Source organism: Allobosea sp. Tri-44 (assembly GCF_004123845.1).
Taxonomy (GTDB): domain Bacteria; phylum Pseudomonadota; class Alphaproteobacteria; order Rhizobiales; family Beijerinckiaceae; genus Allobosea.
Genome location: NZ_NBDP01000016.1, coordinates 114,959 through 211,100 on the forward strand (window position 1 = coordinate 114,959; position 96,142 = coordinate 211,100).

Sequence of the window (96,142 nt, forward strand, 5' to 3'; positions counted from 1 at the left end):
GTAGACCGGCTTCAGCGCGCCGCGTGCCTCGTGCGGCTGGCTCTTCTGCCAATAGCGCTCATACCAGTGCTGGAATTCGCCGGCTCGGTCGCCCGTATTCGCGCCGATCTCGAACATCGAGGCGACGAAGACCTTGACCTTTGTCGGGGCCGCCTCGGCCGCGCCGAGCGAGGCGAGGGTGAGAAGGGCTGCTCCCAGCCCGCTGGCGATCCGGTTCATGGCTGTCTCCCTTGCGATGGCAGAAGCCAAAGCAAGGTGCCTGCCATGGCCCGTATGATCAAGCATGAGCTTCCGGCGGCGCGCTCATCGGGATCGGCTTGATCACGTCGATCAGCACGCCGCTCGGGTCGGCAGTGATGAAGTGGCGCTGGCCGAACCATTCATCGCGCAGCTCCTGCAGGATCGGCAGGCCCGCCGCCTTGAGCCGGGCGTGCTCCGCGTCGGCATCCTCGACCTCGAAATTCAGGATCAGTCCGCTGATGCGCCCGCGGCCGGGGAGGGGGATGGTCTCATGGCTGCCGTCCAGCACCGCCAGCGTCACCCGCTTGTCGACAGTCGACTGCAGGTGGACATACCAATCCGCCTCGAACAGGGCCTGGAAGTCGAAATGCGCGATATAGAAGGCAGCGGTCTCGGCGACCTTCTCGGTCATGATCACCGGATAATAGCTCGTGACTTTCATGGGCTTGCTTGCCTCTCTTCACAAACATACAATCTGCATGTTTTTGTGAATTAACATACAGGCTGCACGTATGCAAGAAGCCGCGCGCCGGTCCAACAAGGATCGCTCCGACATGACCCGCGCCGCGCTGATCGCGGCAGGGCGCCAACTCTTCGTCAGCCGCGGCTACGCCGAGACCGGCACACCCGAGCTGGTCGCGGAGGCAGGTGTGACACGCGGCGCGCTCTATCATCACTTCGCCGACAAGCGCGCTTTGTTCCGGGCGGTGGTCGAGGCGGAATCGGCTGCGGTCGCGCATGAGATCGAGAGCGCGGCGCGTCCCGGCCTGCCGCCGCTGAAGGCGCTCAGCAAGGGTGGCGCGGCCTTCCTGGAAGCGATTCGGATGCCGGGCCGGACCCAGCTGCTGCTGATCGATGCCGCCGCCGTGCTCGGCCGCGAAGAGCTCGACGCCATTGACGCCCGCCATGCAGGGCGGACGCTGCGGGAAGGTCTCGCGGCGGCGATACAGGCTGGCGCGCTGCCGCCCTTGCCGCTGGCACCGACTGCACAGTTGCTCGGCGCGGCTTACGACCGGGCCGCTCTCGCCATTGCGGCCGGAGCCGATCCCGGCGAATGGCACAAGCTCATCGACCGTGTGCTCGCCGGACTGGCTTCGCCTGGCGTAGCGCCGCGACAGGTGCGGTGACGGCCATGTCTGGCCGTTCCGGCTCGCATTCCGCCGGCAAAGGTGCTACCCGGCAGGCTGGAGCATGTTCCGCAAAAGTGGGAACCACTTTTGCGATCAGAACATGCTCAGCTTATTAGCTTTGCGCGAATTCTCTTCGTTCGACCGATTCCGGTCGAACGGAAAGCGCGCGAAGAGCAGTTTGAGGCGTCATGTCCGATATTTTCCGCGAGATCGATGAGGAGGTTCGCCGCGACAAGGCGACCGCCGTCTTCAAGAAGTATGGCAATGTCTTCATCGCCATCGCCGTGCTGGCTGTCGCCGGCGTCGGCGGCTGGCAGTTCTGGCAGCAGCAGGAGCGCAAGAAGGCCGAAGCCGTCGGCGCGAAGTTCGAGGCGGCGGTGCGTGCCTCGCGCGATAATGATGCCAGTGCGGCTGAAGCGACGCTGACCGAGCTCGCCGGCAATGCTCCGGCGGGCTATCGTCAGCTCGCGCGCTTCCGCCTCGCGGCCGAGATCGGCAAGCGTGATGGAGCTGCCGGCGCCACCGCCTTCGATGCGCTCGCCAACGACGCGTCGCTCGAACAGTATTATCGCGATCTCGCCCGCCTGCGTGCCGGCCTGCTGCGCGTCGACCTCCTGCCTTATGCCGAGTTGCGCAAGGAGCTCGAGCCGCTGGTGACGCCGACCGGGCTCTGGCGCCATTCTGCCCGCGAATTCCTCGGCATTTCCGCGCTGAAGGCCAACCTCTTCGAGGATGCCGGACGCTGGTTCGATGCCGCCGTTGCGGATCCGCAGTCGCCGCAGGTGCTGCGCCAGCGCGTCGAACTCTATCTGACGCTGGTCCGAGGCGGGCCGGTGACTATCAAGAATTGATTCCGGGTGCCGGTTGCTGCCGGCGGCTGCGCCCGGCACAACTGGACGGATCATGACTGCAATCATTGCCATCGTCGGTCGACCCAATGTCGGCAAGTCGACCCTGTTCAACCGGCTCGTCGGCAAGAAGCTGGCGCTGGTCGATGATCAGCCCGGCGTCACCCGCGATCGCCGCGAGGGCGAGGCCAGCCTCGGCCACCTGCGCTTCACGGTGATCGACACCGCCGGCCTTGAAGAGGCCGACAAGGATTCGCTGGCGGGCCGCATGCGCGCCCAGACCGAAACCGCGATCGATCAGGCTGACGTCATCCTGTTCATGATCGACGCCAGACTCGGCCTGACGCCGATGGACCAGCCTTTCGCCGACCTGGTGCGCCGCTCCGGCAAGCCCGTCATCCTGCTCGCCAACAAGGCCGAGGGGAACAAGGGCAAGGACGGCGTCATGGAAGCCTATTCGCTCGGCCTGGGCGACCCGGTGCCATTCTCGGCCGAACACGGCGAGGGCACCTCCGACCTGCTGGAGGCGCTGGCCCCTTACGTCGACGACGAGCCGGAGGAGGACGAGGAGGAGGCCTGGGCCGATGCTCCTGCCGCTGTCGAGTCCGATGAGGATGTCGACCCCAACCGGCCGGTGCGCGTCACAATCATCGGCCGCCCCAATGCCGGCAAGTCGACGCTGGTCAACAAGATGATCGGCGAGGAGCGCCTGCTGACCGGGCCCGAGGCCGGCATCACCCGCGACACCATCTCGGTCGAATGGGAATGGCGCGGCCGGCCGGTGAAGCTGTTCGACACCGCTGGCATGCGCAAGCGCGCCCGCATCGACGAGAAGCTGGAAAAGCTCGCCGTGGCGGATTCGCTGCGCGCTATCCGCTTCGCCGAGGTCGTCGTCGTTCTGCTCGACGCGACCATCCCCTTCGAGAAGCAGGACCTGACGCTGGCAGACCTGACCGAGCGCGAGGGCCGCGCCGTCGTCATCGGCCTGAACAAATGGGACCTCGTCGCCGACAAGCAGGGCCTGCTGACCGAGCTCAAGGAGAAGGCGCATCATCTTCTGGCGCAAATCCGCGGCGTCGAGATCGTGCCGCTGTCCGGGATTGCCGGCGAGGGCATCGACCGGCTGATGCAGGCGGTGTTCCGGGCCTATGAGGTCTGGAACCGCCGCGTCTCCACCGCGAAGATCAATCGCTGGCTCGAAGGCGTGCTCTCGGCCCATCCGCCGCCGGCTGTCGCCGGTCGTCGCATCAAGATCCGTTACATGACGCAGGCCAAGGCGCGGCCGCCGACCTTCGCGCTGTTCGGCAATCAGCTCGAGCATCTGCCGATCTCCTATATGCGCTATTTGACCAACAACCTGCGCGAGGCCTTCGAGCTGCCGGGTACGCCGGTGCGGCTCCATACCCGTGGTGGAGCCAACCCTTACGACAAGGCCAAGAACTGATGCTGGAGACCGTCAGCGCGCTGTTCCTGCGCGCCGACGGGCGGGTGCTGCTGGGTCTGCGCGCCTCCTGGAAGCGCGCCTGGGCCGATCACTGGGACGCGATCGGCGGCCGGGTCGAGGCAGGCGAGGGGCTCGAAGCCGCGCTCATTCGCGAATGTCGCGAGGAGGTCGGGCTGACGCCACTGACCTACCGCTTGATGCTCTCGGCCGAGGAGCGCTTCCCCGAGCGCAACGGCGCCGCGCTCCACCACATCTACGTAGTCTCGGCCTGGGACGGCGGCGAGGCGGAGAACCTGTCGGACGAGCATGTCCGGATCGGTTGGCTCTCGCTTGACGAGATGGCGGCCCTGCCGAATCTGACGGTACCCGACCTGATCGCGGTGGTGCGGGAGTACGCGGCTGTGCTGTAGGGGCCGCGTCATGCTCGCCCTGCCTTCCCTTCTCCCCCTGCGGGAGAAGGTGGCCCGAAGGGCCGGATGAGGGGTCGTGCAGGTCTTGAAGGTTAAGAGAAGCGTCGCACTGAGCCAGCGACCAGCGTGGCGAGACCCCTCACCCTGACCCTCTCCCGCAGGGGGAGAGGGGACAGGGCGCGCCTTACGCCGGCATCTGCGGCGTCAGCAGCTTGCCCTGCGGGAAGTCGAAGATCTTGCCGGTCTCGGTCCAGCCCGGCGAGGCGATCTCGACCAGATGCGGCGCCAGGTCTTCGGGCGTCTTCAAGGTCATCGGGTCTTCGCCCGGCATCGCCTGGGCACGCATCCGGGTACGCAGCGGCCCAGGATTGACCAGCATAACGCGCAGATTTGTCGTGCGCGTCTCGTCGGCGTAGCTGCGCGCCATCGCTTCGAGCGCCGCCTTGGAAACCGCATACGGCCCCCAATAGGCCAGGCCCTTATGTGCCGCGCCGGAGGACAGGAAAATCGCCCGGCCGGATTCGGAGGCCTTCAGAGCCGGCTCGACCGATTTGAGCAGCCGCCAGTTGGCGCTGACATTGATGTCGAAGACCTCGGCCCATTCCTTCGGGCTGACATGGGTCAGCGGCGCCAGCGGGCCGAGGACGCCGGCATTGGCGAGCAGGATGTCGAGTCTGCCCCAGCGCTCCAGCACGGCAGGGCCCAGCTTTTCGATTGCAGTGGCATCGGCGAGGTCGGCCGGCACGAGCGTCGCGCTGCCACCGAGCGCCCGGACTTCGTCGTCGAGCTCTTCGAGCGCGCCTGTAGTGCGCGCCAGGGCGATTACATGGGCGCCGGCCTGGGCAAAGGCGAGCGCCGCGGCGCGGCCGATCCCGCGCGACGCGCCGGTGACGAGCGCGATGCGCCCTTCCAGAGGCTTGGTCATCGAAGTCCCGTCGAAAGGCTCAGCCGGCTTCCGCCAGCAGCGAGATCTGCTGCTTGGCGCTCTCGCCGATGACATCGGTCAGCGAGGTCGGATAATCGCCGGTGAAGCAATGGTCGGTGAACTGCGGCCGGGTCGGGTCGCGCCGCTCATGTCCCATCGCCTTGTAGAGCCCGTCGACGGAGATGAAGGCGAGGGAATCGGCGCCGACGAACTGGCGCATCTCCTCGAGCGTATGGGTCGCGGCGAGCAGCTTTGCCTGGTCGGGCGTGTCGATGCCGTAATAGTCGGGATGGGTGATCGGCGGCGACGAGATGCGGAAATGCACCTCGCGGGCGCCGGCTTCGCGCATCATCTTGACGATCTTCAGCGAGGTCGTGCCACGCACGATCGAATCGTCGACCAGCACGATGCGCTTGCCCTCGACCACGCTGCGATTGGCCGAATGCTTCAGGCGCACGCCGAGCTCGCGCACCTTCTGCGTCGGCTCGATGAAGGTGCGGCCGACATAGTGGTTGCGGATGATGCCGAGCTCGAACGGGATGCCGCTCGCCTGGGCGTAGCCGAGCGCCGCTGGTACGCCGGAATCGGGCACCGGCACGATCACGTCGGCGTCGGCGGGCGCTTCGGCGGCGAGCTGCGCACCCATCGCCTTGCGGCGCTCATAGATGCTGCGGCCCTTCACGATCGAATCCGGCCGGGCGAAGTAGATGTATTCGAAGATGCAGGGCCGCTCCGGCACCGGCGGGAAGGGCTTGTGGCTCTCGATGCCCTGCTCGGAGATGACGACGACCTCGCCGTTTTCGATCTCGCGGACGAATTTCGCGCCGATGATGTCGAGCGCGCAGGTCTCGGAGGTCAGGATCGGGCAGCCATTGAGGTCGCCGAGCACCAGCGGGCGGATGCCGAGCGGATCGCGCGCGCCGACCAGCTTCTTGTTGGTGATGCCGACGAAGGCATAGGCGCCCTCGATCTGGCGCAGCGCATCGATGAAGCGCTCGATGAACTTCGGCTTGCGGCTGCGCGCCACGAGATGCAGCAGGACCTCGGTATCGGAAGTCGACTGGTAGATCGCGCCGTCGCGGACGAGGTTGCGCCGCAGCGTCAGCCCATTGGTCAGATTGCCGTTATGGGCCACCGCGAAGCCACCGCCATGCAGCTCGGAAAAGAGCGGCTGGACGTTGCGCAGAATGGTCTCGCCGGTGGTCGAGTAGCGGACATGGCCGATCGCCTGCTTGCCCTTGAGCTTCTCGATCACGCTGGCATCGGAGAAGGCGTCGCCGACGAGGCCAAGCTGGCGTTCGGTATGGAAGCGATGGCCGTCAAAGGAGACGATGCCCGTGGCTTCCTGGCCGCGATGCTGGAGCGCATGCAGGCCGAGCGCGGTCAGCGCCGCGGCGTCGGCATGGCCGAAGATGCCGAAGACGCCGCACTCCTCGCGCAAACGGTCGGCGTTCGGGTCGAACACGGCGTCGGCATCGTGGATCTGGCTCATCGCAGGCTCCATCGCGGCATTATACTCCAGTCAGGGCCGGCGTTGCGCCGGGGCGGGTGTCGCGCCGGTGGTGGCCGGAGCGGACGAATCGATCACGCGCTGCAGCGCCTGCCGATCAGTGGCAGGCGCCTGGGTGCGCCGCTGCGGATCGGCCGGGGCGGTGCCGCCAGCCGGCGGAGTGGCGCCTGGCGTGCGCGGCTCTTCGGCCGGGGCTTCCGTGGGTTCGGCGCCGCCCTTGGTCGGAATAAGCTTCTTGAAGAAGTCGGAATTCAGGTCCTGCGGCAGCATGGCCAGCAAACTGCGCCCGGTTTCTTCAAGAAGCGGCTTGGCGCGCGCGTCCTTTGCCCAGGTGGGCAGGTTCTTGTCGCCCATCAGGGTCATGAAGAACAGATAGCCGACGACGGCGAGCAGCAGGCCGCGAGCCGCGCCGAAGACGAAGCCGAGGGTGCGGTCGAGCGCGCCGATGCGCGAATCGAGCACGAAGTCCGAGATCCGCGCCGTGATCAGCGAGACCACGATCAGCGTGCCCAAAAAGAGCGCCGCGATCACTGCGACCAGCGCCACCGTCTTGTTGGGGATGTATTGCTCGGCGAGCGGCAGCAGCTGCGGGTGAAATATCCAGGCGACGACGGCGGCTGCAGCCCAGGAGCCGATCGCCAGCACCTCGCGCGTCAGTCCGCGCACGGCTGCCAGCAAAGCCGAGATCAACACCACGCCGATGACGACGAGATCGAGAATTGTCACAGGCATGTCAGGGCCGCTTCGCTGCAAATTCGGGGCCGGCACGCGTCAAATGGGTGGGCCGGGCGGATTTTGCTATACCCGCTCGCGTGCCGCGCGTCACCCATGCAGTCGGCTCATTTTGCACTGCGGCGAGAGCGGTCACTCATCAGGCTGTTCCGTCCGATGAGTGAATCCGTCTCTCCCTTGAGAATCGAGATCATTCTATCGATCAGCTTGTGCCGCAGACTGGCGGGAACGGGCTCGAGGTGCTGACGCGGCAATCTCCGCCACGAGCTCGCCGACATGGCTCAGCCGCCGCAGCCTCAAGCCGTTGCCGTCGCCGATATCGGCTCCGGCCGAAGGCAGCACCGCGCTCTCGAAACCGAGTTTCGCCGCTTCGCGCAGCCGCGCCGCTGCGACCGAGACCGGCCGGATCGCGCCCGAGAGCGCGATCTCGCCGAAATGGACCGCTCCGGAAGGCAGGATCGCCCCGGTCAGCGAGGAGATGAGCGCAGCCGCGACGGCGAGGTCCGCCGCCGGCTCGCCGACACGCAGGCCGCCGGCGACGTTGAGATAGACGTCGTGCTGGCCGAGCTTTAAGCCCCCATGCGTCTCCAGCACCGCCAGCACCATGGCGAGGCGGCTATTTTCCCAGCCGACCACGGCGCGGCGCGGCGTCCCGAGCGCGCTCGGTGCCACCAGGGCCTGGATTTCGACCAGCACCGGCCGCGTGCCCTCGATGCTGGCGAGAACGGCTGCACCCGGCGCATCCTGGTCACGCCCGGCGAGGAAGAGGGCGGAGGGGTTGCCGACTTCAGAAAGACCTGAACCGGTCATCTCGAAGACGCCGATCTCGTCCGTCGCGCCAAAGCGGTTCTTCTGGCCACGCAGGATACGGAAGGCGTGCGCGCCTTCGCCCTCGAAGGAGAGCACCGCGTCGACCATGTGCTCGACCACGCGCGGCCCGGCGATCTGGCCGTCCTTGGTGACGTGGCCGACCAGGATCAGGCAGGCGCCCGAGGTCTTGGCATAGCGAATCAGCGCCTGGGCCGAGCCGCGCACCTGCGTCACCGTGCCGGGCGCGCTCTCGACCTCCGAGGACCACATGGTCTGGATCGAATCGATCACCACGAGGGCAGGGCGCTCGCCCTGCCCAAGCGTCGCAATGATGTCCTCGATATTGGTCTCGGCGGCGAGATCGACTGGCGCCTCGGCGAGACCCATGCGCTGGGCCCTGAGCCGGACCTGGCCAGTCGATTCCTCGCCCGAGACATAGACGACGCGACGGCCTGTCATCGCCATGGCGGCGCAGGCCTGCATCAGCAGCGTCGACTTGCCGATGCCGGGATCGCCGCCGATCAGGAGGACCGAGCCCGGCACGAAGCCGCCGCCGGTGACGCGGTCGAGCTCGCCGATGCCGGAGACGATGCGGGGCGCATCCTGCGTCTCGCCCTTCAGGCTCTCCAGCGCGAAGATGCGTCCACGTGCCCGCCCGCCCGGGGATGGACGGCCGCCGCCGGGGACCGGCGCAGCCTGCGCTTCTTCCGACAGCGATGACCAGGTGCCGCAGGCGTCGCATTTGCCCTGCCAGCGATGATAGACCGCGCCGCAGGCTTGGCAGATGTAAGTGGGGCCGCGCTTGGCCATTTACGGCCTAGAGCCCGACATAGTGCCGCGCATGGCGGCGGCCGAGGCTGGTCAGGATCTCGTAGCCGATGGTCTTGGCGCCGGCGCCGACGGCCTCGAGGTCGAGCTCGCCGCCAATCAGCGTCACCGGCGCGCCGCGCACGGCTGCATCGGTCGGCGCGTCGGACACGTCGACGATGATCAGGTCCATCGAGACCGTGCCGACGAAGGGGCAGCGCACGCCGCCGACCAGCGCCGAGCCGCCCTGCGAACGATCGGTCCAGCTGGCATTGCGTGGATAGCCGTCGGCATAGCCGAGGCAGATGGTGGCGAGCTTGCTCCGGCCCTTCGCCGTCCAGGTGCCGTTATAGCCAACCTGCATCCCGCCTTGGACCTCGCGCAGCTGGATGATCCGGGCTTCGAGCCCAACGACCGGCCGCATCGGGTTCGGCTTTCCGGGGGTCGGATTGCCGCCGTAGAGCGCATAGCCCGGCCGGGTGAGCTGATAGGACGGGCAGTTCGGCAGGAAATGACCGGAGGAATTCAGCAGTGATGCCGGCATGCCGGGGAAGGCCTCGGCGATCTCGGCGAAGGCGGCGATCTGCCGGGCATTGGCCGGATCATCGACAACCTCGGAAGAGGCGAAATGGCTCATCACCAGCCCGATTCCCGCTGCGGCGATCACCCCGGTCTTCTCGCGCGCCAGGTCGAGCCCTTCGCCTGGCCACAGCCCGAGGCGGTTCATGGCGGTGTCGACATGCAGCGCTGCCGGCCTGACCTTGGCGCCGCTCTGTCGGAAGCCGGCCCATTCGAGCAGTTCCTCATGCGAGCCCAGCACCGGCGAAAGATCGTGCTCGGCGAAAGTTCCACCGCTGTCGGGCGCGAGGCCGTTGAGCACATAGATCGTCGCATCCGGCGCGACGGCGCGGGCGCGCACCGCTTCCGAGAGATGCGCGACGAAGAAGGTCTTGCAGCCGGCTCTGGCGAGCGCGGTGACGGCCGGCTCGATGCCGAGGCCGTAGGCATTGGCCTTGACCACGGCCGACGCTTCCGTCCCGGCGCGCTGGCGGAGCATGCGCCAATTGGCGGCGAGCGCGCCGAGATCGATGGTCAGCAGCGCACCGTGGCCAGCGTTTTCAGGAGTATCGAAGGCGTTCATTCGAGGCGCTCTGGTAGGTGGCTCTGGTCAGCCCTGTCGGAGAAGCGCGTGACGTCGGCGTCGAACTGCAGGGCGACGGTTCCGGTCGGGCCGTGGCGTTGCTTGCCGATGATGAGCTCGGCGAGCCCATGGGCTGCCTCCATTTCGATCTGCCACTTGTTATGTTCGTCGGTGCCCGGCCGAGGCTCCTTCCCCTTGAGATAATACTCCTCGCGGTAGACGAACATCACCACGTCGGCGTCCTGCTCGATCGAGCCGGATTCACGCAGGTCAGAGAGCTGCGGGCGCTTGTCGTCGCGACTCTCGACCTGTCGCGAGAGCTGCGAGAGCGCGACGATCGGGACGTTGAGCTCCTTGGCCAGCGCCTTCAGGCTGGTGGTGATCTCGGTCAGCTCCTGCACGCGGTTCTGGCCGTTCTTGGCCGAGCCGGAGAGCAGCTGGAGATAGTCGATGAACAGGATGTCGAGCCCCTTCTGGCGCTGCAGCCTTCGGGCGCGGGCGACGAGCTGGGCGATCGAGATGCCACCGGTCTGGTCGATATAGAGCGGCAGCTTCTCGATCTGGGCGGCGACATCGGTCAGCCGAGCGAAGTCGGCTTCGGTGATGCGGCCCTGCCTGATCTTGTAGGAAGAGATGCTGGATTGCTCGGCGACGATACGGGTGGCGAGCTGGTCGGCCGACATTTCGAGCGAGAAGAAGCCGACGATGGCGCCGTCGACCGACTTGAGCGTGCCATCCTCCTGGCGTTCGCCACGCCAGGCCCTGGCCATGTTGAAGGCGATGTTGGTGGCGAGCGAGGTCTTGCCCATCGCCGGGCGGCCAGCGAGCACGATCAGGTCGGAGCGCTGCAGGCCGCCCATGCGCTGGTCGAGGTCGCGCAGGCCTGACGAGATGCCCGAAAGGCCACCAGCGCGCTGGAAGGCGCTGGCGGCCATATCGATAGCGAGCCGGAGCGCTCCGTCGAATTTCTGGAAACCGCCCTCGTAGCGGCCCTTCTCGGCGAGCGCATAGAGCTTGCGCTCGGCATCCTCGATCTGCTCGCGCGGCGCCATCTCGACCGGCGCGTCATAGGCGACGTTGACCAGCTCCTCGCCGACGCCGATCAGCTGGCGGCGGATGGCGAGATCGTAGACCGTGCGGCCATAGTCGCCGGCGTTGATGACCGTCGTCGCCTCGGCCGCAAGCCGGGCCAGGTATTGCGACGCCGTGACGCCACCGAGGTCGATCTCGCCGATGAAGGTCTTGAGCGTGATCGGCGTCGCGATTTTGCCGGCGCGGATCAGGCTCGCCGTCATCTCGAAGATGCGCCGGTGCAGCTCCTCGAAAAAATGGTCGGGCAGCAGGAAGTCCGAGACGCGATAGAAGGCGTCGTTGTTGACCAGGATCGCGCCCAGCAGCGCCTGCTCCGCCTCGATGTTGTGAGGCTGGACGCGGAAGTTTGCCTCGCGGCTGGTGTCGAGGCGGGCGACGAGGGCGGTGGCGCTGGACATGGTTTTGGATAGGTCAACGCCGGCGAGTCATGAACCTGAACAAAATAAGAACATCATGAATAGCACTGACTCAACCCCGCTGTCCACAGCGCATGAAAAAGGGCGCCGTGTTGCCACGGCGCCCGTTGACTCGGGTAAGCGTCTGGAAGCGCTCAGCGGTCGTCGTTGTCGCCAGCTTCGGCCAGTGCCGCGCCGACCTCGAGGCCGAGATCGTCGAGATCGAACTCTTCGCGGGCCGTGACGTTCTCGCCGGCGGCCTGGCGCTGGGCTTCCTCGGCGGAGCGGGCGACGTTCACGGTGACGGTGACCAAGACTTCCGGGTGCAGCACGACCGGGAGGGTGTGCAGGCCGAGCGTCTTGATCGGGGTGTTGAGCGTGACCTGGTTGCGGTCGACCGAGAAGCCAGCGGCGCTCAGCGCCTCGGCGATGTCGCGGGTCGAAACCGAGCCGTAGAGCACGCCGGATTCGCCCGACTGGCGCAGGATCACCACCGACTGGCCATTCAGGCTCTCGGCGACCGAAGCGGCCTCGTGCTTCAGCTCGAGGTTGCGGGTCTCGAGCTGGGCGCGCTGGGTTTCGAAGCGCTTCTTGTTCTCTTCGGTAGCGCGCAGGGCCTTGCCGCGGGCGAGGAGGAAATTGCGGGCATAGCCGTCGCGGACGCGCACGGTCTCGCCCATCTGGCCGAGCTTGGCGACGCGTTCGAGCAGGATCACTTCCATGGGTCTTCTCCTTGAGAGTTCGTGATAGGCGTTGGTTTCTTAGGCAGCAGGCGACGCCGGTGGTTTCCTCCGGCGAAGGTCGATCAGCGCGTCGGCGATGCCGAGCAGCGCAAGGAACGGGAAGACGGTGATCAGCATGATCAACAATGCGAGGTAGAGCGCGAACAGGGTCGGTGTCCGCCAGGCCTTGCCGCGGCTGAGGTCGTGCACGGCGGCGAGCCCGGCAAGGCCGAAGGCTGCGAGCAACGCCCCGGCCAGGGCCGCTCCGGCGAGACCGACGAAGCCGCCGATGAGGCTCAGCACGATCCCGCCGACGAGCCCGGCTACCGCCGTGGCCGGCAGGCGCGCCGAGGGGATGAAAGGCCAAGGCCGCGGCAGCCGGCCGGAGAGCTGGACGGCCTTCGCGGCCAGCCAGAGATTGGCGACGATCATCAGCACGAAGGACGCGCCGGCCGCTACCGGGACAAGGAGTGTGAGCCGTGATGCAAGTTCGCCGGCATCGACGCCAGGCGGCAGGCGCATGACCGGGCCGATGCCTTCGCTGCCGCTGAGCACGAGCTGCAGCCCGCGGGCCATCACATTGCGATAGGTCTCGAAATCGGTCGAGATAGCCAGTGCGCCGCCAACCGTCACCAGCGTCGCGACGGCAGCGATCCAGACGAGCAGGCGCCCGAGCGGATACCATTCGCCGTTGCCGTTGCCGTCATCGCGGGCGAGCAAAACGAGATAGGCGATCCACCAGGCCGGCAGCGCCGCGCCGATCGCGAAGGCGAGGCCGAGCGAGAGCTTCAGCACGACCGTGACGGCGAGCGTGCCGGCGGCGACCGCAACGAGTCCGGCGCGATGATTCCAGCCGAGCGCTGCGATGAAGACCGGGAGCGGTGCGACATAGGACAACAGCAGCGCCAGCGGCGATCCGGTGATCACCACTGTGAACAGAAGGGCTGAGACCAGCCCGGCGCCGATGCCGACGATAGGGAGCATATCCGTCCTGCTGTCCCGCTGCTCGAAAGGGCAGGGTGAGAGGCTATCGCCTCAACATACCAGACGGGTTTTCACCGCCTGGCGACCAAGTCATGTCAAATCGAAGACCCGGCGGCGCTGGGCGCCGCCGGGGAAATCCTCATCCGCTCAGCGGATGACGTAGGGCAGCAGGCCGAGGAAGCGGGCGCGCTTGATCGCCTGGGCGAGCTCACGCTGCTTCTTGGCCGAGACGGCCGTGATGCGCGACGGCACGATCTTGCCGCGCTCGGAGATGTAGCGCGAAAGCAGGCGCACATCCTTGTAGTCGATCTTCGGCGCGCCCTCGCCCGAGAACGGGCAGGACTTGCGACGGCGGAAGAAGGGGCGGCGGGCGCCGGCAGATGCAGTCGACATGCTCAGGCCTCCCCGGCAACGGTTTCGGTGGCTTCGTCTTCACGACGCGGACGCTCGCGGCGCGGGCCGCGATCACGGTCGAAACGATCGCCGCCCGGGCCGCGATCGAAGCGATCGCTGCGCTCGTCGCGGTCACGCTTCTGCAGCATGACCGACTGAGCTTCCTCGAGTTCCTCGACGCGGATCGTGATGAAGCGCAGCACGTCCTCGTTGATGCGCATCTGGCGCTCCATCTCGGCCACGGCGGCCGCAGGAGCGTTGATGTTCAGGAGCGAGTAGTGCGCCTTGCGGTTCTTCTTGATGCGATAGCCCAGCGACTTCACACCCCAGTACTCGACCTTGGGGACGGAACCGCCATTCGCCTCGATGATGCCCTTGAACTGCTCGACAAGGGCCTCGACCTGCTGCGCGCTGACATCTTGCCGCGCGAGCAGAACGTGCTCGTACAATGCCATAAGTGGCCTTTCTTCGTTCACCGGTTTCGTCCGACGCGGAGCCCTCCGAGCCCTGGATAAAGGCCCGACAGGATTTCTTCGAAGGCGGAGACACGGGACGGCGGCCCTCGAACAACGAGGAACCTGCGAAACGCTTCCTGGAGAATCGCTTCGCCGTCCGTTCAGCCTCCGGCCGAACAAACCGAGGCGGTCGTTACAGTGGGACGCGGCGTCTTGCAAGCTGAAAACACCGAAAAACGTCTGCTCAAGTCGGGATTTCGAGCCCCCATGCCTTGACTTGGCCGGCTGCACGGTGCGAGTGCGCCCGAACTGTCAACCAAGAGCCGGGTGCGAAAAGGCGAAAACCAGCTTTTCGTGTCGGCCTCCGGCGTGATCTTCAGGACCATTGCGACATGGCGACGGCTTTCATCTTTCCTGGGCAAGGTTCGCAAGTCGTCGGCATGGGCAAGGCGCTCGCCGAAGCCTTCCCGGTGGCGCGGGCCGTCTTTGACGAGATCGATGCCGCGCTCGCGCAGAAACTCTCTACCCTGATGTGGGAAGGCCCGCCCGAGGAGCTGACCCTGACGGCAAACGCACAGCCGGCGCTGATGGCAGTGAGCCTCGCTGCGATTCGCGTGCTCGAAGCCGAGGCGGGTCTTTCGTTGAAAAATGATGCCGCTTTCGTCGCCGGCCACTCGCTCGGCGAATACTCGGCGCTGGCTGCGGCAGGCACCTTCTCGATCGGCGATGCGGCACGGCTGCTGCGCGTCCGCGGCGACGCCATGCAGAAGGCGGTACCGGCGGGTGAGGGGGCGATGGCGGCGTTGCTCGGCGTCGATCTCGATCAGGCCCGCGCGATCGCAGCCGATGCTGCAGAGGGGCAGGTTTGCGAGGCGGCCAACGACAATGGCGGTGGTCAGGTCGTGCTCTCGGGCGCCAAGGCGGCGGTCGAGCGTGCCATCGCGCTTGCCGGCGAGCGCGGCGTGCGTCGCGCCATGCTCCTGCCGGTCTCCGCGCCCTTCCATTGCGCACTGATGCAGCCGGCGGCTGACGCGATGCAGGCCGCGCTCGCCGAGGTCACCATGCAGGCGCCGGTCGTGCCCGTCATGGCCAATGTCGGCGCCGCCCCGCTGACCGACCCGGCCGCGATCCGTGCCTCGCTGGTGGCGCAGGTCACTGGTACCGTACGCTGGCGCGAATGCGTCGAGGCGATGGCGGCAGCCGGCGTGACCCAGTTCTACGAGGTCGGCTCCGGCAAGGTGCTCGCCGGCCTGGTCAAGCGCGTTGCGGCAGGAACCACGGCGACGTCGATCGGTTCGCCCGACGACATCGCGGCGTACAAGGCCCAGAAGGGCTGAACGGCAACACAGCCGGCGATAAGGGAGGCACTATGCTCGATCTGACGGGAAAGAAGGCGCTTGTCACCGGCGCCACCGGCGGCCTCGGCGGCGCCATTGCGCGGCGGCTCCACGCCCAGGGCGCGACCGTCGCCCTGTCCGGTACGCGGGTCGAGGCGCTGGAGGCGCTAGCGAAGGAATTGGGCGAGCGGGCCGAAGTCACGCCTTGTGACCTGTCCAACCGCGATTCGGTCGAGGCGCTGGTGCCGGCGGCAGAAGCCAAGCTGGGGGGGCTCGACATCCTCGTCAACAATGCCGGCGTGACCCGCGACAATCTCTTCATGCGCCTCAAGGACGAGGACTGGGACTTCGTGCTCGCCGTCAACCTCACCGCGGCCTTCCGGCTCTCGCGCGCGGCCGTAAAGAGCATGATGCGCCGACGCTATGGCCGGATCGTCTCGATCGGCTCCGTCGTCGGCACGAGCGGCAATCCAGGGCAGGGCAATTATGCTGCTTCCAAGGCCGGGCTGATCGGCATGTCGAAGTCGCTTGCCGCGGAAGTGGCGAGCCGCAACATCACGGTAAACGTCGTCGCGCCCGGCTTCATCGAGTCGCCGATGACAGAAGTGCTCAACGAGAAGCAGCGCGAGGGCATTCTTTCCGACGTTCCGATGGGGCGGCTCGGGAAGGGAGCGGACATTGCCGCTGCAGTTGCCTATCTCGCCAGCGAGGAAGCGGGTTACGTCACCGGGCAGACCCTGCACGTCAACGGCGGAATGGCAATGATCTGAGCTGTTTAGATCGGGATTTTCACTCGTCTAAAGGTAGGGCCTGCGCTCTCGCCAGCCTATTACGAGTATGTTAATGACCCAGCCGGCCAAGCGCCGACCGGCACTCTTGGGACTTGACGCCGGCCCGGTTGTTGCGTTTGTGCAGCCATGAACTCCCGGAGTGGTTCGCCGTCAGGCGAAGGTCCGTGCCGGGATATCAGTTTTCAACCACGCGTCGCTGTCAGCGGTGTGTTTTCGAAGTTTGAGGGAAAGACCCATGAGCGATGTCGCCGAGCGCGTGAAGAAGATCGTGATCGAGCACCTCGGCGTTGAGCCGGAGAAGGTTGTCGAAGGCGCCAATTTCATCGAGGACCTCGGTGCGGACAGCCTCGACACCGTCGAGCTGGTCATGGCTTTCGAGGAAGAGTTCGGCGTCGAGATTCCCGACGACGCGGCCGAGACGATCGTGACCGTCGGCGACGCGGTCAAGTTCCTGTCGAAGTCGGCCTGACAAGGCCTTGGTTCCGGCGCGCTGGAGCCGGATGATTTCAGTTGGAAACGCAAGGCGATTCCAACTGAAATCTGAATCCGTCGCTCATCAAAAGTTGGAGCAGGATTCATGCGAAAAACCGGTTCCCACTTTTTCGCACCCTGCTCCAGCGCGCCGAGACTGAATTGAGGAAGACCGATGCGACGTGTCGTCGTCACCGGACTGGGGATGGTGACCCCGCTTGGTTGCGGGGTCGAACCGAGCTGGTCGCGCATTCTGGCTGGCGAAAGTGGCGCCGGCCCGATCACTACTTTCGACGTGTCCGACCTGCCGGCGCAGATCGCCTGCAGCATCCCGCGCGGCGACGGCTCGAACGGCACCTTCAATCCTGACGATTGGATGGAGCCGAAGGAGCAGCGCAAGGTCGATGATTTCATCATCTTCGCCATGGCTGCGGCGACTCAGGCGCTGCGGGATTCCGGCTGGAAGCCCGAAAGCTACGAAGACCAGATCGCGACCGGCGTCGCCATCGGCTCCGGCATTGGCGGGCTGGGCGGCATCTACGAGGCCTCGCTGCTGCTGAAGGAGCGCGGGCCGCGCCGGCTCTCACCCTTCTTCATTCCAGGCCGTCTCAGCAATCTCGCCGCCGGTTATGTCTCGATCGAACACGGCCTGAAGGGACCGAACCACGCGGTCGTCACCGCCTGTTCGACCGGCGCCCACGCCATCGGCGATGCGGCCCGCATGGTTGCGCTCGGCGATGCCGAGGTCATGCTGGCCGGCGGCGCTGAATCTGCAGTCAACCGTATCGGTATTGCAGGATTCTGTGCATGCCGAGCCCTGTCGACCGGCTTCAACGAGACTCCCGAGAAGGCTTCGCGCCCTTATGACAGGGATCGCGACGGCTTTGTCATGGGCGAGGGCGCTGGCGTCGTCGTGCTCGAGGAACTGGAGCACGCCAAGTCGCGCGGCGCGCGCATCTATGCCGAGATCATCGGCTATGGCATGTCGGGCGACGCCTATCACATCACCTCGCCCTCCGAGGATGGCGACGGCGCCTATCGCTGCATGCAGGCGGCACTGAAGCGGGCTGGCCTGCGCGCCTCGGACGTCGACTACATCAACGCCCACGGCACCTCGACGCAGGTCGGTGACGAGATCGAGCTGCGCGCCGTCGAGCGGTTGCTCGCGAACGCTCCGAACCGGCCGGCGATGTCCTCGACCAAGTCGGCGACCGGTCACCTGCTCGGCGCCGCCGGCGCGATCGAAGCGATCTTCTCGGTGCTGGCGATCCGCGACCAGATCGTGCCGCCGACGATCAATCTCGACAACCCTTCCGTCGAGACCGAGCTCGATCTTGTGCCGCATAAGGCGAAGAAGCGGAAGGTCGACATCGCCCTGTCGAACTCGTTCGGTTTCGGCGGGACCAACGCCTCGCTTGTGATGCGCCGCTTCGCCGACTGACGAGAAGCGCGCTTTCGCCACAATTTTCGCTAGCCTGTCGCCGCCGTCGTGCCAGTATGCGGCCGGCATTGCCACTAGAGCCGGATCCGATCAGATTGGGATCAATCTGATCGGTGAATCCGTCTCTTACTTTGAGTTTAGAGACCGTTTTTCCGATCAGTTTGCGGTGCAAGCTGATCGGAACGGGCTCTAGATCGGATCGACGCCGGCACTGCCGGTCGCGATGTCAGGGAATCGGGCGAAAGCATCATGAGTCAACCGCCTCGCGTCGCGCCGAGGAGTCCAAACGAGGCGTTGAAGCCTGTCGCGCCGCCGGCCCCGCCGCCGAAGGTACGCAAGCGGCGGCGGTCGCCCTTCATCGCCCTGCTCAGCGGGCTGTTCACGACGGCTCTCATCCTCGCCGGCGCTGTCGGCGGTGGCATTGTCTATCTCGACGGCCGCAGCAAGGCCCCGGGACCGCTCGCCACTGATCGCGTCCTGATCATCCCGAAAGAGAACGGGGTGACCGAGATTGCCGAACTGCTGCAGCGCGAGGGCATGATCGAGCACCCCTGGACCTTCAAGGTCGCTGCGTTCACCTCGGGCAAGGCCGCCAGCCTTAAGGCCGGCGAATACCTCTTCAAGGCGCGCGCCAGCCAGAAGGAGATTCTCGACGTCATCGCCGAGGGCAAGGCGGTCGAGCATTCGATCACCGTTCCCGAGGGCCTGACCAGCGAGCAGATCATCGCCCGTCTGCAGCAGAACGATCTCCTTTCTGGTGACATCATCCAGGTGCCGCGCGAGGGCGCGATCCTGCCTGACACCTACAAGTTCCAGCGCGGCTCGACGCGCCAGGCCATCGTCGACCGGATGACGCGCGACCAGCGCCGCATCCTCAACGAGGTCTGGGCCAAGCGCCCGGCGGACCTGCCGATCAAGACGCCGCAGGAGCTGGTGATCCTCGCCTCGATCGTCGAGAAGGAGACCGGTCGCGCCGACGAGCGGCCGCGCGTCGCAGGCGTCTTCATCAACCGGATGAACCGCAAGATGAAGCTGCAATCCGACCCGACGATCGTCTACGGCCTCGTCGGCGGCAAGGGCACGCTCGGACGCGGAATTACGCGCCCTGAGATCACCCAGGCGACGCCCTACAACACCTATGTGATCGAAGGCCTACCGCCAGGACCGATCGCCAATCCGGGCCGCGCGGCGCTGGAGGCGGTGGTCAACCATTCGCGGACCAAGGACCTCTATTTCGTCGCGGACGGCAGCGGCGGTCACGCCTTCGCCGAGAGCCTTGAGCAGCACAACCGGAATGTCGCGCGCTGGCGCCAGGTCGAGTCGGCCCGTCGCGAAGCCGGCCGCCCGCCGGCCGATGGCGGCGTCGATCGGGCCGAGCCGCCGCCGGCGACCGATCAGCGCACCGAAGCACCGGCCACGGTGCGCGCGGACGGTCAAGCCGCGACGGCGTCCGAGCCGGAGAGCTTCCCCGTCCCGGGCAACCGCCGCGCGGCGGCGGGCCAACCCGTGCAGGCTGGCGCGGCAGCGGGGTCGGCCGGGACACGGGCCCGCGCCTTCGACGCCTCCGAAGGCACGACCCGGGATCCACTGCTGAACAAGACCTTCGACCTCAACAGCCCCAAGCAGGTGCCGCCGCTGAAGCCTTGATCGACCTTTCCACATCTCGCGCTTGTCGACTTTGCCGGGCCTGAATAGGGTCCGCGCGCAACGCGAGAGGAAAGACAGCGGCCGATGGCAATCGAGAGCATGACGGGGTTTGCGCGCGAGGCCGGCACGTCCGGGGCGCACGTCTTCGCCTGGGAGGTTCGTAGCGTGAACGGCCGTGGGCTCGATGTCCGCGTCCGTGCCCCGACCGGCTTCGAGAGCTTCTCGGAAGCCGCCCGCAAGCAGTTCTCGGCCGCCTTCGCACGCGGCACCCTGCATGTCAGCCTCGCCATCACCAGTGAAGCCGCCGCTCCGCGCCCGCGCATCAACCAGGAAGCCCTCGCTGCCTTGATCGCCGCTACAAGCCAGGTGAAGCTGCCCTCCGGCATCGCTCCGGCGACGCTCGACGGTCTGCTCGCGATCCGCGGCGTGGTCGAGGTCTCCGAGGAGAGCGGCGATGCACTCAGCGAGCTCGAAAAGCCGGTGCTTGCGGCGCTGGCGGAGGCGATCGCGGCGCTGAAGCGGGCGAGGCTTGCCGAGGGGCGCGCGCTCGAGGCGATCATCGCCGGCCATCTGAGCACCATCGCCCGCTTGACCAACGAAGCCGAGAATCACCCGGCCCGCAGTGTCGAGGCGGTCCGCACACGGCTCGCGGCACAGGTCGCTGCGTTGATGGAGACCGGCAAGGCCTTCGAGCCGCAGCGCCTGCATCAGGAAGCTGCGCTGCTGGCGGTCAAGGCTGATATCCGCGAGGAGATCGACCGGCTCCACGCCCATGTCGCAGCGCTTCGCGAACTGCTGGCCCAAGGCGGGCCGATCGGCCGCAAGCTCGATTTCCTGGCGCAGGAATTCGGTCGCGAGGCCTCGACGCTCTGCGCCAAGGCGGGCGATCCCGGCCTGTCGCGGATCGGGCTCGAATTGCGCACGACCGTCGACCAGCTGCGCGAGCAGGTCCAGAACGTGGAGTGATGGCGATGGCCGATTCTACCCGCCCGGCCCGCCGCGGCCTCATGCTGATCCTGTCGTCGCCATCCGGAGCCGGCAAGTCGACGCTGACCCGGACCTTGTCGCAGAAGGAAACCAATCTCGACCTCTCGATCTCGGTGACGACGCGCGGGAAGCGCCCCTCCGAGATCGACGGTGTCCATTATCGCTTCATCGATCGCGATGCCTTCGACCTGCTGCGCCAGCGCGATGAGTTGCTGGAGTGGGCCGAGGTCCATGGCAATGGCTACGGCACGCCGTGCAAGCCCGTCGAGGAGGCGTTGAAGGCCGGCCGCGACGTGCTGTTCGACATCGACTACCAGGGCACGCAGCAGATACTCGAGAAGGCGCGCGAGGACGTCGTCGCGATCTTCATCCTGCCGCCATCCATGGCCGAGTTGCGCTCGCGGCTGGTTCGGCGTGCGGAGGATGCACCGGAGGTGATCGCGCGCCGGCTCGACAATGCCCGCGACGAGATCGCGCGCTGGAGCGTCTACGATTACGTCATCGTCAACGACGATCTCGGCGCCGCCTATGAATCGGTTCGTTCGATCCTGGCGGCCGAGCGGCTGAAGCGCAGTCGCGCGGTCGGCATGGCCGCTTTCGTCGAGACCCTGCTGGCCGAGAAGGTCGGCTGATCAGCCTTGCTGTGCCGACGCCAGCGCGTTGGCGAGAGCGACGAAGCCGCTGACCGAGACCTCCTCCGCCCGCATGGTTGGCGAGAGGTCGGCGGCTTCGATCATCGCCGCTGGTTCGGCGAGCACGGCCTTGAGGCTCTGGCGCAGCATCTTCCGTCTCTGACCGAAGGCGGCGAGCGTGACCCGTTCGAGCAGCCGCCGATCGCATGGTTCAGGATGCTGCCTCGGCACCAGCTGGACGATCGACGAGGTGATCTTGGGTTGCGGGACGAAAGCGGTCTTCGGCACGTCGAACAGGATCCTGGTCTCGCAGCGCCAGTTGGCGAGGACGGCGAGCCGGCCGTAAGCCGCGCGCTGCTCCGGCGTCGCGACGATGCGCTCGGCCACCTCCCGCTGGAACATCAGCGTCAGCGAGGTCCACCAGGGCGGCCAGGGCTCGGCACTGAGCCAGCCGACGAGCAGCGGCGTGCCGATATTATAGGGCAGGTTGGCGACGATCCGGGCCTGGTTGCCGGCGAGCAGGGTGGAGAGGTCGACGGCGAGCGCGTCGCCATCGACGACCTCGAGCCGCCCGGGGTAATGAGCCGCGATCTCGGCCAGTGCCGGCATGCAGCGCCGGTCGCGTTCGATGGCGATGACCCGGCCTGCGCCGTTCGCCAGCAGGGCGCGGGTGAGTCCCCCCGGGCCAGGACCGATCTCGACAATGGTCTGGTCATCCAGCGGGCCGGCGGACCGCGCGATCCGGCCGGTCAGATTGAGGTCGAACAGGAAGTTCTGGCCGAGCGCTTTCTGCGCCATCAGCCCATGGCGCTCCACCACCTCGCGCAGCGGCGGCAGCCCGTCCGGGGAGGTGGTGCTCATGTGGGAGCCCTGCTTTCGGCCACGGCCATGCGGGCCGCAAGCTTCAGCGCCGCGCAGAGGCTGTCCGGCCGGGCGATGCCCTTGCCGGCGATGTCGAACGCAGTGCCGTGGTCCGGCGAGGTCCGGATGAAGGGCAGACCGAGCGTGACGTTGACGCCCTCGTCGAAGGCGATCGTCTTGATCGGGATCAGCGCCTGATCGTGGTACATGCCGAGCGCCACGTCGTAGCCGGCGCGCGCCCGCGCATGGAACAATGTATCGGCCGGATAGGGGCCGCTCGCCTCGATGCCGAGCGCCCGCAACTGCACGACCGCCGGCGCGACGACCGCCGCATCCTCTTTGCCGAGCGCCCCGCCTTCGCCGGCATGCGGGTTGAGGCCGCACAGCGCCAGCCGCGGGCGCGCGATGCCGAAGCGGCGCTGCAGGTCCGCGGCGGCGATCCGGCCGGTCTCGACGATCAGCTCCGTCGTCAATTGCTTGGGCACTGCTTCCAGCGGGATATGGATGGTGACCGGAATGACGGCGAGCTTTTCCGACCAGATCATCATCACCGGCCGCGGTACCGTGCCCCGGCCACGGCCCGCCAGCTCCGCCAGGAATTCGGTATGGCCGGGATGCTTGAAGCCGGCAGCGTAGAGCACGCTCTTGGCGATGGGGTTGGTGACGAGCGCCGCAGCCTGTCCTGCCTCGACGGCCTCGACGCCGCGCTCGATCGCTTCGATCACGCCGGTGGCGTTGGCCGGGTCGGGCGTCCCGGAACGTGCTGACGAGCGATTATCGAGCTCGATCACGGGCAGGGCGGTCGCGAAGCAGGCTTCGGCTTCATCCCAGCCGACATTGCGCAACTGCACATCGAGGCCGAGCTGCTTAGCCAGCTCGGCGAGCGCTGTGGCGCTGCCGAGATAGGCGAATGGCGGAATGGAGCGCTCCTCACGCTGCCTCCAGGCGGCGAGAGTCAACTCTGGGCCGACCCCGGCGGGATCGCCCTGAGTCAGAGCCAGGAGACGCCGGCTCAAGCGCAGCCCCATTCAGCAGCTTTGGAAAACGCCGGCAAGGGCGCCATCAATTGCTGGACGCGACACCGTCGCCAGAACTGCTCGAACCCAGGTTCTGCGAATAGCTGATCTCGCCGAGCGTTCGCAGTTCCAGGCGGAACATGACCGTCCGCGTATCCTTCGTCGAGCCCGCCTGTCTGTCGGCATAGGACTGCGAATAGGACACGTCGAAGATCGTGCACTCATCCTGATAACGCAGGCCCAACGAAGCCGCCGCCGTCTGGAATGGGCCGGTGTTTGGATAGACCGGGTTCGGGGTGCTGGCAGGGTTCGCCATATAGAGCGACAGCGCATCGCGATAGCGCTCGCGATCGTACTTGAACTTGTCGAGGTCGAACAGAACGCTGCCGCGCACGCTCCAGTACTGGGCGAACGAGACGGACTGGGTGAGGCTGAGACCTTCGCGGCGGCGCGGGATGCCGAGGTCAGGCTGCGGTTCGTAGCGGCTGTAGCCGACCGTCGTCGACAGGAACTTGTAGCTGAAGGCCGCGGAGGCATCGATGCGCTGCGGCTCGAAGGTCGATTCGTTGAAGCGTCCACCGGCCTGCAGCAGCAGACCCTTGAACGGCTGGAGCTGTGCCTTGGCGACATAGTCCGAGCGGCGGGTGTCCAGGCCCGAGTTGAGTCCGGTATTCGCCAGGTCGCCGCTGGAATAGGAATTGCGGCCGCCGAGATGATAGGACTGTCCGAACAAGGCGTTGGCATACGCGTCCTGGCCGAACGTGCCGCTATAGCGCAGGCCGATATTCGCCCGGCTGCCGCCCTCGACCCGATCGTATCCGGAAAATTTGTTCCATTCGAACAGATTGGTATCGTCGAAGACGAGACTCTGCGAATCTTCGTTGGCGACGCGCAGGCTGTTCGTCTCGTTCGGGCGCGCCACGACCTGTGCGACCGGCTCGAGGATGTGCGTTCCCCAGGAGGTCGAGGCGACGAAGGGGAACCTGTACATCAGGCCGATCGCCGGCATCGCGCGGCCGAACACCTCATCGGAGGTATCGGCGATGGTGGTGACATGCGCGTTGGCGTAGCTGGTCGTGTTCGGGTTGAGGGAGAACACGTCCGCTCTCAGCGAGGCGTAGGGCGTCCAGACCTGACCGATCGGATCGACGAAGTTGCGCCGCCAATCGACCTCGGCGGTGGCGCGCGCGATCGAGCCAGCGAGGCCGGTCACGAGGCATTGCCCCTTCTGATAGACCGCGCAGCCGTCGAACAGTGAATAGTTCGGCGTGGTGATCAGGAAGCTTTTCTGGAGCGGCAGTTCCTTGAAGGAGGCCGCCTCGCGCGTCAGATGCGTCAGATTGACGGTGAACGACAGCTCACCGCCGATCATCGACGGCTTGTGGATCCGCCGGTTGTAGTCGACGACCGGACCGACGACCGGCTGCTGCTTCTGCCAGTCGTAATAGGTCAGCGGCTGGAAGTAGTAGCCGCGCATGTCGAACCAGGCGTTCGCCGTCTGGCCGTTGAGCGAAACGGTCGAGGTCGATTCCTGCAGATAGGTGGAGGCCGTGATGCTCTCGCTGCGGATTCGGTAGTTCTTGAAGAAGAACCGGTCGGTCGAGCCGGCGACGTCCCAGCTGAAGTTCCAGCGCGGGTTGATGAACACCTTGCCGGAGCTCTCGATCGAGCCGCGGAACTTGTCGTCACCGGCACCGAAGGGGCTCGACAGGAAAGCCTCCTTTTCCTGCTGGAAAATACCGGCGGCGCGGATGTTGTACGAGCCGTTGACGAAACGATGCCGCCACTCCACCTCGCCGAGCAGCCCCTGGCGCGAGAGATAGGTCGGCGTCACCGTCAGATCGTAGTTCGGCGCGAGATTGATGAAGTAGGGCAGGCCGACGCCGTAGCCGAGCGCCGAGGTGTTGATGAATTTCGGCGCCAGGAAGCCGGTCTTGCGTTTCACCGTGGCGTCTGGTCCCGACATGAACGGGATATAGGCGATCGGGACGCCGGCGAACTCCAGCCGGGCCTCCTCGTAGTAGATCATCTGCTCGGACTTCTTGTGAATGATCCGGGCAGCGCGCACCTGCCAGAACGGCGGGCGCTCGGGTTGATCGACGCAAGGCTCGCAGGCCGTGTAGATGCCCTTGTCGAAGACGAAGACCTCGCCATCGGTGCGCTCGGCGCGCGGCGCCGAGAACCGGGTCTTGTCGGTGTTCACCACGCGCAGCGAATCGATGAAGCCGTCGCGGAAGTCGTCGGTCAGGTTGAAGCGGTCGCCGGTGATCACCGTGCCGTTGGATTCGGTGATGCGGGCATTGCCGGTCGCGACCACGCGCTTGCTCTGGCGGTCATAGACGACGCGGTCGGCCTCGATCGTGCGGCCCTGATAGAGAATCTGGACATCGCCGACCGCGGAAACGGTGTTGTTGTCCTTGTCGTAGACGAGCTCGCGCGCGTCGACGACCATGCGCTCCTGCGGCTTGGCCGCCGGAGTTTGGGCATAGGCCAGGCTCGTCCAGCCGAGGACCGGGGCGAGTGTCGTCGCCAACGCGGTCGCAGCTGCAAGGCGCGTGATGCGTCTTACGCCGGAAGCCATGAACTCAATCCAAAATTAACCATAGCCACCGTATTCTCAGCCGTCTTCCTGATGGAGAAGGGCGAGCGCGCCGAGCAGTGTGCCCACGATCGCGGGCAGCCAAGCGGCCACCGAGGCATTGACGATGCCCGATGAGCCCAATTCCTCAGATAACTGTGTCGCCACATAGAGCATGAACCCGGCCGCGACGCCACCTACCACCAATCTGGTCACACCACCAAACCGGAAAAATCTTAAGGAAACGGATGCCGCGACCAAGATCATGGCGATCAGTAGGAGTGGCCGCGCCTTGAGGGATTCGTAGCGCAGTTCGTATCGCGTCGTATCGAGCCCGGCCTTGTGGGTTCGGTCGAGCACGGCCGGCATCGACCAGAAGCCGACGGAATCGGGCGGCGTGAAACTTTGTCGCACCTGGTCGGGCTCCAGCGTCGTCGCGATCAGGTATGTCGAGTAGCTCTGTGGCTCTTCCGTGGCGGACGTGACCCGAGCCTCCGACAATTCCCAGTAGCCGCGATAGAGCACCGCCTGCTTCGCTTCGATGCGCTCGCTGAAGCCGCCATCGGGGGAGAAGGTGAAGAACGCGACTTGAGCGAGCCCCACGCCGTCCCCCAGTGCCGCAGCGGCACGGATGATCGCCTGGCCGTCCATGCTGCGCTGGCGGAGCCAGATTTCCTTGCCACCGACGACCTGCCCGGTCCGGGCGAAGAGCGAGGCCTCCAGCGCCGTGGCGCGCTGCTTCAGTTCAGCGGCGACCGGGTTGTAGATTCCGATCGAGACGAGACCGACCGCCCCTGCGACCAGCGCCGCCGGCTGCAGGAATTGCCAGGCCGAGATGCCGACCGAGCGGGCAACGACCAGCTCCAGCTTCCGGCTGAGATTGAGCAGGGCAAACATGCCGCCGAACAGCACTGCAAACGGGAAGATCTGCTCTGCCACCGAGGGGGCACGGTAGAGCGCGAGCTGGATGATGCTCGGCGTCGTCGCGGTCGGGGAATCGCCGGCGCGCCGCATCAGTTCGACAAAGTCGAGTGTCGCGATCAGGAAGAAGAAGGTGCCGAACACACTCAGGATCGCGCGCAGGAAGCGCTGCGTCAGATAGCGGCCGAAGGTCTGGAACAGCAGCATCAGGCGCGCCGGAAACGTGCTGCGAGGGCAAGGAAGGGCGCGATCAGCGGCTCCGTCAGCTGGTCGATGAGAACACGCGTTCGTGAGCCGAAGCCGATGGCGAAGGCCGCCAGGAGGATCGTGCCGATCGGCAAGATGTAGAGCAGGGCGGCCGCGAGGGGCGAGCGCACGCTGGCGGTCCAGGCGGCATAGGCGCCGATCCGGATGGCGCCGACCAGGAGGATGGCGATCTGGATCGCGGCGGCGCGTCCCTGGCGGGTGGTTCGCGCCTCGCCGAGAATGGCGAACGCGACCAGCATGAAGGCGATCGGGTAGAGCGGCGCCGACAGGCGGTTGTGCAGCTCGGCCCGGAATCGGCCTTCCTGGAGCTTGTAGTAGGGCTCGTTCGGGTTCTGCGTCAGCAGAGCCCAGGTGGTGCGCTCGCGCGGCTTGTAGATGACCTTGTCGCCGTCGCCGCTGCCGCCGGCGGCGCCGTCGGAATCGCCCGTCAGCGCGGAGAGATTGAGCGCATAGCGTTCGAACGAGATGATCGAGCTCGAGTTCTGGTTGCGGCTCTCGCGCTGGATCGTGCCCTTTTCCAGCATCAGGAAGCTGTTGCCGTCGGCCTCGGCCGACTGGCCGCGCTCGGCGATGTAGACGGCGGGCTGGTTGGGATCGCGTCGGTCCTGCATGAAGATGCCGAGCAGGGCCTGCCCTTGCTTCTCGCGATAGTGGAAGGTGACGCCGGAATCGAGCGAGACGAACTGGCCTTCCTTGATCACATTGGCGACGAAATCGGCGCGGATCAGGGTGATGAGGTCGCGCAGCGCGCGGAAACCGGCCGGCATCACCCCCAACGATATCCAGCCGACCAGGGCGGAGGTTATCAGGGTCAGCACGATGAAGGGCCGTGTCAGCCGCCGCGGCGGGACCCCCGCGGCGTTCATCACGATCAGCTCGGAATCGCTGTTGAGCTTGTTGAGCGTGTAGAGCGTCGCCATGAACAAGGCGACCGGCGCGATACCGGCAATCAGCGCCGGCAGCGAGAGCAGGGTCACGGTGAAGAAGATCATCACCGTCTGGCCCTTGCCAGTGATGAGGTCGACCTCGCGCAGCGCCTGCGTGACCCAGATCACGCTCGTCAGGCCGACCAGCAGAATCACTGCCGCGCCGGCAGCGATCTTCAGGATATAGCGGTCGAGAAGTCCGAAACGCACGAGGGTGGAGATCCTGGGGCCGGGGTACTCTGAAGAAGGCGCTCCCCTTGGACGGCTCGCCTCGAACTCCCTATGGTATAGCTTCGATCATGGCGCAAACGGGAATCGTTTGTGGCCTTTGCGAGCCCCCGCCTCGGTCGGCTCCTTCCGCCAACCCTTCTTCCGCAACCCGTGAGCCTTCGATGTCGCAGCGCCTGAAGCTTGAGGTCAAAGCCCTGAACGCCATTGCCGGGGGGGATCTCGTCATCCTCGTCTCGGACAGGCTGGCGCCCCCCAAGGCGGCAGAAGATTGGATTGGTACGGGCGCCCATGCCTTGATTGCGCGCGCCGCCGCGGCGGAGCGCTTCAAGGGCAAGGCGCTCTCCGGATCGACGCTGCTCGCGCCGGACGGCGCTGGGTACGAGCGCCTGATTCTGGTTGGAACCGGCCCAGCGGCCGAGCGAGACAAGGTTGATTTCGCCGCGCTCGGCGGCGCCATTGCCGGCCGGCTCGGCCATGGCCGCAGCGCCGACGTTATTGCGGCGTTGCCCGATGGCGAACTCTCTGCTGATGAGATCGCCGAAATTGGACTCGGCCTGCGGTTGAGGAGCTACGTCTTCGATCGCTACAAGACCAAGAGCCGGGACAAGGACCAGTCCGAGCCCAAGACCGTGACCTTGCGCGTCGCCGACCCGGCCTCGGTCAAGAAGGCGCTGAAGGCGCGCGAAGCCATCGCCAATGGCGTCGAGCTCGCTCGCGATCTCGTGAACGAGCCGCCGAACGTGCTCTTCCCCGAAGAGTTCGCCGAACGGGCCGGCAAGCTCGATAAGCTTGGTGTCGAGGTCGAGATCCTCGACGAGAAGGAGCTGAAGAAGATCGGCATGCGGGCGCTGCTCGGCGTCGGCCAGGGCTCGCATCGCGAGAGCCGCGTCGTGGTGATGCGCTGGAACGGCGGCGCCAAGGGCGACAAGCCGGTCGCCTTCGTCGGCAAGGGCGTGACCTTCGACACCGGCGGCATCTCGATCAAGCCGGCCGGCGGCATGGAGGACATGAAGGGTGACATGGCTGGCGCTGCCTGCGTCACCGGACTGATGCAGGCGCTTGCCGCCCGCAAGGCGAAGGTCAACGCCGTCGGCGTGATCGGCCTGGTCGAGAACATGCCGGACGGCAAGGCCCAGCGGCCGGGCGACATCGTCACCTCGTTGTCTGGCCAGACCATCGAGATCATCAATACCGACGCCGAGGGCCGGCTCGTCCTCGCCGATGTGCTCTGGTACACGCAGGAGCGCTTCAAGCCGGTTTTCATGGTCAATCTGGCGACCTTGACCGGCGCGATCCTGGTCGCGCTGGCGCAGGAGAACGCCGGGCTGTTTTCCAACAGCGACGAGCTGGCGGAGCGGCTCGCAGCCGCCGGCAAGGCGACCGGCGAGACGGTCTGGCGCATGCCGCTGTCGCCGGCCTACGACAAGATGATCGATTCCAAGTTCGCCGACATGAAGAACTCGGCCGGCCGCCATGGCGGCTCGATCACGGCGGCGCAGTTCCTGCAGCGCCATGTCAACGACGCGCCCTGGGCGCATCTCGATATCGCCGGCACCGGCATGGGCTCACCGAACAGCGAGACCAATCGCTCCTGGGGCTCCGGCTGGGGCGTGCGCCTGCTCGACCGGCTGGTGGCGGACCACTACGAGAGCTGATTCGGACTCTGAGCCGAGGCTCGCAAGGGATTGTGCTGACTGCGTAATGGCCGAAGTTCTGTTCTACCATCTGCAGGGGCGTCCGCTCGAGCAGGTCCTTCCGACCCTGCTCGAGCGCTCGCTCGCCCGGGGTTGGAAGGCGGTGGTGGAGGTGTCGAGCCGCGAGCGCCTGGCCGCGCTCGACGACAAGCTCTGGACCTATGCGGACGAATCCTTCCTGCCGCATGCGACGGCATCCGAGCCGGACGCCGCGACCAATCCGATCGTGCTGACCACGGCCAGCGACAACCCGAATAGCGCGCAAGTCCGCTTTTGTGTCGATGGCGTTCGCATTCCGGACGCATTGGAGGCTTACGAGCGCGTCATCCTGATGTTCGATGGCGACGATCCCGATGCTCTCGCCTCGGCCCGCGAAGACTGGAAAAAGCTGCGGACGCTCGGCGTCGCCGCCACCTATTGGCAGCAGGACGAGACCGGCCGCTGGGAGAAGAAAGCGTGAAAGTTCCTGTTGCCCTGGCCTTGGCGGCTGCTCTGGCCGGCTGTTCCGTCGATATGGGCGGGTTTTCCTTCGTATCCGATGAGCGCGGCACCCGCAGCAGCAGCGCCTCGGCCCGCGTCTCGACGCAGGAGGCGATGCTGACGCCGGAGGGCGAATGCAGCGCCGATGTCTCGCTCGATCCGGCGACGCGGCCGCTGCCGAAGGAGATCGCCGTCGGCATCACCGAATGCGAGCTCGTCCGGCTCAAGGCCAAGCGGCCGACCGACGTGCTGATCGGCGACAACGGCAAGGGCCAGCGCGAGGTCCAGGTGCTCTACTCCGAGCCGGGCAATCGCGAGATCTACATGTTCACCGACAATCGGTTGAGCCGGATCGTGAAGCCGGGACAGCCTGAGCAGCAGGGCTGAGCGGACGGGGGCTCAGCCTCTCATGACCAAGGACAGGCGTCCTGGGCGACCACAGGAAGACCCGGGACCCATGCCTGAATCTTTATCCTGATAAGCTCAGGCATGGATCCCGAATCTCCGCTTCGCTACGTCCGGGATGAACCCGCGTCAAAAGCCGCGGAGGCCTCAGGCGCTCTCCAGCTCCTCGCTCAGCATCAGCCATTCCTCCTCGGCGGCGGCCAGCGCCTCGGTCAACTCGCCGCGCTGGCGCGAGAGCAGAAGTGCTTTCTCCGGCTCACGCGCGAAGGCGCCATTGGCGAGCGCGCCGTCGACCTTCTCGATCAGCCCGGTCAGCTTGGCGATGCGGGCCTCGGCCAGATTGAGCTTCTGCCGGAGCGGTCCGAGTGCCTGGCGCTTCGCCGCCGCGCCCTTGCGCTCCTCGGCCTTGCCCGAAGCATCCGCCTCCGCCTTGCCGCGCTGCGCCGGCTTGTCGCGACCGAGCACGAAGTCGCGATAGTCGTCCATGTCGCCATCGAAGCTCTTCACCGTGCCATCCCCGACCAGCCAGAGCCGGTCAGCGCAGGCCTCGATCAGGAAGCGGTCGTGGCTGACCAGGATGACGGCGCCGGGATAATCGTTGATCGCCTTGACCAAAGCGGTGCGGCTGTCGATGTCGAGATGGTTGGTCGGCTCGTCGAGGATGAGCAGATGCGGGCCGCCAAAGGTGGCGATGCCGAGCATGAGGCGCGCCTTCTCGCCGCCGGAGAGGTTCTTGACCGGGGTGTCGGCCTTGTTGGCGGGAAAACCGGTCTGCGCGGTGCGGGCCCGCACCCTGGCCTCGGGAGCGTCCGGCATCAGCTCGCGGATATGGCCGACCGGCGTGTCCTCCATGCGCAGCTCATCGAGCTGGTGCTGGGCGAAATAGGCCGTCTGCAGCTTCGATGAGCGCCGCATCTCGCCGGAGAGCGGCGCAAGCCGTCCGCCGATCAGCTTGCAGAAGGTCGATTTGCCGTTGCCGTTGGACCCGAGCAGGGCGATGCGATCATCCGGTGCCAGCGACAGGTTGAGCCGCGACAGCACCTTGCGATCGCCATAGCCGGCGCTGGCACCTTCCAGCACGACCATCGGCGGCGACAGCGGCCGCTCGGGGGCGGGGAAGTTGAAGGGCTGCACGTCGCGGTCCTGGATGACCGCGATCTCCTGCATCTTTTCCAGTCGCTTGACGCGTGACTGGGCCTGGCTGGCCTTCGAGGCCTTGGCTTTGAAGCGGTCGACGAAGGATTGCAGGTGCTTGCGCTCGGCGTCCTGCTTCTCGCGCGCCTTGGCGAGATGGGCCTGCTTCTCGGCCCTGAGCTTCTCGAAATCGCTGTAGCCGCCGCGATAGATCGTCAGCTTGCCCTGGTCGAGATGCAGGATGTGGTCGACGCAGGTGTCGAGCAATTCGCGATCATGGCTGACGACCAGCACCGTATGCGGATAGCGCTCGAGATAGTCGTAGAGCCAGAGCGTGCCTTCGAGGTCGAGATAGTTGGTCGGCTCGTCGAGCAGCAGCAGATCGGGCTCGGAGAACAGCACGGCGGCGAGCGCGACGCGCATCCGCCAGCCGCCCGAGAAATCGGAACAGGGCCGCTGCTGCGCCGCCTCGTCGAAACCGAGCCCGTGCAGCACGGTCGCGGCGCGCGCCGGCGCGGAGTGGGCGCCGATATCGGCGAGCCTTGTCTCGATCTCGGCGATGCGCATCGGATCGGTTGCGGTCTGCGCCTCCTTCATCAGCGCGGCGCGCTCGATATCGGCGGCGAGCACGACCTCGATCAGGGTTTCAGGCCCGCCGGGAGCTTCCTGCGCCACGCCGCCGATGCGCATTCCCCTGGGCAGGGCGACATTGCCGCCCTCCGGGGAGAGATCTCCGGTGATGATGCGGAACAGCGTCGTCTTGCCGGTGCCGTTGCGGCCGACGAGGCCGACGCGCGAGCCGGTCGGCAGGAAGGCACTGGCATGGTCGAGCAGAAGGCGCTCGCCGAGGCGATAGGTGATGTCATTGAGGGTCAGCATGGCGAGCGGGGTTTAGCGCGCTTTCGATCCGTCTGGAAACGGCAGAAGGAGAGAAATGACCGGGATCTGTGCGCGGCGTTTTGGCTGCCTTTGGGGCAGGGTCACGATTTCTCCATGTTTCCGCCACGGCATGGCCGGGCGCTCAGCGCAGGCATGGGCTGGGGTAACGCACTGATTCGCAAAGAGGATCCATGCAGTTCGGCTCTCTGGTCCGGCGCCCGCGCCGGGTATCGCTCGCAGCCGTCGTCGTCGCGCTGCTCACTCTGGTCCTCGGGAGCGCCGCGGCGCTCGCCGCCCTGGCGCCATTGCCCGGCGCCTTGTGAAGCGATTGCGGTGCGTTGCACGCTTCAAGCAACGTTAACTGCACTCGTGTTGGGTCTCCTGGCGCAGTCGACGCCGGGCGGAGACCTGATTCGTGTTCAGCCTCAGAATCAGGCTTCCTATCGCGATGCTGGCATTGGCGCTGCTCGCGGCGCTGGCTGTCGGCTCGTCCGCTTATCTTGCCGTGTCGAGCTGGGCGCAGGGCGCGGTGCGTGAGCGCATGCACACTCTGGTCGAAAGCCATGTCCGGGCCATCGAGCGCCGCTGGTCGCAGCTTCGTGCAGAACTCGCCGTCCAGGCGCGCAGCGCCTTCACCGTCTCGGCACTCGACGAGATCGGCAAGTGGATGGAGCTCGGCCCGCACGACTACAAGAGCATCCTTGGCCACTATCAGGGTGATGGATCGCTGTCCCTGGCCGAACGCATCGCCCGCACCGGCCGCGAGCATCAGCACGGTTACTCCTGGCGGCATGTGCCGGTCCACGAGACCTATGCAGCGGCGCTGAAGCAGTTCAACTACGCCGACATCTACCTCGTCTCGCGCAAGGGCCGGGTGGTCTACAGCGTCACCAAGGGCCCCGAATTCGGCCGCCTCCTGAGCGAGGAGGATCTGGCCGGCACCGGCCTCGCCAGATCCGTGCAACTGGCGCGGGGTAAAGCTGTCGGGGAGCAGGTGGTGCTCGACTTCGCGCCCTATGATCCGGCCGGTGGCGAGCCGCGCGCCTTCCTGGCCGCTCCGTTCTACGACGCCGAGGCAGGGACTGGCCAACAGCTGGGCACGATCGTCATCGCTGTCGATACGCGCCTGATCGACGATGTGCTCGCCTTCAATCCCGTCGGTTCCAGTGCGGAACGGGTTTTCGTCGTCGGCTCCGATGGCTTCATGCGCTCCAATCCGGCGCTGCGGCGCGACGGCGCTTCGCCACGCGAGACGCTCGACCGGAACCGGCTGACCGGCCAGCCCGAGAACGCGCTCATCGCCATGGTCAGCCATGACGGTCGGGCGCTGGTCGCGAGCGGGGAAGAGGTCGTGATCGGCGACTGGCGCTGGCTGCTCTGGCTGACCGCTCCCCAGGACAGCGCCTTCGCTGTCGTCGGCAAGATCCGCAGCGCGGTCGTTTCCGCCGGCCTGTTGGTCCTGCTGCCGCTGTTCGGGATAGCGATCCTGCTCGGCTGGTCGGTGGCCCGCCCGATCGCGCGGCTGTCCGACAGGCTCGCCGGCGTCGCCGCGGGGCGGACGGAGGAAGAGATTCCCGGAGCCCGGCGTCGCGACGAGATCGGCGGCATCGCCAAGTCGATCGAGCTGATCCGCGAAACCTTGCGCGGGCAAGCGCAGCGCCGCGAGGCCGAGCAGGAAACGCGCCAGGCCGAGGTCGAGCAGCATCGCCGCGCTCTGCTGGGCGAACTGGCGAGTGAATTGGCGGATTCGGTACGGACCGTGTCGGCCTCGGTTTCCGTCTCGGCGGAAACCCTGGGTGTGACCGCGCACCAGCTGGCCGAGGGCGCGCGAGAGGCCCAGGCAGGCGCTGCCGACACCGATAGTTCGACCGGCAACGCGATCCGCAGCGTCCAGTCGATCGAGCGTGCGGCGCAGGATCTGCTTGGAGCCGTCGATGCTCTCGCCGCCGAGGTGCGTTCCTCGGATGTGACCGCGGGCCGGGCGCGCGAGCATGCGGATTCTGTAAGCCGGATCGTCGATAGCCTGTCCAATGGCGCTGCACGCGTATCGGAAGTGGTCGGGCTGATCTCGGCGATTGCCGGCCAGACCAATCTGCTCGCGCTCAACGCCACCATCGAAGCGGCCCGCGCCGGCGAGGCGGGCAAGGGCTTTGCGGTCGTCGCCAGCGAGGTGAAGTCGCTCGCGACCCAGACCGCCAATGCGACGCAGGACATTGCGCGCCAGATCGAGGCGATGAACCAGGCGACCGCCGCGACCGTCGAGGGCATCGCCGGCATCCGCGCTTTCGTGCAGGATCTAAACGAGGCGACGCGGCGAACCAGCCAGACCATGCAGCGCCAGCACGCGGCGACCCATGCCATCGCCGCCGAGGTCCTCGCCGCGACGCAGGAGATCGTCCTGATCGGACAGGCGACCAGCCAGGTCGCGCTCGCCTCGCGCAACACCGCCGGTGCCTCCGATGCGGTCCTGAAGGCGGCAAGCGAGCTGACTGCGCTGACCCAGGCACTGACCGCACGGGTCGATCACGTCATCGACGAGCTACGTGTTGCCTGAGCGCCTTGTCGCGGGCGCCTGCGTTGGCTAACGCTTTGGCATGAGCCACACAGCTTTCTACGCAGGGTCCTTCGACCCCGTCACCAACGGCCATGTCGACATGATCGAGGCCGCCTGCCGCCTGTGCGACAGGCTGATCCTCGCCATCGGCGTTCATCCGGGAAAAACCCCGACCTTTTCCGCCGATGAGCGCGCCGAACTGCTGCGGGAGATCTGCGAGCCGGTCGCAACCAGGCTCGGGACGAAGCTCGAGGTCGTAACCTTCGACGATCTGACCATCGACGCGGCACGCCGTGTCGGCGCCACGATCCTGGTGCGCGGCCTGCGCGATGGTACTGACCTCGACTATGAGATGCAGCTTGCAGGCATGAACCATACGATGGTTCCCGAGCTGCAGACGGTGTTCCTGCCCGCGACGCCGCTGGCACGTCACATCACCGCGACGCTGGTCCGCCAGGTCGCGGCCATGGGTGGCGATGTCTCCGCCTTCGTTCCGCCCATTGTCAGCGACAGGTTGAAGGCGAAGTTCGCCAAGCCCTGACATTTTCGCCAACGCCATCCGATGTGCATTTGCCTGACGGCGATCTGCATTAGCGTTTGCAATTTGCAAACGCCGATGGTGTCTCTGGACTGACCTGACTCGGTGCGCTCGTCCTGGCGCATCGCCCCTCGACGAGTGTTCCGATGCGCCTGTCCCGCTATTTCATGCCGATCCTGCGCGATACGCCCAAGGAAGCGGAGATCGTCTCGCACCGGCTGATGCTGCGCGCCGGCATGGTCCGCCAGCAGTCCGCCGGCATCTACTCCTGGCTGCCGCTGGGCTTGCGCGTCCTCAACAAGATCAGCGCGGTGGTCCGCGAGGAGCAGAACCGCGCCGGCGCCATCGAGATCCTGATGCCGACCATCCAGTCGGCCGATCTCTGGCGCGAGAGCGGGCGCTACGACGCCTATGGCAAGGAGATGCTTCGCATCAAGGACCGACACGACCGCGAGATGCTCTACGGCCCGACCAACGAGGAGATGGTCACCGAGATCTTCCGGTCCTACGTCAAGTCCTACAAGGACCTGCCGCTCAACCTCTACCACATCCAGTGGAAGTTCCGCGACGAGGTCCGCCCGCGTTTCGGCGTGATGCGCGGCCGCGAGTTCCTGATGAAGGATGCTTATTCCTTCGATCTCGACCAGGCCAGCGCGCGCCATGCTTACAACCGCATGTTCACCGCCTACCTGCGCACCTTCGCGCGGCTCGGCCTGAAGGCGATCCCGATGCGGGCCGATACCGGGCCGATCGGCGGCGACCTTTCGCACGAATTCATCGTGCTCGCCTCGACCGGTGAGAGCGAGGTCTTCTGTCACAAGGATTATCTCGACTTCGCGACGCCGGCCGCCGACACCGATTTCGACAGCGTTTCCAGTCTCCAGGGCATCGTCGACAAGTGGACGAGCCTCTATGCTGCGACCGAGGAGATGCATGAGAAGGCGGCTTTCGAGGCGATCCCCGCCGACAGGCAGGTTTCGGCGCGCGGCATCGAGGTCGGCCACATCTTCTATTTCGGCACCAAGTATTCCGAACCGATGGGCGCGACCGTCGCCGGTCCCGACGGGCAGCTGGTGCCGGTCCATATGGGCTCCTACGGCATCGGCCCGAGCCGTCTCGTCGCCGCGCTGATCGAGGCCGGTCATGACGAGGGCGGCATCGTCTGGCCCGACGAGATCGCGCCCTTCGATATCGCGGTGCTCAACCTCAAGACCGGCGATGCCGCGACCGACGGCGCCTGCGAGCAGCTCTACCAGGGGCTCGCCGCCAAGGGCTACGACATGGCCTATGACGATCGCGACGAGCGCCCGGGCGGCAAGTTCGCCACGGCCGACCTGATCGGCATTCCGTGGCAGATCATCGTCGGCCCGAAGGGCCTGGCCGAAGGCAAGGTCGAGCTCAAGCGCCGCGCCGGCGGCGAGCGCGAACTGGTCTCGCTGGAGGCGGCGCTGGCGCGCTTCCCGGGCAAGGGCGCGGAGACGAACGCGTGAGCGGAGGAGGGCGGTCATGAGCGCCGTCGCCGAGGCCCGGGGCGCGAAGAGCGTGCCGACCGGCACCAAGCCCTTCGCCGGTTTCGAGTGGCTGCTCGCCGGCCGCTATCTGCGCACGCGCCGGCGCGAGGGCTTCGTCTCGGTCATCGCCGGCTTCTCCTTCCTCGGCATCCTGCTCGGCGTCGCCACGCTGATCATCGTGATGTCGGTGATGAACGGCTTCCGCAAGGAGCTGCTGGAGAAGATCGTCGGCGTCAACGGCCACATCTTCGCGACGCCGATCGACCGGCCGCTCGACGATTACGAGCAGGTCGCGGCCAGGTTGCGCCAGGTCCAGGGCATCAAGCTGGCGATCCCGCTGGTGGAAGGGCAGGCGCTCGCCTCGTCGCAAGTCGGCAATGGCGGCGTGCTGGTGCGTGGCATCTCGGAAGGCGACATCAAGTCGATCCCCTTCATCGCCAACAATGTCCGCCAGGGCACGCTCGACGGCTTCGCCTCCGCGGGCGGCGTCGCGATCGGCCGCCGGCTCGCCGGCTCGCTCGGCCTGCAGGCGGGCGACACCATCACCATCGTCACGCCGCGTGGGGCTTCGACGCCGTTCGGCACGGCGCCGCGGATCAAGGCCTATCCGGTCACGGCGGTGTTCGAGATCGGCATGTCGGAGTTCGACTCCTCCTTCGTCTTCATGCCGCTCGCCGAGAGCCAGGCCTATTTCAACCGCGATGGCGACGTGAACGTCATCGAGATATTCATCGACAATCCCGACCAGACGCAGGCGGTGCGTGATCGGATCGAGGCCGATCCGCCAAGGCCATTGGTGCTGTCGGACTGGCGCCAGCGCAATCGTACCTTCTTCAATGCGCTCGAGGTCGAGCGCAATGTGATGTTCATCATCCTGACTTTGATCGTGCTGGTCGCGACGCTGAACATCGTCTCCGGCCTGATCATGCTGGTGAAGGACAAGACCGAAGACATCGCGATCATGCGCACCATGGGCGCCTCGCGCGGCACGGTGCTGCGGGTCTTCCTGATCACGGGCGCGACGATCGGCGTCGTCGGAACTTTCGCCGGCTTTGTTCTCGGCATCGCCTTCGCCAAGAACATCCAGACCATCAACAAGGGCCTGAGCAAGCTGCTGGGAATCAACCCCTGGGATCCGACCGTGCGCTTCCTGAGCGACATCCCCTCGGTGATCGACTGGCGCGAGGTTACGAGCGTCGTCGTCATGACGCTCATCCTGTCGCTGCTGGCCACGCTCTATCCTGCCTGGAAGGCCGCGCGTCTCGACCCCGTCAAAGCCCTGCGGATGGGTTGAGGATCTCGATCGATGGCAACCGAGACGCCGGCGCTCTTTCTCTCCCAGATCGAGCGCTACTACCCCCAGTCCGACAGGCCGCTCGAGGTGCTGCGCAAGGCCGATTTCGCGATCTGGCCGGGCGAGCTCGTCGCGCTTGTCGCGCCGAGCGGCACTGGTAAATCGACCCTGCTGCACGTTGCCGGCCTGCTCGAGAGTCCGGACAGCGGCGAGGTCTTCATTGGCGGCGTGCCGACCTCGCAGCTCGACGACAAGGGCCTGACCCGGCTCCGGCGCACCGAGATCGGCTTCGTCTACCAGTTCCACCATCTCCTGCCGGAGTTCACGGCGCTGGAGAACGTCATCTTGCCGCAGCGCATCCGGGGCCTCGGCAAGACCGAGGCGAAGTCGCGCGCCACCGAGCTCCTGAGCTTCCTCGGCCTCGGCGAGCGGCTCGACCATCTGCCGGGCGAGTTGTCGGGCGGCGAGCAACAGCGCGTCGCGATCGGGCGCGCCGTCGCCAATGCGCCCCGCGTCCTGCTGGCAGACGAGCCGACCGGCAATCTCGACCCGCAGACTGCGCTGCATGTCTTCAACACGCTGGTGGCACTGGCGCGCGCTTCGGGGCTGGCCGCGCTGATCGCGACGCACAACCTCGACCTCGCGCGGCGCATGGACCGCCAGGTCACGATCCGTGACGGGTTGGTGGTGCCTCTGACCTGAGCCTTTGGCTCAGCGGCCGCCGCGGTCGTAGCACTCCGCGAAATAGAGCATGAAGGCGTCGACCAGCCCATCCTCGTAGGGCGCGGTCTTCGCTTCCCAGCGGGCGACATAGGCGTCCCAGAGCTTGCCTTTGCGCGAGGACAGCAGGCCTTCGATCCCACGTCCGGCGTCGAGACTTTCGGCGACGGCCTGCGGATCGAGATCCTCGACCAGCATGCGCAGCGCGTGCTGCATGGCCGAATAAGTCTTGATCTGGTGGATCTTGAGATCCTTGAAGCTCTCTTCGAAGGCCTTCTGGGCGCTGAGATAGCCGCTGGTCGGCCGCCCGAAGATCAGCTTCAGCGCGTCCTCGATCGTCGGCGAGAATTTGAGCGGGTTGTTGTCCTGCGCCTGGATCATCGTCTGGTTCGAGCTGCGGGCGATGCGCTTGCTCTCGGCGCGGGCCGCCAGCAACGCCTTGAGCTCGATGGCGATCAGGCGCATCAGCGCGCCTGTCTGCTCGGCGAAGGCGCCGGGATCCTGCCATGACAATTCCTCGACCGGCAGGCCGGCGCCACGGGCGAAGCGGGCGATGAACTCGGCCGGCGAGATTCCCGGGCCGCCCATCGGAGCGCTCATCAGCGGAGGCGGTGGGGGGGCGGGGCGCGATGGCGCCGGCTCGTGCGGCGCATCGAAGCTCGGGCGCCCTTGCGGCGCGGCCGGAGCCTCGTTCCAGGGATCGCCATTGCCGCCTTGCGAAGGCGGCCGGCGCGGCGTCGGGATCGGCGCGATCGGCTCGGGCTCGGGAGCCGGAGGGGCCTGGTAGGGCGCCCAGGCGAGCTCGTCGGGTCGTGGCGAGGGCGGCGGCGTTGCCGGTTGCGGCGCGTAGGCCTGTGCGGGCTCGCCAGGCGTCGGGATGTCGGCGGCCCAGTCGATGAAGGGTGCGTGTACCGGCTGGTACTTCTGCGGCGGGATCAGATCGCGCCGGGCGATCGGCGGCGCCTCGTCGCCATTCGACTCCCACAGCGAATCGCCCGGTGGCGGCGGCATGGCCGATCGCTCGACCTGGCCGGTCGACCCGCGCTCCACGTCGTCGATCGATACCGCGATGACGTAGTGGCCGATCTCGAGCCGGTCGCCATGCTGCAGCCGGTAGGGCGACTGCACGCGATAAGCCCCGCCATTGACGAAGGTGCCGTTGGTCGAGATGTCGCGCAGCCAATAGGCGTTGTCGTTGAAGCGGACCTCGCAATGGCGGCCGGAGACGGCGCGGCTCGGGTCGGGCAGGCACCAGTCGAGATGCTGGTCACGGCCGATATCGAGCCCCCGCCCGCCGCTCAAAGTCACGCTGAGCGGGCCGCCGTCCGGCAGCGAGGCCTGATTCTCGATCGTCAGCGTCAGCGCCATGTCGGGACGCTCGCCTCGCCGTCGCGGAAGGCCGGCAGTCGCACCGGCCCCGGGGCCATATTATGGTCTCGTCTTGCCGCTTTCGTCATCGAGCAGACGAATGCACGCTTCGACGCAGTTTCGCAATGCGGCATCACGCTCGCGTTCAGGTACGCGCCCAAGCGCGGTTAATACCGCTATTCGCGCCGTCTTTGCCGTCAGGTCCGGGGGGCAGGGCACCGCGTGGGTCATGACCATGCTCCCGCCGGAATAGCCGGCCGCGAGCGCAACCCAAGTGCCCAGGCTGGCATGATGGCCGTTTTCGCCGAGCGCCAGAGCGGCCCGGCGTGTCTCGTCGGTCGGGTCGCGCACCCAGGCCTCGGCTGCCTTCAGACCGGGATCTGGTGGGGTTCCGGGCGGCATCATGCGCTGGACGCTTTGCAGCGCCCACCAGACCGTCTCGCGACGCGGCATCAGGAAGGCGCAGAAGCCGACCGCGTCCTTGTGATTGCCGGCCTTGGCGAGGCCGCGCAGGAAGGTCAGCGGCGGCTCCGTGGTCGGCGCCGTGTTGATGATCTGGCGCGTGGCGGGAAACGTCTCGAAGACTTCCTGCGCCGTGCTGAAGCGAAGTTTCGACATCGCGGCCTCAGTTGATCTTGACGACGCCGCCGGTGATGATGGTCGCACCGCCGCCGTTGATCTCGGTCTTGGCCGTGCTCTTTATCGTGATCATCGGCGAGGAGATGGTGATGTCGGTCGGGGTCATCGTGATCTCGCTCTCGCCGCAGACCAGCTTGATCTCCAGCGCCGCCTCGACATAGCGCTTGCCCTGCTTGACGTGCAGCTTGTCGCTACCGCTCAGGATTTGCGTTGTGCGGGCGAAATCGGTCGGGCCGCCTTCGAAACTCTTGCCGACATCGCGGGTCTCGAGGTTGAAGACCTCGGTCTTGTGGTCGCGCTCGGCCTGCATGGAGAAGACCTCCTTGCCGGCGAGGTCCTCGAACTTGATCTCGTTGAACTTGCCCGACTTGCCGCCGCCATCGGTCGATTCCGACTTCAATCCCGACTGGGTCTTGTTGGCCGGCAGGTCGTAGGGCGGCATGTGCTGGTCGTTGACCACCGCGCCCGTGATGATCGGCCGGTCCGGGTCACCGCCGATATAGGAGACCACGACCTCCTGGCCGATGCGCGGGATGATCTGCCCGCCCCAGTTCTTGCCCGACCAGGCCTGCGCGACGCGAACCCGGCAGGACGTCGACTCCTTTTCGCGGTCCCAATGGAAGCGCAGCCAGATGCGGCCGTATTTGTCGACGTCGATGTCGCCTTCCTCGCCCTTGTTCTTCTCGCCCACCACCTTTGCCGTATCGGGGCCGATCACGAGCGGCGAGGGGGTCACCAGTGGCGCGCGGAAGCGCTTGTCGGCCTTCTGAAACTCATAGGAGCCATGATAGATCGCCTCATCGGAGCGTTTCGACGAACGGTAGCTCTGCACGCCATAGGCATGTGTGGCGCGCACCACCAGATACTCCGCATTCTCCGCCCCGACCGCGTGATCGGTCAGCGTCATCAGCGTGCCGGGGTTGAGGCTCGGAGCATCGCCCATGGCAAGGCGCCGCTCGTCCTGCGCCTGTTCGGCCTGAGCCTGGATTCGGGCGAACTTGTCGCCCTTGCCGCGCTCCAGATAGGAGCCCGGATAGTCGAAAGCCTCGTACGCCTTGGTTCGGGGGAAGCCTTCCTCCGCCCGAGCCGTCAGGTCGGAGGTCGATTTCTCGAAATCATAATCCTTGAGCTCGACCTTGCCGGTACGCAGCCGTCGTTGCGTCGACCATTGTGTCAGATGCTCGATAGGGCGCCGCTGGCTCTTGTCCTTCGGCATGAACGGATAGGCGCTGCCGGCGCCGGCGAAGGTCGGTTCGGCGGCTGCGGTAACCGTGTCATGTGAGCCGCGGGCATCCGAGAGGATGAGCTTGTGATCGCCCTCGCTGTGCTGGAAGTAGTAGTAGATGCCGTACTTCTCCATCAAACGCAGGACGAAGTCGAGATCGCTCTCGCGATACTGTACGCAGTAATCGATCACCGGCGGCTTCTCGCTGACACGGTCGCCGAAGCTCGCTTTGTCTTCCTTTCCGAAGATGATCTTGATGATGTCGATCGCGGTCTTGTTCTTGAAGATGCGGCAATCCGAGCGCTGCGAGAGCAGCCAGAGCCAGGGACGCAGCACGAAGCGGTAATGGTCGAGGTCGTTCTCACGGCCGAGCCATTGGGCCTCGACGAGCACGCCGTTGAAGATTCGCTCCTTGCCGTTCTTCAGCGTCATCTTGATGGCGCATTTTTCGCCGATCAAGCTTTGGAGGTCGGCATTCGCAGTCGTGCACGTGGCTTCGACCTGGTAAACGAACAATTCGCTGAGAGCTTCTCTCGCCTCAAACTTGAGAAGCGAAAAGACATCTTGACCCGCCGGCGTTGTAAAAGAGGCAAGTCTTTTCGTTTGTCCAAGGGCGGCGGGCATCAACCAAACCTCATGGTTTGCGACAAGAGACGACTATTGACGCAGCTGCCGCTGCGAGGCATAATTCGCGCCGTCAATCTTCAACCGCCTCAGCGAACCTAAACAGGAGGAAGACCATGCGCAAGCAGGCCCTTGTCATGGTTAGTGCCGCTCTTGCCGCAGGCTTTTGCGTGCTGTCGCCTCTCGTCGTGCAGGCGCAGGCCTACAAGGCGGACGACATCGTCAAGCACTTCGGGCCCGCGACGCCCAATCTCGGCGTTTCGCGCGGCTTGTGCGTCGGTACCGAAGCCGAATGCAACAAGGCCGGTCATGTCGTGAAGCCGGCCAGCGCCTTCGACCTCATCGTCAAGTTCAAGTACAATTCCGACGTGCTTGAGTCCGAGGCGAAGCTGAACCTCGACGAGTTCGCCAAGGCACTGAGGGACCCGCAGCTCGCAGCGAGCAGCTTCCTGGTCGAGGGACATACCGACGCCAGCGGCACGGCCGACTACAATCTGAGCCTGTCGGAGCGCCGCGCCAAGGCGGTCGTGCGGTATCTGAGCGAGCGGGGCGTCGATATCGCCAAGCTCGTCCCGCGTGGCCTCGGCCAGACCAAGCCTGTCGTCGCCGACAAGTTCTCTGCCGATAATCGCCGGGTAGAGACACGGCTGCAGGTGGAATGACGGCCTGGCGGCCGAGCCCCGAAAGATTTGACCAACCGTGAGGGGGCATGGCTGCGCTCAATTTCGCTGACCTCGCGAAGCCGGTTTCGGCCGACGATCCTTGCGGTCCCGATCCGGACGCCGATCCGGATTTCATGAATGTGCTGGGGCGCCTGGAAGTGGCGCTGCCGACCTCCTATTTCCGTCGCGAGGATGATGGGCGGCAGGTTTCCTTCGACCGCAGCACGATCGACTTTCCGGCAGCTTTCGGGGATCTCGGCAAGATTCTGAAACGGAGCCGCGATCTGCGCGGCTTCGTGCTCGCCGGCAAACTCTGTCTGCTCAACCGGGACATCGCCGGCTTCGCCGGAAGTCTCGGACTGATTACGAGCTATCTCGGCGACTATTGGGAGGAGATTCATCCCAAGGCCGAGGATGGCGACTTCATCATGCGTGAAGTCGCCCTGCAGGGACTTGACGAGAACGCCACCATCGCCTTGCCGTTGCAGCACGCCCCGATCTTCACCAGCAAGCGGCTGGGGCCGGTGATGTTCCGTAGCCAGCTCATCGCCCTGGGCGAACTGCGTGCCAACGAGGACGAGCAGCATCCGGATGCCGGGGGTATCGCTGCCGCACTGAAGGAAGCCGAACTCTCCGATCTGACGGCGATGCTCAGTCACGTCACGGCGATCCGCGACGCACTCTTGCGGCTGCGAGCGATCTGGAGCGAGCACCTCGGTGCCGACCAGGCCGTGACCTTCCCGCGCCTGGCGGGCCTGGTCGGGCAGATCATCACCTTCCTCGAGGCCGCGGTCGAGCGACGCGCGCCGGCTCAGCAAGGTGTCGTCGCCGTCGAGGTGCCAGGCGGCGCCGGCGGCACGGTCATGGTCGCTGCAGCCACCATCCCGGCCGGGGCCTGCGCCTCTGTTGCCGAGGCGCAGGCTGCACTTGGCGGCTGTCTTGCCTATTTCCGGCGCGTCGAGCCGTCGAGCCCCGCGGTGCTCCTGATCGGGCAGGCGCAACGCCTGATCGGCAAGTCGCTCATCGAGGTCATCCAGATCATGTTCCCCGAGCATGTCGACAAGGCGATGCTCGAAATCGGTGACGACACGAAATATCAGCTGCCGCTGGAGCGCCTGGGCGGTGACGGTTACGACAGCACCAGTGAGGACGACAGCGGCAGCTACGACGACAGTAGCGGCTATGATGACAGCAGTGACGACGACAATTCCTCATCCGGCGATGACGAGGACACTGGCGCGGAGGACGAGCCGGCCGACGAGTCCGGAGAGACCGAGACGGAAGCGTCGGAAAGCGCGGACGACTGGGCAGAAGACGCGCAGCCGGAGGCCGAGCCCGAGCCCGAGCCGAAGAGGCCCGCAGCGGCTGCGGCTGTGCCTGCGATTGCCGTCGCAAACCGCGCCGAGGCGATCGCCCGGATGAAGTCCGTGGCTGCGTTCTACCGCCACGCCGAGCCGTCCAATCCCGTCCCGTTGCTGATGGACAAGGCCTGTGCGCTGGCGCAGCAGGATTTTCTGTCGCTGCTGAGCGATATCCTCCCTGAAGTCGGCATAAGGCAGGGCAGCGAAGAATAGTGTCGCGTCGGCCGGGTGACGGACCGTCGCGCCTCATTCGTTCGGTGGATGCGGACACCGTCATCCATCTGCAAAGTCGGGCTGGCTGAACTCTGCCGCCGCCGATTCGCGCAGTTCGAAGAGAACTGTCAAGCGATTGGCAAGTGTGTATGGTATAGCGAGCTGGATCGTTAGCGTGGTATCGCGCTGTCCTTGCGTGATGCCTCTAGAGGAAGGGGCGCCGTCATGGCCGGAGATTCAGGGCAGAAGTTCATTCGCCGCAACAGGCCGCCGCGTGTCCACATCACCTATGAAGATCCCTACAACGCGGATCAGAAGATCGAATTGCCCTTCGTGATGGGCGTTCTCGCCGATCTTTCCGGCAATGCCTCCGAAGTCGAGAAGTCGGACATCGGCGAGCGCAAGTTCCTCGACGTCGACATGGACAATTTCGATCAGCGCATGGCCGCGATCGCGCCCGGTGCCGCTTTCGCCGTGCCGAACAAGCTAGGCGGCGAGGGGGGCGACAAGCTTTCGGTCTCGCTCAAGTTCAAGAAGTTCGACGATTTCAGCCCGGCTGCGATCGCCCGGCAGATTCCGGCGACTGCCAAGCTGCTGGAAGCGCGCGAGCAGCTCGCCAACCTGCTGCGCTACATGGACGGCAAGGTTGCGGCCAGCGATCAGCTCAAGGCTCTGCTGTCCGATCCAAATCTGATGGCGGCGCTGAAGGACAGGCTCGGCGAAAAGCCAGCTGACGACAACAAGCAGGACGGCAACGGGTAAGCGAGGCGGCCATGGCGGAAGCACAGATCAAACAACCCGGCACAGAGACTGCAGAAGTCCGCGAGGTCGATGACTTCTCGGCGCTTCTGAAGCAGAGCTTCAAGCCGAAGACTGAACGGGCGGCGAGTGAGGTCGAGAACGCGGTTGCGACCCTGGTCAACCAGGCGCTCGCTGACCAGACCCTGATCAAGGGCGACGTGCTCGATACGATCGAGGAGATGATCGCCCGGCTCGATGCCAAGCTCACCGAGCAGATGAACGAGGTGCTGCACGCACCGGAGTTCCAGAAGCTCGAAAGCGCCTGGCGCGGCCTCAACTACCTCGTCTTCAATTCCGAGACCGACTCGCAGTTGAAGATCAAGGTGATGAATGTCGGCAAGAGCGAGCTCTACCGCAATCTGAAGACCTATCCGGGCGCCCGCTGGGATCAGAGCCCGCTCTTCAAGCAGATTTACGAGCAGGAGTTCGGTCAGCTCGGCGGCCAGCCCTTCGGTGCCTTGGTCGGCGACTACCACTTCAGCCACGTCCCGGCGGATGTGCAGCTGCTGCGTGATCTGTCGAAGGTCGCCTCCGCCGCCCATGCCCCGCTCTTCACCGGCGCCGATCCGACGCTGATGGGCATGGACTCCTGGACGGAGCTCTCCAATCCGCGCGATCTCGGCAAGGTTTTCGACACGCCGGACTACGCGGCCTGGAAGGGCCTGCGCGATGCAGCCGACTCCCGATATGTCGGCCTGTGCCTGCCACGGGTCCTCGCGCGGGTTCCCTACGGGGCGAAGTCGGAGCCGGTCGAGGAGTTTGCCTTCGAGGAGGACACCGACGGTCACAAGGGCGAGAAATACGCCTGGATGAACGCCGCCTATGCGATGGCGGTGAACATCAACCGGGCCTTCAAGGAGTATGGCTGGTGCACCCGCATCCGCGGCGTCCAGTCGGGCGGCGAGGTGCTGAACCTGCCGACCCACACCTTCCCGACGGATGACGGTGGCGTCGACCTGAAGTGCCCGACCGAGATTGCGATCAGCGATCGCCGTGAGGCAGAGCTGGCGAAGTCCGGTCTGATCCCGCTGATCCACCGCAAGAACACGGACAAGGCGGCGTTCATCGGCGCGCAGTCGCTCTACAAGCCCAAGGCCTTCTTCGGGCCAGACGGTGTTGCGGCGACCGCCTCCGACAACCTGTCCTCGCGTCTGCCCTACATGTTCGCCGTGTCGCGCTTCGCGCACTATCTGAAGTGCATGGTGCGCGACAAGGTCGGCTCCTACAAGGAGCGCGAGCCCCTGCGTCGCTGGCTGCAGGAGTGGATCACCGAGTATGTCGACGGCGATCCGCTGAACTCCAGCGAGGAGACGAAGGCGCGCAAGCCCCTGTCCGAAGCGCGCATCGACGTCTTCGAAGACGAGGAGAACCCTGGCTATTATTCGGCCAAGTTCTACCTCCGGCCGCATTTCCAGCTCGAGGGCATGGACATCGGTCTGAGCCTCGTCTCGCGCCTGCCGGCGCCCAAGGCCTGAGACCCGGGCGCGCCTTCAGCGCGCAGGCCCCCAGGACGATAGTTGGCCCTGCGCATGACGCGCAGGGAGAGTGGCGACGCATGGGGGGAGCTCTCCAGGCGACGCGAGTTCTATGCCCAAATCACCCTGAAACAGCCAACCATTGGAGAGCACCATGGCAAGCGACTTCCTGCTTGAGATCGACGGCGTTAAAGGCGAGAGCCAGGATTCCAAGCACAAGGAGACGATCGAGATCGAATCCTTCTCCTGGGGCGTCAGCAACTCCGGCACGCATTCGGCCGGTTCCGGCGGCGGCGCCGGCAAGGCCAGCTACCAGGACTTGCACTGCACCGCCAATGTCAGCAAGGCCTCGCCGGTGCTGATGCTGAAATGCGCCACCGGCGACCATATCAAGAAGGCCGTTCTCTTCGTCCGCAAGCAGGGCAAGGAGCAGCAGGAGTTCTACAAGGTCACGCTCGAGGACCTCTTGGTGTCGAGCTATCAGTCGGGCGACTCGACCGGCGGAAACCCGGTTCCGACCGACCAGTTCTCGCTGAATTTCTCCAAGATCAAGTTCGAGTACAAGATCCAGAACAAGGACGGTTCGCTCGGCGCGACCTCGACCGGAACCTGGAACCTCAAGGAAAACAAGGAATAAGATGCCGATGCGATCGGGCTCGCTTCGGCGGGCCTGGTCAGGACATCTGCGGCGGCGCCCCTCGGCGCCGCCGAACCTGTCAAGCACTGGACGGGCTCCTCGCGACTGCGGCAGCGATCGCCGGGAGTCCATCGTTTGAACGATTGCTCGCGGGAACACGCCGATGCTCGATCCCAAGGCGAAGAACCGGTTGCGTCCGCCGCTGATGTTCGCCTTCCGTGAGGCGCATCGCAGCAAGGACGCCAGGGTCCATCTCGACCTGCGTGACGCTGGTGGTGAGCGGGTCGTGGCCGGTCGTCGCGCCGCGCCGCGGGCCGCGATCACCGAAAGCAAGCTCCGCCAGGAAATCGCCATCGATCTCGAGGCCTTGGTCAACACGATCAATTTCGGCTCGTCCACTGATCTGTCGCGCCACGAGCATGTGCGCCGCTCCGTGCTCAATCACGGCTTTCCCGATATCCAGAACAAGTCGATCGACGAATACCGGGTCGGCGCGATCAAGGACGAGCTAGCCCAGGTCCTGCTCGCTTTCGAGCCGCGCTTGCTGAAGCAGTCGATCGTGGTCGAGCGTGACGAGGGGCTCGACAAGGCGGAGTTGAAGATCCGCTTCGTCGTGCGCGCCGATCTCAACTGCGAGCCGCTCAACATTCCGGTACAGTTTGTTGCCGATGTCGAGCTCGATACCGGCAAGATCGCGATCAAGAATAGATAGCGCCTCATGAACCAGGAATTCCTCGACTTCTACAATCGCGAACTCCGGCTCTTCACCGAGCATACGAAAGAGTTTGCCGAGGAATATCCCGGGATCGCCGAACGGCTCGGCGGGCTGGTCGGCGAGCGCATGGACCCGATGGTCGCCGGCCTGCTCGAAGGCGCGGCCTTCCTCGCCGCGCGGGTGCAACTCAAGCTCAAGCACGAGTTTCCGGAGTTCACCAACAACCTCCTGGAACAGCTCATTCCGAATTACCTGGCGCCGACGCCGTCGGCGCTTCTCGCCGGAATTGCGCCGATCTACGGCGACCCGGCCCTGCGCGATGGCGTCGAGGTGCCGCGCGGCGCCTACCTGGACGCAACTTATGTCGAGCGCGATCGACGGGTCGCCTGCCGCTATCGGCTGGGCTCGGCGGTGACGCTGTGGCCGTTCGACGTCGCCTCCGCCGAGTACATCGCGGCGCCGGGGCCGCTGCAGGCGCTGGGGCTACCAGCCGACGGGCGGGTACTCTCGGGTCTGCGCCTGTCGCTGACGCACCGGGTTGCCGCCGACCCGACGGAGGAGCCGTCGCCGGAGGAGGCCAAGAAGCAACCGGCGAGCTGGTTCGCCGGCTGCAGGACGCGCGAGCTCACAGTGCATCTGCTCGGCACCGAGGCGGATGCGATCGCACTCTACGAGCAGATCTTCGGCGACCGCCTCGGGGTCTATTTCCGCTATCTCGACGAGTTCGGCGATCCTGTCGTGCTGTCGGGCGCGGAGTGCTCCGTCGAGCAGATCGGCTTCGACGAGGACGACGCGCTGCTGCCGGCCGATACGCGGATATTCCGCGGATTCGACCTGCTGCGCGAGCAGTTCTGGTTTCCGCGCAAATTCCTGGGATTCAAGCTGGCCGGCCTCGACAAGGTGATGTCACGGCTGAAAGCAAAGACGGTCGACGTGATCTTCGTCTTCGACGAGGTCAACACGCGCCTGCCGGCCGCGGTACAGCGCCAGATGTTCGCACTCTATGCCGCCCCGGCGGTGAACCTGTTCGAGAAGACCACCGACCGCATCCCGGTTCGCAAGAACGAGCACGAATACCATGTCGTGCCCGATCGCAGCCGCATGCTCGACTACGAGCCGCATTCGATCCTCGAGGTCTATGCGCACTATACCGGCGGGCGAGACAAGCAGCCGGTCCACCCGCTCTATTCCTCGCCGGATGGCGCCTCGCCGACGCAGGGCCTGCTCTATACGCACCGACGCTTGCCGCGCCGGCGCTCGACGGCCGAGCGGCGCGAGGGCAGGGCGTCCGACTATACCGGCACAGAAATCTTCATCTCGCTTTACGAGCCGGCGACGGTCTCCGACGCCGCATCCGTCGCCGAGCTCAGCGTCCGGGCGCTGTGCTCCAACCGCCACCTCACCGAGCATCTCCCGACCGGCACTGGTGGGGCCGATTTCCGCCTGATCGACAACGTCGTGCTCGACGTGACCTGTCTCGCCGGGCCGACGCCGCCACGCGAGCCCATCGTCTCGCAGCTCAGGCTTCGCTCCGAGATGGCGAGCACGGGCGTGGTGGCCTGGCGGCTGATCAACATGCTCAGCCTCAACCATCTCGGCCTTGTCCAGCGTGGTGCCGGCGAGAACGCCGAGGCGCTGCGCGAGATGCTCTCGCTCTTCGCGGACCTCGCCGACAGCGCCACGGAACGCCGCATCCGCGGCATCAAGAGCGTCGACAGCCGGCCCGTGATCCGGCGTTTCCCGCAGCGGGCCGGAACGGGTGCTGCCCGCGGACTCGAGATCACGGTCCTGCTCGACGAGAAGGCCTTCGAGGGCAGTGGCGTCTTCCTGCTCGGTGCGGTGCTCGACCGCTTCTTCGCCGAATACGCGGCGATGAACCACTTCACCCAGACCGTGATCCGCACGGTTGAGCGCGGTGAGGTGATGCGCGGTCCGCCGCGCGCCGGCACGAGGCGCATCCTGTGAACGAGGCCGCGCCCACGCTACCGGAACCGGCCGCGCTCGATGTGCTGCGCGTCGAGCCGCCTTTCGTCGAGGGGTTGCAGGCCGAGCCCTGGCGCCATGATTTCTATGCGGTACTGCGCCGGATCGAGCGCAGCTTCCCGGAGCGCGACCGCATCGGCGACGTAGCCGCGAGGCGCGACGAATACGTCGCGCTCGGCGAACAGCCCTATATGGACTTCCCGGCCTCGACCTTTGCCGAGGTCGATCGCGACCTGCAGGGGCGGCTGCGGCTCTTCGTCAAATTCCTCGGCCTGCTCGGACCGCAAGGCGCATTGCCGCTGGCGACAACCGAGGAGAGCTATCACTGGCAGCTCGTCCGCGACGACGCCTTCCCGCGCTTCCTCGACATCTTCAACAACCGATTCCTGCAGCTCTTCTACCGGGCCTGGGCCGATTCCCGGCCGATCGCGCAGCATGACCGGCCTGACAGGGACCGGTTCGTCGCCTATGTTGGCAGCATGGTCGGGCTGGGCTCGAAGCCGTACCAGAACCGCGATAGCGTTCCCGATCCGGAAAAGCTGGCCCATGCCGGGCTCGCCGGTGCGCAGGCCAAATCAGCCTCGCGCCTGCGCAGCCTGCTCGCCGGTCTCTTCGACATCGAGGTCGAGGTCGAGCAGTTCGTCGGCATGCGACTGGTCTTCGACCCGGAGGACCGGACCAAGCTCGGCCGCGGTCAGTGCGCCCTCGGCAGCAATGTCCTGCTCGGCGCCAGTGTCTACAGCGTCGAGGACAAGTTCCGGGTCAAGCTCGTGGCGCGCGATCTCGAGCAGTTCAATCGCTTCCTGCCGAATGGCGACCGCTGCGAGCCTCTGGCCGATGCGGTGTTCTTCTATCTCGGCGAACAGTTCGAATGGGATGTCGAGCTCGCTTTGCCTGTCGGGAAGGTACGGCCGATGCAGCTCGGCCGCTTTGGCGCGCTCGGCTGGTCGAGCTGGGTTTCGCCGAACTGGGGCGTGCCGGATGGCAGCTTGCGCCGCGACGCCCGCTTCCACCCCGCCGAACGCATGCGGCTGAAGCGCAGCCAGCAGACACAGAACCGACGATAAGGAGGCAGTCATGGCCGATATCAGTCTCGAAGCCGTCACCGGAAAACTCAACCGCGTCGGCTATGAGGCCTTCATCCAGGCGCTCCGCCAGGCCAAAGGCGCGGGCAACCGCAATGTCGAGCTGGCCCACTGGCTCGCCCAGATCCTGCAGCGGCGCTCGACCGATATCGGGCTGACCGCGCAGCATTACGGCCTCGACATGGCTCGGCTCGCCACCGACATCGGCGGCGTCATCGAGGGCTTCCGCAAGAACGAGACCGAGATGCCGGGCGTTGCCAACAACGTCGTCGACGTGCTCGACCGCGGCTGGCACTACGCCACGCTGTTCTTCGGCGAGACCCAGATCAGGACCGGCCACGTCCTGGTCGCAGCGCTGAAATCGCTCGAACTCAAGCGGGCGCTGACCGGAATCTCGAAGGAGTTCGGCAAGATCCCGGTCGAGGAGCTCGCCGCCGGCCATACCAAGATCTGGAAGGACTCCGAAGAGGAGAACCTGCGACCGATGGACGGCTCGGGGCTGCGCGCCGCCGGCACGCCCGGCGCCGAGCAGGCCGAAGGCGCCAAGGGCACCACTGCGCTCGACCGCTTCTCGCAGGACCTGACCGAGAAGGCGCGCTCGGGCACGATGGACCCGATCCTCGGCCGCGACGACGAGATCCGCCAGGTCATCGACGTGCTGATGCGCCGGCGCCAGAACAACCCGATCCTCACCGGCGAGGCCGGCGTCGGCAAGACGGCGATCGCCGAGGGCTTCGCCCAGCGCATCGTCGCCGGCGACGTGCCGCCGCCGCTGCGCGGGGTCAAGGTCTGCGCGCTCGACATCGGCCTGATGCAGGCCGGCGCCTCGATGAAGGGCGAGTTCGAGCAGCGCCTGCGCTCGGTGATCGACGAAGTCCAGTCCTCGCCGACGCCGGTGATCCTGTTCATCGACGAGGCTCATACCCTGATCGGTGCCGGTGGCCCGGCCGGCACCGGCGACGCCGCCAATCTGCTCAAGCCAGCGCTGGCCCGGGGCACCTTGCGCACTGTCGCGGCGACGACCTGGTCGGAATACCGCCAGTATTTCGAGAAGGATCCGGCGCTGACCCGGCGCTTCCAGCCGGTGCAGGTCGATGAGCCGGATGTGCTGCGCTGCTGCACCATGCTGCGTGGCCTGATCGGGCCGATGGAGAAGCACCACAAGGTCCGCATCTCGGATGCTGCGATCGTCGCCGCCGTGCAGCTCTCCTCGCGTTACATCCCGGCCCGTCAATTGCCCGACAAGGCGGTGAGCCTGCTCGACACCGCCTGCGCCCGCGTCGCCATCAGCCAGACCGCAACGCCGGCGGCGATCGAGGATGCCCGTGTCGCGATCTCGGCGCTGGAGAAGGAGAAGGTCGCCCTGATCGCCGACAAGGATCTCGGCGACGCGACCGATGAGCGCCTCGGCAAGATCGACGAGGAGAGCGCCGAGCTCAAGGCGAAGCTCGAGGCACTCGAAGCCGACTGGGCTTCCGAGCTCGCGCTTGTCGAGGAGATCACGCTGCTGCGCGGCAAGCTCGGCGAGAAGGCGGCTGGAGAAGCGCCCGCGGCCGATGGTGAAGCGCCGGCCGAGGCCGCTCCGGCCGAAGCGCCGGTCGATCCGGAGGCGACGCGCGCCAGTTTGAAGGACAAGTTTACCACGCTTGGCGCGATCGATCCGGCCAACCGGATGATCTACGCCCATGTCGACGAGCAGTCGGTCGCCTCGGTCGTCTCCGACTGGACCGGCATTCCGGTCGGCCGCATGGTCAAGGACGAGATCGAGACCGTGCTCAACCTCGCCGCGACGCTGAACAAGCGCGTGGTCGGGCAGGGGCATGGCATCGGCATGATCGCCAAGCGCATCGAGACCAATCGCGCCAAGCTCGACAATCCGAACAAGCCGATCGGCGTGTTCATGCTCTGCGGCCCGTCCGGCGTCGGCAAGACCGAGACGGCGCTGGCGCTGGCGGAGTCGCTCTATGGCGGCGAGCAGAACGTCATCACCATCAATATGAGCGAGTTCCAGGAGGCGCACACCGTCTCGACGCTGAAGGGCGCGCCTCCCGGCTATGTCGGCTATGGCGAGGGCGGCAGGCTAACCGAGGCGGTGCGCCGCAAGCCCTATTCGGTCGTGCTGCTCGACGAGGTCGAGAAGGCCCACCCCGACGTGCACGAGCTGTTCTTCCAGGTCTTCGACAAGGGCCAGATGGAGGACGGCACCGGACGGCGCATCGACTTCAAGAATACGCTGATCATCCTGACCTCGAATGTCGGCACCGACGAGATCATGCGCATGGCCGGTGACGAAAGCAGCCGTCCCGACGTCGAGGAACTGGCAGTCGCGCTCAGGCCGGCGCTGCTCAAGGTCTTCCCGCCGGCGCTGATCGGGCGCCTGGTGACGATCCCGTATTATCCGCTCTCTGGCGAGATGCTGGGCGGAATCGTCCGCCTCCAGCTTGGGCGCATCGGCAAGCGCCTGCGCGACAACCACAACGCCGCCTTCGTCTACGATGATGCCGTGGTCGAGCACATCGTCGCCCAGTGCAACGACCCGGATTCGGGCGGACGCATGATCGACAACATCATCACCAATTCGATGCTGCCGGCGCTCTCGCGCAGCATCCTCAACCTGCAACTCGAGAAGAAGCCGCTGACGGAGGCGAAGGTCACGGTCGAGGACGGGGCGTTCCACTACGCCTGTAATTGACGGGCGGCGCGGTGTCATTGCGAGCCCCCGGGTCTTGTCTTCGGCAAGCCCGAGGACAGGTTCCGCGAAGCAATCCAGCAGTGGCAGAGCTCTACGTCTCCCTGGATTGCTTCGTCGCTTCGCGTTTCGCAATGACGGGATGAGGTCGGCGGAGAGACAAGTATCGCTGGCGGGCGCTGTTTGAGCTATACTTGCACGGTGGGATCGGAACGGAAACAGAAGCGTGCAACCGGTTCGTCTCAAGCGGCGGCCTGACGAGGCTGCTACCTCGACCTCTCTCCAGCCAGAGAGCGAGATACTGCGCCGCCCGCGCAGCAGTGGCGGGAGGTCTGGATCGGGGCGCGGTGGCCTGTTGCCCTGGTCGCTGGCCATACTCGCGATCGTCGGTGCGGGCGTCACCGGCTATCTCCTCTACGAAGAGAAAGGTCGCGTCGCTGCGCTCCAGCAGGAGCAGGCGATCCTGCAGAGCACCTATGACGAGAAGCTGAAGGCGCTGCAGCGCCGCCTCGTCAGCGCCATCGTCGCATCCGGTAGTTCACCCGGCCTGCCGGCGCAGCCGGGCCAGCCGGCCGGGACTGGACGGGCGGGCGATCAACTTGCCGACCTGATCACCCGCCAGATCGAACTCGAGGCCCGTCAGGCCTTGCTCGGCGCGCTCACCGGCCAGGCGGTCGGGCCGATCCTGCCGCAGGGCGGCGCGCAGGCGCCGGGCGGCAATCAGTTCGCCGACGGTCAGAACGTTCTCGACCGCGTCAATCCGGCCGTGCTGGCGCAGCAGCGCCGGCTGGTCTCCGCGACGGTCAAGGCGAGCGAGACGATGACGCTCGACCAACGCATCATCGTCCTCGGCCAATCGCTTGACCGCGTGCAGAACGGCCAGAGCCAGCAGCTCTCGGGGCTCGGCCGCCAGCTCGTCGGGCGGGTGCAGGAGGTAAAGGCGGCGCTCGCCGAGGTCGGGCTCGACCCCGCCAAGGTCAAGCTACCGCCTGGCCGTCCCGGCATGGGCGGGCCGCTGGTACCGATGACGGTGGCGCTGAAGCCCGGCACCTTCGAGCATGCGCTGATGCAGCTGGGCGAGGCGCGGTCCGTCTTCGGCCGCTGGCGTGACCTGGCGGCGATTGTGCCTTTCCAGCGCCCGCTCGAAGGCGATGACAGCACGACCAGCAATTTTGGCCCGCGCTCCGATCCGTTCACTGGCGGAACGGCGATGCATGCCGGCATGGATTTCCGCGGCGAGACCGGAACGCCGGTTCGCGCTCCCGGAGCGGGAAAGGTGCTGCGCGCCGAGGTCGCCGGCGGTTACGGCAACCTCATCGAACTCGACCATGGCAACGGCGTCACCACGCGCTACGGCCACCTCTCGGCCTTCGACGTCAAGGAAGGGCAGCTCGTCGCCGCCGGACAGGTGATCGGCCGCGTCGGTTCGACGGGACGCTCGACCGGACCGCACCTGCACTATGAGACGCGGCTTGCGGACGAAGCGCGCAATCCGCTGAAATTCATCCAGATTGGCGAAAAGCTCGCGGTCGGGCCGAGCGGCTTGCGCTGATCCGTTCCGCCTCGGCGTCTATGTAACGATCTGCCACGCGCTCCCGGTGTCGTAGAAGAAGCGCTCTTCGGCGATGCGGTCGCCCTGCCAGCGCTGGAAGGCGAGTTCCTCCAGGCGGCGCGTGACGCCCGATTTGTCGGTGGCGTCAAATATCCAGCGGACGACGACATGGTCGCCATCGACGAGCATGGCGACTGGCGGGTGCGTGTGCATCCGCTCGAGCCTGGCGAGCGCGCGCGCCTCATGCGCCATCAACGCCTCGCGGCCGCGGCGCGGCTCATTGGCGTTCTCCTGCATGGTCGCGTCGTCGGTGTAGAAATCTCGGATGGCGCCGACATGATCGCCGCTGACGACGGCGGCGACGAAGGCATCAACTCTGGCGCGGTCAGGCATAGTGATCTCCATCTCGTCAGGTCGAGATGGGGGAGAGTAGCTCCATTCTCAACCGGCCTGTCAGCATCAGGCCCGGCGCTGGGGCGCTCCGGGCTTGGTTGGGCTTTGGGGTGCAACAGGGTCACTGGCGGGAAATGTACCCTCGAGCGCCTTGTCGAGCTCGTTCTCGCCCTTGCCGCGGGCCTCTTTCTCGTCCTTACGCTGCTCGCGCTGCTCCTTGCGCAAGCTCTCGACCGCCTGGTTCGCGGAATTCGCCATGACGTTCCCCTGTTGCGTCGCAGGGCCCAGCCTGCCTGTCCGCTCAACGCAGGTGCCGGAGCGAAAGTTCCTATGGCAAAGGGCAAGCCGCACCGGTGTTCGCCGCGTCAGTTGGGCAACGCAGGAAGGATCTTCTCCTTCTTCCGCCAAATAAGAAAATTCACGCTACCTGATGTAAATTGATTGGTTGGCGTTCAGGTTATATGTGGATTGTTCGATTTACAGAACACCCGAGTGATCGGTTTGGAACGGGAGACGGTGCCGCCGAGGGGCTCGCGCCAGTGTCGTCCGTGTAGAGCAAGCACATGTTCGAGTTGCAGGAACAGGCCGGAAACCTCAATGCTGCGTTCGGAACGGCGGATGCCGCCGAACGCCTTGCGGGACTGGTGCGGCAAGTTGCCGGGCGCCTCGTCTTCACCACCAGCTTTGGCCTCGAGGACCAGGTCGTCACCCACCTGATCGCGACGCAGAATCTGCCGATCGAGATCGTCACGCTCGATACGGGTCGGCTCTTCGGCGAGGTCCATGCCCTCTGGGCGGACACCGAAGCGCGCTACGGCATCGCGATCACGCCGTTCTATCCGCGGCATGACGCCGTCGAGGCCTTCGTGCTCGGGCACGGCATCAACGGCTTCTACAACTCGATCGAAGCCCGCAAGGCCTGCTGCAATGTCCGTAAGGTCGAGCCGCTCGGCCGGGCGCTCGCCGGGGCCGCTGCCTGGATCACCGGCCTGCGGGCTGATCAATCGGCCGCGCGTGGCGGTGTCGCCCTTGCCGAGGTCGACCGGGAGCGCGGCCTGATCAAGGTCAATCCGCTGCTCGACTGGTCGCGCGACGAGGCGCTGGCCTTCGCTCGCAAGAACGACGTCCCGCTCAACCCGCTGCACGAACAGGGCTTTCTCTCTATCGGCTGCCAGCCCTGCACCCGCGCCATCCGGCCTGGCGAGCCGGAGCGGGCCGGGCGCTGGTGGTGGGAAGAGGAGGCCGCCAAGGAATGCGGCCTGCATGTCGGTCCGGACGGCCGGCTGGTGCGGTCCAAGGCGGCCGCGGAGGTTATGGCGTGATCCAGCTCAGTCATCTGCAGAAGCTCGAAGCCGAGGCGATCTTCATCATCCGCGAGGTCGCTGCGACCTGCGAGAACCCGGTGCTGCTCTATTCGATCGGCAAGGACTCGGCGGTGCTGCTGCATCTCGTCATGAAGGCGTTCTATCCCGGCAAGCCGCCATTCCCACTGCTCCATGTCGATACGACCTGGAAATTCCGGGACATGATCGCCTTCCGTGACCAGACCGCCAGCCGGCTCGGACTCGACCTGATCGTGCATATCAACGAGGAAGGCGTGCGTGCCGGTGTCAACCCGTTCGCCTCCGGCTCGCGCCTGCATACCGATGTGATGAAGACGCAAGGGTTGAAGCAGGCCCTCGACAAGCATGGCTTCGACGCGGCCTTCGGCGGCGCCAGGCGCGACGAGGAGAAGAGCCGGGCGAAGGAGCGCGTTTTCTCGTTGCGCTCGGAGCAGCATCGCTGGGACCCGAAGAACCAGCGGCCGGAGCCCTGGCGGCTGTTCAACACGCGCAAGGCGCCGGGCGAAAGCTTCCGCGTCTTCCCGCTCTCGAATTGGACCGAGAAGGATGTCTGGGACTACATCGCGCTCGAGAACATCCCGGTCGTGCCGCTCTACTTCGCCGCTCCGCGCCCGGTTGTGCGCCGCAACGGCGCCTGGATCATGCGTGACGACGAGCGCATGGACCTCCTGCCCGGCGAGACGCTCGAGACCCGGATGGTCCGTTTCCGCACGCTAGGCTGCTACCCCCTGACCGGGGCGGTCGAGAGCGAGGCGGCAAACCTCACCGACATCATCGCCGAGATGCGGGCATCACGCTCCTCCGAGCGCGAGGGGCGCGTCATCGACCATGACGGCTCCGGCTCGATGGAGCAGAAGAAGCAGGAAGGTTATTTCTGATGGCGGCGCTCGCGAAGTTGAAGGGCCAGCCCGCGCCGGCTGGCCAGCCTCATCCCGCCAACGACCAGAGCCAGAGCACCGAGGGCAGCGCCCGCGCGCTGTTGCGCTTCATCACCTGCGGCTCGGTCGACGACGGCAAGTCGACGCTGATCGGACGCATCCTCTATGAGGCCGGCGCAGTCTTCGACGATCAGCTCACCGCGCTCGACAGCGATTCCCGCAAATTCGGGACGCAGGGCGCGGCGCCGGACTTCGCGCTGCTCGTCGACGGGCTCTCGGCCGAGCGCGAGCAGGGCATCACCATCGATGTCGCCTATCGCTATTTCTCGACCGACGCTCGCAGCTTCATCGTCGCAGACACCCCTGGCCACGAGCAGTACACCCGCAACATGGCGACCGGCGCCTCGACCGCCGATCTCGCCATCATCCTGATCGACGCCCGCAAGGGCCTGCTGCCGCAGACGCGCCGGCATTCCTTCATCGTCTCGCTGGTCGGCGTCCGCCATGTCGTCGTCGCCATCAACAAGATGGACCTCGTCGGCTATGACGAGGCGATCTTCCGGCAGATCGAAAAGGACTACCGCCAGGCGGTCGCCGGACTTGGCTTCGCCAGCATCGATTTCGTCCCGGTCTCGGCCCGCGATGGCGAGAATGTCACTAGCCTCTCCGGCCTGATGCCCTGGTATCGCGGGCCGGCGCTGCTGCCTTTGCTCGAATCCGTCGCGGTCGTCGCCGAGGCGCAGGTGGAGGCTGGCTTCGCCCTGCCGGTGCAATGGGTCAACCGGCCCGATCTCGACTTCCGCGGCTTTGCCGGCACGGTCGCGCAAGGGCGCCTGCGCGTCGGGGACGCCATCGCGGCGCTGCCGTCCGGTCGCCGCAGCACGATCGCGCGCATCCTGGCGCCGTCCGGCGACGTCTCGCAGGCCGGCGCCGGCCAGTCGGTGACCGTCACGCTGGCTGACGAGATCGACATCTCGCGCGGCGACGTCATCGCCTCGCTGACGCACGCTCCGGCGGTTAAGCAGGAGTTGCAGGCGCGGCTGCTCTGGACCGGCGAGGCGGCGCTGCGCGAAGGCGGCGAGTTCATCCTGAAGCTCGCGACTTCAACCGCAAACGCTCAAATCGTCCGGCTGCACCACAGCGTCGATATCGAGAGTTATGCCGAAACGCCGGCCGAGAGCCTGGCGATGAACGGAATCGGGTTGGCGACGCTGAAGCTCGACCGGCCGCTCGCGGTGCTCGACTACGCCCGCAGCCGCGAGCTTGGCGGCTTCATCCTGATCGACAGGCTCAGCAACCAGACGGTTGCCTTCGGCTTTGTCGAGAGCCGCGCTGCTCAGGACCGGGCCCGCCCTGTGACTCAGGCCGGTGCTGCTGGCCGCGCTGTTCTGCGGCTCGTCGGCTGGCGCGGTGCGCAGGAGCGGCGCGCCTGGTTCGAGGCGGCGAGCTGGCGTCTGGCGTCCGGATTGTTCGTCTTCGCCGCCGTGGCGCTGCCGACGGGGCAGTGGGCTCTGGCGGCTGTCTTGGGGCTCGGCGATCTCGTGCTGCGGCCGCTGCTGAAGCGCCTGCATGCGAGAGTGTGGGCGAAGCGGACGCCGCCTGCGCTCTATGACGGAGCGGGCATCTGACATTGGAAGAGCGCCGGACGGCCTTCTGCCGGCCCGGCGTTGCGCAAGCGGTGACTTAAGCCGCCTGGGAATAGGTCGCGCCAGCGGGAGGTTTTGCTCCAAGCTGGTAAGTCTGGCCATAGGCTTCCGACGCGCCGCTGACTTCCGGCGGCGGCGGAGGTAACGGCCGGTGCGCGGCGCGTTCCTCCATCTGCTTCTTGAAGTCGTCCATCTCCTTCTTGGAGATCTTGCCGTCCTGGTCCGCGTCCATCGCCGCAAAGAGGCGATTGAGCAGGCCGTTCGAGCTGTCGCCATCTGGGGCGACCACCTTCAGGAATTCGTCCTTGGCGACGCTGCCATCGGAATTGGCGTCGAGCTTGGCGAAGTAGTTCTTGTCGTCGCCGTCCTTGGTGTCGGCCTTCTTCGCCGTCGTGGCGCTAGCCGTACCCGTTTGGAGCATCAGCAGGAGGGCCTGCATCTGCTGGTCGGCCTTCTCGAATTTCGCCTTGAAGGCATCCGATTCCGCCTTGCTGACCGACCCATCCTGGTCGGCGTCCATCGCCTTGAACAGCTTGTCTGTCTTGGCGTTGTCGGCGCCTTTCGGCGCTCCGGCGGAGAATTCGGCGAGGTTGAGCACCCCGTCGGCGTTGCCGTCGAGCTTGTCGAAGCTCGATGGTTTTCCGGGCGGTGGTGGGCGGAAGCCCCCAACGCCGCCAATGCTTGTCATGCGATACTCCTGGTTGCGCACCGCCCGGATATGGGCGGCGCGGTCGAGTATCGTGGATAATTCTTGGTAAATTCCTATCGGCCGGGAAGCCGGCCTGAAGAGCGCGCTCAGCCCGGCAGCACCGCCGTCGCTTCGATCTCGACCATCGCCTCGGGTTCGACCAGCGCTACCACTGCGAGCACCGCCATGGCTGGGAAGTGCCGGCCGAAACTGGCGCGATAGGCCGGGCCGAGCTCGGCGAGACTGTTGCGGTAGGCCTCGATGTCGGTGACGTACCAGGTCAAGCGCACAATATCCTCGACCTGGCCGCCGCCGGCCTCGACCACCGCCCTGATGTTGGCGAGCGTCTGGCCGACCTGCGCGACGAAGCCCTTGGCGAAGACGCCCTGGGCGTCCCAGCCGACGAGGCCGCCGGTCATCAGCACCTTGCCTTCGGCGACCATGCCGTTGGCATAGCCGCGCGGCTGCGGCCAGCCTTCGGGCAGGACGGCGCGGGCGCGGCGCGAGGCGGGATCGGAGGGCGGCATGCCGCTGGTCATGGCGTTGTCTTTCTCAAACGATAGTCAGGACGCCGAGGCTTCCTGGCGAGCGATCTCGCGCAGGGCGAAGCGCTGCAGCTTCCCGGTAGAGGTCTTCGGCAGGGTTGTCACGAAGGCGATGGCGCGCGGGTATTTGTAGGGCGCGATCGTCGCCTTGACGTGGTCCTGCAGCGCTTTAGCCAGTGCCGCATCGCCGGCAAAACCCTCTCGCAGCAGCACATAGGCCTTCACGATCTGGCCGCGCTCTGGGCAGGGTGCGCCGACGACGCCGCATTCGGCCACCGCCTCATGCGTCAGCAGGCAGGCCTCAACTTCTGGACCGGCGATGTTGTAGCCGGCCGAGATGATCATGTCGTCAGAGCGGGCCTGATACCAGAAATAGCCGTCGGCATCGCGCAGATAGGTGTCACCTGTGACGTTCCAGCCGTCGAGAATGTATTTGGCCTGGCGCGAATCGGCGAGATAGCGGCAACCGGTCGGGCCGCGCACAGCGAGGCGCCCAGCTGTGCCGTCGGGCACCTCCTTGCCGTCCTCGTCGACGATCTTCGCCTCGTAGCCTGGCACCGGCAGGCCGGTGGCCCCGGGCCGGATTGTCTCGCGCGGCGCGCCGATGAAGATGTGCAGCATCTCGGTCGCGCCGATGCCGTCCATCAGCGGCAGGCCGGTCGCTTCTCGCCAGGCATCGAACGTCGCCTTCGGCAGCGCCTCGCCGGCGGAGACGCAGATGCGCAGCGATGACAGGTCGCGCTCGCCGAGCTTGCCGAGCATGGCGCGGTAGGCTGTCGGCGCGGTGAAGCAGACGGTCGCACGGTAGCGCTCGATCGCCTCGGCGAGATCGGGCGGCGCGACCTTGGTCGGCAGCACGCAGGCGGCGCCGATCCGCAGGGGGAAGAGCACGATGCCGCCGAGCCCGAAGGTGAAAGCGAGCGGCGGCGAGCCGATGAAGCGGTCATCCGGAGCAGCCTGCAGCACGCGCGCGCCATAAGCATCGCAGATCGCCAGCAGGTCGCGCTGGAAATGCATGGTGCCCTTGGGCTCGCCGGTGGTGCCCGAGGTGAAGGCGATCAGGCAGACATCGTCCTGCGCCGTGTCAGCCGGCTCGAAAACCTCGTAGCCGGCTTTCCCCATCAGGGCTTCGAGCGCGCCGTCCCCCCATGTCACGACGGTCGAGAGTTCCGGCGCAAGAGTCTGAGCTGACTTGAGTTCGTCGACTAACGAGACGTCGCAGAGCGCCAGCGTGATCTTCGCCTTGCGGATCGGATAGGCGATCTCGCCGGCGCGCAGCATCGGCATGGTCGCCACTACGACGCCGCCGGCCTTCAGCACCGCGAAATAGGTCGCGACCATCATCGGCGTGTTGGCGGCGCGCAGCAGCACGCGGTTGCCGGGCACCATGCCGAGATCGCGGGTGAGCACATTGGCGATGCGGTTCACCTTGTCGGCGAGCGCCTGATAGCTCCAGCTCTCGCTTGGCCCGACCACTGCGTCGCGCTCGCCGCGCCCCTCGGCGACATGGCGATCGACGAACTCGGTCACGACATTGAGCCGTTCGGGATAGCTCAGCCCGGCGGCTGCGAGGTCGAGGCGTGGCCAGCTTTCGCGCGGCGGCAGGTTGTCCCGCGCGAAGCCGTCCACATGTCCCGACCGCACCCAGTCTGCGGTTGTCATCTCGTTCCCCTGGTCTATTTTTTGAGCATGTTCTTGCCGCAAAACCGGTTCCCACTTTCGCGGAACATGCTCGGCCTTACTTCAGCAGATCGCGGGCGATCACGACCTTCTGCACCTCGCTGGCGCCCTCGTAGATCCTAAGCGCCCTGATCTCGCGGTAGAGCTCCTCGACCTTGACCCCGCGGGTGACGCCGAGCCCGCCATGGATCTGCACGGCGCGGTCGATCACCTTCTGGGCGTTCTCGGTCGCGACCAGCTTGGCGAGCGCCGCCTCGCGGGTGACGCGGGGCGCGCCCTGATCCTTGGTCCAGGCGGCGCGGTAGACGAGCAGCGCGGCGGTATCGACCTCGGCGGCACTGTCGGCGATCGCCGCCTGCGAGAGCTGGAGGTCGCCGAGCGTGCCGCCGAAGAGCTTGCGGCCCTTGGCATGCGAGACCGTCTCGTGCAGCGCGCGGCGGGCGAAGCCAAGCGCGGCGGCGCCGACCGTCGAGCGGAAGATGTCGAGCGTCGCCATCGCCACCTTGAAGCCGTCGCCCGGCCCGCCGATGCGGTTTTCCACCGGGATGCGGCAGGCGTCGAAGCGCAGAGTCGCCAGCGGATGCGGCGCGATCACGTCGATGCGCTCGGTGATGGAAAGGCCGGGCGTATCGGCCTCGACCAAGTAGGCGGAGAGCCCGCGCGCGCCCGGCGCCTCGCCGGAGCGGGCGAAGACGACATAATGGTCGGCGATGCCGCCATTCGAGATCCAGGTCTTCTCGCCGTCGATCCGGACATGCGTATTGCCGTCCGGTGTGGCCGTCGTCGCCAGCGCCGCGACGTCCGAGCCGGCCTCCTTCTCGGAGAGGGCGAAGGCAGCGATCCTTTCGCCGCGCGCCACCGCCGGCAGGATGCGTGCCTTCATCTCGGGCGAGCCGGCGACGGTGATCGAACCGGTTCCCAGTCCCTGCATGGCGAAGGCGAAATCGGCGAGCCCGTCGCGGGCCGCCAGGATCTCGCGGGCGAGGCAGAGCGTGCGCACGTCGAGCGCGGCATACAGCCCGCCATACTCGGCCGGTACGGCGGCCCTGAGGAATCCGGCTTCACCCAGCGCCTTCACCCGGGCGCGGCAGGCCTCGTCGACATCGTCATGCGGCAGGCCAGGCAGGGTGGCGTCGGCCCAAGCGGACAGGCGCTCAGCAAAGTCGCGGTGGTGTGCCTCGAAGAAGGGCCAGTCGAGCGTGTCGCCAAGGATGCCGATGCCGAGCGAAGCCATCTCAGTTGCCCTCGAACACCGGTTTCCGCTTCTCGGCGAAGGCGTGATAGGCGCGGGCGAAATCCTCGGTCTGCATGCACAGCGCCTGCGCCACCGCTTCCGCCTCGATCGCGGACTCGACCGACATCGCCCATTCCATTTCGAGCATGCGCTTGGTCATGGCGTTGGCGAAGGTCGGCCCATCGGCGAGCTCGGCGGCAAGCGCCTGCGCCTCGGCCAGCACGTTCTCGCGGGCGATCAGCCGGTTGAGGAAGCCCCAGCGCTCGGCTTCCTCGCCCTTGAGCACCCGGCCGGTATAGAGCAGCTCGGCGGCGCGGCCCTGGCCGATGATGCGCGGCAGCATCGCGCAGGCGCCCATGTCGCAGCCGGCGAGGCCGACGCGGTTGAACAGGAAGGCGATCTTGGTCTCGGCCGTGCCGAGGCGCAGATCGGACGCCATGGCCACGATCGCGCCGGCGCCGGCGCAGATGCCATCGATCGCGGCGATCACCGGCTGCGGGCAGGCGCGCATGGTCTTGACCAGCTCGCCTGTCATCCGGGTGAACTTGAGCAGGTCCTTGGTGTCCATCGCCACCAGCGGCCCGATGATCTCGAAGACGTCGCCCCCCGACGAGAAATTGCCGCCGGCGCCGGTCACCACGATCGCCTTGACCTCTTCCTCCTTCTGCGCGGCCAGGAAGAAGTCGGTCAGCTCGCGATAGCTCTCGAAGGTCAGCGGGTTCTTCTTCTCCGGCCGGTTCAGCGTCACGGTCGCGACCTTGCCAGCCACGGTGAGCTGGAAATGCTGCGGCTTGAAGCCGGAGAGCGGCAGGGTGACCGGGTTGGCGCTGGTCATTCGTTGTCTCCCGCCGTAGCCGGCGTGCCGCTCTGGCGCTTGCTGATGGCCTGGTGAAGCGAGGCCTTGGCCCCGCCGAGCAGCCGGAAAAGCTGGCCGATCTCGGTGGATCCAAGCCCGGCGAAGAGCTCGGCGATCCAGTTCTCATGGCGCTCCGCCATCGCCTTGAAAGCGCGCCGGCCCTGGGCGGTCAGCGTCAGCACCTGGACGCGCCGGTCCTGCGCCGCTGGACGCTTGTCGACCAGCCCGTCCGCGAGCAGGCCGGCGACGACGGCGGTGACGTTGCCATTCGAGACCATCAAGCGCTGCGAGACCTCGCCGACGGTCATGCCGGTCGTCGATTTCTCGAGCTGCGCCATCAGGTCGAAGCGTGGCAGCGTCGTCTTGAACTCCTCGCGCAGGCGGGTGCGAATCTCGCTCTCGATCAGGGTCGAGCAGGTGAGCATCCGCAGCCAGAGCCTGAGCTCGTCCTTGTGGTCGCCGGGGCGTTCGCTCGCCTTGGTCTCGCGGTCGAGCAGGGGGGCGTTGGATGGGATCTCCATCGTCAGAACTCCCCGCCATTGATCAGGATCGACTGGCCGGTGATGCCGCGGCTCTGCGGCCCGCAGAGATTGAGCACGGCGGCCGCGACTTCCTCCGGCGTGATCAGCCGGCGCTGCGGATTGTCCTTGGTGAGCTCCGCCAGCGCCTCGTCGCGGCTCTTGCCGGTCTTGGCGGTGATCGTGGTCAGGCTGCTCGCGACCATGTCGGTATCGGTATAGCCGGGGCAGACGGCATTGACGGTGACGCCGCTGCGCGCCGTCTCCAGCGCCAGGGAGCGGATGAGGCCAACGACGGCGTGCTTGGCTGCGACATAGGCCGAAACGTAAGCGTAGCCGCGATGTCCCGCGGTCGAGGCGATCGCGATTAGCCGGCCGGAACCGCGCTGGGTCATGGCGGGCAGGGCAGGCCGGAAGCAGTTCACGGTGCCGATCAGGTTGATCTCGATCATGCGCCGGAACAGCTCGGCATCGCTGCGCTGGAAGCTTGCGCTCTCGGCTGCGCCGGCGTTGGCTATGACGATGTCGAAGGGTTGTCCCGCAGCGAGCCCGGCCATCGCCTCGCTCACTGCGGTTTCATTGGTCACGTCGACGGAATGGGCGGCATCAGCCGCGCCGTCGAGCACAGCCTGTTGCAGGATGCCGTCATTGCGGCCGATGATCGAGACGCGGGCACCGGCCTGGCGGAGCGCGGAGGCGATAGCACGGCCGATGCCGCGCCCGCCGCCGCTCACCAGGGCATGCTGTCCCGCCAGAGCCGATGCCATGCCGTTCACTCCCTTATGGGGGCAATATATTTTAGGTCTGAAACATTTTGCAAGGGGCGCGGTGAACAGCGATGGGGGAATATCGAAACTACATATATGACTGTGCATTATATGAGATTTTGATCAAGGTGGCCTGCATTTTTCGGGGCGGGGCGGGTAGTCGATCAGTCAGGGCTTGAGCCAAAATTATTTTAGGTTTAAAATGATTTTGTCAGCCAAGGAGAGTGTCATGCGCATTGCGGTGGTGGGCGGCGGTCCGGCCGGGCTCTATTACGCGCTGCTGATGAAGCGCGATTGGCCGGCGCTCGACGTCACCGTCTTCGAGCGCAATCGCGACGACGATACCTTCGGCTTCGGCGTGGTCTTCTCCGACCAGACGCTCGACCTGTTCAAGGCCGCCGACCAGCCGAGCTATGAGGCGATCGTCAAAAGCTTCGCCTATTGGGACGATATCGAGATCCATTTCAAAGGTACGGCGCAGCGCGTGCCCGGCAACGGCTTTTGCGGTTGCTCGCGCCGCACGCTGCTGATGCTCTTGCAGGAGCGGGCCCGCCAGGTCGGCGTCAGGCTGGTGTTCTCGCAGGAGATCGAGGATGTCGCAGCGCTGAAGCGTGATTACGACCTCGTCGTCGCCGCCGACGGCATCAACAGCCGGATCCGCGAAGGTGATCGCGAGCGTTTCGCACCTGAGGTCGATCTCAGGCCGAACCGCTTCGTCTGGATGGGCTCGACCCGACCCTTCGACGCCTTCACCTTCTTCTTCAAGGAGACGCAGCACGGCGTCTTCATCGCCCATTGCTATCAGTACGAGGTCGGGCAATCGACCTGGGTGCTGGAGACCGATCCCGAGACCTTCGCCCGCGCCGGCCTGGAAGGCATGGACGAGGCCGGCACCGCCGCCTTCCTCGAACAGGTCTTCGCCGAGGAACTGCAAGGGCATCGGCTGATCACCAACCGCTCGCTCTGGCGGCAGTTCCCGATGATCCGCTGCGCCAACTGGGTGGTCGACAATGTCGTGCTGATCGGCGACGCCAAGGCGACCGCGCATTTCTCGATCGGCTCAGGCACCAAGCTCGCCATGGAGGATGCGATTGCGTTGCACGGCGCCTTCCGCCGCGCCGGGCTCAACGTCAAGGCAGCGCTCTCGACCTTCGAGACCGGACGGCGCGAGGAGGTCGAGAAGACCCAGCACGCCGCCGACGTTTCGCTGGTCTGGTTCGAGCAGCTCAAGCGCTTCTGGGATTTCGAGCCGCTGCGCTTCGCCTTCGGTCTGATGACCCGCTCCAAGGCGATCACCTACGACAACCTCGCTTTGCGCGCGCCCGAATTCGTCGCGGCGATCGATCGGGTGGTCGCCGCCGATCTCGGCGCCGAGCAAGCGACGCGCCGCGATGGCACGCCGGTGCCGCCGGCCTTCCAACCTTTCCGTCTGCGCGAGATGCGGGTGGCGAACCGCTTCGTCGTCTCGCCCATGTGCCAGTACTCGGCGCAGGAAGGCCTGCCGGGCGACTGGCACCTGATGCACTACGGCGCCCGCGCCATCGGTGGGGCAGGGCTCATCTTCACCGAGATGACCTGCGTTTCGGCCGATGCCCGCATCACGCCCGGTTGCACCGGCCTCTATAGCGACACGCAGGAAGCGGCCTGGACGCGCATCGTCGACTTCGTCCACGCCAACTCGGCGGCGAAGATTTGCCTGCAGCTCGGCCATGCCGGCCGCAAAGGCGCGAGCAAGCTGATGTGGGACGGGATGGACCGGCCGCTCGCGGAAGGCGCCTGGCCGATCGTCTCTGCCTCGCCCTTGCCCTACTACCCCGAAAGCCAGGTGCCACGCGAGCTGGCGCGGGCCGACATGGACCGGATCAAGGCCGATTTCGTCGCGGCAGCGAAGCGGGGCCTGCGCGCCGGCTTCGACATGCTCGAACTGCACTGCGCCCATGGCTATCTGCTCGCGAGCTTCCTCTCGCCGCTGACCAACCAGCGCACGGACGCTTATGGCGGGTCGCTCGAAAACCGCCTGCGCTATCCGCTCGAAGTCTTTGCCGCGCTTCGCGAAATCTGGCCGGCCGGCAAGCCGATGTCGGTGCGCATCTCGGCGACGGACTGGCAGGAGGGCGGCATCAGCCCCGAGGATTCGGTTGCGGTTTCCGAAGCCTTCGCTGAGACTGGCTGCGACCTCGTCGACGTCTCGACCGGGCAGACCACGCCGCGGGCCCGGCCGCTCTATGGCCGCATGTTCCAGACCCCCTTCTCCGACCGCATCCGCAACGAGGCCGGCATCGCCACCATGTGCGTCGGCGCCATCACCTCGGCCGATCAGGCCAACACCATCGTCGCCGCCGGCCGTGCCGATCTCGTCGCCCTTGGGCGCCCGCATCTGGCTGACCCGTCCTTCGTGCTGCGCGCTGCAGCCTGGTATGGCGCTGATGTCGCGCAGCCGGTGCAGTACCAGCCGGGCAAGGACCAATTGATGCGCAACACGCCGCGCGAGCGCGAGGAGCTGGAGACCCTCAAGCTCAAGGCCAAGCCGAGCCGGCATGGCGGTGCGCCGGTCGGCGCGGTGACAACTCCGGCTGCGCGGGCGGCAGAATAGCCGGAACTTCCTCACGCGATGGCGGGTTGATCGGGGACTTCCTCGATCAGCCGGAGATCCGCCATGACTGCCAGGACGACGATGCTTGCCCTGCTGACGACGGTCGTACTGACCGTCGCCGCCGTGGCGCAGACACCTCAAACCACAAAACAGCCCGACAACTCCGGCGTCGGCCCGACGACGACGCATCCGAGCCAGGTCGACAAGGGCCAGAACATGATCCTGCCTTCGGCCGGACAGGCCGGGCAATCGGCGGCGCCGACCATGGTCTATGATTGCAAGAACAAGCCGCAGGACTGTACCACGCCGCCGGCTCCAGGCGACAAGAGCAGCATGCCCCAGCAATCGGAGCCGCCGGTGACGTCAGCTCCCTCCAAATGAAGGAGAGGAGCATTGCAAAACTGCAATTTATGATTGGATCGGCGCTATCTTTATGGCGCCACCGCAACACCTATGTTCCTGGGCAACCGATCCTGCTGCGCCTCGCCATGTGAGGCGCACACAATCAAGGGGCCCATATCATGCAGCTCACCGGCATCCACCACGTCACCGCCATCACTGCCCAGGCGGCGCAGAACCGGCGCTTCTATGTCGAGACGCTCGGCTTGCGCCTAGTCAAGAAGACGGTGAACCAGGATGACACCTCCGCCTATCACCTGTTCTATGCCGACGGCGCCGGTTCGCCCGGAACCGACCTGACCTTCTTCGACTGGCCGACATCCCCCGTCCGGCGCGGCACCAATTCGATCACCAGGACTTCGCTCCGGGTCGCGAACGAGGCCTCGCTCGACTTCTGGCGCGAGCGGCTAACGGCTGCCGGCGTCGCGGTTTCCGATACGCGGCTGCTCAATGGCCGTGCCGCGTTCGATTTCGAGGATCCGGAGGGCCAGCGCCTGACGCTCGTCGCCGATGGCGGCAAGATTCCGTTCGTCGCCTGGGAGAAGAGCTCGGTTCCGGTCGAGCATCAGATCCGCGGCCTCGGCCCGGTGACGATCTCGGTGCCGCAGATCGAGCGGACCGAGCTTGTCCTGACCAAGCTGCTCGGGCTGGAGCGTATCGCCGATTACCGCGACGCGGCCCATGCCACCGGCGACATCCATGTCTTCCGGATCGGCGAGGGCGGTCCGGCGGCGGAGCTCAACGTCGCGGTCGAGCCCGGTCTCTCTCCGGCCCGTGAAGGCGCCGGTGGCGTCCACCATCTTGCGCTGCGCACGCCGAGCTTCGGGGAGTACGACGCCTGGGCCGAGCGCCTGCGCGCCTCGGGCTATCCGAACAGCGGCCCGGTCGATCGCTTCTACTTCCGCTCGCTCTATCTGCGCGAGCCGAACGGCGTGCTGATCGAGATCGCCAGCGACGGGCCGGGCTTTGCCGCCGATGAGCCCTTCGAGACGATGGGCGAGGGGCTCTCGCTGCCGCCCTTCCTCGAGTCGAAGCGGGCGACGATCGAAGCCGGTCTGAAGCCTCTGGTTTGAGCCTTTCAGGAACTATCAAGGCGCGCTGCGGCAGTCCTTGCCGCCGCGCGCCAGCTTTCAGTAAAACTGTTTCGATTCATCGGGAATTAACCAGCTTCGCGCTCAATGTGCAGACGAGGTTGGGGCTTCCCGAGACTGACGAACAGGCCGAAACCGTCTGCCCAGCGCGATCGAGCGTGTCGGCAAGACGAGAGCGGCGCTGCTCCTGAGCGGGATGCCTGCAAGGTGTCCCGAGGCGTTGCGTATGCGTAGCTCGAACAAGTTCGTCGGCTATTCCTATAGCCTGAAACGCCGGCGCCGCAGCCCCTTCATTCGCCTTGGCGTGCTCGTGGCCGTTGCCGGTGGAGCGCTGGCAGGCTTCTCGGCCTGGTCAGGCAGGCAGCCAGTAGCGACTGCAAGCTCGTCGATTCAGAAGCAGGCAAAGGCACATTCGACGCCGCTGGCGCACACGTCGACGCCGTTGCTCCGCCCTGGCTATGTCGTGGGTTATGTCGCGCAGTCGCTCGCCGACAGCACGCCGCTGCCCAGTCGCTTCCAGTCGGCGATGTCGGCTCCGCAGGCAATTGTGTTCGATCCCGAAACCACCGGCTCTATCACCCCGTCCGAGCTCGCCAATCCGAGCCTGGCGACGACCACGGTCGCGATACAACCCGCTGCGGAGCCGCCGCAGATTGCCTTGATCGCTCCGCGTCCGGTCCCGCGTCCGGCAGATCTGAAGGGCCCGACGCCGCCGGAGCCACGCGTCGCAGCGCGCGCAACCTCGCGCCAGAGCAAGGATGTCGTCGCCAAGGTCGAGCCCACGGCCGACAACCGCTCCTTCTTCGAGAAGCTCTTCGGCACGAATGCGCCGCAGACCTCCGGCGAGCGCCTCGCCTATGCGGCACCGCAGGACGACATCACCCAGCGCAGCGGCCGCGGCAGCGGCCTGACCGTCGCTCCGGCACCTACACCGCTGGCGTCCACGCCAGTCGCCGGCGGCAAGACAGCGATCTACGACATCAGCGCGCGCGTCGTCTATTTGCCCAATGGCGAGCGGCTGGAGGCCAATTCCGGCCTCGGCGACAAGATGAACGATCTCCGCTTCGTCCATGTCCGCATGCATGGGCCGACGCCGCCGCATGTCTATAATCTGACCGAGCGCGAATCCCTGTTCCACGGCGTGCGCGCCATCCGCATGCATCCGGTCGGCGGCAGCGGCAAGATCTTCGGCCGCGCCGGGCTACTGGTGCACAACTACCTGCTCGGCCCGCGCGGCGACTCGAATGGCTGCGTCTCGGTCAAGGATTACGAGCGCTTCCTGCAGGCCTTCCTGCGTGGCGAGATCAAGCAGCTCGTCGTGGTGGCTGGCCGGAGCTGAGACGCGCTCCTTGCCTTGCGCGATCTACGCGGGGCTGGTCTGATTGGCGAATGATGCGACTGGCCGATCATGCGGCACGCCTGCTGGCGCTATCCGCGCTGGCGTTTCCATTGGCGGCGGCCGCCCCGGCCGCCGCCGAAGTGCGTTTCGGCAACAATGTCCGCATCGGCGGGCATGACGCCTCGAACCAGCGCTTCGATCGCCGGAACCGCGGCGTCTATCACATCTACGAGGGACGGCCACGCAATCCGGGCTGCACCTGGCGCTCGGACGGCCGGGGCGGGCGCGTCAAGATCTGCCATCTGCAGCGCATCAGGCGGCGGTGACAGAAACCGGGTTCACAAGCTTGAAGTGAGTCTGGACCCCGGGCTGCCGGCCTGCACAAAAGCGCCTGGAGCGTGTCTATCCTAAAGGAACTAAGCGGTCATTCCGGGCTTGACCCGGGATCCCTGCCAGAGCGCCTCCGACAGAGGTTCAGGCATGGATTCCGGCTCTGCGCTTCGCTCCGGCCGGGATGACTCGCGGTTTCCCGCTAGAGCGCGATGGACTTGGCGCGTCGGCCTTTCTTAGAATTCTTCCCAGCCTGCGTCGCCGCCGCGGGCATTGGCGACCTTGCGGACCGGAGCGGGAACGCGAGCGGGAGTTGCACGCTCGCGGCGCGGCGCCGGCCGCTGCTGGGCAAAGGCGGCCTCCGCCAGCGTCCGCAGCCGTTCCGGCTCGGATGCAGCCGGCTGGCGCGAGTGGGCGACGGGGCTCTCGCTGGTCCGGAAGCCTGCGACCAGGGCATTGAGCTCGCCGATCTTGCTCGACAGCGCGCCGGCCGAGGCGGCGCTCTGCTCGGCTAGGGCAGCGTTCTGCTGGGTCATCTCGTCCATATGGGCGACGGTCTGGCTCATCTCCTCGATGCCGTTGGCCTGCTCGCTCGACGCGGCCGCAACCTCGGAGACGGTCGCCTGGACGCTTCCCGCCGCTTCGACGATGCGCGTGAGCGCATCGCCGGCCTGGCGCACCAGCTTCACCCCGGCCTCGACCTCGCTGTTCGAAGAGGAGATCAGGCCCGAAATGTCCTTGGCTGCCTCGCTTGAGCGCTGCGCCAGTGTGCGCACCTCGCTGGCCACCACGGCGAAGCCCTTGCCGGCGTCGCCGGCACGGGCTGCCTCCACCGCTGCATTCAAGGCAAGAAGGTTGGTCTGGAAGGCGATATCGTCGATCACCCGGATGATGTCGGAGATCTTCTTCGAAGCCTGCTCGATGCGGGCCATGGCCGAAACCGCATCGGTGACGATGGTGCCGCCGTCCTGGGCGACCTGCATGGCCTGGCCGGCCTGACGCACGGCCTGCTGGGCCGCCTGCGCGGCAGCCTTCACCGAGGCCGCGAGCTGCTCCGTCGTGGCGGCGCTTTCTTCCAACGAGGAAGCCTGCTCCTCGGTGCGCTTGGAGAGGTCGTCTGCGCCCGTGTTGATTTCGCGGGCCGACAGGCCGACATCGGCCGACATCGTCTGGATCGTGCTGACGGTCGAGGACAGGCGCGACATCGTCTCGTTGATCGCATCCTTCAACTCGGCGAAGCGCCCGCGATAGGCGGTCGGCACCTGGTTGGTCAGATCACCGGCGGCCAGGGCCTGCAGCACCGCAACGAACTCGGTCGTGGCATTGTCGACCACGGCATTGATCTCGTTGATCCCCGCGACCAGCTTCTGCATCTGCTCGTCGGCATCTTCGATCTGAAGCCTCGCCGAGAAATCGCCGGCGGCCGCAGCGGCAACGACCTCGCCGACATCGGACACCACCGAGGCCATCGCATCCGCCGAACGGATTCGTGCGGCGGCGGCGGCGCGCTCCTGCTCCTGCAGTAGCGCGACCTGTTCGGTGCTCTGGCGCAGCACGGAAACCGCCCGCGCCATCTCGCCGATCTCGTCGCGGCGCTTGGTATGCGGGACCTCGATCTGGGTGTCGCCCGCGGTCAGGCGGCTCATCGTCCCGCCGAGATCGACCAGGGGGCGGATGATCGAGCGCCGGGAGAAGACCAGCGCGCCGAAAATGGCGACGCCGAGCACCACGATGAGCGCGACCGGCAACCAGATCCGCACCTGTTCAGAAAAGGCGCTCGACTCCGCATCGACCTCGTTGGCGCGAGCCTCGTTGGCGCTGCTCAGCGATGTGAGCTCTTCCTGAAGCGTCGCGCGGTTCTTCTTGCTGGCGTCGCTGTTGCCCCAGGCTTCAGCCGCGCGGGCCGAAATCTCGCGGACCATGCGCGTCGTCTCGAGCCGGATGCTGGTGAATTCAGCGATCAGCCCGCTGATCTTCTCCATGCGCTCGCGTTCGCTGGCGGGAACGACCTTGGCGAGGTCCTTGCGACGTTCCTCGACCTTGGCCAGGCCGCCCTCGACCGTCGTTGCGGCGATCCCGGCGAAATGCGGGTTGCGGGCGGTGTAGACGAGATAGGAATCGGCGACGACGAGATTCACCGCGGCATTGAGCCGCTCGGCTGCGAGGGCGATATGGTTCTGCTGCGATGAGCGCTCGTTCATCGTGTCGATGCGGGTCATCGCCAGCAATGCGCAACCGAGTGCAACCAAGGCGCCGGCCGCGACAATCGCGATCAGCCCCAAAATCTGGGTCCTGATGGATTTCATGAAGTCCCCCGCAAGCCGCCGTTTTTGATCGCGGCGCCGCAAGGTAACCTGAGGCCTTGAATGCGAAGTTAACCTTCCCCGCTGCCGTGTTCACTCTCTGGCGGCAGCGGAGAAGATCGGGCTCAGCTCTTGGCGGCGCCGGTCTTCTTGGGCTTGTCGCTCTTTGCTTTCGCGGGGGCTTTGGCGCTCTTCGCCTTCGCCGGCGCTTTGGAGGCGGCTGGCTTCTTGGCAGACGCTTTCGTCTTGGCCTTCGCGCCGCCACCAGCCGCGGCCTTGGCGTTGACCAATTCGATCGCCTGCTCGGCGGTGATGCTCTCCTGCGCCATCGTCTTCGGCAGGGTGGCGTAGACCTTGCCCCAGGCGACATAGGGCCCGTAGCGGCCGGCCCTGACCTCCATCTTGCCGCCCTGCGGGTGCTCGCCGAGCTCACGTCCGGGCGTCGCCGCGGCATTGCCGAAGCGGCGGCCACCTGCGCCGCTCTCCTTGGCGACGATCAGGTCGATGGCGCGGTTCGCCCCGATTTCGAGGATGTCATCTGCCTTGTCGATATTGGCGTAGGTCTTGCCGTGCTGGACGTAAGGCCCATAGCGACCGATGCCGGCGAGGATCGGCTCACCGCTTGTCGGATGTTTCGCGACCTCGCGTGGAAGCGAGAGCAAAGCGAGTGCCTTCTCCAGCGTCAGTGAACCGACGGTCTCGCCCTTGGGCAGGCTCGAACGCTTCGGCTTCTCGCCCTCGCCGAGCTGGATATAGGGGCCGAAGCGGCCTTCGCGAACACTGATCTCCTGATCCGTCGCCGGATCCTTGCCGAGGATGCGCACCCCGTTCTGCGTCTGCCCGCCTTCGGCCGAACCGTCCCCCTCGGCGGCTGAGGCGCTGAGCGGGCGGGTGAAGCGGCATTCGGGATAGTTCGAGCAGCCGACGAAGGCGCCGAACTTGCCGAGCTTGAGCGAGAGCGTGCCGGTGCCGCAGACCTGGCAGCTGCGCGGATCGCCGCCATCGGCGCGCGGTGGGAAGACGTGCTCGCCCAGGATGCCGTTCAGCGCTTCCAGAACGTCGCCGACGCGCAGTTCCTTGGTCTCGCCGATCGACTTGGTGAACTCGTCCCAGAATTCGCGCAGCAGCACCTTCCAGTCGACATCGCCGCTGGAGACCAGATCGAGCTTCTCCTCAAGGCTCGCGGTGAAGTCGAATTCGACATAGCGCTTGAAGAAGCTCTCCAGGAACGCCGTGACCAGCATGCCCTTGTCCTCGGGCACGAGACGCTTTTTCTCGATGCGGACATATTCGCGGTCACGCAGCGTCGCCAATGTCGCGGCATAGGTCGAAGGCCGGCCGATGCCGAGTTCTTCCATGCGCTTGACCAGGCTGGCTTCCGAGAAGCGCGGCGGCGGCTCGGTGAAATGCTGGTCGGCGGCGATGGCGCGCTTCTCCAGCGGATCGCCCGCCTTCATCGGGGGCAGCTTCTTGGAGTCCTCGTCTTCCTCGTCGTCGCGGCTCTCCTGATAGAGCGTCAGGAAGCCGTCGAAGAGCACGACCTGACCGGTCGCGCGCAGTTCGAGAGCGCGGGCGCCGACCTGGGCGGCGATATCGACCGTGGTTCGCTCCATCGAGGCCGATTCCATCTGGCTGGCGATGGTCCGCTTCCAGATCAGTTCGTAGAGCTTGGCCTGCTCCGGTTCGAGATGGCGCGAGACCATGGCAGGCAGCCGGCCGAGATCGGTCGGGCGGATGGCCTCGTGGGCTTCCTGCGCGTTCTTGGCCTTGACCGTATACTTGCGCGGGGCGTCCGGCACGTAATTGTCGCCGAACTCCTTGCCGATGACCCGCCGGGCCGCCGTGATCGCCGAGCCGTCCATATCGACGCCGTCGGTTCGCATATAGGTGATCAGGCCGACGGTCTCGCCGCCGATGTCGACGCCTTCATAGAGCCGCTGCGCGACCTGCATGGTGCGGGCCGGCGCCATGCCGAGCTTGCGCGAGGCCTCCTGTTGCAGCGTCGAGGTCTGGAATGGCGGCTGGGGGTGGCGCCTGACCGGCTTGGCTTCGACTTCGGCGACCGAGAAGCGCGCAGTCTCCAGCGCGGCCTTGAAAGCCGCGGCCTCATCGCCAGTACCGATGTCGAGCCGGGTGATCTTCTTGCCGTCGGCGCCGGAGAGGCGCGCATCAAAGGTCGCACCGGTAGCCGTCGCGAGCGTCGCGATCAGCGACCAGTATTCGCGTGCCCGGAACGCCTCGATCTCACGCTCGCGGTCGCTGACCAGCCTGAGCGCGACCGACTGCACGCGCCCGGCAGAGCGGGCGCCTGGCAGCTTGCGCCAGAGCACCGGGGAGAGCGTGAAGCCGACGAGATAATCGAGGGCGCGGCGGGCGAGGTAAGCGTCGACCAGCGCCTGGTCGATCGGGCGCGGATTGGCCAGCGCCTTCTGCACCGCGTCCTTGGTCACCGCGTTGAAGGTGACGCGTTCGACCGGAATGCCCTTGAGCACACGCTTCTGGTTCAGTGCCTCGAGCACATGCCAGGAGATCGCCTCGCCCTCACGATCCGGGTCGGTTGCGAGGATGACTTTCTCGGCGTTCTTGGCTGCTCGCGCGATTTCTGCGACCTGCTTGGCGCCGCGCCCCTCGGTTTCCCAGAGCATGGCGAAGTCGTTCTCGGGATCGACCGAGCCGTCCTTGGCAGGCAGATCGCGGATATGCCCGAACGAGGCGATGACCTCGTAATCGGATCCGAGATACTTATTGATCGTCTTGGCCTTGGCCGGCGACTCGACGATGAGGAGCTTCATGACGCTTTCGATCTCGTAGGCAAGCGGCGGGACGGCACGAGAGCCGGATCCGATCAGGTCGATTTCCCGATCAGTGAATCCGTCTCTCACTTTCAGAAGAGACCGTTTGACCGATCAGCTTGCGATGCAAACGGATTGGAACGGGCTCTAGCGTACCATCCTCGCCGAACTTGGCGCGGGGCGCGTTGATAGCGGTTCGGGATTGCGCGCGAAAGTGGTTCACGCGGCCAGTCCTGTCAAACCCGATTCTACTTTTCGGAGCAGGGCGGTCAGGCTACGTCACCATCCGTTGCCATTTTGGCGCTAAACGGCGGGAGAACTGAGCATGTCGTCACAGAACCGGACAACCCGGCTGACCTCGCTCGATATCCGCGGGCGCAAGGGCGGTGAGCCGCTCGTCGCTTTGACCGCCTATACGGCGCCGATGGCAAAGATCGTCGATGAGGTCGCGGAGATCGCGCTGGTCGGCGACTCGCTCGGCATGGTCGTCTACGGGCTCGACAGCACCGTCCCGGTGACGCTGGAGATGATGAGCCTGCACGGCCAGGCCGTGACGCGCGCCACGATGCGCTCGCTGGTCGTGATCGACATGCCGTTCGGCAGCTATGAGGAAAGCCGGGAGCAGGCCTTCCGCAACGCCGCGCGGCTGCTCAAGGAGACCGGCGCAGGAGCGGTCAAGCTAGAGGGCGGTATCCGAATGGCCGAAACGGTACGCTTCCTGGTCGAGCGCGGCGTGCCGGTGATGGGCCATGTCGGCCTGACGCCGCAGGCGGTCAACACGCTCGGCGGCTACAAGGCGCAGGGGCGCAGCAAGGCCGAGTGGCCGGCGTTCATCGCCGACGCCACGGCGATTGCCGATGCGGGCGCCTTCTCTCTGGTGGTCGAGGCTGTTGCCGAACCGCTAGCCGCCGAGATCACCGGCCGGATCGCGATCCCGACCATCGGCATCGGCGCCTCCGCGGCCTGCGACGGCCAGGTCCTCGTCCTCGACGACATGCTCGGGCTGACCGGCCGCGTGCCGAAATTCGTCAAGGCCTATGGCGACCTGGCTGGGCAGGCCCGCGAGGCGGTTCGCGCCTATGCCGCCGAGGTGCGCAGCCGCCAGTTCCCCGGCGAGCAGCATCTCTATGCCCTGAAGACGGAGTGACCCACAGGGAAAGCATACGCTGCCTTGCGCCTGCCACGACTCGCCCCTAAACAGCGGTCTTCAAATGACAGCGACCGCACCGCTCTATCCGCACCGGCACCTCCTCGGGATCGAGGGGCTGTCCCATTTGGATATCGAGGCTCTGCTCGAGCGCGCCGAGACCTATGTCGCGCTCTCGCGCCAGGTCGAGAAGAAGACGGCGACGCTGCGCGGCCGCACCCAGATCAACCTGTTCTTCGAGCCCTCGACCCGGACACAGGCCTCGTTCGAGCTCGCGGGCAAGCGCCTCGGCGCCGACGTGATGAACATGTCGGTCAGCTCGTCCTCGGTGAAGAAGGGCGAGACGCTGATCGACACGGCCGCGACGCTGAACGCGATGCGGCCCGATATCCTGGTGGTCCGTCACCATGCGGCCGGCGCGGTCAATCTGCTCGCCCGCAAGGTCGATTGTTCGGTGGTCAATGCCGGTGACGGCGCGCACGAGCATCCGACCCAGGCACTGCTCGATGCGCTGACGATCCGCCGCAACAAGGGCCGCATCGCCGGCCTGACCGTCGCCATTTGCGGCGATATCGTGCATTCGCGCGTCGCTCGTTCCAATATCATCCTGCTCAGCGCACTCGGCGCCAAGGTGCGCTTGATTGCGCCCTCGACCCTGTTGCCGACCGGTGTCGAGCGCATGGGCGTCGAAGTCTTCCGCGACATGAAGAAGGGGCTCGAAGGGGTCGACATCGTCATGATGCTGCGCCTGCAGCTCGAACGGATGAACGGCGCTTTCGTCCCGTCCTCGAAGGAGTATTTCCGCTATTTCGGCCTCGATCGCGAAAAACTCTCGCTGGCCGCGCCGGATGCGCTCGTCATGCATCCAGGCCCGATGAACCGCGGCGTCGAGATCTCCTCCGAGGTGGCCGACGGCGCCCAGTCGCTGATCCGCGAGCAGGTCGAGATGGGCGTCGCCGTTCGTATGGCCGTGCTCGACGCGCTCGCGCAACACCTGCCAAATGGCTGAACGGGATGGAGCTCTTCCTTGCCTGGCTGCTGCGACAGATGCGCCGGGCTCGGATCGTCTTCGTCGGCCTCTATCTCGTGGTTGTGGCCGGCTTCGCCTATGCCGAGCCGCGCTCCGCCTGGACCTGGCTGATCGCGCTTCTCGGCGGGCTCCTGTGCGTCGGCATCTGGGGGCTGGTCGGGTTCTGGAGTTACGTTTTCACGCAGCGCCGCGAGCGCGAGAATGGGGTCGAGCGTAGCGATGGCTGAAAGCAACGAGCTTGCGATCATCGGCGCGCAACTGGTCGATCCGGCCTCCGGTCGTGAGGGCCCGGGCAGCATCCTGATCCGCGACGGCGTGATCGCCGATGTCCACTGGGGCGGCGATCGCCCGGAGCTGCCGGCGGGCATCGAAATTGAGGAGGCCCGAGGCCTCGTGCTCGCGCCTGGCCTCGTCGACCTGCGCGCCTTCCTCGGCGAGCCCGGCGCCGAGTTCCGCGAAACGCTCGGAACCGGCTCGCACGCGGCTGCGGCCGGCGGCGTCACCACCGTGATCTGCCGCCCCGATACCGATCCGCCGATCGACAATCCCTCCGTCATCGATTTCATCAAGCGCCGCGCCCGCGACAAGGCGATCGTCAACGTGCTGCCGGCAGCGGCGCTGACCAAGGGGCTGGCCGGCAAGGAGATCACCGAGTTCGGTCTGCTGCTCGAAGCCGGCGCGGTCGCCTTCAGCGACGGAGCCAACGGTGTCCGCAACCCGCAGGTCATGCGCCGCGCCATGATCTATGCCCGCGACTTCGACGCATTGCTGATGAACCATGTCGAAGATCCGGAACTGCGCGGCGTTGGCGTGATGAATGAGGGCGAGTTCGCCAGCCGCAAGGGCTTGCCGGGCATCCCGCACGAGGCCGAGACGGTGATGCTCGAGCGCGACCTGCGCCTCGCCCGGGCCTCCGGTGCCCGCTACCACGCCGCCATGATCTCCTGTGCGGATTCGCTCGATTTGATCCGCCGAGCCAAGGAGGCGGGGCTTTCCGTCACCTGCGGCGTCTCGATCAACAATCTCTGCCTGAACGAGAACGATGTCGGCGAGTACCGCACCTTCTGCAAGGTCTCGCCGCCGCTGCGCCATGAGGACGAGCGGCTCGCCATGATCGAGGCGGTGGCCGAAGGGCTGATCGACGTGATCGTCTCCGACCACGATCCGCAGGATGTCGAGACCAAGCGCCAGCCCTTCGCCGAGGCCGCCAATGGCGCGCTCGGCATCGAGACGCTGCTCCCGGCTGCGCTCAGGCTCTATCACGGCGAGCAGATCGGCCTTGCCTCGCTGTTCGCCGCTCTGTCGAGCCGGCCTGCCGAACTGCTGGGCTTGGGCTGCGGTCGACTGGCCGTTGGCGCACCGGCCGATCTCGCCTTGATCGACATCGACGCGCCCTTCGTCGTCGACAAGCGCAAGCTCAAATCGCGCGCCAAGAACTCGCCCTTCGACGAGGCAAGGCTGCAGGGACTGGTGCAGGCGACGTGGGTTGGCGGCCGGGTGGTGTATCGCGGCGAAGCTGCGTAAGCTCGCGGCAGGGCGGGCAGGGGAGGTTGCATGGCTGAGGCGTTCGCTTGGGCGTATCCGAGCCCGATGGGGCTCGCCGCGCTCGCCCTCGGCTATCTTCTCGGCTCGATTCCGTTCGGCATCATCCTGACCCAGCTGAGCGGCGGTCCAGACCTGCGCACGATCGGCTCCGGCAATATCGGCGCGACCAATGTCCTGCGCACCGGCAACAAGAAGCTGGCGGCGCTGACGCTGCTCGGCGACATGTTGAAAGGCACGGCCGCGGTCCTGCTTGCCGGCTGGCTCCTCGGCGGCAAGGGAGCGGCGCTGGCTGCCGGTCTGGGCGCCTTCCTCGGCCATCTCTTCCCGGTCTGGCTTCGGTTCAAGGGCGGCAAGGGCGTCGCGACCTTTCTCGGCGTCCTGATCGGGCTGAAAGGCTCGATCGCGCTGATCTTTGCCGCGGTCTGGATCAGCATCGCCTACCTGACCAAGTATTCCTCGCTATCGGCCTTGATCGCGAGCCTGCTGACGCCGCTGCTGCTCTGGTTCTGGATCCGCGATGTCCAGGCGGCTGGGCTGATGGCGATCCTCGCTTTGCTGCTCTGGTTCATGCACCGGGAGAACATCGCAAGACTGCTCTCAGGCCGAGAAGGCAAGATCGGGCAAAAGGGCTGAATGCCGATGGCCGGTTTCGTTCTCGATGACCGGCAACGCCTCGACTGGCTCCGACTGATCCGTAGCGAGAGCATCGGCCCGCGCACCTTCCGCACCCTGGTCAACCGTTTCGGCGGCGCGGCCGGGGCGCTCGATGCCCTGCCGGAACTCGGCCGCCAGGCAGGACGCACGCTCAGGCTCTGCACCGCAATAGAGGCGGAGCGGGAGTTCGAAGCGCTGCGCCGGCGTGGCGCTCATCTGATCGCGCTCGGCGAGACCGCCTATCCCGTGCCGCTCCAGGCGATCGATTCGGCACCGCCGCTGATCGCGGTCGAGGGCGATCCGGCGGTGCTCAATCGCCCTTGCGTCGCACTGGTCGGCTCGCGCAACGCCTCGGCCGCCGGGCTGAAATTCACCGCGACACTGGCGCGCGAGCTGGGGGAGGCCGGCTTTATCGTCGTCTCGGGCCTGGCCCGTGGCATCGATACGTCTGCTCATCAGGCAAGCCTGGAGAGCGGCACCATCGCCGTGCTGGCGGGCGGGCTCGACGAGGTCTATCCGCCGCAGAATATCCCCCTGCTGGAGCGCATCCGCGAGCGCGGCGCGGCGCTGAGCGAGATGCCGCTCGGCTGGGCGCCGCGCGGGCGCGATTTTCCGCGGCGTAATCGCCTGGTCTCGGGCTTGGCGCTCGGAACGGTGGTGGTCGAGGCTGCGCGCAAGTCCGGCTCGCTCATCACTGCCCGCTTCGCCAATGAGCAGGGCCGTCAGGTCTTCGCCGTGCCGGGCTCCCCGCTCGATCCGCGCGCCGAGGGCGGCAATCATCTGATCCGCGAGGGCGCGATCCTCTGCGCCGAGACGGCGCATGTCGTCGATGTGCTGACGCCGATGCTCCGGCGCGACGATCTGTTCGGTCCTACGCCGTTCCTGGCGCGCGAAGAGGGCGAACCGCGCGGCCGGCAGGAGGCACTCTGGGACGAACTGGATCTGCCGGAGGTGCTGCCGGCGCCGACGGCTGAACTGAACGGGGAAGAGATGGGGGCACGGCCGGCCGCGCAAGCCGGCGATGTACCACGTCGGCGATTGCTCGACCTCATCGGTTCAACCCCGGTGGCGATTGACGATCTCGTTCGCGCGAGCGGGCAGCCTGCACGCGAAGTCAGCCGAATCCTGCTCGAGCTGGAGCTGGAAGGCGTGGTGCAGCGCCACGTTGGTGGAGCGCTCTCGCGGCTGGCATGAATGCTGCGGCTGGGGCTCTCAGCCTGCCGCTTCGCCCCAGCGGCTGCGTTCGCGCTCGGCCTCTGCAGCCGCGAGTTCCAGGAAAGTGACGAGCAGGTCGAGATCGGCAGCGCGGGCCTGGGTGCCAAGTTCGGCGAGCAAAGTCACTGCCTTGAGGGCAACGTCACGCTGCAAGTCGCGTTGACGCGCTCTCTTCTCGACAAGGAGCTGCAGCGCCAGGGTTTCAATTTCGTTGGAAAGCTGCGAGATTCCGGAGATCGCAAAGCCAATTGAGCCATAAGTGTCGGTCGTCGGAGAAGCCGGCATGAGGCACTCCAGTAAGGTTGTGTATCTATAGTATTGCAACCTGTGATTTAATTTTCTGCAAAAGACCGTGCTCAGCTAAGTCGTTTTGTCGGCATCGCTCGTTTCGCCGAGCTGCAGCTGACAGGTTCGGCGATTGATCGCAGCCTCCAACCGGGTCATGTCGACGAAATAAGCGAGGCTGCTGAGTTGCGCTGCCCGCGCCATCGCGCCGAGTTCGATGCTGATCTCCTCGATATAAGCAGCAACTTCCAGTTGCATTCGTGCGAGTGCGTCCATGCTATGTGGTCCGGGCGAGGCCACGGCGTTGCGGCCGAGGCGGGAAACTCGGGGTAAGCGTTTGTCATCCGAATAGATTTTATCCTCCTTGATTCGTCGTGACGTTGCTTTCCTCATGTCGTCTGCCCTCGCGGTCGCATCGGCCTTTGGGAAACGAATTGGTGTTCGATCAAGCTATTCTTGCTACTCGCCCACCGATAATGCAATCACTGCGTGTATAAAATTTCGTAAAAAGGAACTCTTTCTCCGTTGGCGCGTTTCTCTCGGGTCGCAATTTTGCCGCGATTGGTTCAGGCCCGGTTCAACCGTGGCGAGCTAGATCGGGTTTCAAGGCGGATATCCGCCGACAGGAGAATGCCATGTCAGATTTCGGAAAGAGCCGCTTCCTCGTGACGCTCGCCGTCGCCGGCAGCGTTCTGGCAGCAGGCCTGACCCCCGCTATGGCGGGTGAGGCCCGCGCGGTCGGCTTCGACAAGAGCCGCTTGGATGCGGCACAAGCCGATTACTCGCAGTATTACCGCCGTGGTTGGCGCGGCAGCAACCGCGGCGCGGCGATCGCAGCTGGCGTCGGCCTCGGCGTCCTCGGCGCTGCGGCGATCGCGGCGAGCCGTCCGGCCTATGCCGAACCGGTCTATGGCTACGATGACGGCTATGGCTATGACGAGCCGGTCTATGTCGCGCCACGGCGCTACTATGCACCGCGCCATTACGGCTACTATCCCGACAACATCCGCGATCCGGCCGGCGGCAGCTACCGCTGATCAGTCCTTCGCGGAAAAACAGCCTTAATCAATTCTGAACGCCTGATGCCTAGGCTTTGAAGGGTCGCTTCCGTCGCTCGACGGCAGCGGCCCTTTTCACGGCGTGCGGCAACAAGCGGCCCGATCCCCGGGCCGTCGCCTTGTCGACCTTGGAGAAAGACGATGAAACCCTCGCTCAAGACGCTGCTGTCCGGCTGCGGTGCGGTTGCCTTGGCGGCGTTCTGGTCCGGCACGGCGATGGCCCAGTATTATGATGACGGCTATAACCGCCGTCAGGAGCGGCCCCGCTACGATCGCGGTTACGACAGGGGCTACGACCAGGGACGCCGCGACCGCGGTTATCGCGGCGACGATGGGTATCGTGGTGGTTACGGCCGCGGCAATCCGGTCAACCGGATGAGCATCGACGAGCAGAAGCAGGCGCTGAAGAATCACCGCGACGCGCAGAAGAAGGCGATCAAGCGCGGCTACGTCATTCCGTAGCCCAGCCATTCTCGGGCTCGCTCGCGTCTGATGCAAGGCGGGCGAGCCGGTCGAGCGCGCCCTGCAGGATATAGGCGGCCGCCATCTTGTCGACGACGGCTGCCCGCCGGGCGCGCGAGGCGTCGGCGGCAAGCAAGGTGCGGGTGACCGCAAGCGTCGACATCCGCTCGTCCCAGAACACGATCGGCAGCGCCGTCAGCGGCGCGAGATTACGTACGAAGGCCCGGGTCGACTGCACCCGCGGTCCTTCGCTTCCATCCATGTTGAGCGGCAGCCCGATCACCAAGCCAGCGATCGCGTGCCGCTCTGCCACTTTCATCAGCGCCACCACATCCTGCTTGAATTTGACGCGCTGAATCGTCTCCAGTGGCGTCGCGATCCGGCGTTCGACATCGGAGAGCGCAAGTCCGATCGTCTTGGTGCCGAGATCGAGCCCGAGCAAGCGGGCATGGTCGGGCAGGGCGAGGAACTGATCGAGGGTGACGAGATTACCTGTCATCCTTGGCCGGTAGCACGGGCCGCCCGCCTAGTGGAACGAATTTGACATTTGCCCCCGGCAGACATCCGGCTGGGAGCAAATGTCAAATTCATAAGTTCCACTAGAGAATCAAGAAGTTGCTAGCGGTCTTGTTGATTCCGACATTCGCTCCGGCGCTCTGTATGAAGGGATGCGAATGTCGGAATCAGGCCACTAGGCGAGCGGCCCGTCCGGCTCAGTTGGCGGCCTGCGGCGTCAGGCCTGCGGCCTTCAATGCCACTCCCCATTTGGCAACCTCGGCGGCGAAGCGCTTGGCATGCGCCTCGCGCGTCCATTCGGCCGCCGGGAAGGCGCTGGTGCCGACCGCCTTGAAGCGCTCCAGCACGGCAGGGTCCTTCAGCGCGGCCTGCAAGGCACCGTTGAGCTTGTCGAGTGCGGCCTCCGGCGTGCCTTTCGGCGCGTAGAGACCGTGCCAGATCGTCATGTCGATCTCGGCCCCGACCTCGCGTGAGGTCGGGGTGTTCGGCAGCACGCCGAGCCGCTCCGGCGAAGTCACTGCATAGGCTCGGATCTTGTCGGACTGGACCTGCGGCACTGCCGTGGTCGACTGGTCACAGAGCACGTCGACCTGACCGCCGACGAGGTCGTTCATCGCCGGCCCCGTGCCGCGATAGGCGACCTGGGCGAGCTTGACGCTCAACGCTTGCGAGATCAGCACGGCGCACAGATGCGCATTCGAGCCGACGCCGGCATGGGCGACGGTGAGCTTCTCGGCCTGCTGCTTGGCATAGGAGAAGAAGGCCTTGCCGTCGACCGGAGGCAAAGCGAGCTTGCCGGCAATGACCATCGGCCCGGTATTGACCAATCCGACCGGCGCGAAGGCGGATTGGGTGTCGTAGCCGAGATTGCTGTAAAGCGCCGGCGCCGCGGCAAGCGCAAGGTGATGGATCAGTAGCGTGTAGCCATCGGCCGGCGAGGAGACGAGTCGCTTGGCGCCGGCCGTTCCGCCCGCGCCGGCGATGTTCTCGACGATGACCTGCTGACCGAGCGTGCGGCCCATATGCTCGCCGAGCAGGCGCGCGATCACGTCGCTGGGGCCGCCGGCGGCGAATGGGACGATCAGCGTGATCGGCTTGGTCGGAAAGCTCTGGGCCAAAGCGGGCGTACCTACCCCTAGCAGCAACAGCCCGGCCAACGCGCCGCGACGCGTCGCAAGAAATCTGCGGAAATGGGCGATCATTCGTTTCCTCCGGTGTGGCGGCCGCTCTGCGTCGGCTTGGTCGAAAACTCGGGCCTTTTGGTCCTCGAGCATTGGTCACTCGATTTCGAGCGAAACTTTAGAAATATCCGGCAACACACTGATCATGAACGATCAGCTCGGGCATCTTTGCGAATGGGGAGCGATTCAGCGCAGGTCGGAGAGGTAGTGGACCTCCTCAGTCAGGCACAGGCTGAGCCGGTGCTCGACCGGCGTGCCGTCGAGCGAGAGGGCGACGCGATCGATCTGCAAGGCCGGCCCGCCTGCGGGCACGCCAAGGGCAGCCGCATCGTCGGCCGTAAGCGCCACGGCCTTCAATCGCTCGCGCGCGCTCGCGATGGTGACGCCGTAGCGACCGGCGAACAGGCTGTAGAGATTGTTCGGGATCGGTCCGCCTTCCAGGCCGGGAAAGAGCTGCTGCGGCAGGCTCAGCGTCTCGACGATCAGCGGCGCGCCGTCGAAGGAGCGCAGGCGGCGGATGCGGGTGACGCCGGCATTTTCTGCAAGATCGAGAGCCGCGCGTTCTGCTTCCTCGGCAGGGCCTGTCGTGACCGAAAGGACGACGCTGTCGGGAAAGCGGGGCGCGCCTTGATCCGGCGCCAGCTTGAAGAACTGGAACAGGATACGGCGCTCGTCATGCTCGGCGACGAAGGTGCCGCGACCTTGGCGCCGGACGACGAGATTCTCCGTTGCGAGTTCGTCCAGGGCCTTGCGCACCGTACCCTGGCTCACCCCGATCTCGGCGGCGAGCTGGCCTTCGCTCGGCAATACCGCGCCGGGTGCCCAGACGCCGTCGACGAGCCGGCGCACGAAGATCGCCTTCACCTGGCGGTAAAGCGGCCGGAATCCCAACGCCTCCGGTGTGTCCGGCCCGCGCGGCCGCCCTGCGATTTCCAGCTTGTGCACACTCATATGTCTTATATAAGACTTGGGCGCAGCCACGTCGAGCCCGATTTCGGCGTGAGAAATCACCGGAAATGGTCAGGGAGCCCGCCATGAGCAAGCCGCATCTGCTGGTGCACGAGAAGAAGGACACGGTCGGTGTCGTCGTCGTCGAGGGCCTGAAGGCCGGGACCGACATGCTCGGCGTCATCACCCACGACAATTCGGATTTCCGCCTGACCGCCAAGATGGACATCCCGATCGGCCACAAGGTCGCGCTCAAGGCGATCAAGAAGGGCGACACGATCTGGAAATACGGCCAGGACATCGGCAAGGCAGTCGCCGATATCGGGCAGGGCGAGCATCTCCACGTCCAGAACGTCAAGACCAAGCGCTGGTGAGCCGGGCCTTTTAGTGAATTCGTGGGGAGATACGCCGTCATCCCGGACAAGCGGCGAAGCCGCGCCGCTCCGGGATCCATCGTAGAGCGCTTCGCCTTATGATGGATCCCGGCACTTCGGCCGGGATGACGGCGTAGGTCCCTGCACAATTTCAGATGTCATCGGCTCCCTGATCGGTCGAGCCACCCACTAGGAGAGACACCGCTATGTCCATCGTTGCTAATTTCGACCTCGTCAAAGGCAAGCTTGCCAAGGTGAAGGGGCGCAAGATCGAGGCGCCCGAGTTCAAGACGCCGTTCGTCAAGCGCCCGACCGGCCGCAGCCTCGATTCCTTTATGGGCTGGCGCCGCGAGAACGGCCGCGTCGGCGTGCGCAACCATGTGCTGCTGCTGCCGCTCGACGATCTCTCCAACGCCGCCTGCGAGGCCGTCGCCAACAACATCAAGGGCACGCTGGCGATTCCGCACGCCTATGGCCGCCTGCAGTTCGGCGAGGACCTCGAGGTCCATTTCCGCACGTTGATCGGCACCGGCTCGAACCCGAACGTCGCCGCCGTCATCGTCATCGGCATCGAGGATGGCTGGACCAAGCGCGTCGTCGACGGCATCGCCAAGACCGGCAAGCCGGTGGTCGGTTTCGGCATCGAAGGCCATGGCGACATCGCCACCATCGCCAAGGCCTCCTATGTCGCCAAGGAATTCGTGCAGTGGTCGACCGAGCTGCAGCGCACGAAATTCGGCATCGAGGAGCTCTGGGTCTCGACCAAATGCGGCGAGTCGGACACCACCACCGGTCTCTCGTCCTGCCCGACCGTCGGCAACATGTACGACAAGTGGATCCCGCGCGGCGTCTACGGTGTTTTTGGCGAGACCTCGGAGATCACCGGCGCCGAGCACCTGTGCAAGGCGCGCGCGGCGACGCCGGAAGTCGGCGAGCGCTGGTACAAGATGTGGAAGGCCTATCAGGACGACGTCATCGAGGCCCACAAGACCGACGACCTCTCCGATTCGCAGCCGACCAAGGGCAACATCGCCGGCGGCCTGACCACGATCGAGGAGAAGGCACTCGGAAACCTCGAGAAGATCGGCCGCGAGTGCAAGTTCATCGACATTCTCGAGCCGGCGCAGGCGCCTTCGAGCGGGCCGGGCCTCTACTACATGGACACCTCCTCGGCAGCCGCCGAGTGCGTGACATTGATGGCTGCCGGCGGCTATGTCGTGCACACCTTCCCGACCGGGCAGGGCAACGTCATCGGCAACCCGATCGTCCCGGTCATCAAGATCACGGGCAATCCCAAGACGATGCGCACCATGCCAGAGCATATCGACGTCGACGTCTCCGGCATACTGCGCCGCGACCTGACCATCCCGCAGGCCGGCGACGCCCTGATCGAGAACATCGTGCGCACGGCGAATGGCCGCCTCACGGCAGCCGAGGCGCTCGGCCATCGCGAATTCTCGATGACCAAGCTATATCGCAGCGCCTGAGGAGCTGAGCTTCCGGGCGCGACGAGGCAAAAGTGTCGGACAGAAACGTTTCATTGCATGTGCCGGGGCGGGACGTGTTGCCCGCCTATGTCCGTGCCTTGGAGGCGGGCTGGTCCCCGAACACGATGCGTAACGTCGCGCCCGAGCAACTCGCCGCGATCGCGGCCGATCCCGACCTATTCGTCGAGGGACTGAACCAGCGTGGCGGCACGATACGCCTGCATGACGGCAGCGAGGTCGCGCGCCTGCCGGACATGATCCGCTGGATCATTGCGATCGATCAGCCTGAGCGTCCCTTCGTCGGCAGCATCAATCTGCGCTGGCAGGAAGATGAAGCCGGCAGGCCCGTCACGGAGCTGCCGTCGCATGTGCTCGGCCATGTCGGCTACACCATCCTGCCGAACCATGCCGGAAACGGCTATGCCAGCGCGGCCCTGGCCGCCGCCGTCACCGAGGCTCGCGCCATCGGCCTGCCCTTCATCAAGATCACCTGCGATGCCGACAATGTGGCCTCGCAGCGGATCATCGAGAAGAATGGCGGGCGTTTCGTCGAAGGTTTCGTCGCGCCGTTCTACGGGCCGGAGGAGCGGCTGATGTACCGGATCGATCTGCAATCATGACCGAAGCAGCCTCCTTGCGTCTGACCAATGGCCTCGGCCGGCTTGCGCCTGGCATCGCCTTGTCGGCGGCGGTGGCGATCGCCTCCGTGTTGGCCGAGCCCGTCCTGAAGCAGCTCGCCGGTGGCCGCGTTGGCATTCCGGCCGTGGTGATCGCGCTGGTGATCGGCATGCTCCTGCACCCGATCGCCAATACGAGGCGCTTCGAGCCGGGCATGACGTTCTGCGTCAAGAAGCTGCTGCGCTGGGCGATCGCGCTGCTCGGTCTGCGCGTCGCGCTCGGCGATATCATCGCGCTTGGCCTCGGCACGGCACTACTCGTCATTGTCTCCATGGTCGTGACCGTCGTCGCCGGCTTCGCGCTGGCGCGCCTGCTCGGCCGCGAGCCCGGTGTCGGCGCTCTCGCCGGCGTCGCCACGGCGGTCTGCGGCGCTTCGGCTGCGCTCGCGACCGCTACGGTGGTGCCCGATTATCGCAACAAGGCGGCCGACACCGCCTTCACAGTGATCGCGATGAACGTGCTCGCGACGGTCGCGATGCTGGCCTATCCGCTGCTCTGCGTCTGGCTCGGCCTCTCGCAGCAGCAGACCGGCGTAATGCTCGGCGCCACCATCCACGATGTCGCGCAAGTCGTCGGCGCCGGCCAGGCGGTCTCGGACGAGGCGGCGAACGCGGCAGTGATCGTCAAGTTGTTCCGGGTCTTCCTGCTGCTGCCTTCGGTGTTGATCGTCGGCTGGTGGATGACGCGTCACGGCGAAGGCCATGGCGACGCCAAGGTGCCGGTCCCGGTCTTCGCCTTCGTCTTCCTCGTCATGTGCGTGGTGAACAGCTTGTTGAGTACGCAGGTGGGGCTTGCCGGCATCTATCTGCCGATCCGCGACATCCTGCTCGAGATCTCACGCTGGGGCCTGCTGATCGCGATCGCGGCGCTCGGCTTGGGAACCTCGATCGCGGCGATGGCAAGGCTCGGCTGGCGCCACCTCGCCGTGGTCACCGGCACCAGCCTCATCATCCTCGTCGTCGCCACGGGCGGTATCGTCCTGCTCGGCTGAACAGATCTCACAGCGGAAACAGCCATGACCGACATCGTCATCACCGAATTCATGGACGAGGCGGCGGTGGCGGCGCTGAAGGCGCGCTACGACGTGCATCACGACCCGGACCTCTTCGGCAAGCCTGACGAGCTTGCGCGGCTGGTCGCCGATGTGCCCGCGCTGATCGTGCGCAACCAGACCCAGGTGCGCGGCGATGTGCTGGCGAGAGCAAAGAACCTCAAGGTCGTCGGCCGGCTCGGCGTCGGCCTCGACAATATCGACATGGAAGCCTGCATCGCGCGCGGCATCCAGGTCTTCCCGGCGACCGGCGCCAACAGCTTGTCCGTGGTCGAGTATGTGATCGGCACGGCGATGACGCTGCTCCGCGGCGCCTATTTCGCCAATGCCGCCATGGTCGCCGGCGAGTTTCCGAAGACCAAGCTGATCGGCCGCGAGATCGCCGGCAAGCGCATGGGCCTCGTCGGCTTCGGTGCGATCGCGCGTGATGTCGCGCGGCATGCCAGGGCGCTCGGCATGACGATTGCGGCTTACGATCCCTATGTTTCCGCCGATGCGCCGGTCTGGCAGGGCATCGAGAAGCTCGAGCTCGACGCTCTGCTTTCGACCTCCGACGTGATCTCGATCCATCTGCCGCTGACGCCCGAGACGCGCGGACTGATCGGCGAGGCGGCTTTTGCGACGATGAAGCCCGATGCAATCCTGATCAACGCGGCCCGTGGCGGCATCATGGACGAGGCGGCGCTGGTCTCGGCGCTCACGGGCGGGCGCCTCGGCGGCGCGGCACTCGACGTCTTCGAGCAGGAGCCGCTCAAGGCCGATGGCGCAAAACTCTTCGCCGGCACGCCCAATCTGATCCTGACGCCGCATATCGCCGGCAATACGGTCGAATCGAACGGGCGTGTCTCCGGCCTGGTGGCCGAGCGGGTCATGGCGGCGCTGGAGGGCAGGGCATGACGCGGCTCTCGCTAAAAGCGGCTGAGCAGAAGGTCGCGGACCTCTTCATCCAGGCCGGTGCCTCGCCTGCCAACGCCGCCTCCGTCGCCTGGGCTTTGGTGATGGCGGAGGCCGATGGCCTCAAGGGCCACGGCCTGATGCGGATCCCGACCTATCTCGCAATGCTGCGTGCCGGCAAGATCGATGGGCAAGCCATACCGATTGCGCGCAAGCCCAAGCCCGGCGTTCTGGCGATCGATGCCGGCCACGGCTTCGCCTATCCCGCGATCGATCTCGCCGTCAGCGAATTGCCCGAGATCGCCCGTGCGCAGGGTATCGCCTCGGCGCCGATCCGCCGTTCCAGCCATTGCGGCGCGGCCGGCCTGCATGTCGAGCGCCTGGCGGAGCAGGGGCTGGTCGCGCTGCTCTTCGCCAACACGCCCGGCGCTATGGCACCCTGGGGTGGCTCGAAGCCAATCTTCGGCACCAATCCGATCGCCTTCGCCGCGCCGCTTGCCGGCCGCGAGCCAGTGGTCATCGACATGGCCTTGTCCAAAGTCGCGCGCGGCCCGATCGTTGCGGCGAGCCAGAAGGGCACACCGATTCCCGAAGGCTGGGCGCTCGATGCGGCCGGCAACCCGACGACAGACGCCACGGCTGCGCTCGGCGGCACCATGGTCCCGCTCGGCGACGCCAAGGGCGCGACGCTGGCGATGATGGTCGAGATCCTCGCCGCGGCGCTGGTCGGTACGCATTTCGCCTTCCAGGCCTCGCCCTTCTTCAACGACGAAGGCGGCCCGTCCGATACCGGCCAGCTCATCCTCGCCATCGACCCTTCGAGCATGGGCGGCAACTGGTTCGCCGAGCGGATGAGGATGCTGACCCATGCGATCGAGGAGCAACCGGGAACGCGGCTGCCGGGCGTCAGGCGGCTGGGGTTGCGCGCGAAGGCGCGCACCGAGGGGATCGAGGTCGATCTCTGAAACAGGCCGTCATGCTCGGGCTTGACCCGAGCATCTCAGGCAGGTTGAGGCGCTGATTCAGCACCTTCTCGTCATGAGATTCTCGGGTCTGCGCTGCGCTTCGCCCGAGAATGACGGGGGTTCAGACAAAATCGAATCGATCAACGTCGACAAGGCCTTTGTCGGTGATCTTGAGATGCGGGATCACCGGCAGGGTCAGGAAGGCGACCTGCAGGAAGGGCTCGGCCAGCACGACGCCGAGCGCCTTCGCCGCCGCGCGCAAGCCTTCAAGTCCATGGTGCACCGTCTCGAAAGGCTGGTCGCTCATCAGCCCGGCGACGGGCAGTGCCAGTTCGGCCGTGACCTTGCCTTTGTCCGCCACCGCAAAGCCGCCGCCGGTCTCGATCAGCCGATTGGCGGCTGCCGCCATCGAGGCCTCGTCGACGCCGACGACGCAGAGATTATGGCTGTCATGGCCGACAGAGGAGGCGATCGCGCCATGCCTCATGCCGAAGCCATGGACGAAGCCGCTGGCGATGCCGCCATTGCGGCCATGGCGCTCGATCACCGTGACCTTGACCGCGTCTTGGTCGAGATCGGGTAGGGCGAAGCCGTCTTTCGCGGGCAGGCGCATGGAAAGGCGCTCAGTGATGATGCGGCCGGGTACGACGCCGATCACCGGCGTTTCGCCCTCGCGGGCCTTCACCGCGAAATCCTCCGGCGCGAGCCTGCGGCTGCGGACGCTGGCGAGGCCGACGGGTGGGATCGCCTTCCTGTCTGCGAATAGCTTGTCCTCGACCAGACGGCCGCCGGCGAACACTTGTTCGACGCGGCAGGCGGCGAGATCGTCGACCAGCACGATATCGGCGCGCTTGCCGGGACCGATGAAGCCGCGATCGAACAGGCCGAAATTGCGCGCCGCCGAGAGGCTGGCTACGCGATAGGTCGCGAGGATGTCGGCCCCGTGTGCGATCGCGGTGCGGATCATGTAGTCGAGATGGCCTTCCTCGGCGATGTCGAGTGGGTTGCGGTCGTCGGTGCAGAAGGCGAGGAAGGGCGAGGCATCGCGGGTGATCAGCGGGATCAGCGCGTGCAGATCCTTCGAGACCGAGCCTTCGCGGATCAGGATCGCCATGCCCTTCGCCAGCTTTTCTCGCGCTTCCTCTGCCGTCGTGGTCTCGTGGTCGGTGCGGATGCCGGCGGCGAGATAGCCGTTGAGGTCGAGCCCACGCACCAATGGCGCGTGGCCGTCGATATGGCGGTGTGAGAAGGCCTCCAGCTTGGCGAGGCAGCCGGGATCGCGATGGAGCACGCCGGGAAAGTTCATGAACTCGGCGAGGCCGATCACCTTGGGATGGTCCATGAACGGGGTGAGGTCGGCGGCCTCCAGCGCGGCGCCGGCCGTCTCCAGATGCGTCGCCGGCACGCAGCTCGACAGCTGGACGCGCAGATCCATGCGCATGGCCTCGGCACATGCGAGGAAATAGCGGATACCTTCGGCGCCCAGCACGTTCGATATCTCGTGCGGGTCGCAGATCGCAGTGGTGACGCCGTGCGGCAACACGCAGCGCTCGAATTCGAGCGGGGTCACCAGCGAGGATTCGACGTGCAGATGGGTGTCGATGAAGCCGGGCACCGCGATCAGGCCGGCCGCATCGAAGCTCGCCTTGCCCTCGTAGCGGCCGTGGGTGCCGACGATGGTGTCACCGCAGAGGGCGATGTCGGTTTCGACCAGATCACCCGAGACAAGATCGAGCAGCTGTGCGCCGCGGATGACGAGATCCGCCGGCTCGTCGCCGCGCCCTTGCGCGATCCGGCGGGCGAGGGTGGCTGCGTCGGTCATGGTCATGAGCTCCGGGTTCAGGCCGGCTTGGCTACACCATCTCGCCGGCCTAGACAGGCGCTGTCCAGTCGCCTTTCGCGGAGACCATCATGCAGCTTACCTGGTTCGGCCATTCGGCGTTTCGGCTCGACCTGCCCGGCGCCTCGGTCCTGATCGATCCGTTCTTCTCCGGCAACCCGGCTTTCGAGGGCGATGTCGCCGAGGTGAGCAAGGGCGTCAGCCATATCATCGTCACCCATGGCCATGGCGACCATGTCGGTGACACGCTCGCCATCGCCGCGGCGAACGATGCGACCGTGATCACCAACTACGATCTGTGCATGCATCTCGCATCAAAGGGGCTGAAGGCGTTCCAGCCGATGAACACAGGCGGCACCGTCGATCTTGGCGCCTTCTCTGTGACCCTGGTCCGCGCCGATCATTCGGCCGGCATGGGCGAGGCGGGGGTGAGCGTGCCCGTCGGCAACGCCAATGGCGCGATCATCAAGGCGCCCGGCGAGAAGACGCTCTGGCACATGGGCGACACCGACATCTTCTCCGACATGGCGCTGCTCGCCGAGATCCACGGCGTCGAGATCTGCATCTGCCCGATCGGCGACCGCTTCACCATGGGCGCCAGGACGGCGGCACTGGCGATGACCCGCTTCGTCAAGCCGAAGCTCGCGATTCCCTGCCATTACGGCTCCTTCCCGATCATCGCCCAGGACGCGGCGGTCTTCGTCGAGGGGTTGAAGGGCAGCGGCATCGAGGCGCTGGTGCCGGAGAAGGGCAGGGCGGTGGCTATCTGAAGGTCACCAAGGCCAGACAGCAGGGCGCGGGGAACCCTCTCCTGTAAGGAGAGGGCAGGGTGAGGTGTAGGCCGTTGGACCAGTTCCGCGAGCGCTGACCGCGCAGTCGGGTTCCGGCCAACGTTTCTAGTCCGAACACCTTGTAACTCTGATTTTGCCTCATCTGCTACACTGGCGGGTGCGGTGGCAGGCGGAAGACCGACGACCCTCAGGGACAGCAAGCCCGTGGGTGAGCCAGGGTCTTCGCCTGCCGATCCATCGACCC

At 66.1% G+C, this 96,142-nt stretch carries 91 protein-coding genes (1 of these 91 only partly in view); 53 read left to right on the forward strand and 38 right to left on the reverse strand.

Features of this window, described 5'->3' with window-relative positions:
• Together B6S44_RS11315 and B6S44_RS11320 are read right to left on the reverse strand one after the other, a co-directional pair.
• Positions 1 to 219 carry the 5' end (the start) of a purine-nucleoside phosphorylase gene (locus tag B6S44_RS11315; RefSeq protein ID WP_206735133.1) on the reverse strand. It extends 789 nt beyond the left edge of the window, so 219 of the gene's 1,008 nt are visible here — the first part of the coding sequence; its start codon is at positions 217 to 219; its stop codon lies off the left edge, out of view.
• Positions 220 to 277: 58 nt separating this feature from the next.
• Positions 278 to 682 carry a VOC family protein gene (locus B6S44_RS11320; protein WP_129156997.1) on the reverse strand — a complete coding sequence of 135 codons (405 nt, stop codon included), beginning with the start codon at positions 680 to 682 and terminating at the stop codon, positions 278 to 280.
• Positions 683 to 752: 70 nt separating this feature from the next.
• Between B6S44_RS11320 and B6S44_RS11325 the strand changes: the two genes are divergently transcribed.
• The 4 genes from B6S44_RS11325 (at position 753) to B6S44_RS11340 (ending at position 4,072) form a co-directional block, all read left to right on the forward strand.
• Complete coding sequence (locus tag B6S44_RS11325) at positions 753 to 1,367, forward strand: TetR/AcrR family transcriptional regulator (RefSeq protein WP_129156998.1); 615 nt, start codon at positions 753 to 755, stop codon at positions 1,365 to 1,367.
• A gap of 191 nt (positions 1,368 to 1,558) precedes the next feature.
• Entirely contained in the window at positions 1,559 to 2,221 is a 663-nt protein-coding gene (locus B6S44_RS11330) for a tetratricopeptide repeat protein (RefSeq protein WP_129156999.1), read from the forward strand.
• A gap of 52 nt (positions 2,222 to 2,273) precedes the next feature.
• Positions 2,274 to 3,662 (forward strand): ribosome biogenesis GTPase Der, encoded by a 1,389-nt coding sequence (gene der, locus B6S44_RS11335; protein ID WP_129157000.1) that lies wholly within the window; start codon positions 2,274 to 2,276, stop codon positions 3,660 to 3,662.
• Positions 3,662 to 4,072, forward strand: a complete 411-nt coding sequence (locus B6S44_RS11340; RefSeq protein WP_129157001.1) for an NUDIX hydrolase — start codon at positions 3,662 to 3,664, stop codon at positions 4,070 to 4,072. The genes der and B6S44_RS11340 overlap by 1 nt, the downstream gene beginning before the upstream one ends.
• A gap of 184 nt (positions 4,073 to 4,256) precedes the next feature.
• On the opposite strand, the gene B6S44_RS11345 is transcribed toward B6S44_RS11340, so the two are convergent.
• The 10 genes from B6S44_RS11345 to rpsF all read right to left on the reverse strand — a co-directional run bounded on the left by B6S44_RS11345 (position 4,257) and on the right by rpsF (position 14,038).
• The gene (locus B6S44_RS11345; protein WP_129157002.1) at positions 4,257 to 4,997 is read right to left on the reverse strand and encodes an SDR family NAD(P)-dependent oxidoreductase; all 741 of its coding nucleotides are present in this window, start codon (positions 4,995 to 4,997) and stop codon (positions 4,257 to 4,259) included.
• Between the two features lie 19 nt (positions 4,998 to 5,016).
• Positions 5,017 to 6,489: an amidophosphoribosyltransferase gene (gene purF, locus B6S44_RS11350; protein ID WP_248309557.1), complete on the reverse strand. Its 1,473-nt coding sequence runs from the start codon at positions 6,487 to 6,489 to the stop codon at positions 5,017 to 5,019.
• A 30-nt stretch (positions 6,490 to 6,519) separates the two neighbouring features.
• Positions 6,520 to 7,239, reverse strand: a complete 720-nt coding sequence (locus tag B6S44_RS11355) for a CvpA family protein (RefSeq protein WP_129157004.1) — start codon at positions 7,237 to 7,239, stop codon at positions 6,520 to 6,522.
• Between the two features lie 195 nt (positions 7,240 to 7,434).
• Positions 7,435 to 8,859 carry a DNA repair protein RadA gene (radA, locus tag B6S44_RS11360; RefSeq protein ID WP_129157005.1) on the reverse strand — a complete coding sequence of 475 codons (1,425 nt, stop codon included), beginning with the start codon at positions 8,857 to 8,859 and terminating at the stop codon, positions 7,435 to 7,437.
• A gap of 7 nt (positions 8,860 to 8,866) precedes the next feature.
• Positions 8,867 to 9,997, reverse strand: coding sequence for an alanine racemase (gene alr, locus B6S44_RS11365; protein ID WP_129157006.1), 1,131 nt, complete (start codon positions 9,995 to 9,997; stop codon positions 8,867 to 8,869).
• Positions 9,994 to 11,487: a replicative DNA helicase gene (locus B6S44_RS11370; protein WP_129157007.1), complete on the reverse strand. Its 1,494-nt coding sequence runs from the start codon at positions 11,485 to 11,487 to the stop codon at positions 9,994 to 9,996. Before B6S44_RS11370 ends, alr begins: the two co-directional genes overlap by 4 nt.
• A 152-nt stretch (positions 11,488 to 11,639) precedes the next feature.
• The gene (gene rplI, locus B6S44_RS11375; protein WP_129157008.1) at positions 11,640 to 12,206 is read right to left on the reverse strand and encodes a 50S ribosomal protein L9; all 567 of its coding nucleotides are present in this window, start codon (positions 12,204 to 12,206) and stop codon (positions 11,640 to 11,642) included.
• Between the two features lie 39 nt (positions 12,207 to 12,245).
• Entirely contained in the window at positions 12,246 to 13,190 is a 945-nt protein-coding gene (locus B6S44_RS11380) for a DUF2232 domain-containing protein (protein WP_129157009.1), read from the reverse strand.
• A gap of 147 nt (positions 13,191 to 13,337) precedes the next feature.
• Positions 13,338 to 13,583, reverse strand: coding sequence for a 30S ribosomal protein S18 (rpsR, locus tag B6S44_RS11385; RefSeq protein WP_038367644.1), 246 nt, complete (start codon positions 13,581 to 13,583; stop codon positions 13,338 to 13,340).
• A gap of 2 nt (positions 13,584 to 13,585) precedes the next feature.
• On the reverse strand, positions 13,586 to 14,038 hold the full coding sequence (gene rpsF / locus B6S44_RS11390) for a 30S ribosomal protein S6 (protein WP_129157010.1): 453 nt from the start codon (positions 14,036 to 14,038) through the stop codon (positions 13,586 to 13,588).
• A gap of 392 nt (positions 14,039 to 14,430) precedes the next feature.
• On the opposite strand from rpsF, the gene fabD reads away from it, so the two are divergent.
• The 7 genes from fabD (at position 14,431) to gmk (ending at position 21,344) form a co-directional block, all read left to right on the forward strand.
• Complete coding sequence (fabD, locus tag B6S44_RS11395) at positions 14,431 to 15,375, forward strand: ACP S-malonyltransferase (RefSeq protein ID WP_129157011.1); 945 nt, start codon at positions 14,431 to 14,433, stop codon at positions 15,373 to 15,375.
• 32 nt (positions 15,376 to 15,407) lie between these two features.
• A complete protein-coding gene (gene fabG / locus B6S44_RS11400) occupies positions 15,408 to 16,145 on the forward strand; it encodes a 3-oxoacyl-[acyl-carrier-protein] reductase (protein ID WP_129157012.1) in 738 nt (245 codons plus the stop codon).
• Positions 16,146 to 16,401: 256 nt separating this feature from the next.
• Positions 16,402 to 16,635: an acyl carrier protein gene (locus B6S44_RS11405; protein ID WP_043236751.1), complete on the forward strand. Its 234-nt coding sequence runs from the start codon at positions 16,402 to 16,404 to the stop codon at positions 16,633 to 16,635.
• Positions 16,636 to 16,812: 177 nt separating this feature from the next.
• A complete protein-coding gene (gene fabF / locus B6S44_RS11410; protein WP_129157013.1) occupies positions 16,813 to 18,078 on the forward strand; it encodes a beta-ketoacyl-ACP synthase II in 1,266 nt (421 codons plus the stop codon).
• A gap of 249 nt (positions 18,079 to 18,327) precedes the next feature.
• Positions 18,328 to 19,725 (forward strand): endolytic transglycosylase MltG, encoded by a 1,398-nt coding sequence (mltG, locus tag B6S44_RS11415; RefSeq protein ID WP_129157014.1) that lies wholly within the window; start codon positions 18,328 to 18,330, stop codon positions 19,723 to 19,725.
• Between the two features lie 84 nt (positions 19,726 to 19,809).
• Entirely contained in the window at positions 19,810 to 20,691 is an 882-nt protein-coding gene (locus B6S44_RS11420; protein ID WP_129157015.1) for a YicC/YloC family endoribonuclease, read from the forward strand.
• Positions 20,691 to 21,344, forward strand: a complete 654-nt coding sequence (gmk, locus tag B6S44_RS11425; RefSeq protein WP_129157016.1) for a guanylate kinase — start codon at positions 20,691 to 20,693, stop codon at positions 21,342 to 21,344. Before B6S44_RS11420 ends, gmk begins: the two co-directional genes overlap by 1 nt.
• Here the strand turns inward: gmk and rsmA are convergent, their stop codons facing one another.
• From rsmA to lptF, 5 genes are read right to left on the reverse strand one after another with little or no spacing between them, the layout of a single operon-like run.
• A complete protein-coding gene (gene rsmA, locus B6S44_RS11430; RefSeq protein WP_129157017.1) occupies positions 21,345 to 22,205 on the reverse strand; it encodes a 16S rRNA (adenine(1518)-N(6)/adenine(1519)-N(6))-dimethyltransferase RsmA in 861 nt (286 codons plus the stop codon).
• A complete protein-coding gene (pdxA, locus tag B6S44_RS11435; RefSeq protein WP_129157018.1) occupies positions 22,202 to 23,233 on the reverse strand; it encodes a 4-hydroxythreonine-4-phosphate dehydrogenase PdxA in 1,032 nt (343 codons plus the stop codon). The genes rsmA and pdxA overlap by 4 nt, the downstream gene beginning before the upstream one ends.
• Before the next feature lie 34 nt (positions 23,234 to 23,267).
• Positions 23,268 to 25,802: an LPS-assembly protein LptD gene (locus B6S44_RS11440; RefSeq protein ID WP_129157019.1), complete on the reverse strand. Its 2,535-nt coding sequence runs from the start codon at positions 25,800 to 25,802 to the stop codon at positions 23,268 to 23,270.
• A gap of 36 nt (positions 25,803 to 25,838) precedes the next feature.
• Positions 25,839 to 26,927, reverse strand: coding sequence for an LPS export ABC transporter permease LptG (gene lptG, locus B6S44_RS11445; protein ID WP_129157020.1), 1,089 nt, complete (start codon positions 26,925 to 26,927; stop codon positions 25,839 to 25,841).
• Positions 26,927 to 28,123 carry an LPS export ABC transporter permease LptF gene (gene lptF, locus B6S44_RS11450; RefSeq protein WP_129157021.1) on the reverse strand — a complete coding sequence of 399 codons (1,197 nt, stop codon included), beginning with the start codon at positions 28,121 to 28,123 and terminating at the stop codon, positions 26,927 to 26,929. The genes lptG and lptF overlap by 1 nt, the downstream gene beginning before the upstream one ends.
• 182 nt (positions 28,124 to 28,305) lie before the next feature.
• Here lptF and B6S44_RS11455 point away from each other — a divergent pair, with 182 nt between their 5' ends.
• Genes B6S44_RS11455 through B6S44_RS29855 form a run of 3 tightly spaced genes read left to right on the forward strand, consistent with a single transcriptional unit; the run spans position 28,306 to position 30,705 of the window.
• On the forward strand, positions 28,306 to 29,799 hold the full coding sequence (locus B6S44_RS11455) for a leucyl aminopeptidase (RefSeq protein WP_129157022.1): 1,494 nt from the start codon (positions 28,306 to 28,308) through the stop codon (positions 29,797 to 29,799).
• A gap of 46 nt (positions 29,800 to 29,845) precedes the next feature.
• Positions 29,846 to 30,298: a DNA polymerase III subunit chi gene (locus B6S44_RS11460; protein ID WP_129157023.1), complete on the forward strand. Its 453-nt coding sequence runs from the start codon at positions 29,846 to 29,848 to the stop codon at positions 30,296 to 30,298.
• A complete protein-coding gene (locus B6S44_RS29855) occupies positions 30,295 to 30,705 on the forward strand; it encodes a hypothetical protein (protein WP_248309558.1) in 411 nt (136 codons plus the stop codon). The genes B6S44_RS11460 and B6S44_RS29855 overlap by 4 nt, the downstream gene beginning before the upstream one ends.
• Positions 30,706 to 30,870: 165 nt before the next feature.
• Here B6S44_RS29855 and B6S44_RS11470 read toward each other — a convergent pair whose 3' ends face one another.
• Positions 30,871 to 32,736, reverse strand: a complete 1,866-nt coding sequence (locus B6S44_RS11470) for an ABC-F family ATP-binding cassette domain-containing protein (RefSeq protein WP_129157024.1) — start codon at positions 32,734 to 32,736, stop codon at positions 30,871 to 30,873.
• A gap of 191 nt (positions 32,737 to 32,927) precedes the next feature.
• On the opposite strand from B6S44_RS11470, the gene B6S44_RS30050 reads away from it, so the two are divergent.
• The 6 genes from B6S44_RS30050 (at position 32,928) to B6S44_RS11495 (ending at position 39,335) form a co-directional block, all read left to right on the forward strand.
• Positions 32,928 to 33,059 carry a hypothetical protein gene (locus B6S44_RS30050; protein ID WP_257791806.1) on the forward strand — a complete coding sequence of 44 codons (132 nt, stop codon included), beginning with the start codon at positions 32,928 to 32,930 and terminating at the stop codon, positions 33,057 to 33,059.
• Between the two features lie 92 nt (positions 33,060 to 33,151).
• On the forward strand, positions 33,152 to 35,290 hold the full coding sequence (locus tag B6S44_RS11475; RefSeq protein ID WP_129157025.1) for a methyl-accepting chemotaxis protein: 2,139 nt from the start codon (positions 33,152 to 33,154) through the stop codon (positions 35,288 to 35,290).
• A gap of 40 nt (positions 35,291 to 35,330) precedes the next feature.
• Entirely contained in the window at positions 35,331 to 35,831 is a 501-nt protein-coding gene (coaD, locus tag B6S44_RS11480; RefSeq protein WP_129157026.1) for a pantetheine-phosphate adenylyltransferase, read from the forward strand.
• Between the two features lie 143 nt (positions 35,832 to 35,974).
• Positions 35,975 to 37,318, forward strand: a complete 1,344-nt coding sequence (gene proS, locus B6S44_RS11485; protein WP_129157027.1) for a proline--tRNA ligase — start codon at positions 35,975 to 35,977, stop codon at positions 37,316 to 37,318.
• Positions 37,319 to 37,334: 16 nt separating this feature from the next.
• On the forward strand, positions 37,335 to 38,633 hold the full coding sequence (locus B6S44_RS11490) for a lipoprotein-releasing ABC transporter permease subunit (protein ID WP_129157028.1): 1,299 nt from the start codon (positions 37,335 to 37,337) through the stop codon (positions 38,631 to 38,633).
• Between the two features lie 12 nt (positions 38,634 to 38,645).
• Entirely contained in the window at positions 38,646 to 39,335 is a 690-nt protein-coding gene (locus B6S44_RS11495) for an ABC transporter ATP-binding protein (RefSeq protein WP_129157029.1), read from the forward strand.
• A gap of 9 nt (positions 39,336 to 39,344) precedes the next feature.
• Here the strand turns inward: B6S44_RS11495 and tagH are convergent, their stop codons facing one another.
• Genes tagH through B6S44_RS11510 form a run of 3 tightly spaced genes read right to left on the reverse strand, consistent with a single transcriptional unit; the run spans position 39,345 to position 43,209 of the window.
• A complete protein-coding gene (gene tagH / locus B6S44_RS11500) occupies positions 39,345 to 40,721 on the reverse strand; it encodes a type VI secretion system-associated FHA domain protein TagH (RefSeq protein WP_129157030.1) in 1,377 nt (458 codons plus the stop codon).
• A 60-nt stretch (positions 40,722 to 40,781) separates the two neighbouring features.
• Complete coding sequence (locus B6S44_RS11505; RefSeq protein WP_129157031.1) at positions 40,782 to 41,339, reverse strand: DUF6931 family protein; 558 nt, start codon at positions 41,337 to 41,339, stop codon at positions 40,782 to 40,784.
• Positions 41,340 to 41,346: 7 nt separating this feature from the next.
• A complete protein-coding gene (locus B6S44_RS11510) occupies positions 41,347 to 43,209 on the reverse strand; it encodes a type VI secretion system Vgr family protein (protein ID WP_129157032.1) in 1,863 nt (620 codons plus the stop codon).
• A 116-nt stretch (positions 43,210 to 43,325) separates the two neighbouring features.
• Here B6S44_RS11510 and B6S44_RS11515 point away from each other — a divergent pair, with 116 nt between their 5' ends.
• The 10 genes from B6S44_RS11515 to B6S44_RS11560 all read left to right on the forward strand — a co-directional run bounded on the left by B6S44_RS11515 (position 43,326) and on the right by B6S44_RS11560 (position 56,382).
• Positions 43,326 to 43,871 carry an OmpA family protein gene (locus tag B6S44_RS11515; protein WP_129157033.1) on the forward strand — a complete coding sequence of 182 codons (546 nt, stop codon included), beginning with the start codon at positions 43,326 to 43,328 and terminating at the stop codon, positions 43,869 to 43,871.
• A 47-nt stretch (positions 43,872 to 43,918) separates the two neighbouring features.
• Positions 43,919 to 45,445 (forward strand): type VI secretion system protein TssA, encoded by a 1,527-nt coding sequence (locus B6S44_RS11520; protein WP_129157034.1) that lies wholly within the window; start codon positions 43,919 to 43,921, stop codon positions 45,443 to 45,445.
• A gap of 225 nt (positions 45,446 to 45,670) precedes the next feature.
• Positions 45,671 to 46,207 carry a type VI secretion system contractile sheath small subunit gene (gene tssB, locus B6S44_RS11525; protein ID WP_129157035.1) on the forward strand — a complete coding sequence of 179 codons (537 nt, stop codon included), beginning with the start codon at positions 45,671 to 45,673 and terminating at the stop codon, positions 46,205 to 46,207.
• Positions 46,208 to 46,218: 11 nt separating this feature from the next.
• On the forward strand, positions 46,219 to 47,721 hold the full coding sequence (gene tssC, locus B6S44_RS11530) for a type VI secretion system contractile sheath large subunit (RefSeq protein WP_129157036.1): 1,503 nt from the start codon (positions 46,219 to 46,221) through the stop codon (positions 47,719 to 47,721).
• A gap of 154 nt (positions 47,722 to 47,875) precedes the next feature.
• Entirely contained in the window at positions 47,876 to 48,358 is a 483-nt protein-coding gene (locus B6S44_RS11535; RefSeq protein WP_129157037.1) for an Hcp family type VI secretion system effector, read from the forward strand.
• 163 nt (positions 48,359 to 48,521) lie between these two features.
• Complete coding sequence (locus B6S44_RS11540) at positions 48,522 to 49,070, forward strand: type VI secretion system baseplate subunit TssE (protein WP_248309559.1); 549 nt, start codon at positions 48,522 to 48,524, stop codon at positions 49,068 to 49,070.
• 6 nt (positions 49,071 to 49,076) lie between these two features.
• Positions 49,077 to 51,038: a type VI secretion system baseplate subunit TssF gene (tssF, locus tag B6S44_RS11545; RefSeq protein ID WP_129157038.1), complete on the forward strand. Its 1,962-nt coding sequence runs from the start codon at positions 49,077 to 49,079 to the stop codon at positions 51,036 to 51,038.
• On the forward strand, positions 51,035 to 52,123 hold the full coding sequence (gene tssG / locus B6S44_RS11550) for a type VI secretion system baseplate subunit TssG (protein WP_349236367.1): 1,089 nt from the start codon (positions 51,035 to 51,037) through the stop codon (positions 52,121 to 52,123). Before tssF ends, tssG begins: the two co-directional genes overlap by 4 nt.
• 10 nt (positions 52,124 to 52,133) lie before the next feature.
• Positions 52,134 to 54,833: a type VI secretion system ATPase TssH gene (tssH, locus tag B6S44_RS11555; protein ID WP_129157039.1), complete on the forward strand. Its 2,700-nt coding sequence runs from the start codon at positions 52,134 to 52,136 to the stop codon at positions 54,831 to 54,833.
• Between the two features lie 352 nt (positions 54,834 to 55,185).
• Positions 55,186 to 56,382 carry a M23 family metallopeptidase gene (locus B6S44_RS11560; RefSeq protein WP_129157040.1) on the forward strand — a complete coding sequence of 399 codons (1,197 nt, stop codon included), beginning with the start codon at positions 55,186 to 55,188 and terminating at the stop codon, positions 56,380 to 56,382.
• Positions 56,383 to 56,400: 18 nt separating this feature from the next.
• Here the strand turns inward: B6S44_RS11560 and B6S44_RS11565 are convergent, their stop codons facing one another.
• Complete coding sequence (locus B6S44_RS11565) at positions 56,401 to 56,775, reverse strand: nuclear transport factor 2 family protein (protein ID WP_129157041.1); 375 nt, start codon at positions 56,773 to 56,775, stop codon at positions 56,401 to 56,403.
• Between the two features lie 66 nt (positions 56,776 to 56,841).
• Complete coding sequence (locus B6S44_RS11570) at positions 56,842 to 57,033, reverse strand: hypothetical protein (RefSeq protein ID WP_129157042.1); 192 nt, start codon at positions 57,031 to 57,033, stop codon at positions 56,842 to 56,844.
• A gap of 305 nt (positions 57,034 to 57,338) precedes the next feature.
• Between B6S44_RS11570 and B6S44_RS11575 the strand changes: the two genes are divergently transcribed.
• From B6S44_RS11575 to cysN, 3 genes are read left to right on the forward strand one after another with little or no spacing between them, the layout of a single operon-like run.
• Positions 57,339 to 58,097, forward strand: a complete 759-nt coding sequence (locus B6S44_RS11575; protein WP_129157043.1) for a phosphoadenylyl-sulfate reductase — start codon at positions 57,339 to 57,341, stop codon at positions 58,095 to 58,097.
• A complete protein-coding gene (cysD, locus tag B6S44_RS11580) occupies positions 58,094 to 58,996 on the forward strand; it encodes a sulfate adenylyltransferase subunit CysD (RefSeq protein ID WP_129157044.1) in 903 nt (300 codons plus the stop codon). Before B6S44_RS11575 ends, cysD begins: the two co-directional genes overlap by 4 nt.
• Entirely contained in the window at positions 58,996 to 60,624 is a 1,629-nt protein-coding gene (cysN, locus tag B6S44_RS11585; RefSeq protein ID WP_129157045.1) for a sulfate adenylyltransferase subunit CysN, read from the forward strand. The genes cysD and cysN overlap by 1 nt, the downstream gene beginning before the upstream one ends.
• Before the next feature lie 55 nt (positions 60,625 to 60,679).
• On the opposite strand, the gene B6S44_RS11590 is transcribed toward cysN, so the two are convergent.
• The 7 genes from B6S44_RS11590 to B6S44_RS11620 form a co-directional block, all read right to left on the reverse strand.
• Positions 60,680 to 61,330: an EF-hand domain-containing protein gene (locus B6S44_RS11590; protein ID WP_129157046.1), complete on the reverse strand. Its 651-nt coding sequence runs from the start codon at positions 61,328 to 61,330 to the stop codon at positions 60,680 to 60,682.
• Positions 61,331 to 61,437: 107 nt separating this feature from the next.
• Positions 61,438 to 61,869: a RidA family protein gene (locus B6S44_RS11595; protein WP_129157047.1), complete on the reverse strand. Its 432-nt coding sequence runs from the start codon at positions 61,867 to 61,869 to the stop codon at positions 61,438 to 61,440.
• Between the two features lie 24 nt (positions 61,870 to 61,893).
• Complete coding sequence (locus B6S44_RS11600) at positions 61,894 to 63,537, reverse strand: benzoate-CoA ligase family protein (protein WP_129157048.1); 1,644 nt, start codon at positions 63,535 to 63,537, stop codon at positions 61,894 to 61,896.
• 76 nt (positions 63,538 to 63,613) lie between these two features.
• Complete coding sequence (locus B6S44_RS11605) at positions 63,614 to 64,789, reverse strand: acyl-CoA dehydrogenase family protein (protein WP_129157049.1); 1,176 nt, start codon at positions 64,787 to 64,789, stop codon at positions 63,614 to 63,616.
• A 1-nt stretch (position 64,790) separates the two neighbouring features.
• Positions 64,791 to 65,624 (reverse strand): enoyl-CoA hydratase family protein, encoded by an 834-nt coding sequence (locus B6S44_RS11610; protein ID WP_129157050.1) that lies wholly within the window; start codon positions 65,622 to 65,624, stop codon positions 64,791 to 64,793.
• Entirely contained in the window at positions 65,621 to 66,166 is a 546-nt protein-coding gene (locus tag B6S44_RS11615; protein WP_129157051.1) for a MarR family winged helix-turn-helix transcriptional regulator, read from the reverse strand. The genes B6S44_RS11610 and B6S44_RS11615 overlap by 4 nt, the downstream gene beginning before the upstream one ends.
• 2 nt (positions 66,167 to 66,168) lie before the next feature.
• Positions 66,169 to 66,930, reverse strand: a complete 762-nt coding sequence (locus tag B6S44_RS11620) for an SDR family NAD(P)-dependent oxidoreductase (protein ID WP_129157052.1) — start codon at positions 66,928 to 66,930, stop codon at positions 66,169 to 66,171.
• A gap of 229 nt (positions 66,931 to 67,159) precedes the next feature.
• On the opposite strand from B6S44_RS11620, the gene B6S44_RS11625 reads away from it, so the two are divergent.
• The 5 genes from B6S44_RS11625 to B6S44_RS11645 all read left to right on the forward strand — a co-directional run bounded on the left by B6S44_RS11625 (position 67,160) and on the right by B6S44_RS11645 (position 72,678).
• Positions 67,160 to 69,523, forward strand: a complete 2,364-nt coding sequence (locus B6S44_RS11625; RefSeq protein WP_129157053.1) for a bifunctional salicylyl-CoA 5-hydroxylase/oxidoreductase — start codon at positions 67,160 to 67,162, stop codon at positions 69,521 to 69,523.
• Between the two features lie 63 nt (positions 69,524 to 69,586).
• Entirely contained in the window at positions 69,587 to 69,904 is a 318-nt protein-coding gene (locus tag B6S44_RS11630; protein ID WP_129157054.1) for a hypothetical protein, read from the forward strand.
• A 140-nt stretch (positions 69,905 to 70,044) separates the two neighbouring features.
• Positions 70,045 to 70,995: a ring-cleaving dioxygenase gene (locus B6S44_RS11635; RefSeq protein WP_129157055.1), complete on the forward strand. Its 951-nt coding sequence runs from the start codon at positions 70,045 to 70,047 to the stop codon at positions 70,993 to 70,995.
• Between the two features lie 244 nt (positions 70,996 to 71,239).
• Positions 71,240 to 72,352, forward strand: a complete 1,113-nt coding sequence (locus B6S44_RS11640) for a tlde1 domain-containing protein (RefSeq protein ID WP_129157056.1) — start codon at positions 71,240 to 71,242, stop codon at positions 72,350 to 72,352.
• Positions 72,353 to 72,402: 50 nt separating this feature from the next.
• Positions 72,403 to 72,678, forward strand: a complete 276-nt coding sequence (locus tag B6S44_RS11645; RefSeq protein ID WP_248309560.1) for a hypothetical protein — start codon at positions 72,403 to 72,405, stop codon at positions 72,676 to 72,678.
• A 240-nt stretch (positions 72,679 to 72,918) separates the two neighbouring features.
• Here B6S44_RS11645 and B6S44_RS11650 read toward each other — a convergent pair whose 3' ends face one another.
• Positions 72,919 to 74,988 (reverse strand): methyl-accepting chemotaxis protein, encoded by a 2,070-nt coding sequence (locus B6S44_RS11650; protein WP_129157057.1) that lies wholly within the window; start codon positions 74,986 to 74,988, stop codon positions 72,919 to 72,921.
• A gap of 122 nt (positions 74,989 to 75,110) precedes the next feature.
• A complete protein-coding gene (gene topA / locus B6S44_RS11655; protein WP_129157058.1) occupies positions 75,111 to 77,777 on the reverse strand; it encodes a type I DNA topoisomerase in 2,667 nt (888 codons plus the stop codon).
• Positions 77,778 to 78,102: 325 nt separating this feature from the next.
• Here topA and panB point away from each other — a divergent pair, with 325 nt between their 5' ends.
• The 6 genes from panB to dprA all read left to right on the forward strand — a co-directional run bounded on the left by panB (position 78,103) and on the right by dprA (position 83,347).
• The gene (gene panB, locus B6S44_RS11660) at positions 78,103 to 78,924 is read left to right on the forward strand and encodes a 3-methyl-2-oxobutanoate hydroxymethyltransferase (protein ID WP_129157059.1); all 822 of its coding nucleotides are present in this window, start codon (positions 78,103 to 78,105) and stop codon (positions 78,922 to 78,924) included.
• A 64-nt stretch (positions 78,925 to 78,988) separates the two neighbouring features.
• Positions 78,989 to 79,933: an aspartate carbamoyltransferase catalytic subunit gene (locus B6S44_RS11665; protein WP_129157060.1), complete on the forward strand. Its 945-nt coding sequence runs from the start codon at positions 78,989 to 78,991 to the stop codon at positions 79,931 to 79,933.
• Positions 79,934 to 79,938: 5 nt separating this feature from the next.
• Complete coding sequence (locus tag B6S44_RS11670; RefSeq protein ID WP_129157061.1) at positions 79,939 to 80,181, forward strand: hypothetical protein; 243 nt, start codon at positions 79,939 to 79,941, stop codon at positions 80,179 to 80,181.
• Positions 80,174 to 81,478: a dihydroorotase gene (pyrC, locus tag B6S44_RS11675; protein WP_129157062.1), complete on the forward strand. Its 1,305-nt coding sequence runs from the start codon at positions 80,174 to 80,176 to the stop codon at positions 81,476 to 81,478. Before B6S44_RS11670 ends, pyrC begins: the two co-directional genes overlap by 8 nt.
• 30 nt (positions 81,479 to 81,508) lie before the next feature.
• Positions 81,509 to 82,132, forward strand: coding sequence for a glycerol-3-phosphate 1-O-acyltransferase PlsY (plsY, locus tag B6S44_RS11680; protein WP_206735135.1), 624 nt, complete (start codon positions 81,509 to 81,511; stop codon positions 82,130 to 82,132).
• A complete protein-coding gene (gene dprA, locus B6S44_RS11685; RefSeq protein WP_129157063.1) occupies positions 82,133 to 83,347 on the forward strand; it encodes a DNA-processing protein DprA in 1,215 nt (404 codons plus the stop codon). It abuts the gene before it with no gap.
• 18 nt (positions 83,348 to 83,365) lie between these two features.
• Here dprA and B6S44_RS11690 read toward each other — a convergent pair whose 3' ends face one another.
• Positions 83,366 to 83,653, reverse strand: a complete 288-nt coding sequence (locus B6S44_RS11690) for a hypothetical protein (protein ID WP_129157064.1) — start codon at positions 83,651 to 83,653, stop codon at positions 83,366 to 83,368.
• Positions 83,654 to 83,728: 75 nt separating this feature from the next.
• Positions 83,729 to 83,929, reverse strand: a complete 201-nt coding sequence (locus tag B6S44_RS11695) for a hypothetical protein (RefSeq protein WP_129157065.1) — start codon at positions 83,927 to 83,929, stop codon at positions 83,729 to 83,731.
• A gap of 359 nt (positions 83,930 to 84,288) precedes the next feature.
• Here B6S44_RS11695 and B6S44_RS11700 point away from each other — a divergent pair, with 359 nt between their 5' ends.
• Positions 84,289 to 84,690 (forward strand): hypothetical protein, encoded by a 402-nt coding sequence (locus tag B6S44_RS11700; RefSeq protein WP_129157066.1) that lies wholly within the window; start codon positions 84,289 to 84,291, stop codon positions 84,688 to 84,690.
• Between the two features lie 162 nt (positions 84,691 to 84,852).
• The gene (locus B6S44_RS11705; protein WP_129157067.1) at positions 84,853 to 85,173 is read left to right on the forward strand and encodes a hypothetical protein; all 321 of its coding nucleotides are present in this window, start codon (positions 84,853 to 84,855) and stop codon (positions 85,171 to 85,173) included.
• On the opposite strand, the gene ruvX is transcribed toward B6S44_RS11705, so the two are convergent.
• From ruvX to B6S44_RS11720, 3 genes are all read right to left on the reverse strand, one after another.
• Positions 85,163 to 85,672, reverse strand: coding sequence for a Holliday junction resolvase RuvX (ruvX, locus tag B6S44_RS11710; protein WP_129157068.1), 510 nt, complete (start codon positions 85,670 to 85,672; stop codon positions 85,163 to 85,165). The genes B6S44_RS11705 and ruvX overlap by 11 nt on opposite strands.
• Positions 85,673 to 85,886: 214 nt before the next feature.
• Positions 85,887 to 86,891, reverse strand: a complete 1,005-nt coding sequence (locus B6S44_RS11715) for a tripartite tricarboxylate transporter substrate-binding protein (protein WP_129157069.1) — start codon at positions 86,889 to 86,891, stop codon at positions 85,887 to 85,889.
• 165 nt (positions 86,892 to 87,056) lie between these two features.
• On the reverse strand, positions 87,057 to 87,815 hold the full coding sequence (locus B6S44_RS11720; RefSeq protein ID WP_248309561.1) for a GntR family transcriptional regulator: 759 nt from the start codon (positions 87,813 to 87,815) through the stop codon (positions 87,057 to 87,059).
• A gap of 89 nt (positions 87,816 to 87,904) precedes the next feature.
• Here B6S44_RS11720 and B6S44_RS11725 point away from each other — a divergent pair, with 89 nt between their 5' ends.
• From B6S44_RS11725 to B6S44_RS11750, 6 genes are all read left to right on the forward strand, one after another.
• Positions 87,905 to 88,192: a UxaA family hydrolase gene (locus B6S44_RS11725; RefSeq protein ID WP_129157071.1), complete on the forward strand. Its 288-nt coding sequence runs from the start codon at positions 87,905 to 87,907 to the stop codon at positions 88,190 to 88,192.
• 335 nt (positions 88,193 to 88,527) lie between these two features.
• Positions 88,528 to 89,679, forward strand: coding sequence for a UxaA family hydrolase (locus B6S44_RS11730; RefSeq protein WP_129157090.1), 1,152 nt, complete (start codon positions 88,528 to 88,530; stop codon positions 89,677 to 89,679).
• Between the two features lie 32 nt (positions 89,680 to 89,711).
• Positions 89,712 to 90,299, forward strand: a complete 588-nt coding sequence (locus B6S44_RS11735) for a GNAT family N-acetyltransferase (RefSeq protein ID WP_129157072.1) — start codon at positions 89,712 to 89,714, stop codon at positions 90,297 to 90,299.
• Positions 90,296 to 91,348, forward strand: coding sequence for a YeiH family protein (locus B6S44_RS11740; RefSeq protein WP_129157073.1), 1,053 nt, complete (start codon positions 90,296 to 90,298; stop codon positions 91,346 to 91,348). Before B6S44_RS11735 ends, B6S44_RS11740 begins: the two co-directional genes overlap by 4 nt.
• Positions 91,349 to 91,372: 24 nt before the next feature.
• The gene (locus tag B6S44_RS11745) at positions 91,373 to 92,305 is read left to right on the forward strand and encodes a hydroxyacid dehydrogenase (RefSeq protein WP_129157074.1); all 933 of its coding nucleotides are present in this window, start codon (positions 91,373 to 91,375) and stop codon (positions 92,303 to 92,305) included.
• Positions 92,302 to 93,267 carry an Ldh family oxidoreductase gene (locus B6S44_RS11750; protein WP_129157075.1) on the forward strand — a complete coding sequence of 322 codons (966 nt, stop codon included), beginning with the start codon at positions 92,302 to 92,304 and terminating at the stop codon, positions 93,265 to 93,267. Before B6S44_RS11745 ends, B6S44_RS11750 begins: the two co-directional genes overlap by 4 nt.
• A 121-nt stretch (positions 93,268 to 93,388) precedes the next feature.
• Here the strand turns inward: B6S44_RS11750 and ade are convergent, their stop codons facing one another.
• The gene (gene ade / locus B6S44_RS11755) at positions 93,389 to 95,095 is read right to left on the reverse strand and encodes an adenine deaminase (protein ID WP_129157076.1); all 1,707 of its coding nucleotides are present in this window, start codon (positions 95,093 to 95,095) and stop codon (positions 93,389 to 93,391) included.
• Positions 95,096 to 95,178: 83 nt separating this feature from the next.
• Here ade and B6S44_RS11760 point away from each other — a divergent pair, with 83 nt between their 5' ends.
• Complete coding sequence (locus B6S44_RS11760) at positions 95,179 to 95,877, forward strand: metal-dependent hydrolase (protein WP_129157077.1); 699 nt, start codon at positions 95,179 to 95,181, stop codon at positions 95,875 to 95,877.
• Positions 95,878 to 96,142 lie beyond the last annotated feature (265 nt).

Excerpts from the sequence above, each read along its gene's own strand:
- B6S44_RS11320 (WP_129156997.1), bottom strand. The coding sequence starts at position 682 with ATGAAAGTCACGAGCTATTATCCGGTGATCATGACCGAGAAGGTCGCC.
- B6S44_RS11325 (WP_129156998.1), top strand. The coding sequence starts at position 753 with ATGCAAGAAGCCGCGCGCCGGTCCAACAAGGATCGCTCCGACATGACC.
- B6S44_RS11330 (WP_129156999.1), top strand. The coding sequence starts at position 1,559 with ATGTCCGATATTTTCCGCGAGATCGATGAGGAGGTTCGCCGCGACAAG.
- der (WP_129157000.1), top strand. The coding sequence starts at position 2,274 with ATGACTGCAATCATTGCCATCGTCGGTCGACCCAATGTCGGCAAGTCG.
- B6S44_RS11340 (WP_129157001.1), top strand. The coding sequence starts at position 3,662 with ATGCTGGAGACCGTCAGCGCGCTGTTCCTGCGCGCCGACGGGCGGGTG.
- B6S44_RS11345 (WP_129157002.1), bottom strand. The coding sequence starts at position 4,997 with ATGACCAAGCCTCTGGAAGGGCGCATCGCGCTCGTCACCGGCGCGTCG.
- purF (WP_248309557.1), bottom strand. The coding sequence starts at position 6,489 with ATGAGCCAGATCCACGATGCCGACGCCGTGTTCGACCCGAACGCCGAC.
- B6S44_RS11355 (WP_129157004.1), bottom strand. The coding sequence starts at position 7,239 with ATGCCTGTGACAATTCTCGATCTCGTCGTCATCGGCGTGGTGTTGATC.
- radA (WP_129157005.1), bottom strand. The coding sequence starts at position 8,859 with ATGGCCAAGCGCGGCCCCACTTACATCTGCCAAGCCTGCGGCGCGGTC.
- alr (WP_129157006.1), bottom strand. The coding sequence starts at position 9,997 with ATGAACGCCTTCGATACTCCTGAAAACGCTGGCCACGGTGCGCTGCTG.
- B6S44_RS11370 (WP_129157007.1), bottom strand. The coding sequence starts at position 11,487 with ATGTCCAGCGCCACCGCCCTCGTCGCCCGCCTCGACACCAGCCGCGAG.
- rplI (WP_129157008.1), bottom strand. The coding sequence starts at position 12,206 with ATGGAAGTGATCCTGCTCGAACGCGTCGCCAAGCTCGGCCAGATGGGC.
- B6S44_RS11380 (WP_129157009.1), bottom strand. The coding sequence starts at position 13,190 with ATGCTCCCTATCGTCGGCATCGGCGCCGGGCTGGTCTCAGCCCTTCTG.
- rpsR (WP_038367644.1), bottom strand. The coding sequence starts at position 13,583 with ATGTCGACTGCATCTGCCGGCGCCCGCCGCCCCTTCTTCCGCCGTCGC.
- rpsF (WP_129157010.1), bottom strand. The coding sequence starts at position 14,038 with ATGGCATTGTACGAGCACGTTCTGCTCGCGCGGCAAGATGTCAGCGCG.
- fabD (WP_129157011.1), top strand. The coding sequence starts at position 14,431 with ATGGCGACGGCTTTCATCTTTCCTGGGCAAGGTTCGCAAGTCGTCGGC.
- fabG (WP_129157012.1), top strand. The coding sequence starts at position 15,408 with ATGCTCGATCTGACGGGAAAGAAGGCGCTTGTCACCGGCGCCACCGGC.
- B6S44_RS11405 (WP_043236751.1), top strand. The coding sequence starts at position 16,402 with ATGAGCGATGTCGCCGAGCGCGTGAAGAAGATCGTGATCGAGCACCTC.
- fabF (WP_129157013.1), top strand. The coding sequence starts at position 16,813 with ATGCGACGTGTCGTCGTCACCGGACTGGGGATGGTGACCCCGCTTGGT.
- mltG (WP_129157014.1), top strand. The coding sequence starts at position 18,328 with ATGAGTCAACCGCCTCGCGTCGCGCCGAGGAGTCCAAACGAGGCGTTG.
- B6S44_RS11420 (WP_129157015.1), top strand. The coding sequence starts at position 19,810 with ATGGCAATCGAGAGCATGACGGGGTTTGCGCGCGAGGCCGGCACGTCC.
- gmk (WP_129157016.1), top strand. The coding sequence starts at position 20,691 with ATGGCGATGGCCGATTCTACCCGCCCGGCCCGCCGCGGCCTCATGCTG.
- rsmA (WP_129157017.1), bottom strand. The coding sequence starts at position 22,205 with ATGAGCACCACCTCCCCGGACGGGCTGCCGCCGCTGCGCGAGGTGGTG.
- pdxA (WP_129157018.1), bottom strand. The coding sequence starts at position 23,233 with ATGGGGCTGCGCTTGAGCCGGCGTCTCCTGGCTCTGACTCAGGGCGAT.
- B6S44_RS11440 (WP_129157019.1), bottom strand. The coding sequence starts at position 25,802 with ATGGCTTCCGGCGTAAGACGCATCACGCGCCTTGCAGCTGCGACCGCG.
- lptG (WP_129157020.1), bottom strand. The coding sequence starts at position 26,927 with ATGCTGCTGTTCCAGACCTTCGGCCGCTATCTGACGCAGCGCTTCCTG.
- B6S44_RS11455 (WP_129157022.1), top strand. The coding sequence starts at position 28,306 with ATGTCGCAGCGCCTGAAGCTTGAGGTCAAAGCCCTGAACGCCATTGCC.
- B6S44_RS11460 (WP_129157023.1), top strand. The coding sequence starts at position 29,846 with ATGGCCGAAGTTCTGTTCTACCATCTGCAGGGGCGTCCGCTCGAGCAG.
- B6S44_RS11470 (WP_129157024.1), bottom strand. The coding sequence starts at position 32,736 with ATGCTGACCCTCAATGACATCACCTATCGCCTCGGCGAGCGCCTTCTG.
- B6S44_RS30050 (WP_257791806.1), top strand. The coding sequence starts at position 32,928 with ATGCAGTTCGGCTCTCTGGTCCGGCGCCCGCGCCGGGTATCGCTCGCA.
- coaD (WP_129157026.1), top strand. The coding sequence starts at position 35,331 with ATGAGCCACACAGCTTTCTACGCAGGGTCCTTCGACCCCGTCACCAAC.
- proS (WP_129157027.1), top strand. The coding sequence starts at position 35,975 with ATGCGCCTGTCCCGCTATTTCATGCCGATCCTGCGCGATACGCCCAAG.
- B6S44_RS11490 (WP_129157028.1), top strand. The coding sequence starts at position 37,335 with ATGAGCGCCGTCGCCGAGGCCCGGGGCGCGAAGAGCGTGCCGACCGGC.
- B6S44_RS11495 (WP_129157029.1), top strand. The coding sequence starts at position 38,646 with ATGGCAACCGAGACGCCGGCGCTCTTTCTCTCCCAGATCGAGCGCTAC.
- tagH (WP_129157030.1), bottom strand. The coding sequence starts at position 40,721 with ATGGCGCTGACGCTGACGATCGAGAATCAGGCCTCGCTGCCGGACGGC.
- B6S44_RS11505 (WP_129157031.1), bottom strand. The coding sequence starts at position 41,339 with ATGTCGAAACTTCGCTTCAGCACGGCGCAGGAAGTCTTCGAGACGTTT.
- B6S44_RS11510 (WP_129157032.1), bottom strand. The coding sequence starts at position 43,209 with ATGCCCGCCGCCCTTGGACAAACGAAAAGACTTGCCTCTTTTACAACG.
- B6S44_RS11515 (WP_129157033.1), top strand. The coding sequence starts at position 43,326 with ATGCGCAAGCAGGCCCTTGTCATGGTTAGTGCCGCTCTTGCCGCAGGC.
- B6S44_RS11520 (WP_129157034.1), top strand. The coding sequence starts at position 43,919 with ATGGCTGCGCTCAATTTCGCTGACCTCGCGAAGCCGGTTTCGGCCGAC.
- tssB (WP_129157035.1), top strand. The coding sequence starts at position 45,671 with ATGGCCGGAGATTCAGGGCAGAAGTTCATTCGCCGCAACAGGCCGCCG.
- tssC (WP_129157036.1), top strand. The coding sequence starts at position 46,219 with ATGGCGGAAGCACAGATCAAACAACCCGGCACAGAGACTGCAGAAGTC.
- B6S44_RS11535 (WP_129157037.1), top strand. The coding sequence starts at position 47,876 with ATGGCAAGCGACTTCCTGCTTGAGATCGACGGCGTTAAAGGCGAGAGC.
- B6S44_RS11540 (WP_248309559.1), top strand. The coding sequence starts at position 48,522 with ATGCTCGATCCCAAGGCGAAGAACCGGTTGCGTCCGCCGCTGATGTTC.
- tssF (WP_129157038.1), top strand. The coding sequence starts at position 49,077 with ATGAACCAGGAATTCCTCGACTTCTACAATCGCGAACTCCGGCTCTTC.
- tssH (WP_129157039.1), top strand. The coding sequence starts at position 52,134 with ATGGCCGATATCAGTCTCGAAGCCGTCACCGGAAAACTCAACCGCGTC.
- B6S44_RS11565 (WP_129157041.1), bottom strand. The coding sequence starts at position 56,775 with ATGCCTGACCGCGCCAGAGTTGATGCCTTCGTCGCCGCCGTCGTCAGC.
- B6S44_RS11570 (WP_129157042.1), bottom strand. The coding sequence starts at position 57,033 with ATGGCGAATTCCGCGAACCAGGCGGTCGAGAGCTTGCGCAAGGAGCAG.
- B6S44_RS11575 (WP_129157043.1), top strand. The coding sequence starts at position 57,339 with ATGTTCGAGTTGCAGGAACAGGCCGGAAACCTCAATGCTGCGTTCGGA.
- cysN (WP_129157045.1), top strand. The coding sequence starts at position 58,996 with ATGGCGGCGCTCGCGAAGTTGAAGGGCCAGCCCGCGCCGGCTGGCCAG.
- B6S44_RS11590 (WP_129157046.1), bottom strand. The coding sequence starts at position 61,330 with ATGACAAGCATTGGCGGCGTTGGGGGCTTCCGCCCACCACCGCCCGGA.
- B6S44_RS11595 (WP_129157047.1), bottom strand. The coding sequence starts at position 61,869 with ATGACCAGCGGCATGCCGCCCTCCGATCCCGCCTCGCGCCGCGCCCGC.
- B6S44_RS11600 (WP_129157048.1), bottom strand. The coding sequence starts at position 63,537 with ATGACAACCGCAGACTGGGTGCGGTCGGGACATGTGGACGGCTTCGCG.
- B6S44_RS11605 (WP_129157049.1), bottom strand. The coding sequence starts at position 64,789 with ATGGCTTCGCTCGGCATCGGCATCCTTGGCGACACGCTCGACTGGCCC.
- B6S44_RS11610 (WP_129157050.1), bottom strand. The coding sequence starts at position 65,624 with ATGACCAGCGCCAACCCGGTCACCCTGCCGCTCTCCGGCTTCAAGCCG.
- B6S44_RS11615 (WP_129157051.1), bottom strand. The coding sequence starts at position 66,166 with ATGGAGATCCCATCCAACGCCCCCCTGCTCGACCGCGAGACCAAGGCG.
- B6S44_RS11620 (WP_129157052.1), bottom strand. The coding sequence starts at position 66,930 with ATGGCATCGGCTCTGGCGGGACAGCATGCCCTGGTGAGCGGCGGCGGG.
- B6S44_RS11625 (WP_129157053.1), top strand. The coding sequence starts at position 67,160 with ATGCGCATTGCGGTGGTGGGCGGCGGTCCGGCCGGGCTCTATTACGCG.
- B6S44_RS11630 (WP_129157054.1), top strand. The coding sequence starts at position 69,587 with ATGACTGCCAGGACGACGATGCTTGCCCTGCTGACGACGGTCGTACTG.
- B6S44_RS11635 (WP_129157055.1), top strand. The coding sequence starts at position 70,045 with ATGCAGCTCACCGGCATCCACCACGTCACCGCCATCACTGCCCAGGCG.
- B6S44_RS11640 (WP_129157056.1), top strand. The coding sequence starts at position 71,240 with ATGCGTAGCTCGAACAAGTTCGTCGGCTATTCCTATAGCCTGAAACGC.
- B6S44_RS11645 (WP_248309560.1), top strand. The coding sequence starts at position 72,403 with ATGATGCGACTGGCCGATCATGCGGCACGCCTGCTGGCGCTATCCGCG.
- B6S44_RS11650 (WP_129157057.1), bottom strand. The coding sequence starts at position 74,988 with ATGAAATCCATCAGGACCCAGATTTTGGGGCTGATCGCGATTGTCGCG.
- topA (WP_129157058.1), bottom strand. The coding sequence starts at position 77,777 with ATGAAGCTCCTCATCGTCGAGTCGCCGGCCAAGGCCAAGACGATCAAT.
- panB (WP_129157059.1), top strand. The coding sequence starts at position 78,103 with ATGTCGTCACAGAACCGGACAACCCGGCTGACCTCGCTCGATATCCGC.
- B6S44_RS11665 (WP_129157060.1), top strand. The coding sequence starts at position 78,989 with ATGACAGCGACCGCACCGCTCTATCCGCACCGGCACCTCCTCGGGATC.
- B6S44_RS11670 (WP_129157061.1), top strand. The coding sequence starts at position 79,939 with ATGGAGCTCTTCCTTGCCTGGCTGCTGCGACAGATGCGCCGGGCTCGG.
- pyrC (WP_129157062.1), top strand. The coding sequence starts at position 80,174 with ATGGCTGAAAGCAACGAGCTTGCGATCATCGGCGCGCAACTGGTCGAT.
- plsY (WP_206735135.1), top strand. The coding sequence starts at position 81,509 with ATGGCTGAGGCGTTCGCTTGGGCGTATCCGAGCCCGATGGGGCTCGCC.
- dprA (WP_129157063.1), top strand. The coding sequence starts at position 82,133 with ATGCCGATGGCCGGTTTCGTTCTCGATGACCGGCAACGCCTCGACTGG.
- B6S44_RS11690 (WP_129157064.1), bottom strand. The coding sequence starts at position 83,653 with ATGCCGGCTTCTCCGACGACCGACACTTATGGCTCAATTGGCTTTGCG.
- B6S44_RS11695 (WP_129157065.1), bottom strand. The coding sequence starts at position 83,929 with ATGGACGCACTCGCACGAATGCAACTGGAAGTTGCTGCTTATATCGAG.
- B6S44_RS11700 (WP_129157066.1), top strand. The coding sequence starts at position 84,289 with ATGTCAGATTTCGGAAAGAGCCGCTTCCTCGTGACGCTCGCCGTCGCC.
- B6S44_RS11705 (WP_129157067.1), top strand. The coding sequence starts at position 84,853 with ATGAAACCCTCGCTCAAGACGCTGCTGTCCGGCTGCGGTGCGGTTGCC.
- ruvX (WP_129157068.1), bottom strand. The coding sequence starts at position 85,672 with ATGACAGGTAATCTCGTCACCCTCGATCAGTTCCTCGCCCTGCCCGAC.
- B6S44_RS11715 (WP_129157069.1), bottom strand. The coding sequence starts at position 86,891 with ATGATCGCCCATTTCCGCAGATTTCTTGCGACGCGTCGCGGCGCGTTG.
- B6S44_RS11725 (WP_129157071.1), top strand. The coding sequence starts at position 87,905 with ATGAGCAAGCCGCATCTGCTGGTGCACGAGAAGAAGGACACGGTCGGT.
- B6S44_RS11730 (WP_129157090.1), top strand. The coding sequence starts at position 88,528 with ATGGGCTGGCGCCGCGAGAACGGCCGCGTCGGCGTGCGCAACCATGTG.
- B6S44_RS11740 (WP_129157073.1), top strand. The coding sequence starts at position 90,296 with ATGACCGAAGCAGCCTCCTTGCGTCTGACCAATGGCCTCGGCCGGCTT.
- B6S44_RS11745 (WP_129157074.1), top strand. The coding sequence starts at position 91,373 with ATGACCGACATCGTCATCACCGAATTCATGGACGAGGCGGCGGTGGCG.
- B6S44_RS11750 (WP_129157075.1), top strand. The coding sequence starts at position 92,302 with ATGACGCGGCTCTCGCTAAAAGCGGCTGAGCAGAAGGTCGCGGACCTC.
- ade (WP_129157076.1), bottom strand. The coding sequence starts at position 95,095 with ATGACCATGACCGACGCAGCCACCCTCGCCCGCCGGATCGCGCAAGGG.
- B6S44_RS11760 (WP_129157077.1), top strand. The coding sequence starts at position 95,179 with ATGCAGCTTACCTGGTTCGGCCATTCGGCGTTTCGGCTCGACCTGCCC.